Origin of the sequence: Rhizomicrobium sp., assembly GCA_037200045.1 — a bacterium.
GTDB lineage: Bacteria > Pseudomonadota > Alphaproteobacteria > Micropepsales > Micropepsaceae > Rhizomicrobium.
This window is the reverse complement of record JBBCHM010000002.1, coordinates 1,411,509-1,505,778: the sequence shown is the minus strand read 5'-3', so window position 1 is coordinate 1,505,778 and position 94,270 is coordinate 1,411,509. Positions and strand designations below refer to the sequence as shown.

The window sequence follows — 94,270 nt, the reverse complement described above, 5'->3', positions numbered from 1 at the left end:
GTTCATTCCTTTCAGAATGATCGCACCTCGTTGGGGAGGCGTGGCCCGCGTTCTATGTAGAGATTCGCTTGGGGCCCGTCAATTCCGTAACATAGGCCTGCGACACATTGGGGGACATGTCATGCGTTCGACGCTATTTGCAATTCTTTCATTTTCGTTCGCCGTCGCGTTTTCACCCGTGCAGGCCGCGACGCGGATCGACGATCCGGTGAAGTTCGTCACGCAGGTCTATGCGTCGACCGTCGGCAAGAAGCCCGAGCCCGACGACATCTACAGCGACCGGCTCAAGGCGCTCTGGGACCTCGACAAAAAGGATGCGAATGGCGAGGTCGGCCGCGTCGATTTCGACTTCTGGATGAACGGCCAGGACGGCACGGTCAGCGGCGTCAAAATCTCCAAGGTCGATGTCGACAACGCGCCGAACCGCCTGATCGTCGTCTCGAAGTTCAAGAACGAGCAGACGCCGAACGAAATCCACTTCTATTTCGAGAAGACGGCGAAGGGCTGGAAGCTCGACGATGTCCGCTCGCTTCTGGGAGATCCCTGGGTGTTGTCGATCCAGCTCAAATACGGCTGGGACGGCAGGAACTAGCCGGTTCCCGGCTTGATCTGGATCAGGCGCGGAACGGGTTCCGCGTGGCAGCGTTGGCTTGTTGTCCAAGGAGGCCTCACATGCCGACCGCCGTTCCATCGCCCGCAACGCCCGAGCCCGAACTGACGATCCCGATCGATGTCGTCAGCTATGTCGCGACCATGGCCAAGGAGTTCGACGCCAAGGAGGGAGACAGCGATCCCGATTCCGGGTCCAACGCCACCGACGATGGGGATGCGGATGTGCTTGAGGACAAACCCGGCGACACGGTGCAGCAGGAACTGCTGGAATACATCAACGGCCTGAACGAGGACTATCAGATCGAACTGGTTGCGCTTGCCTGGCTCGGGCGCGGCACCTTCGACATCGGCGAGTGGAGCGAGGCGCTGGAGACCGCGCGGCAGGAGCACAACAAGCGCACCGGGCAGTATCTTCTCGGCCTGCCGTTGCTCGGCGATTATCTGGAGGAGGGGTTGGACGCCTTCGGTGAATCCATCGTCGACATGGACGACACGCGCGATACGGCGCCGGACACCGACAAGGCATAAGAAAAGTCGACGACAGGTCTTAGCCACGTGCTCGGCCCATCGTCGGAGGCCGGAACGCAACGCTCGGCCACACGGATGTTCTGCATGGTGCAGTGCGGGATCGCGAACGCTGCGTTTGAAAGCGGTTAACGCGCGGGCGTCGAGGAACTTTCAGAGCGTCCGGTATAGAATAAGCGCGTCGACGAAACCCTGCGTCGGATGCTCGAAAGCGCCGGGCAGGCGACCGACGATTGCGAACCCGCAAGCCTGCCACAGATGCACCGCACGGGCGTTGGTGGCGATCACCAGGTTGAACTGCATGGCGCGATAGCGGCGCCGCCGCGCCTCGTCGAGCGAATGCAGGCAGAGCGCGCGGCCCACGCCGTGTCCCCAGGCCAGCGGCAACGTCATGTATCCGCAATTGGCGACATGCGCCGCCGGGCCCGTTGAATTCGGTTTCAAGTAGTAAGTGCCGACGAGCTGGCCACTCTCGTCTTCGGCGACGAAGATCGCGTGCTCCGGTTTCCACCAATAGGCGAGCGCCTGCTCGCGCGTGATGTCGCGCGGCTGGGGATAGGTTTCGCCGGCGCGCAAGGTCGGCTCCAGGATCGTCCAGATCGCCTCGTCGTCGGCGCGCGTTGCTGGCCTTATTCGGATCAGACTTCGATCTCCGCCGTCATGTAGAGTGCGCAGGGGCCCGACAATATGGTCCGGGCGCCGTCGTTGGTGCAAACCAGATCGCCGCCGCGCGGGCTGACCTGCCGCGCTTTCAGCGTGGACTTGCCAAGACGCTTGGCCCAATAGGGCGTCAACGCGCAATGCGCCGAACCGGTCACCGAATCTTCCGGCACGCCTTTCTCCGGCGCGAAGAAGCGCGAGACGAAATCATAGCCCTGATCGCCCGGCGCCGTGACGATCAGGCCCCAGAGCCCGAGCGCTTGCAGCACGCGCTGGATGTCGCCCGGCCCGGCCATGTTTCGAACGGTCGCGGCGTTGTCGAATACCGCGACGGCATAGCGGCCTTTCAGGATCGACGAAGGCTGCGGCACGTCCAGCGCCTCGGCGATCTGCTTTGCCAGCCCCGGCACGTCGAACGGTTCGACGAAGTCGGAGGGCAGCGACATCACGTGGCGGCCGTCGCGGCCGCGCTCGACCGTCAACGTTCCCGAGCGGGTCTCGAAATCGATCCGCTTCAGCTCGGACGCCAGCCGGTCGAACAGAAGCCAGGCGCTCGCCAAGGTGGCATGGCCGCAAAGCTCGACCTCGGCCTCCGGCGTGAACCAGCGCAGATGGTATTTGCCGTCGCCGGTCCGGACGAAAAACGCGGTCTCCGCGAGGTTGTTCTCGTTTGCGATTTTCTGCATCAGCCCGTCGTCGATCCAGGCGTCGAGCGGCACGACCGCCGCGGGATTGCCCCCGAAGGGCCGCTCGCTGAACGCATCGACCTGCCAAAGCTTGAATGTCATCGCACGCCTCCGAACGAAGACGTCAACACTAAGCGCATAGCGCTTTTGCGCGAAATGCACGGCAGCGCATGACGGAAATGCTTACGGCGTGGCCTCGACCGGCACCGGGCGGCGGTCGTTCAGCGAGCTCTTCATCTGCTTCTGCAGCTTCTCGAAGGCGCGCACTTCGATCTGGCGCACGCGCTCGCGGGAGATGCCGTATTTCTGCGACAGCTCTTCCAGCGTCGCCGGCTCGTCCTGCAGCCGCCGCGCCTGGATGATGTCGCGCTCACGCTCCGTCAGCTCGCCGAGCGCGCCGGTGAGCAGCGTGTGGCGCTCGCCCAGCTCCTCGCGGTCGGCCATGCGGGTTTCCTGATCCAGCGTCTCGTCCGCCAGCCAGTCCTGCCATTCGCTCTCGGAGTCGGAGCGCAGCGGCGCGTTGAGCGAGGAATCCGGACCCGACAGGCGCCGGTTCATGTCCGTCACTTCCTGCGCCGAGACGCCGAGCTGGTCGGACAGCGTCGCGATGTGCTCGCTGGTCAGATCGCCTTCCTCGATGGCGCCGATCTTGTTCTTGGCCTTGCGCAGGTTGAAGAACAGCTTCTTCTGGTTCGCCGTGGTGCCGAGCTTCACCAGGCTCCAGGAGCGCAAGATGTATTCCTGGATCGCGGCGCGGATCCACCACATGGCATAGGTCGCCAGGCGGAAGCCCTTGTCGGGCTCAAAGCGCTTGACCGCCTGCATCAGGCCGACATTGCCCTCCGCGACGATTTCGGAAACGGGAAGGCCGTAGCCGCGATAGCCCATCGCGATCTTGGCGACGAGGCGCAGATGGCTGGTGACGAGCTTGCGCGCCGCGCCGGGGTCTTCGTGTTCCTTCCAGCGCTTGGCGAGCATGTACTCCTCTTCCGGCTCCAGAAGCGGGAACTTCCGGATTTCGGAGAGATATCGGGACAGGCCGCCTTCGCCCTGAAGGACCGGCAGACCGCGGCTGCTCATTTTCGAACCCCTTTCCTCCGCCGGATCGACGCCCAAGCGCATCGTTCGGCGGCTGCGTGGCTCATCCTACAACGCCCGAGCCCGCAGTTGGACAGCGCGCCCCTTTAGAAGAGTCGCGACGCTTGGGATAGATGGGAACAATTAAGACTTTTTCAAGCCTCTCAAAGCCTCCACCAGCGCCGCCATGTCGGCCGGCCAGGCCGACTCGAACCGCAGGGTCCTGTGCAGGCTAGGATGCTGAAAACCCAGGATATAGGCGTGTAGGGCCTGGCGTGGGAAGTTCGTCGCCGCGGCGAATGCCACCTCCTCGGCAGGGGTTTTCGGCCGCGGCGCCTGCCGCGCCCTTCCGTAGGAGGGATCGCCGACCAGCGGGTGTCCCAGATGGGTCAGATGCACGCGAATTTGATGGGTCCGCCCGGTCTCCAGCCGGCATTCGATCAGGCTGGCGAAAGGCCGCGCCGGGTCGCCGAAGACCTCGACCACGCGGTAGCGCGTGCGCGCCTCCTTCCCGCCGCCGCGCAGGACGGCCATGCGCTTGCGGTCGAACGGATTGCGCCCGATCTGGCCTTCCACCATGCCCTCGCCGGCGCGCGGCGCGCCCCAGACGACCGCGTGATAGGCCCGCTCGATCGTGTGGTTGGCGAATTGCCGGGCAAGACTCGTCATGGCGCGCTGGTTCTTCGCCGCGACCAGCAGGCCGCTCGTATCCTTGTCCAGCCGGTGCACGATGCCCGGCCGCGCCTCGCCGCCGACGCCTTGCAGCGAGGCGCCGCAATGGGCGATCAGGGCGTTGACCAGCGTGCCGTCCGGATTGCCCGCCGCCGGATGGACCACCAGGCCCGCCGGCTTGTCGATCACGATCAGGTCGGCGTCCTCGTAGACGACATCGAGCGGGATGTCCTGGCCCCGCGGCCGTGCCGGCTCGGGCGGCGGCACGGAGACCGTGTAGGCCTCGCCCGGTTTGACCCTGTAATTGCCGTCTCTTATCGTTTTACGCGTATGGGTGACGGCGCCGCCGTCGATCAGTTGCTGAAGGCGCGAGCGGCTGATATCGCCGAGCGACGCGGCCAGGAACCGGTCCAGCCGCCAGCCTGCCTGATCGTCGCCGACCACCGCGCGGCGCGGGGCTTCCTCGGAGGATTTGGTGTCAGACATTGAAGCGCCGGCCGATCCCAAGAGCACGATGAGCTATCGCGCGGCGAAGCTCGCCGTGATCGTGCTGTCCGCGCTTATCATCCTGGCGCTCGTGGGGCTAGTCGTGGGCATGGCCCTGAAGTTCTCGGGCCATTCGCCGGGAAGCCCGCCGGCTGCGGGCGCGGCGTTCGTCCTGCCGCCCGGCGCCCGGATATTGAGCGTACAGACTGAGCCCACCCGCCTCGTCCTACAGCTCCGCTCGAACAAGGGCGACGAGATCGACATCGTCAGCCTTGAGGACGGCCATCTGATCGCGCGGATCGGGCCGCGGCCGTGACGCCGCTCGACCTTCCGGCCAGTTTGCGCGCGCGGATCGAAAGCGAAGCCTGGGCCGCCGTCCCGGGCGAATGCTGCGGATTGCTCGAGGGCACGCGCACCGGCGGCGGCATTGCGGTCGCTGCGCTGCATCCGGCGCGCAATCTTGCCGGCGCCGACGACCGGTTCGAGATCGATCCGGCGGACCATTTCGCCGCCCTACGCGCCGCGCGGACGAACGGTCGCGAGATCGTGGGCTGCTATCACTCTCACCCCGACGGCCGTCCCGGGCCCTCGGGGCGCGATCGAGACGGCGCCGCCGTGGCGGACTTCGTCTGGCTCATCGCCGCCGTGGCGGCCGGGGGCGATGCCGCAATCGGAGCCTATCTGTTTGATGGAAATGTGTTTCTGCCGCTCGATCTTTCGGATGGCACATCGCTTGATCCGGCGCTTGTCGCAAGGGTATAAGCGCCGCCTCGACCGCATGCTCCCATCGTCTAGCGGTTAGGACGCGGCCCTCTCAAGGCTGAAACCCGGGTTCGATTCCCGGTGGGAGCGCCATCCCCCGGATGGGGACAGTTCGTGTCCCATTTCGTCCGACATCTGTAACTCCGCCGATTTTCGGATGCTTCGATCCCGCATCCGCCAGCCGCTCCCGATTGGCGGTTTGGTCCCGCATGCGTAAACTCGAAATCGGTCGGATGGGGACGCGGGCGCCATGGTGCGAAATTTGGATCGGCGGCAATTGCTTGGCCATGGAGGCGCTCTTGTTGGGTTTTCTTTTCTCTCGCCAATTGCTCGCGCGGCGAACATGACGACAGCCATTCCGCCGGCGCCCGTGGCGCGCATTGCCGTCGTTCACGACACCTATTTCGGCGAGACGCTGAGCGATCCCTATCGCTGGATGGAAAACGACAAGGACCCCGATTGGCTGCCGTATCTCAAGGCGCAGAACGAGCATACGCGCGCGATTCTCGATCGGTTGCCGCATCGCGATGAACTGCTGACGCGCATCCAGGAACTCTCCGGCGACATCGTTCTGACCGGTCGCGTCCAGAGGGTTGGCGGACGCACCTTCTACCAGCAGCGGCCGCTGGGCGCGGACAATTATAAGCTTTTCGTCCGCGAGAACGGGCGCGATCGGGTTCTGATCGATCCGACAGCCATGAGCGCCGCCGGTGTCGGGCACTATTCGCTCGACTGGTGGCGGGCCTCTCCGGACGGCAGCCACGTCGTCTATGGGGTTTCGAAAGACGGCAGCGAGGATTCGCTCCTGCACATCCTTGTCGCGGCGGACGGCAGCAACCTGTCCGAGACAATCGCCAACACGCAGGCGGCCACTCCGCAATGGCTCGATGACGGCAGCGGGTTTTTCTACAACCAGCTGACCGGCGCCGTCGATACGCCCGACCGTTATCTCGACAGCCAGGCCCGCTTCCATCGCCTGGGTACCGATCCGGCCGGCGATCCGGTTCTGATGAAGCGGGGGCTTGTGGCCGAGATCGCCTTCGAGAAGATCCAGGCGCCGTATATCCTTACCTTCCACGGCGCGGACCATGCGTTGCTGATATTGTCCGATGTGCGTCCGGAATCGCGCATGTTCGTCGCCCCCGTGGCCGACGTCCTCGCAGGCCGGGCGACGTGGACCGCCGTCGCCGACTTCGCCGACGAGGTCACGGCGGCCGATATCGACGGCGGCGACCTCTATCTTCTGGTCAACAAGGACACGCCACGCGGCCGGATCGTGCGGACCTCGCTTGCCGCACCCGGCATCGCCGCCGCCACGGTGGTGGTGCCGCAGGGTGAACAGGTGATCGAGGACATCGACCGCGCCAAGGACGGCCTCTATCTGCAGATCATGGATGGCGGCATCAGCCGGCTTCGCCGACTGGGCCCCGACGGCAAGGTGACGGAGATCGCGCTCCCCTTCGACGGCACGTTCGGCGCGGTATACGCGGATGCCCGCGATCCGGGCGTCCTGTTGCAGCTCTCGGGCTGGCTGACGCCGACCGGCGTGTGGTCTGTCGATCCGGCGGGCCTTGTCGCCGATACCGGACTGACGCCGCGGCCGGCCATCGATGTCAGCGCCTATGAGGCCAAGCGGTTTTTCGCCACCGCACGCGACGGCACGAAGATTCCCTACAGCCTCATCTACCGCAAGGGACTGAAACTCGACGGCAGTGCGCCGGCCTTCATTTCCGCTTACGGTTCCTATGGCGCGGCCGCCTACACGCCCAATTTCCAGCAGCGGCTGTTCGCGCTGATGGATCAGGGCTTCGTCGTCGGCTATGCCAATGTGCGCGGCGGCGGCGAGTACGGCCGCGAATGGCACAAGGCGGGCCAACTCGCCAACAAGCCGAATACCTGGCGCGATCTGATCGACGTTTGCGAAGACCTTTGCGCCAAGCGCGTCACGTCGCCGGCGCATCTTGCGATCGGCGGACGTTCCGCCGGCGGCATCACGGTCGGCCGCGCGCTGACCGAACGGCCGGATCTCTTTGCGGCGGTCATCGACGGGGTCGGCTGGTCCAACCCGCTGCGCTATGTGGTCGAGCAGAACGGCTATGGCGAAGAACCCGAATGGGGCGCGATCTCGGACGAGGCGGGTTACCGCGCGCTCAAGAGCATCGACAGCTATCAGGCGGTGACGGACGGTACGGCCTATCCCGCCGTCCTTCTGACGACCGGCGTGACCGATCCGCGCGTCGCGCCTTTCCATGCGGCCAAGATGACGGCGCGGCTTCAGGCGGCCACGCGTTCGGGCCTGCCGGTCCTGCTTCGCGTGGATTACGACGCCGGTCACGGCATCGGCTCCACGCGCGCCCAGCAGGATCGCGAAGCCGCCGACACCTATGCGTTTCTGATCTGGCAGACGGCGGGAAAAGGGCGCGCGGCGCGCGCGTGAAACGCGGCGGGCGACGCTAGGCGCCGGCCTCGTGCAGTTCCCAAAGCTCGCGCCGGCTGAAATGCAGGTGCGGCCAGAGCGCCATCATGGCGGTGGGTCCGATCTTCCTTTCCAGCATATCGAGCCGCTTCAGGTCCTCCCGATGTTCGGGCGGCACTTGCGGCTTCTCGTTTTTCTCGCGCGCCAGCGCGATCGCCTCGGTACGAAGCACGATAATGGTATGCAGCTTAAGGTACTCGAAGATGTCGTCGATGACGGATTGGTCGAAGCGCCTCGTCAGGCTGAGGATGAACCGCCCCGCCTCGCTATGGGTGAAGCGCCCCGAGTTGATGTCGTCCAGCAATTGCTGATGGGACGCGTAATCGTGCACCAGCCATTGATGGACGGCATATTCGCTCTTGGAAAAGATGATCAGGAAGATCGGCGGCAGGCAGAGCAGCACGACCATGGTCGAGAGCATCGGAACGCCCGTGAACAGGTTGTACGTCACATGGACCGCGCTCGCCGCGACGAAAGCCGGAATGAAATACGCGAAGCCCAGCGCGCCCCTGCGCTCGATCAGGGACTGCGACAGGATCGCGAACAGCGCGGTCGCGCCGCCATGCATGATCGCCGTGCCGAAGCCGCGGATGATCCAGTCGCCGAACGCGGCGTCCTGAAGCGTCTGCAGGAAGTAGATGTTCTCGAACAGCGCGAAGCCGGTCCCGACGGCGAAGCCCATGATCGTCGCGTCGATCATGAAGCCGATGCGGTTGCGCTCGAACAGGATGACGAGCGCGGCGCATTTGAGCAGTTCCTCGACGACCGGGCCGCAGACATGGCTGTACGTGCCGTAGTCGATCTTCAGATGCTGAATCAGATAGCCGTTGATGAAGTAAGCGGCGACGGCAAGCGCGAAACCGGCGGCGATGGTCTGGACCATTTCGCCCAGGCTTATGAGCCGGTAGCTGTCGAAATAAAGCAGAATCCCCAGGAATGCGAGGACGGGCACCAGGGCGATGGGCGCCTCGATGAGGAATTGCGTCGTCATGCTCCCTTCCTAGAGGATTTTCAGCGACGCCAGGATCTCGTCGTGGCGGCTGGTGATGCTGCTGTCGCTGAAGCCCCGCGCATAGCCGATGGAGAACGTCATCGGCAGCCGCACCGCTATGGTGAAATTCCAGTCGAGCTGGAATCCGAGGCTCTCATAAGTATGCGACGCGGTGCGTCCCGGATCGCCCAGCAGCACGCCGGCGAACAAAGCGGGGCGAACCGAGCTCAGATAGAATCCCGCATTGCCGATGTCGCTGAACCGTATGGGCGGCAGATTCCACTCGCCCACGGCCTTCACGAAACTCTGGGCGCTGATCGCGTCGATGTCGAAGCCGGGGAAGCTGTCGTAGTTGCGGTAGCGCTTCACCTGACCGTCGTCGACATAGTTGTTTCCGAAGGATCCGAAGTAGAAGTAATCGAGCCCGTCATGCGGGTTCCCGGTGCCGTAGCCGGCCGAGGTGTAGGCCCAGAGCGAGGAATGCTGCCAGGGCAGGGCGAAGCCGGCATTGGCCTCCAGCCGCGCTTTGGGGAAGAACGTCCCATGGGCGTAGTCGGAACTGGCTTCGCCGCGCAGGTGATAGCCTTCCTCGTAATCGACGGCGCCAAGCGACGTGTCGATATTGTCGTAGTTCAGCGCCAGACGCAGGGTCCCGAGGGTCGGATCGTTCGCCGCCACGTTCTGCGCGCCAGGAAGCGTGTTGAGTCCGGAATAGAGTTCGAGATCGGCGGTGAAGTCGAGCCGGCGCGGCGGATCGTAGATCAGCGCCTCGCTGTAGCCGCCGAGCAGCGCGTCGCCTTTGCGGCTGCGGTCGACCGGGCCGAACAGATCGTAGAAATTGGCGTTGTTGTGCCAATACTGGATATGCCAGTAGAGCGTTCGATACGACACGTCGGCATGGAACTGCTCGCCGCTCGTGATGTTGCTTGCCGGCGAGATCGACACGTTGGCCTGTAGCTGGTTGTAGCCCAACGGATCCTCGAAATCGGCATACAGCCCGACCGCGGCATGGCCACGATAGCCCATGACCGTGGGATAGAACGACATCAGGTGGAGTTCGTCGCGCGGGATGTACTCGCCGCGGCCAGTGATCATCGAATCGAGCGGCACCTGCGAGGGTGGCCCGACGGCCCAGGTCTTCACGATGGGATATTTGTTCGCGACCTCGGTGCCGAGGAAACTCACATTGCCGAGATCGTCGAGCGGCTTGGGGTCGATCCGCACGGGCAGGAAGCCCTGGCCGGTGAACTCGTAGACGATGAGCGAACCGTCGGCCATCGGCAGCGGCCGGAAGAAGCCCGTGACCGCGTTGCTGACCGCCTCGATCTTTCCGGTCGCCAGCTCGAGCCGGTAGACATTCGAGACGCCGGTGTAGAACGCCGTCGCGTACAGATACTTGCCGTCCGGCGAGAACACGCCGCCCTCCGGCACGGCCGGATCGCGCTTCAAGGTGGCGATTTCCTTCACCACGCCGGCTTGCAGGTCCGCGATGCGGAACACGCCGATGCGCTGCGAGCCGTCGACCTCGCCGATGGAGGCGGAGAGGTATTGGCCGTCCGGCGAGATATCCAGGTCGAACACGATGCGGCCATAGGGGAAGGCGTGAACCAGCTTCCAGCTGTCGTGCTCCGGCCCGACCCGGACCAGCGAGTCCAACCCGTTGAGCGGCCGCACCGCCCACAGCGAATGATCGACGGGATTGAGCGCGAGGTCGCCGGCGCGGCCGTCAGGGATCAGCATCTTCGTGGCGCCGCTGCGCAGGTCGATTTCCATGAGATCGCGAAAATCGTTGTTGTCGCTGGTGTAGTAGACCTTGTGCTCCGGCGCGTCATAGGCGAGCGACGTCACGCGATAGAGCGCCGGTCCCTTCAGGTTCGTCAGCTTGCGGATGCTGCCGTCCTTCAGCGAGATCATGCCGATATTCGCGATGATGCCGGGCGCGCGGAAACCGGCGATCAGGCTATCGGTTGCCGCGTCGTAATAGGTCCGCGATACCGAACCCAGGGCGTGGTCGGTGAGCGGCTTGGTCGGCGTGACGGGATATTGCTGCACCGATTTCAAGTTCTTCGCCTGGAAATCATGCTCCCATTTGATCCAGTCGTTCCAGGCGTCATCCAGCGGCTTGCCGAACACGCGCTCGAAGTCGGCTTCGTAGTAGCGGTCGCTGCCTTCGTCGCGCCTGAGCCATTCGATGACTTTCTGCGGTCCGTAGGTCATTGCCAGATAGGAGTCGAAGCGCGTGCCGTAGAGATAGTCGTTCGCGCCAACCTGGAAATCGACCGAATTGCCTTCCGCTTCCAATCCGAGCGGCGTGTAGAACGGTGTGTTGTCGCGAACCTTGGCGCGGAACACCATTTCGTCATAGCCGCCTTGCGCGCGGCCAAGGCCGCCGGCCATCCACGTTTCCATGAAGACCGCGCTGCCTTCGAGGTACCAGCGCGGAACCGTGGTGCGCGGCGCGGCCAGGAAGTTGTAGAGGATCGACTCGGGATGACTGACGATCGGAAGCGGCTTGCCGCTGAGAGCGGTGCGCCACCAATTGTCCGCGCCGTTCGCCACATCCATCGTCGCGATATGGGTCAGCTCGTGGTTCATCAGCGTGAAGAAGCGCTCGCCAGGGCTGAACGTCTCGAACGGGATGTAGATCGGCGCCACGTCGAGCGTCAGCGAATTGCTGGGCGCCGCGCGCACCGTGGCACGTCCGTTATCGGACAGATCGCGCAGCAGGACGACGGGGCGGTCGTAGGGCGTCCAGTTGTAGGTCTTGCGCTGGAAGGCGAAGGAATTCTCGTAGGATTGCGCCACATAGGGCGTCAGATAGGTCTGGAGCGGATCGTAATAGAGCAGTTCGAGATCCTTGGTCTCGAGCTTGCTCAGTCCCACGGACGGCGACAGCGCCTGGCCGCGCGCGAATACCAAAAGCCCCAGGCAAAGCGCCAGGCGGCTTACCCTCCTTGCAAACACGATTCGACCCCCGACAACCGACTTACAGCTTGGCAGCTAGATACAAAAAGAAACAGCCACCGTCCCGGGGGACGGTGGCTGTTTCGGTCGATCTTGCGGCTAGTGTTGCTGCGAGGCTGCCTGCGATGCGGCTTGTGACGCCGCCTGCGAAGCGGCCTGGGACGAGGCTTGCGACGCCGCCTGGGAGGCGGCCTGCGAAGCTGCCTGGGAAGCCGCTTGCGAGGCTGCCTGAGATGCCGCCTGGGACGCGGCGAGAGCCGCAGCCTGGGACGCCGCCTGCGAAGCGGCTTGCGACGCGGCCTGCGAGGCCGCCTGAGACGCCGCCTGCGAAGCGGCGGCTGCCGCTGCTTGTGACGCCGCGGCGCTCGCGGCCTGCGAAGCCGCCTGCGAGGCCGCCTGGGACGCCGCGCTCAGCGACGCCTGCGAAGCGGCGAAGGAGGCCGCCTGCGATCCAGCGCCCTTCCATCCCGGAGGAGCCCCGGTGACCCCGGCGCCGGACGACGGCGCGCTCGCCGCCGCTGCGGACGCAGCCTGGGACGCCGCCTGCGAGGCTGCGGCGGCGGCAGCCTGCGAAGCCGCGGCGATCGCCGCCTGCGCGGCGGCAGCTTGGCTGGCGGCTTGCGAAGCGGCCTGCGAGGCGGCTTGCGAAGCAGCTTGCGACGCCGCGAGAGCGGCGGCCTGGGACGCGGCCGCCGAAGAGGCCTGTGACGCGGCCTGCGAAGCCGCCTGCGACGCGGCGAGAGCGGCGGCCTGAGACGCTGCCGTGGACGCGGCATGCGAATTGGCGGCGACCGCGGCCTGCGATGCCGCAGAGGCGGCGGCCTGTGAGGCTGCCTGTGACGCGGCCTGCGCTGCCGCAGCGGCGGCGGCCTGAGACGCGACATGCGATGCGGCCTGCGAAGCCGCCTGGGACGCGGCGAGCGCGGCAGCCTGCGAAGAGGCCGCGCTTGCCGCCTGCGACGCGGCGGATGCCGCGGCCTGCGAAGCGGCGCGGAACGCGGCCTGCGAAGCGGCGCTCGGCGCGCTTGCGGCCTGGGAAGCAGCGGCGACGGCGGCCTGCGAGGCGGCGTGTGAAGCGGCGCTGAACGCAGCTTGCGACGCGGCGTACGAGGCCGCCTGGCTGGCGGCATGCGAAGCCGCGCTCGCGGCGGCCTGCGAGGCAGCGGAGGCCGCGGCCTGCGAAGCGGCCTGGGACGAGGCGGCCGAGGCGGCCTGCGACGCGGCCTGCGACGCGGCCTGCGTGTCCTTCGACAGAGTCTGGAACTGATCGGTCTGCATCATGTTCGGGATGGACGTGTCGCCCGTGACCACGTCGCCTTCGTGCACCTGGCCGGCCTGATAGCGGCTCATCGGGGCAACGGTGCCGGCCGTATGGCCCGGCTTCGCCGGATAGTACTGGCTGCCGATCACCACGCCACCTGCAACGACGGCGAGAACGGCGGCGCCTGCCAGCAACTTACCCTTGCTGAAACGAGAATTGCTCATCTGAAGAAGTCCCCCTTAAGGATCACATGCCGCAACACTTGGTCGCGTGGAGCCGAACCGTCAAGCAAAGTCGGTCACAGCACTTGCGTCCGGCCGTGGTTCCGAAACAGGTCCAGCGCGGCGCGCGCCTGCCGGCCGGACAGTTCAATAATGAAATCCAATAGGTTAGCTCGGGCCTGGGGCGGTCGGCGGTCACCGGACCATCCGGCCGCGCCTTAACCAAGGCGCTGCTTGGCTGTGATCGACGTGATTTTGCCGTCTTTGCGCTGCGGCGCGCGATTGTTAACCTTCCGCGATGGGTGAAGCGGTTGGGGCGATTCCCAGGACGGATATAAAGCGGGCGGCCAAGATCGCCGACGCGCTGGCGCGTGACAGCGTGTTCGCCGCGCTGTCGCCGGCGCGGCTCCAGATTCTCGCCGACTCCGGCACCTTTCTGCAATTGGAGAAAGGCCAGCGGCTGTTCGCCCATGGCGACCGTTCCGATGCGGCCTATGCCGTTCTGGTGGGCGAGGTCGAGATCGCCATCCCCGGCATCGATGGCCGCCTGGTGTGGCTCGCGCGGATCGGTGCGGGTTCGACGATCGGCGAGATGGGCGCCATCGACGGCGCGCCGCGCGTGACCCATGCGACCGCGACGCGTCGCTGCGAACTTCTGCGCATCGACCGCCAGTTCATCCTCGATGCCATGCTGGCCGAGCCGAAAGCGACGCTGGCCCTGCTCGGCGTCCTGATCCAGCGGCTGCGCGAGACCGACGCGCTGGTCGAGCGCACCTCGTCGATGGAGCTCGGCAAACGATTGGCGCGCTTCCTCTTGCTCGAAGGTCACGCCGGCCGGATCCTGCACAATCAATCCGAACTGGCCCACCACATCGGCGCGTCGCGCGAGGCGGTCAACCGCAAGCTGGAAGGTTGGCGCAAGCAAGGCTGGGTGGAACTTTCCCGCACCGGCCTGCACATCCGCGATCGCGCGGCGCTGCTCGCGCTCTGCAAGAGAAATTCCAAGCTCCATATCTGAGCACGCGCGCCGTTCGTTGCATCGCCGCCTTTTTTGCACGAAGGTCGCGCCGCGATGAAACCGCCGCGTCGGGAGAGTGTTCGATGAAATCGGTTGCGAGAATCCTGGCGTGTGCCGCGGTCGGCATGGCGTTGGCGGGCCTGCCGCTTTGCGCGCCGGCGGCGACGGTCCCCACCGCCGCGCCGCTCCATACCTCGGGCGTCAAGGCGGTGTATCCGAGGCTTTCCGGCCTTGCCGACGCCAAGGCGATAGCGCGCGTCAATGCTCTGCTCGCGGCGCAGGAGAAGACCGATCGCGATGCCTATACCGACTGCCTTGCGCAGATCAAAGAGGCGAAGATGACGCCGGACAAGGACAGCTATGCCGAGGAGATCGCGGTCCGTTACCTGTCGCCCCGCTATCTCAGCGTCGAAGTCGTCACCAGCTATTATTGTGCCGGCGCGTATCCCACCAACGGCGCCGAAACGCCGATGACCTTCGATCTGACCGCCGGCAGCCAGATTGACTGGAGCACGATGTTCAAGCCCGGCTTCCTGCCGTCCGACACCGCGGATGAGCACACTCCGCCCTCGGCGCTCACCAAGCTCTACCGGGCGCGCTACAGCAAGGCCAAGGACGACGCGGACTGCCGCCAGGCGATCACCGACCAGGACCCGTTTTCCAGCCCGCCGATCGTGTGGCTCGATGCCAAGGGCGGCGTCGTGCTGCAGCCGGACTTTCCGCATGTCATCGCGGCTTGCGCCACGCCGCTGACGCTGTCGCCCACGGAGATCGCGCCTTATCTCAAGGACGCAAAGCTGGCCGCCGACCTCAAGGCGACCGTGCACAAATAGGTCCCTGCGTTTCGCGCGTGATCGACCGCCGCGCGCGATGTATCCTGCACCCCGTCTGCGATGGGGCGGAGCATGGCCGAGCAGGGCATCGGACTGGACATTCGGCATTGGCGCCATCGCAACGACTCCGCGGTCTGGGTGGCGCGCGGCGTGACGGCGGTGCTCGCGATCCTGCTGGTCGGCGTCGCCATCCGAAGCCTGATCCCCGATCCGTGGTGGATGCGGGCGGGATTCGAGCGTGATCCGGGCCTCTTCGTCCGCAAGCACGCCGTCGACTACCCGGTCTGCGCGGCGTGGACCGGCAACGCGCCGTTCGCAGCAGCGCCCGGCTGGTACGTGGTGGAGAAGAGCCTGCCGGCCATTCCCGCGTCCGGTCGCACGGTCGATATCGGAATCCTGCTGCCCGCCAATGCCAAGGTGGTGGCGATCTATTGCGGCCGCCAGCCTGTCGGTGCCGCGCCGGTCGAATGTTCGATGACCGCCGGCTGCGCCGCGAATGTGACGGTGGCGCTCGACGACGACGTCTATACCCATGGACGGGCCCTGACCTTGATGGTCACGGGCAAGGGCGGCGCGGCGCGCGACGGTGAAGCGTTCCGCTTCTGGCTGGCATGGAAATAATGGCCATGCCGGGAGTGTCCCTTAGCTTTCGGGAAGGGTGGGCGCCTCGACCGCGGGGGACGGTGTCTTGCTGCTCTTATGCATCGCGGCGTACCAGGCGAAGAAGATCGCCGGCAGCACCAGCAGGCTGGCGGAGTAGAACGGCGCGTCGACCCCGATATTGGAGAAGGTCAGGGCCGCGATCTGCGGTCCGACCAGCCGGGCGAGGCCGGCGACGGCGTTGTTCAATCCGAGATACTGCCCCTGATGGTCGAGATCGACGCTGCGCGACAGAAGCGCGGAAACGTTCGGCCAGGCGATCGACTGGCCGAAGGCGGAGATCGACAGCAGCGTCACGATCGCGAACCCGCCCGACGAGAAGGGTTGCAGCGTGGTGCAGACCGCCGTGAGCAGCATGCCGAAGGCCAGGATACGGGCCTCGCCGAAACGCTTCGAGGCGGGACCGGCGAGGAATATCTGGCAAAACGCGGCCACGATGCCGGTGACCGCGAAGGCGAGGCCGACATCCCAGGGGTTCCAGTCGAAGCGCGCCTGCGTCCATAGGCCGAACACCGATTCGATGCCGTTGAAGGCGCAGCCGGCCAGCAGCGTGACCATCATGAGGCGGCTGATCACCGGATTGGTCGCGGCATGGGCGACGACGGCCCAGCGGCTCGGCTTGTGGCCGATGCGGCGGCGCACACGGCTCTCCTTGAGGAACACGGTCAGCCCGACGACGCAGATCGCCGAGAGCGACGAAGCGATCAGCAGCGGCGTGCGGAAGCCGGCATGGCCGGCCGCCGGATTCGCCAGCAGCCCGCCCAGCGCCGGCCCGACGATGAAGCCGATATTATAGGCCGCGCCCAGCCACGACATCCTGCCGGAGCGCTCTTCCGGCGGCGTCACGTCGGCGATGTAGCCCTGGATCACCGCGCCGTTGCCGCTGGCCATGCCGCCGAGCAGGCGCACGAAGAACGCGACATAGATGTTCGGCGCGAAGGCCAGCGCCAGATAGCACAGGCAATTGCCGGTCACCGTGCTGATAAGGATCGGCTTGCGACCGATCGTGTCCGACAGCCGGCCCCAGAACGGCTCGCCGAAAAAGGCGCCGATGGCATAGGCGGAGAAGATCAGGGCTACCTGCCAGGTCGAGGCCTGGAACGACTTGGCGTAGAACGGCAACAGCGGCACGATGATGCCGAAGCCCAGGAGGTTGATGAACATCACCGAAAGCAGCGTCGGCAAGGCGGCCGGCGAGATTTGCGCGGCGGAACGGTCGGGCTTGTCGATGGTCATGGCGATAGGCTCTTAATAGGCACGCGGCGGCGCCGGGCAAGGTGCGTCCGGTCGCATGGGGAGATTTCATGAAGACCCGCCTGGCTTTGGTTGCGTTGCTTTCCCTAACGGAGGCTTCCGCGGCCGACCTGCCGCCGGAGGCGTGGCGCCCGGTCGATCCGCAGAACCTCGTCCTGATCGACACGCGCTACGGCCAGGTGGCGGTGGAACTGGCGCCGGAGTTCGCGCCCAAGCATGCCGAGCGGGTCCGCGCCCTGGTCCGCGCGCATTTCTATGATGGGCTTTCCTTCTATCGCGTGATCGACGGATTCGTGGCGCAGGGCGGCATCGGCGAGGGCACGGCCTCGACCAAGGACCATCCGGTCGAGGCGAAGAACCTGACACAGTGGCCGCCGCTGAAGGCGGAGTTCGACCGTGTCTCCACACCGGCGCCCCTATTCACGCCGCTCGGCAACGCCGATCCGATGGCGCCCGAGGTCGGCTTCGAGGACGGCTTTCCCGTCGCGCGCGATCCGAAGGACGGGCGCGAATGGCTGATCCATTGTCCGGGCACCTTCGCCTTCGCGCGCGACAACGATCCCGATACGGCGAGCACGGAGTTCTACATCGTGATCGGAGAGGCGCCGCGGCGGCTCGACCGCGACCTGACGGCCTTCGGCCGGGTGCTGAGCGGCATGCAATATGTGCAGAAGCTGGAGCGCGGCGATCCCGATGTCGACAGCGGCGTGATCGGCGACGCCTCGAAGCGCGATCCGATCCTGCGGGTGCGGCTGGCGGCGGACGTTCCGCCGGCGGAGCGGCCGGTGTTCCAGGTCATGCGCCCCGAGTCCCGATCCTTCGCGGATGCAATCGAGGCCAAGCGGAACCCGACCGCGCCGTTCTACTTCCGCAAACCGCCGCCGGTGCTCGACATCTGCGGCGTGTCCGTGCCGGTGAAGCGCGTCGCACCCTAGGAGCCGGAGTGTCCTAACTTCGGGTCGTGCGATGCGGGCTCGTCCAACACGACGCTCAGCAACGAGCTGTGCACCTCGATATGGCCGTTGTATTTGATATATCCCAGCTTCCTGAACTTGTTCATGAAGAAGCTCACGCGGGAGCGCGTCGTCCCGATCATTTCCGCCAGCGTCGCCTGGCTGACCTTGGCGATCACGGGCTCCGGCTTTCCTTCCTTGCCGAAATTCGCGAGCAGCAGCAACGCGCGCGCCAGGCGCTTTTCGCTCGAATTGAACAGCTGATCGATCAGGTCCTCTTCCACGCGGAGTGCGTGGGCCAGGATGTGCGTGACGAACATTTCCGAAAACGCGAGTTCCTCGTGGATCACGCGCACGATCGCCGCTTTTTCCAGCCGCATGATTTCGCATTCGGTCATCGCGGACGCCGTCGCCATGCGCCGCATCTGTCCGGTCAGGCACGCTTCGCCGCAGAACTCGTCCGGACCCAGGATCGAGACGACCGCTTCCTTGCCATGCGCGGACACGACGGCAAGCTTGACCTTGCCCTTTTGTATGTAGAACACGGAGTCCGCCTGGTCGCCCTGCGAGAACAGGATCTCGTCCTTGCGATATTTCGATACCGCCCGGCCGATCCCGGCCTTGGCTAGAAACGCGCGAGGGTCGAACGGCTGTTTGCCTCTGGCTGTCACGCCAGCGCCATTCTTCTTCACAGGCCCTCGACTTTCAAACAATTGTTCCGAAATGGATTTGTGCGTATTCGGAGGAATAGCTCAGAAAACCGGCGCAATGAGCAATATTGAACAGACGTTCAGTCGAATATTGCCTAGCTTGCTATGTCGGCTATCAGACAGACAACGCGGTTGGCCGATAAAAGTGTCTCAATCCGACAATCGCGCGGGGTAATATAATGGCTCCCATATTCTGGATTATCGGGTTTCTCGCAATCGGCCTGCTCATGTGGCGCGCCAGCAGGGGCAATGCCAGCCATGGCAGGCGAAGGCGGGTCGCGGAGTCCGCGTCGGAACTCGCGCGGGAGAACTACCGGCTTCGGCACGTGCTCGCGCAATTGTCCGTCGAAAACCACGCCTTGAAGAATTCGCCGCCCGAATACTGGTAGACGCACCCAATTTGGTTCGACCGTTGGAGGGGTTCAATGGAAAGTTGTTTCGTCCGCATTGGCCGTGATGTGCCGCCCGCGCTTGTGGCCACGGACACGCCCGATCCGTCCGAACGCGACATGATCCAATTGCTGCGGCAGAAGGACATGCTGTTGCGGGAAATGCAGCACCGGATGGGAAACAGTTTGCAGATCCTGGCCAGCATCCTGCTTCGAAAGGCACGCACGGTGGAATCGGAAGAGGCGCGGCTGCATTTGCGCGATGCGCATGGTCGGATCATGTCGATCGCCGCGATCCAGAAGCGGCTTCAGGTGTCGGAGAACGGTGAGCGCGTAGAGCTCGCGCCCTATCTGTCCGACCTTTGCGAGAGCCTCGAAGAAACGCTGATCGACGGCATGCGTTCCATTTCCCTGGAGGTGAACGCCGGACAAGGCACGGTCGGCGCGCAAGAGGCGGTCAGCATCGGCCTTATCGTCACCGAACTGGTCATCAATGCGCTGAAGCACGCCTTCGGGAAGGACGACGCGGACTGCCGCATACATGTCGCCTACGAAACCGGCGAGACCGGCTGGCGCCTCTCGGTCCGCGACAACGGCAAGGGGATGTCCGCGGCCGGCAGCGAAGAGAAGGCGTTCGGCCTGGGAACGACGATCGTCCAGGCGCTCGCCTGTCAGATGAATGCGCGGGTTCAGGTCGTGGCCGATGCGCAGGGCTACCACGTCACCATCACGCAGGCGGAGTTCGCCTAGGCCCGGCGAATCCTGCCGTCAGTCGGTCACCGCTTCTTCCTCGTGCTTCCGCACCGTGCTGACGAAGTGCCCGTCATTGCGGCGCATCAGCGTGATGACTTGCTCCACCGCCTGGCGAAGATTGTTGGCGAGGAAGTCGCACTCCGTGGCCTCGAAGCTGTCGAGATAGTGGGTGTCGTCCTCGATGACGCTCCAGAAGCCGGCGATCAGCGGCAGGCCGGGCATGCGCTTGCGCAGGCGGCGCGCGAGATAGCGGGCGTTCTTCGGGTTTCCCGGCTCCAGATAGGAGACGCAGATCACCCGCACGCCGTCGCAGGCGAGATCCTGGATCGTCAACGGCGAGACCTCCTCGAAGGAGGCGATGCGCGCGCCGATGTCCTGGCGCTCCAGAAGATGGGCGAGCAGATGCGCCGCGGCGTGATCGAGCACGCTGCGCCCGGCGACGCACAGGACCGGCTTGCGGTTCCAGTCGGACGGCACCTCGTTGGAGACGCTCCCGGCGGCCTTGGCGTCCGGGTCCTCGTGGATGGCCAGATTATCGACGAATATCTCCACCGTCCTGGCGACGCGCTTGCGTCCCTCCTCGGTCAGCGCGCCGCGGTTGACGTCGAGCTGCGCCAAAGCGAGGCCGCGCACCGCGACCTCGTCGAAATAGGCCGGCAGCGAATGTTCCGAGAGGAAGGACTCCGCCTGTTCCGCCGCCTCGTCGGAATTGCCGGCGAGCATGCGCAGATAGAAGCTCTCCTCCGGCGCCATGGGCGGGGCGTCGCCCAGCATCACGTCGAGAAAGCGAAGCTGGTCGACGTGGCGGCCGATCACCACCAGGATCATGGTCAAGGGCGTCGACAGCAACAGCCCGACGGGTCCCCAGACGAAGGTCCAAAAGCCCGCCGCGACGACCACGGCCAGCGCCGACAGCCCCATGTTGCGGCCGTAGAGCCAGGGCTCGACCGCCTGGCCGGTGATCGATTCCAGCACGATGAAGACGCCGAGCGTCCAGAACGTCACGGTCCAGCCCGGATCGATGGCGATGGAGAGCGCCAGCGGAAAGACGGCCGCGATGGGAACGCCGATATAGGGCACGAAGCGGAACATCGCCGCGATCAGTCCCCACAAGGCGGGATTGGGCACGCCCGCCGCCCACAGCCCGATCCCGACCAGGACGCCGAAGACGGTGTTCACCGCGGTCTGCAGCAGCAGATAGCGGCTCAGCCGCTCGGCGCCGTCGTCGATGGCGAGCGTGGTGCGCTGCAGGTCGCGCGGGCCGGCCAGCATGATGAAGCGGTCGCGCAGGTCCTCCTTCTGCAGCAGGATGAAGATCACGAAGATGATCACGATGGTCAGATTGGCGAGCGGCTCGAGCAGCGGCCCGGCGACGTTCTTCATCAGCGTCAAGGGATCGGCCGGCGGCTGCTGGACGACGACCGGCACCGCGGCGGCGTCGACCTGGGACGTTGTCTTGGACTGGAGTTCCAGATTGTTGCTCGGCGCGATCGGCACCTGGGAGATCTGGTCGTTCAGATTGTCGAAGAAGGCGACGGCGCTCTTGACCATGCCGTTGTTGGCGGCGGAGCCCTCCACGGACTGGATCTTGTGGACGATGTTCTGCTGGTACTGCGGCATGCTGACGGCGAGCCATGCGAGCTGGGTGCCGATGAAGGTCGCGATGCCGCTGATCAGCAGGACCGCCGCGGTCACGGTCAGGATCACGCCCGCGATGCGGCCGACCCGCAGCCGCCGCAGGAATTCGACGACCGGCGCCAGCGCGAAGGCCATCAGGATCGACAGCGCCAACGGCACCAGCAGCGGCCGGCCGAAATAGACGAGGCACACCACCACGGCGGCCACGACCGAGGCATAGGCGGTCTCGCGCAATCCGGTCTCGCCGGCCGCGACCTTGGGCGCTTCGGGCGGACCGTGCAGGGCGGCGGCCATGGCGCAAATCTCCTTCGTCGGGCGAAAGTGTCGCAAAAACAGGAAATTATGCAAATCGGGCGGTTATCTTGTCCGGCGCGGGCGCAACCTATATGTCTGCCGGGCCTTTTCGGACCCCATCCGCATGACCTGGTTGCGCATCATCCCCGAGACCACGAACGTCGACTTCGTCGGCTGGCGCTATTGGGCGTTCGGCCTCGACGGGCTTCTGCTTGTCGCGTCGGTCGTTTCGATACTGCTCTACGGGTTCAATCTCGGAATCGACTTCACCGGCGGCGTCCAGATGGAGGTCAAATATGCCAAGCAGATCGATATCGGAAAAGTGCGCAGCAGCATCGCGGGGCTGGGCTTCAAGGATACCGAGATCACCTATTTTGGCGGCGGTCAGTGCGATCAGCCGGCCAATTCCTGTCTCCTGATCCGGGTCCAGGCCGAGTCCGACGAGGCCGACAAGGGCGTGGAGCAAAAGGTTCGCCAGAGCCTCGGGCCCGGCTACACCTTCCGCGACACCCAGATCATCGGACCCAAGGTCAGCCAAGAACTGTTCCAAAGCGGAGTCTATGCGACGCTCCTGGCGGTCGTCCTGATTTCGCTCTACGTCGCCTTTCGCTTCGAATGGCAATATGGCGTGGGCGCCTTGATCGCGACGGGGCACGATGTGTTCGTGACGGCCGGCTTCTTCTCCATCCTGCACATGGATTTCACGCTCAACACGGTGGCGGCGCTCCTGCTGCTCGCGGGCTATTCGATCAACGACACGGTCGTGGTGTTCGACCGAATCCGGGAGAACCGGCGCAAGTACAAGCGGATGCTGCTTCCCGAATTGATCAACCTCTCGACCAATCAGATTGCCACCCGAACCACGCTCGTCTCGGCGGCCACGGCGCTTTCGGTCGTGCCGATGCTGTTCGGCGGAGCGGTGCTGCTCAATTTCAGCGCGGCGATCCTGTTCGGCATTTTCGTGGGCACGTTCTCGTCGACCTATGTCGCCGCCGCCCTTCTGCTCTATCTGCCGGCGCCCGCCGGCGCCCCCGGTGCCGGCACCGGCGAGGCGGTGGCCTGACGCCTCAGAGCGGGAACCAGTCCCGCCTGTCGCTGTAGACCATGTAGTGCGCGTTGACGCCGGCGCGCAGGCCGACGCCGGTGCGCATCGGCGCCAGCGTTACCCCGCCCGAGCGCAGATAGTTCACCCCGATGCCGGCGATGAAATAGATGCTGCCCTCGACGCCCGGGAAGCGCTGATAGAGCCGGCGCTCCTCCTTCAGGTCGTAGACCAGGGTGAAGACCTTGGAGCCGTTGCCGCCGACGTCGAAGCCGATCGAAGGGCCTTTCCAGAAGACCTTTTTCGGCTCCATGCCCTTCCTGATCAGCCAGCCCGAGCCGTAGCGCACGCCCAGGATGAAGGCGCCCGAACCTTCCTCGCCCTTGATGTAGCCGTCCGGCAGGCCGAGATCCTCGGTCACGCGCTGCACCGCCTTGGCCATCACCTCGGTGGTGACGCCGAAGAAATCCGTTCCCGCCTGCACGATCTCGTTCGGCGAGAAGGTGTCGTCATCGGCACCGTGGTCGTCGGCGGCGGTGGGGCCGGCCGAGAGCGCCAGCGCGGCAAGGGCGGCGAACACGGCGCCGAGAATCCGGAAACGTCGCATGTCATTCTCCCAAGCGAATCACGTCATCCCCGCGGGCGTCATCCATGCCCCATCGGGGCGGCGACGACAAAGGGGCGTAGGGGACATTTTCGGCCTTTCAAGGTCTTTTGATGGCGGCGCAAGAGGATTACCTTCCGCCGCGCTGGTCCGGCCCCAGGGCCGGCAAGGGGAGAACGTTCATGGATGGCGCAACGATTTTCGTCCTCGCGCTGCTGGTCCTTGCGCTCGTCACCATCTTCTCCGGCGTCAAGAGCGTGCCGCAGGGCCGCGAATGGACGGTCGAGCGCTTCGGCCGCTTCATCAAGGTGCTCAAGCCCGGCCTCAACCTGATCGTTCCCTATGTGGACCGCATCGGACGCAAGCTCTCGATGATGGAAGAGGTGCTGACGATCCCGAGCCAGGTCGTCATCACGCGCGACAACGCGACGGTCACCGCCGACGCGATCGCCTTCTATCAAGTCGTCGATGCGGCCAAGGCGGCCTATGAGGTCGCCAACCTCCAGGCCGGCATCACCAATCTCTGCCTCACCAATGCGCGCACCGTGATCGGCGCAATGGATCTCGACGAGGTCCTGTCGAAGCGCGACGAGATCAACCAGCGCCTGCTCTCCGTTGTCGACCAGGCGACCAGTCCCTGGGGCGTGAAGGTCACGCGCATCGAGATCAAGGACCTGTCGCCGCCGACCGACATCACCGAGGCGATGGCGCGCCAGATGAAGGCCGAGCGTTTCCGCCGCGCCGAAGTCACCCAGGCCGACGGCGAGAAGCAGGGCGCCATCCTGCGCGCCGAGGGCGCCAAGCAGTCCGCCATCCTGCAGGCCGAGGGCCGCAAGGAAGCCGCCTTCCGCGATGCCGAGGCGCGCGAGCGGCTGGCGCAGGCCGAAGCCAAGGCGACGCAGATGGTGTCGGACTCGATCGAGGCCGGCAACGTCAACGCACTCAACTACTTCCTCGGCCAGAAATATGTCGACGCCTTCGCGCAGCTCGCCAATGCGCCGAACCAGAAATTCGTCGTGGTGCCGATGGAATCGGCGGGCCTGCTCGGCTCCATCGCCGGCATCGCCGAGATGACCCGCGAGGCGATCACGACCCAGGCCGCATCCGCCGCCACGACAAGGCCGGCGCGCGGCCAGAACGCCGCCGGCACAGTGCCGAACGTGGCGCCGCCGCCGACGCGGCCCGCCGGTACCTGAGGGAGGCCGTCATGGATGCGATCACCCAGTTCCTGAACGCCCAGCCCGCCTGGCACTGGTGGGCGCTGGGCGCGGTGCTTCTGGCGCTCGAAATCGCGAGCACGACTCAGTATCTGCTGTGGCCGGGCATCGCGGCGCTGCTGGTCGGCGTGCTGAAGTTCCTGGTGCCGCCGCTCAACGGACGGCTGGCGGTGTTCCTGTTCGCGGTCATAGCGGTGGTGGCGACCGCGACCTGGAAGCGTTCGGCCTGGGGCCGCGCCGAGCGGAACACCCACACAAATCTCAACGACCGCAGCGCCCAGTACATCGGCCGCGTCGTCAAGGCGGAGGAGAATTTCGTCAACGGCCGCGGCGCCGTGCGGGTCGACGACACGCGCTGGTCCGCCAACGCGGTCGACGGTTCGTCTCCGATCAAGGGCGACATGCTGCAGGTTTCCGGCGCCGACGGCGCGGAATTGAAGGTGCAACGCGCGGCCGGTTCCCTGATGGCCGGCGCGGCGGCCTAGGCTCGCTCCGGGGTGCGGCGCAAGGGCGCGACCGAAAGATGAACGTGTCGCGTCCTGTCGCGTTATCGTCTGCATGAGTGACGGATTCATGAGCGACAACGACGATCACGCCCATCTCTCGCGGGCCGGGTGGCTGGCGCTTGTCGTTCTTCTGGGCTTTCTCGCGGTTTCGATCTGGTACGCGGTCTATACCTGGGGCGCGCTGGGCGTGGTGCATATGAGCGCCTTCGGCTGGTTCGCGCTGGTCGTGGGTTCGCTGCTGACGATCGCGGTCGGCGGCGGGCTGATGGCCCTGATGTTCTATTCCAGCCGGCACGACTACGACCGGTAGTCAGCGGCCGCCCCGCGCCACGAAGTGCGGATTCGTGAAGCCATCCGATGCCCGGCCATAGAGAAACGGCGAGCCGTCGAGATTCGTGACGGTCCCGCCCGCCGCGCTGAGAACCGCGTGGCCGGCCGCGGTATCCCACTCCATCGTCGTGCCGTGGCGCGGGTAGATGTCGGCCTCGCCGGCCGCGACCAGGCAGAATTTCAGCGACGAGCCCGCGGTGATGAAAGCCTTCACCGGATAGGCGGCGAGATATTCCTCCGTCTTCTTGTCGCGGTGCGAGCGGCTGGCGACGGCGATGAGGCCGTCGGCTGGCGCCTTGCGCACATGGATCGGCCGGGCCAAAGCGAAGTCCGGCGGCGCATCTGCCGTGGTCTCGATCTCGAAGGCGCCGCCGGGCGTTTCGCCGACGAACAGGCGGTGCTTGGCCGGTGCGTAGACCACGCCGCGGACCGCGATGCCGTTCTCGATCTCGGCGATGTTCACGGTGAACTCGCCGTTGCGGTTGATGAATTCCTTGGTGCCGTCGAGCGGATCGACGAGGAAGAAGTGGTTCCCGATCGCCGGCGACCGCCCCGCGGCGACCTCCTCTTCCGCGATCACCGGCACGCCGGGCGCCAGTTCGCGCAGGCCGCGCAGGATGTGCGCTTCGGCCTCTTCGTCCGCGTCGGTCACCGGCGAATGGTCGGCCTTCTCGCGCGCCACGGTGCCCGCTTCGTAGTGACGCATGACGACGGCGCCGGCTTCGTGCGCCAGCGCGGCGAGCGCCGCCAGACGCTGAGAGGGCGATGACATCCCGAACAAACCCCGCGGAAAGCCGCGTATTTGCGGCAAAGTTCCCGTAGCACATTAAACATCGCGAAAGCGACCGGGCGCGATTCATCTCGTTCCGGCGACGGAACCGTGTCATAGCCCTATTGCCGCCACGATGCGGCGTCATTGCGCGGTCCACGCCGCACGGCCGCGAAGGCAGAAGCGGACAACCTCGACAGACGGGAACACCATGCGCCTTGCTGCAATCCGCCGCGTTCTCGCCGTGGCAGTCCTCGCCTTCGCGATCGTCTCGCCCGCCGTCGCGGCGACGCCGGCGGAAGACCTTGTCGGCAACAACATCCACAAGGGCCTCGAGATCCTCAACGATACCCATCTGAGCAAGGACCAGCGCCGCGCGGCGTTCGAGGACTTCCTGCTCGGTGTCACCGATCTCAAGCGCGTCGCGATATTCACCCTGGGCGCATATGGCGACAAGGCGACGCCGGCTGACCGCGACGCCTTCGCCGCCGCCTTCCAGCGCTATGCGGTCGCGGTCTACCAGTCCTATTTCGAGCGCTATTCCGGCCAGACGCTCAAGGTCACCGGCTCGCGCGCCAATGCGCCGGCCGACGATATCGTCGCGACCCAGCTGATCGACCCGCAGGATCAGAGCGGCAAGCCGCTGGAGGTCGATTTCCGCGTGCGGTCCGATACCGGCAAACCGGTGATCGTGGATTTCAGCGTCGCCGGCATCTGGCTGGCGCCGGCGGAGCGCGACGAATTCGTGGCCTATCTCGGCCGCAACGGCGGCAGCGTTCCGGCCCTGGTCGCCTATATGGACCAGCTCCGCGTCCGCATCGCCTCGGGCAATTGAGCGGCGGCGGCGGTTGCGCCGCCCTTAAGCATTCCTTAAGACGCGGTTCGCATGGTTACCGTTCGCAAACCATTCGCCCCCAAGCGGAGACCGCCAGGCCATGGATGACATCGAATTCTCCGCCTTCCTGGTCAGCCGGGTCTGCCACGATCTGGTCGGCCCCCTCGGCGCGGTCGTCAACGGCCTCGAAGTGATGGAGGACGAGCGCGATGCGGCGATGCGCGCCGACGCGCTGAAGATCGTCACCTCCAGCGCGCTGCAGGCGTTGGCCCGGTTGCAATTCATGCGCATCGCCTTCGGTGCCGCCGGTTCCGCCGGCGCGGAACTCGACGTCGGCGAGATCGCACGGCTGGTCGCCGGCCTGTTGGAAGGCGGCAAGGTCCAGCTCAACTGGCAGGGCGGTTCCGTGAACTGGCCCAAGAACTGGGCGAAGCTCCTGATGAACGCGGCGCTTTTGGGCGCCGACTGCCTGCCGCGCGGCGGCCAGCTCGCGGTGACGGTCGGCGCCGATCCGGCGGCGCCGGCCTTCAAGATCGTGGCGACCAGCCCCTATGCCCGCGTGCTGGACGACGTCGCCAACGCGGTGCGCGGCGAGGACACCCATCTCGATGCCCGCGGCATCCAGCCCTTTCTCGCCCACAAGCTGTCGCGCGAGCTGAACGCCGGGCTGACGCTGACGGCGCGCGAGGGCGCGGTCGAACTGGTCGCGGGTTAACCTTCTAAACCCCCCATTTACATGTTGGCTCTAGGCTCCGTCCGGAATCGAACGTGGGCCGTGGCGTCATTGCGGCCGCTTTTTCGGACATATGAGCCCATGAGAAGCTGCCTGGTCGTCGACGACAGTCGCGTGATCCGCAAGGTCGCCTGCCGGATCCTGCAGGATCTGCATTTCGAGACCGGCGAGGCCGAGGACGGGCTCTCCGCGCTCGCCGCCTGCCGCGCCAGGATGCCCGAGCTCATCCTGCTCGACTGGAACATGCCGAACATGAACGGCATCGAATTCCTCAAGACGCTGCGCCGCGAACAGGGCGGCGCGCTTCCGATCGTGGTGTTCTGCACCACCGAGAACGACGTGGCCCATATCACCGAGGCGCTCGGCGCCGGCGCCAACGAATACATCATGAAGCCCTTCGACCGGGGCATCATCGAGGCGAAGCTCGCAGAAGTCGGCTTGATGTAGAGCGCGATGACGGAAGACGACCTGGATTTTCTCGCGCGGATCGTGCGCCGGCGGTCGGGGCTCATCCTGCCGACGAACAAGACGCGCTTCGTCGCGGGCCAGCTTGCGCCGGTGATGCGCCGCTTCGGCTTTCGCACCGTCGACGGCTTGATGGCCGAGCTCAGGCACGGACGCGACACGCTGGCGCGCGCCGTCACCGAGGCGATGACGACCAACGAATCCTCCTTCTTTCGCGACAAGGCGGCGTTCGAGCATTTCCGCGACCTCATCCTGCCGCGCCTGATCGAGGACCGTGCCCAGACCAGGCGCCTGCGCATCTGGTGCGCCGCCTGCGCCGCGGGCCAGGAGCCTTATTCCATCGCCATGCTGCTCGACGACGCCAGGCTGGTGTCCAAGGGCTGGAACATCGACCTGATCGCCACCGACCTTTCCGCCGAGATGATCGCGCGCGCGGAGGAGGGGCCTCTACACCCATTTCGAGGTCCAGCGCGGGCTGGCGATCCGCCGGCTCGTCGCGCATTTCACGCAGGAAGGCGGAAACTGGCGCGCGCACGAGAACCTGCGGCGCATGGTGACGTTCCGCCAGTTCAACCTGCTCGATTCCTATGGCTGGCTCGATGATCTGGACGTCGTGTTCTGCCGCAACGTGCTGATCTATTTCGAGCGCAAGACCAAGATCGACGTGCTGGACAAGATCGCCGACGTGCTGGTGCCGGACGGCGCGCTGATGCTGGGCCATGCTGAGTCGGCCCGGGGGCTGTCGAGTGTCTTCGTGCCGGTCGACCATGCGCCGGGCATCTTCGTCAAAGGCAAGGCCACGGCGCAGCGCTATGCGGCGGCCGGCTGACGGGCCGGCCGCGCAGGCGGGGTCCCGCGGCTAGAGATTTATTCGGATTCCCAGATCCACATTGTGCCCGGCGTGATCGCGTGTAATGCGTTCGCCGCGCACGTCGAGAGCCTCGACTGTACCGGCATCGAACCAGCGATATTGAAGCGTGAGCGCCAAATCCTCGCTCACCGGAACGGCGATGCCGCCCATGAGCTGGTACGCGAACCGGGTGTCGCCGTCCTTGATGAGTTGGCGCGGCGCTTCCATCGGAAAGGGCGCGCGCGGCGCAAAGAAGTCGATATCGATGCTCGCAAAGCCGATCCCGGCACCGACATAGGGCGTCACCGGACCGTAAGACAGATCGTAATAGCCGTTGACCATGCCGCGAAGCGCGTCGTCCTTCACATTTGCCGGGATCGAGCCGGTGGGCGGGACGATGGCGATGTAATGGTCCTGCGTGTTGCGCGAGAAGCCGATTTCTCCCTCCAGCCGGAACGACCCAAAGCTGTGGCCGAGCGCGAATTGTCCGCCAAAGCCCGTCTTGAGGGGATTTTCAAGGCGCACCGTGCTGCCCGGCATGGGCGCATTCGCGATCGTGCCGCCTGTGTCGTTCAGCAGAGAGAGCGTGGCGGATGCCGACGCATACCAGCCGTCGCGGTCGTCCGCCTTGGCCGTGGCCGACAACATCGGCGCGGCGCTCGAAATCAGACATGCGGCCAAGAGGATTTTCTTCGACAATCTCGTCATCGCAATTTCTCCTTCGTTTGCGGCGCGGCCCCCGCCGCTGCCCCGCGCACCCAGCCCGTGCGCAAGCTTGTCCATTAAATGCACAACAGTATACTTACGGCACATTTGTGCATTTAAAGACGGAAGTCAAGCGGCCGGTTTGGCGCCCCCGGGCGAATCTCGCTAAGCAGAACCATTGTCAGTTCGAGAGGTCAGCGTGTGACGAGGAGTTCGCAGAGCCGGCGCAATCAGCGCCAGCGCACGCACGACGTCATCATCGCCGCCGCGATCGATCTCATGAAGTCCGGCGTCACGCCTTCGATGGCCGAGATCGTCGAAGCGGCGCGCGTTTCGCGCCGCACGGTCTATCTGCATTTCCCGACGCTCGATCAGCTCCTGACCGATGCGAGAATCGGCCTCCTGTCGAAGCAGGCGGTCGATGCCGAGTTCGAACTCGTCGATCCGGGGGGAGACACGGAAAAACGCGTGACCGCGATGATCGATGCGATCATCGAGAATGCGCGCGTAACCCTGCCGCTCGGTCGCTCGCTTATCAAGCTGACGATCGAAACGCCGGCGGCGCCCGACACGCCGCGACGCGGTTATCGCCGCGTCGCGTGGATCGAGAAGGCGCTCTCGCCATTGCGCGCCGAACTCTCTTCCAGGGAATTCGAAAGGCTGGTGTCGGCTCTCTCGATTGTCATCGGTTGGGAAGCGTTGATCGTTCTTGCGGATGTGCGCGCTCTCGTTCCGCCGGAGCAGCGCAAGATCATCGTGTGGACGGCACGCGCAATTCTTCGGGCGGCGCTGGAGAATCGAAAACGTCCCAAGGGCCGGCTTGCGAAATGAGCGGCCCATGGCGCCGCGGCATCACCTACCACGTGTCGACGAAATTCCGCCGCTTGCTCGCATCCCAGGGCGGCAAAGAGCGGTAGCCGCGCATGATCCACCGCCGCGTATCGGCCGGGTCGATCACGTCGTCGATCTCCAGATAGGCCGCCATGTTGATCGCCTTGCCGCGCGCATAGCTCTGCGCCACCAGCTTCTTGAACAAGGCCTCGCGCGCCTGCGGTGTCGGTTCGGCCTCAAGCTCCTTGCGGTAGCCGAGACGGGCGGCGCCTTCCAGGCCCATGCCGCCGAATTCGCCGGTCGGCCATGAGACGATGAAGAACGGCGCATGGAAACTGCCGCCCGCCATCGCCTGGGCGCCGAGCCCATAGCCCTTGCGCAAGACCACCGTGAAGATCGGCACGCTGAGCGCGCCGCCGACCACGAACAGGCGCGAGACACGGCGGACCAGCGCGGTCTTCTCCGCTTCCGGACCCACCATGAAGCCCGGCGTATCGCAGAGCGACAGGATCGGCAGGCCGAAGGCATCGCAGAGCTGCAGGAAGCGCGCGGCCTTGTCGGCGCAAGGCGCGTCGATAGCACCGGCGAGGACCATCGGATTGTTCGCGATCAGGCCGAAGGGGGCGCCTTCGATCCGTACCAGCGCGGTGATCAGGCCCGGCGCGAAATCGCGGCGCAGTTCGAGCACGCTGCCGGTGTCGGCCAAGGTCTCGATCACCGTGCGGCTGTCATAGACGCGCAGCCTGTTCTCCGGAATGAGGTGACGCAGCTCCTTTTGATTGGCGCAGTCCCACGCCGTGAGCGGCCCCTGGAAATAGGCGAGATATTTCCTGGCGACCTCGACCGCCTCGATCTCGTCCTCGACCGCGATGTCCACGACGCCGTTCGGCACCTGGACCGACATCGGCCCGACCTCTTCGGGCTTGTAGACGCCGAGGCCGCCGCCCTCGATCATTGCCGGCCCGCCCATGCCGATGTTCGAATTCGCCGCCGCGATGATCACGTCGGAGCAGCCGAGCAGCGCGGCATTGCCGGCGAAGCAGCGGCCCGAATTGATCCCGACGCGCGGCACCAGGCCGGAGAGCTTGGCGTATTGGCGGAAGGTGGGCGTGTCGAGGCCGGCGACGCCGGGAAAGTCAGTGTCGCCCGGCCGTCCGCCGCCGCCTTCGGCGAAGCAGACGACCGGCAGCTTCCATTCCTCGGCGATGGTCAGCAGGCGGTCCTTCTTCCTGTGGTTCATCGCGCCCTGGGTGCCGGCCAGCACGGTGTAGTCGTAGGCCATGACGGCGCAGCGCGCCTTGGCCTCGCCGAATTCCTTCGCGTTGACGGTGCCGAGCCCCGTGATGATGCCGTCGCCCGGCGTGTTGGCGATCAGGTCGTCGAGCTCGCGGCGGCGGCGCTGCGCGGCGAAGGCGAGCGCGCCGTATTCGATGAAACTGCCCGGATCGCACAGCTGCTCGACATTCTCGCGCGCGGTGCGCTGGCCGGTCTTGCGGCGCCGCGCCACCGCGTCGGGGCGGTTGGCGTCATAGCCGAAGGCGTGGCGCGCATTCGACTCCGCAAGGTCGGGCCGGATGAAATCCGGATCGGCCTGCGCCGCTTCGGTTTCTTCGGTGCCGGCGACGTTTTCCGGCGTGAGGAACAGCAGCGGATCGCCTTCGAACACCACCGTGCCCGGCGCCTGGGCGAGCGAATGCACGCGGCCCGATAGGGCGGCGGCGACGAGATGCTCCATCTTCATCGCTTCCAGCACCGCGACGGAGGCGCCTTGCCGCACGACATCGCCCGGCTTTACGTCGATCGAGACGATCTTGCCCTGCATGGGCGCCAAGACCGCGACCGTGCCGGCCGGCGCGGCGGCGATCCGTGGCGCGACGGCGGCGGCTTGCGGCGCCGCGACCGCGCCGGCGTGTTGCGGCCGCCAGTTCGCCGCCGCGGCGACGAGATCGGCGGTGTGCTCCTCGACATAGCGCGTATGGGTGCGGCCTTCGAGCACGTCTTCGCGTTCGATCAGCGCGTGCAGGAAGCCGAGATTGGTCGCGACGCCGGCGATGGCGAACTCGTTCAGCGCGCGCGTGGCGCGGCTCATCGCGGAAACGTAGTCGGGACCGTGCACGATCAGCTTGGCGAGCAGCGGGTCGAACGCCGGATTGGTCGTGTAGCCTTCGTAGCCGTAAGTATCGACGCGCACGCCGGGGCCCGAAGGCGGCGCGAAGGTCCCGAGCGTTCCGCCCGAGGGCTTGATCGTGCCGTCGCTTTCGATCTTCTCCATGTTGATGCGCAATTGCACGGCGAAGCCGCGCGGCTCCGGCACGTCGTCCTGGTGCAGGCCGATGTCGCGCAGGGTGCGGCCGCGCGCCAGCTCGATCTGCACGCCGACGAGGTCGATGCCGGTGATTTCCTCCGTGACGGTGTGCTCGACCTGCAGGCGCGGATTGGCCTCGATGAAGGCGAAGGCGGAGGCGTGGCGGGCCGGATGCGGGTTGACCAGGAATTCGAACGTCGCCAGTCCCTTCAGGTTCACGTCGTCGGCCAGCCACACCGCGGCATCGCAAAGCTGGCGGCGCAGATGCGGGTCGAGGCCCGGCGCGGGCGCGATCTCCACGATCTTCTGGTGGCGCCGCTGCAAGGTGCAGTCGCGCTCCCAGATATGGCTCGCGGAGCGGCCGTCGCCGGCGACCTGGACTTCGATATGGCGCGCCTCGGCCAGCAGCGCCTCGGCATAGACCGCGCCGTTGCCGAACGAGGCGCGGGCCTCGGACCGGCAGCGCAGATAGGCGCTTTCGAGCTCGGCGTCGCGCGTCACGACGCGCATGCCGCGGCCGCCGCCGCCGGCGATGGCCTTGATCATGATCGGGCCGTTGGTCGCGTGAAAGAATTCGCGGACCTGTTCCAGGCTCGCCGGTCCCGGCGTGCCCGCCAGCACCGGCACGCCGAAGCGTTCGGCCAAAGCGCGGGCGCGCGCCTTGTCGCCGAAGATCGACAGCACATGCGGCGAGGGGCCGATGAAGGTCAGGCCCATTTTCTCGCAGTCGGCGGCGAACTCGGCATTCTCGCTCAAAAAGCCGTAGCCCGGATGGATCGCGTCGCATTTGCCGGCCTTCGCCGCGGCGATGACGCGGGCGATGTCGAGATAGGCGGCGGTTCCGCTTGCGCCCAGCGCTTGCGCCGAATCCGCCGCCTGCACATGCGCCGACGCCGCGTCGTCGTCGGAATAGATCGCGACGCTGCGCAGGCCGAGGTCGGCGGCGGCGCGCGCGATGCGCACCGCGATCTCGCCGCGGTTGGCGATCAATATGCTGTCGAAGCTCATGGGCAGGTCCGGGGGATGGCGATCCCCCGGACACTGCCATGGCCGCCGAAGGCTTACAAAGTGAGCCGGATGCCGCCGAAGGCGCCGATGCCGGGAACGCCATAGCCGGACACCTGCTCGGTGCGGTCGTTGAAGACGTTGTCGACGCGGCCGAAAAGCTGCCAGCGCTCGGTCAGGTCGTAGGAACCGAACAGGTTGACCAGCGTGCCCGAGGTCAGGCGGGTGAAGTTGCTCGTGTCGTTGAAGCGCGGGCCCTCATAGGTGAGCGAGGCGCCGAGGCTGGTGCCCGCGAAGGGCAGCCAGGTGACGACGGCGCTGGCGAGGTCCTGCGGCCGGCGCGCCAGGGCGAGCCGCGTGACGGTGTTGATGGCGGACATGTTGGTGTAGTTCAGGCTGACGTCGAGATCGTCGGTCGGCTTGACCTCCAGCGCGGCTTCGACGCCGCGGGCGCGGGTCTTGTCGAGGTTGATGTAATAGCCGAACGCGGCGAGGCGGAACGGGCAGCCCGGCGCGTCGCCGGCCGAGAAGCAGTTCTGGAAATCGATCTGGTTGTGCGTGTCGCGCTCGAAATAGGTCAGCGAGGCCTTGGCGCGGCCGTCCCAGAACGGCTTGTCGAAGCCGACTTCCCAGCCGGTCGCGGTCTCCGGCTTGAGCGTGTCGATCGGGTTGGAGTTGGTCGAGAAGAGCTGGAACAGGCTGGGCGCCTTGAAGCCGTTGCCGACATTGCCGCGCAGCGTCGCGTCCAGGCCCGGGATCTGCCAGGCCGCGTTGAACTTGTAGGAGGTGTGGTCGCCGAAGCTATCGTCATCGTCCAGCCTGACGCCGCCGGTCAGGGTGAGCTGCTGGAACAGGGTGGTCTGGCCTTGCAGGTAATAGCCGGTGATCGTGTCGGCGCCGGTGGTGACCGAAACCGGCGAGAAGGAGGAGAAGCTGTCGCCGCGGAACGAGCTGCGCTGGCTTTCGGCGCCGAAGGTGATCTGGTCGTCGGGATCGATATCGACCACGCCCTGATATTCGATGCGCACCGCGTTGCCGTAATCGTCGGAGTTCAGGTGGATCGTGTCGAAGGCGCTGTCGAAGAACTGCCGCGCGCCGGCGGTGGCGATCACGGCGAGGCGGTTGTGGAACACCCCGCCGAACAGATCGGCATTGATGCCGAAATAGCCGGCTTTCAGCTCGTTGGTGTTGTTGGCGGCGGAATCGGCGACGGCGTAGAGCGGCGGGCCGCCGAAATTGTCGTCGAACGCGGCATGGCCGTGGGTGTAGTAGCCGCGCAGATCGGCGCTGACCGTGTCGCTGATGTGGTAGCGGGTGTTCACGCTGGCGCCGAAATTGGTGTAGCCGTCATTCTCCGGATTGCCGTTGCGCACATCGGCCGCCGGCGTGCCGGTCTCGGTGAAGAAATTAAGCCCCACGCCGTATTCGAGATCGCCGGTCGTGCCGTTTGCCGCGGCGTTGACGTGGAAGGTGCCGAACGAGCCGCCTTCCGCCGTCGCGTTCAGCGCGATGGGCCTGTCGCCGCCGCGATTGGTGATGATGTCGACCACGCCGCCGATGGCGTCGCTGCCGTAGAGCGTCGATTGCGGCCCGCGCAGGATCTCCACCCGCTGGATGTTGTTCGCCAGCACGTCGCCGAAGATCGCCCCTTCCGAGACGTCGGACGGATCGTTGATGCGGATGCCGTCGATCAGCCCCACCGTCTGGCCCTGCTCGGCGCCGCGCAGCGAGACCGTCGTGGTCTGGCCGACGCCGCCGGTGCGGTTCACCACCAGCGACGGCACCTGTTTGAGGATGTCGGTCAGCACCACGGTCTGCTGCGTCTGAAGGTCCTGGGCGTCGATCACGGTGACCGAGGCGCCGGTGACGTCGAGCGGCTGCGCGGTGCGCGTGGCGCTGACGACGATCGTTTCGGTCGAGCTTATGGCGGTGTCGGCCCGGACGGATGCGGGAAGAAACAAAGCGGCGCAGGCCGCGGTGGAAAGCAGAATGGACTTGGTCATGGCGTTCTCCTGAGGGTTCAGGAGCCGCGCGCGGCGTACCGACGTGAAAAGACGATTCCCCATGAGACGGGACCCCGCGTGCGACTCCAACTGTCGCCACGGCGGTTTCCCCCGCAGTCCCCGCCACACCCCGTGCGGAAACAGGACGACGGCGCGAGGCAGGTCTCCTGGCTTCCGGCTCGAACGCTTACCGTCCGCCTTCCCGGGATCGAGATCCCAGTGGCCGTTGGACGGTCCGCTCGCCGGTTACAGTTGCGGGGGCAGCCGCGGTGTTGAACCGCGTTCCCAAAACCAAGCGCGTGCCGGGAACCTAAGTCGGTTCGCCGCGCCGCGTCAATCGGCAGGCGATGCGCCCTCGAAAAGACGAAGGGCGCCCGTAAGATGCACGCCAGAATGGCAATCGATTCGCGCTTTCCGTCTTTCGTCACAGCCCTGCTGGTCGCGGTGTGCGCCGCGGCGGCCGCGCCGCCGGACGCGGTCGAGGTGCAGCCGCACTATGCCAGCATCCGCCGCGACCAGGCCTTTCTGCGGCAGGGCCCGTCCTATGCGCATCGCATCCTGTGGATCTACAAGCGCAAGGACTATCCGGTGAAGATCCTGGCGAGCTTCGATGCGTGGCGCCGCGTCAGGGATGTCGACGGTTCGGTCGGCTGGATGCACCGCTCGCAATTGAGCGACCGGCGCAGCGTGCTGTTCATCGGCTTCACGAAGTCCCCGCTGCACGCCGACAGCGACCCGAAAGCCAAGATCGTCGCCTATGCGGCGCCCGGCGTCGTCGCCTGGCTCAAGGCCTGCGAGATGTCCGCCTGCGACGTCGAAGTCTCCGGCGCGGAAGGCTGGGTCGACAAGAGGAACATCTGGGGCGTGGACGCGGGCGAAGTCTTCCAATGACGCGCCATTCGCGTCGCCGGACGGCGAAGCGGAAAGCGGTCTCTGCGCGGAGGCGCGAAAACCTTTCGACGTGATTGTTGGGATATGTGGAATTTGGTGCGTAGACCGACTCGGTTCAAGGGCGCGTGGAAAATTTTTCTCGCGAGGATTTTGAAGACGGTTGTCCAACAGGAGATTCACGCGGAGCCGCGGAGGACGCGGAGAATTTGAATTTGTCGCGGGGATAAGTTTTTTCGTTGCGATGCGGCGAACGATATTTTGTTTCGCGGAAATTTTTTAAAGCTGCGTATCGCGCCGTCGATTCAGAGAAAAAAGAAAAGGTGTCAGGGCCCGCGAATGCTGGCCATCCAGGTGACAATTGCACCGGCGCGGAAAATTGGCGGCAGCCAACCCGACAAACAGCGTACCGCTCTCAACCGGGTGGCCCGCATTCGCGGGCCATGACATCGGTGGGGTGGCGGGGGGTTATGAGGGCGTGCACTCCGTCGAGGCGAACGTGTCGTTCAGCCATTTGGCCAGGCGCAGGCCGCCGAGGCCGAGCTGTTTGTCGAGGATCGGCGATACCGCTTGAAAATAAGCGTCGTCGAGCACGTTGTTCGCCGGCTTGGCGTTCCACACGATCTGCGCCGCGGCGTGGGTCTGCAGCACCCAGTCGGTCGGCGTGCCCGCGACGGTGGCGGGATCGGCGGCCTCGGGCGTCGCCAGCCAGCCGGCTTCGAGCTTGTCGACATAGGAGCCCCAGGCCCACACGGTGCGCTGGATCAGCGTCGAATCCCATACCGCGTGGAAATTCGTGTCGAGGTCGCAGTTCTTGGTGCAGACCGTGCCCTTGAAGGTGACCTTGACCGGGATGTCGTTGCCGCCGCGCGCATCGGCCACCGTGTGCAGCGGCTGATGGATGTCGCCGACGAGGTGGACGGCGAAGCGCAGCGCGTCCAGCCGCGCCGCCGTGTCGCCGCAGCGAAGCTGCTGCTTGAGGCGCTCGAGCGCGGCGATGGAACAATCGCCCTTGGGATCGGGCTTGCACTCGGTCGCCGGATCGTAGGTCTGGTCGGCGAGAGGGATGTCGACGAAATGCCAGTTGTAGGTGTCGGGATGGGCGGTGCGCTGGTCGTCGGCCCAACTCGATACCGAGGCGAGCGAATGGCCCTTGCCGAGAATGGCCTCGACATCCGCCGCGGCGGCGGGGCTCAGCCGGCGCTGGGCGATCTCGGCGACGATGGAATGGCCTTCCTGGCCCCAGGCGAGGGCCAGTTCGAACGACGCCACCCAGACGAGCAATGCCAGCAACGGAAGACGAAAGCGCATGCGCGGGTCCCTTTCGCGAAGCCGGCAACCTAGTGGCCGACGGCGCAAGGGGCAAATGACGTTTCCGTTTACCTGCCCGGAGGGGCGGTCTCAATGGCGATCGTGATGGTCGTGATCGTGATCGTGATCGTCCGGCGGCGGCGGGGGAGGCGGCGGCGGCGCGTCGTCATAATCGTGCCAATCGGTGTCGCCATGGCCGTACCAGTTGCCGTGATCGTCGTGCATGGTGCGCTCGCGCGTGCCGCGATCGAGCCATTCCTGGCCGACATGGTCGCCGTCGCGCCAGCGGCGCTCGTAATGCTCGGCATCGTAGCAGTGGTCGCTGGCGCAGGGCGGCGCCGGCGGACGGCCGTCATGTTCGTGGTCGCCGTCATGGCGGTCGCAGTCGTGGTCGCAATCGTCGCGGACGTAACGCCGGCAATCGTCGCGGCAGTCGCGGCGGCCGCAATCGCGGTCGCAATCGTCGCGGACATAGCGCCGGCAGCCGTCGCCGCAGCCGGTGTGCCGGTAATAGTGCCGGCGGCAGCCGTCATAGCAGCTTCGGCCGCAGACCTCGCCGCAGCCGCGATAGCCGCCGCCGCAACCGTAATCGCAGCCATAGCCGCCGAAATGGTGGAACTGGATCTCCGGCACCGGATCGAAGGGATCGAGCAGCACCGCGCCCATGGTCGCCACGCCCGCCTGGGCGGGCAAGCCGATCGCCGCGACGACCAGGCCGAGTGCGCCCAGGAGCGCGGCGCGTGCAAGGGTGATGATGTTCATCGGAGCACCTTTCAATTCTGGCCGGGATGCGGCGGCTCGTTCGCCGCGGCATTCAGGAGCGAGCCGAGCTGGTTCATCGTCGGCCGGAAGCCGGCGATGGCCGAACTCGTGATGTAGTCGTTGGATTTGTGCAGGTCCTGGTCGATGCCGGGCGGGCCGACCTTGTAGAGCACGCCCAGGTGATAAAGCGCCGCCGGGAAGCGCTGGTCCGCGGCCTTCAGGAACCAGTATTCGGCGCGCGCATAGTTCGTCACCACGCCCAGGCCCTTGGCGTACATCACGCCCAGCGTGTTCTGCGAAACGGCGTCGCCGTTCACCGCCGCGGTCTGGACCGCGCGCACGAGCTGGCCGCCGGTGAGCCGGCCGGTCGATTCGTCGGGGATCGAGGCCTGGTACTGGATGACGGCCTGCGGGCCCTTCCAGCCGAGGAAGAACAGGGCGTGGCGCACCGCCTCGGCCGGGATGGCGGCGGCCATGGCGAGGGCGCGCTGGCGCTCCAGCGTCGGCACGCATTCGTCGGTCAGCGGCACGCCGCCGGCCGAGGTTCCGGTCGGATAGAACTCGAAGGGCGGGAACCAGTAGTGGAAGGCCTTGGCCTGCTTGTCCACGATGCGCGCGCCAAAATAGGTCCCGCGCAGATAGGCTTCGAGGCTGTTGAGATAGCCGCGGCCCAGAGGATTGCCCATCGCGTCGGCGATGTGGAAATAGACCAGCGCGTCGGAATCGTTGGGCGACATCACCGAGGGCGGCGGGCCGGACGGGCGATAGCCGCCGCCGCCGCGTCCCCGGTCGTCGCCCTGCCGGTCATTGCCGCGCCGGTCACTGCCCCGCCGATCGTCGCCGCGCCGGTCGTCGCCGCGGTCATCGTCGTCCTCGTCGTCATAGCTGGGCCGCGGCGTCTCGCCGATGCGGCCGAGCATGAGGAAGCCGTCGGCGCCGTGGCAGGAGAGGATGTAGGTGATGCGCTCGCGCGCGTCGGTGCGCTGGTCGGTGGACAGTTCGAGCAGAAGCTCCTGCTGCTTGGCGAAGGCGTGGACGCGGCGGGTGTGGATCACGTCGACCGCTTCGTCGTCCCACATGCGGGCGCGGCCCATGCGGTTCTTGCTCGCCAGATAGTACCAGACATAGGCCTCGACCGGATCGTAGTAGCGGCCGTCGGAAGAATTCGAATAGACGTCGCCGAGCTTGACCTGCGCCAGGAAATCGTCGAACTGCCAGGCGGCCTGGCGCCAGACCTTCACCGCGGCTTCGAGGCTGATGTGGTTGAGGGCGTAGTTGCCGTCGGCGTAGTCGGCGGCGCGCGACGCGGGCGCGATGCCCGTGGCCAGCACAGTCGCAAAAGCCGCGCAGCGGATCGCGTGGCGAACCCTTGAAATCGGCACGGCCATATCCCCCGACCGTAAGACCCAACGAATGGCTGATACTTTTGAAACGGGAAGAGTTTAACGTTAACTGCAACGCTCCGACAGGGCGCCGGTTGCAACTTTCGTTCCCGGGCTGTGAATATTTTACGGTTAACGCGAATCGCTCAGTGCCGGAAGTGGCGCATGCCGGTGAAAACCATGGCGAGGCCCGCTTCGTCGGCAGCGTCGATTACTTTTTGATCACCGATCGAGCCGCCCGGCTGAATCACCGCCGTGGCGCCGGCCTCGGCCACCGCGAGCAATCCGTCCGGGAACGGGAAGAACGCCTCGGACGCGGCCGACGAGCCTTTCGTCATCGGCTCGGGCCAGCCGGCCTGTTTCGCCGCATCGCGCGCCTTGATCGCGGCGATGCGCGCGGAGTCGACGCGGCTCATCTGGCCGGCGCCGATCGCGGCGGTGACGCCGTCCTTCACATAGACGACGGCGTTGGACTTCACATGCTTGCCGATGGTGAAGGCGAGCAGCATGTCGGCGATCTCGCGCTCGGTCGGCTGTCGCCGGGTGACGACCTTCAGATCGGCGCGCCCGACGCGGCCATTGTCGCGCGTCTGCACCAGGAAGCCGCCCGACACGGAACGGAAGGTGAGGCCGGCGCTGTCGGGATCGGGCAGGCCGCCGGCGATCAGCAGGCGCAGGTTTTTCCGCGTGCCGAGAATCTTGCGCGCGTCGGCGTCGGCGTCGGGCGCGATGATCACCTCGGTGAACAGCTTGGCGATCTCCTCCGCGGTCTCGCCGTCGAGCGGGCGGTTGAAGGCGAGCACGCCGCCGAAGGCGCTGACCGGATCGCAGGCGAGCGCGCGCTTATAGGCCTCGGCGAGCGTCGGCGCGAGCGCGACGCCGCAGGGATTGGCGTGCTTGATGATGGCGCAGGCGGCCGAGGCCTTTGGCGCGAACTCGGCGACGAGCTCATAGGCCGCGTCGGTGTCGTTGATGTTGTTGTAGGAGAGCTCCTTGCCCTGGAGCTGCGTCGCGGACGCCACGCCGGGGCGCGGATCGCCGGTGACGTAGAACGCGGCCTCCTGGTGCGGATTCTCGCCATAGCGCAAGGGCTGGCGCAGCGTGCCGGCGAAGCTGCGGCGGCGCGGCGGCGCCTTGTCGCCGTCCTTGGCGAGTTCGTTCGCGAACCAGTTGGAGACCGCGGCGTCATAGGCGGCGGTGCGCGCGAACGCGATCTGGGCGAGGTGGCGGCGCAGGCCGCCCGACACCGCGCCGTTGTTGGCGTCCATCTCGCCGAGCACGGCGGCATAGTCTTCGGGATCGACGACGACGGTCACCCAGTCGTGGTTCTTCGCCGCCGAGCGCGTCATCGCCGGGCCGCCGATGTCGATCTGCTCGATGGTGTCCTCGAAGGACGCGCCCTTCGCGACGGTCGCCTCGAACGGATAGAGATTGGAGACCAGCAGGTCGATGCCCGCGATCCCGTGCTCGGCCATCGCGGCGGCGTGGTCCGGCTTGTCGCGCAGCGACAGCAGGCCGCCATGGACCTTGGGGTGCAGCGTCTTCACCCTTCCGTCCATCATCTCGGGAAAGCCGGTGACCTCGGAAATGTCGGCGACGGCGAGGCCGGCCTCGCGCAGCGCCTTGGCCGAGCCGCCGGTGGAGATGAGCGCCACGCCATGACGGTCCAGCCCGCCGGCGAATTCGACCAGGCCGGCCTTGTCGAATACCGAAAGGATCGCGCGGCGGATGGGGCGGAGCGTCATGGGCGACTCGGGGCCGGGCAGGGGTTACGGGTGGGCTTACCGCCGAAAAAACCAAAAGAGAAGGGCCAGAACGACGCTGGTCCCCAGGGAATAGAGCAGGGGGATGTGGATATGCAGGTTTCCCCGGTCGTAGAGGATGTCGCCGGGCAGGGGATCGAGGTCCATCATGGCGATGGCCTGGCTGAAGAGCAGCGTGCCGACGAGGAGGATGCCGAGATAGATCAGCCAGCGCATGGGGAACTCCAGGCCCGCAGGATCGTCGAGATTCGGGGCGGCGTCCATACTGTCGGTTGGCGGACTGTCGTATGCAATAATAAGAAAACCTGTCATCCGCCGCGAATGCGGCGGACCCAGGTGACGTCTGCTCGGCAGGTTGCAACTGGGTCCGCCGCATTCGCGGCGGATGACAACGGTGTGTGTAACCTCTGGCGCCCGAACGTCACCGCGTCTTCAGCGATTCCAGCTGCGCCAGCAGGTGCTTCACGTCGTTGGTGAGGCCTTCGAGCATCTCGGCCTGTTTCTGCTTGCGGACCTCCTCGGCGGTGTCCTCCTCGGTGTCCTCGCTGATCTCGGCCACGTCTTCCTGGATCTCCTCGACGTCCTCCTTCAGGCCCTCGACATGCTCGCCGAGCTCCTCGACATCGACCTGGATGCTCTCGACATCCTCCTCGACGCCCTTCAGGCTGGCGGCCTGACGGTTGACGCTGAACTGGATGAAGATCGCCAGATAGATCGCCTCCAGCGAGACCACCGTGGTCAGGACCAGCAGCATCAGATTCCAGTCCACCAGCCGCGCGATCGACAGCGTGAAGGCGGCGATGAAGGCGACCGTGTGCAGCGCCAGCGACGCGGGCGAGCCGACCCAGACGATGAGCTTCTCGATGGCCGCGGCGACGGCCAGGCTGCGGGCCGTGGCGGACGCGCTCGCCCCGTGCTGCTCAGCCGTGTTGGACGGGTGCATCGCGCTGGACCTGGCAATCGGGTTGTCGGAGCGTTCCGGCTGCAAATCGCGGCGGAACGATCTTTCCTTGGGCCCGAAAACGGCCGAAATCAAGCGCCAAATCGCGGCCCGTCACGCCATCGCGACGATGCCGAGCCTGGCGAACAGCTTGTGGTCGTGGCTCTCTTCCGGATTGGGCGTGGTGAGCAGCTTTTCGCCGTAGAAGATCGAATTGGCGCCGGCCAGGAAGCACAGCGCCTGCGCCTCGTCGCTCATCTCGCCGCGGCCGGCCGACAGGCGGACCATCGAGCGCGGCATGGTCAGGCGCGCCACCGCGATGGTGCGCACGAAGTCGAGCGGATCGAGCGCGGCGCTGTCGCCCAGCTTGGTGCCGGCGATCTTGACCAGCCCGTTGATCGGCACGCTCTCGGGATGGACCGGCAGGGTGGCGAGGGCGTGGATCATGCCGACGCGGTCGTCGGCGTCCTCGCCCATGCCGACGATGCCGCCGCAGCAGACATGGATGCCGGCCTCGCGCACATGGGCGAGCGTGTCGAGCCGGTCCTGGAAGGTCCGGGTGGTGATGATCTCGCCGTAATATTCCGGCGAGGTGTCGATGTTGTGGTTGTAGTAGTCGAGCCCGGCGCTCTTCAGCCGGCTCGCCTGCGGCGGCGTCAGCATGCCGAGCGTGACGCAGGTCTCCATGCCGAGCGCCTTGACGCCCTCGACCATGGCGCACACCGCGTCGAGGTCCTTGTCCTTGGGCGAGCGCCAGGCGGCGCCCATGCAGAAACGCGTCGCGCCGGCCGCCTTGGCGGCGCGCGCATCGGCCAGCACGGCGTCGACCGCCATCAGCTTGGAGGCTTTGAGGCCGGTCTCGTGGCTGGCGCTTTGCGAGCAATAGCCGCAATCCTCCGGGCAGCCGCCGGTCTTGATCGACAGCAGGGTGGAGACCTGCACTTCGTTGGCGTCGAAGTTCTGGCGATGCACGGTCTGGGCGCGGAAGAGGAGGTCGGCGAAGGGCAGGGCGAAGAGGCGTGCGATCTCCGCGCGGGTCCAGTCGTGGCGCGGGGCGCCGTCGCGGAGTTCGGGGGCGGGAGCGTTCATCGGACACCTTCGAAAGACTGCGGCGTGGCTCACGCCTTAGCGTCGTTGCCGCCGCCGCACAAGCTCATGCCGGAACGCCGTTCCGGGGCGGGCGGCGCGAGCGTTGACGCGCAGGCAGGGTCGACTATATTCCCGCGCCTTCCGGAAGTTTTGAGTGCCCCTGTGGCGGAACGGTAGACGCGGCAGACTCAAAATCTGTTGCCTTCACGGGCGTGCTGGTTCAAGTCCGGCCAGGGGCACCATTCGATTTGGCGGACGAAAACTTTGCCGCCCCGCAACCCAGAATTTCGCCCGCCCGCCCGCGCTTCGTTCGAGGCGCGACGGGCTACGCCGGTTCCCGCCCGGTAACCGTTCGCTAACCAGTCCGCCAATTAGTCCTTTCGCCCTTTAGGCGAATTGCCCGGCCGTGCGTAGTCCTATGGCAACCAAGGACGGGGCGGGATCGTGGCGTTTCTCGGCTATCATCAAGACAGCGCGCCCGCGCCCATGGCCTTCGCGCCCGATATGCGCGGAACCTTGGCGCAGACCGGGGCGCTGCCGCACCACGGCTTCCTGCTGCGCTTCTTTCCGGTGTTCGATCTGCAGCGCCATGGCGTGGCGGCGCTGTTCTGCTCCCCGACCTATGACGCCGCCGATGCGATCCACGGCCATCGCGCGTTCCCGGATTTCTCGGCCGCGCAGTGGACGCAGATCGATTGCGCGATCCTGGACCATGCGCTGGACTTCGCGGCCACGCTGGCGCGGCACGGCATCGTGGCCGCGGTCGGCGCCTCGGTCGGCTTCGCGACGCTGTCCGACCCGCGCGGCCGCATCGCCTATCGCGAGGCGCTGCGCGCCGCCCATGCGCGCGAGCAGCCCTATCTCGTCATCAAGATCGAGGACATACCCGAACACGCGACGGCCAAGCGGATCGGCGAACTGGTCGCCTCGCTCCGCCTGGTGGCGCCGCGGGTCTGGGCGCATCTGCCGGGCAGCCGCATCCTTCTGGGCGGGCACGAGCCGCTGCATGCCTCGGGCCTGGTGATGTCGATGCCGGCGAAGCTGCCGTTCCACGGCATGCAGAGCGAGGCGCGTTGGCTGGCGCGGCAGGCGACGCTCCAGACGGCGCTCTCCTGCATGGACCAGGTCGACAGCGCCGCCGAATTGGAGACGGTGCATGCTGCGGGCGTGCGCTTCGTGGCCGGTCAGGCGATCGGCCGTCCGGCGCTGGCGGCGAGCGCAATGCCGGACGACATCCGCGACGTGCTCTATACGGAGCGGCCGCTCAGATAGACGGGCTGGGCCGGCGCGCGACCGACGCGACGGAATGATCCGCGCGCTTGGTCACGATCACGTCGGCGGCGTCGCGGTCCTTGACGATGTGGTCGCGCAGGTTCGGAAGGTTGATGCCTTTCCAGACGCGGCCGGCGAAGTCGGTGCGCTGGGCCTCGTCCCAGTCGCGGAAGCGGTAATAGAAGGAGTTGGGATCCGCGCGTCCGGCGCGCATCAGCGGCAGCAGGCGTGCCGTGAACCAGCCCGCGATCACGTCCTCCTCCGCGTCGAGATAGATCAGATGGTCGATCAGGCGCGGCGCGCCCGGCTGTTCGACCTGCGCCAGATGCAGGCCGTCGAGGATGAGAAGCGAGGGCCGTTCGACCACGAGCGGGTCCGCCGGATCGACGTCATAGGTGACATGGGAATAGCGGGGCAGGGGCACCCGCGCGCCGGCCTTGATGGCGGCGATGGCGGCGCGCATCGCCGCCACGTCGTAGGATTCGGGAAAGCCCTTGCGCAGCGCGAGGCCGCGCTCGGCCAGCACCGCATTGGGGAAAAGAAAGCCGTCGGTGGCGATGGCCGCGACAAGCGGCTGCTGCGGCCAGGCGAGGGCGGCGCGCGCGAGGCCGGCGGCGAAGGTGCTCTTGCCGACCGCGACGCTGCCGGCCACGCCGACGACATAGGGCGCCCCGTTCGCGCCCGCCGCCAGGCGGCGCAGCTCCTCGCTCACGGAAAACGCGTCCGTCATCGCGCGATTATGCCATGGGCGGGCGAGGCGCGCGCGGGCTTTGCACCGCCGCGCGGCTTCGGGCGAAACTGCCGCCCGACTCGGGGGACCGCGCATGGATCAATCCGCCGCCGCCATTGCCGCGCGTCTCGAAAGGCTGCCGCCGGGCCGCGCGATGTGGACGCGCGTCGTGCTGTTGTCGCTGGGCGGGTTCTTCGAATTCTACGACATGTTCCTGTCGGCCTATGTCGGGCCGGGGCTGGTGAAGGCCGGCATCCTGACGCCGACCACGCCGGGCCTGTTCGGCACGACGGGGCTTGCCGCCTTCGTGGCGGCGTTCTTCATGGGTCTGTTCATCGGCACCGCGCTGTTCGGTTTCGTCGCCGACCGCTTCGGGCGGCGCACGATCTTCACCTTCTCGCTGCTGTGGTACACCGTGGCGGCGACCGCGATGGCGTTCCAGACCGACGCCTTCGGGCTTCTGCTGTGGCGCTTCATCGCCGGCATCGGCATCGGCGTCGAGCTCGTCACCATCGACGCCTATATCGCCGAGCTGGTGCCCAAGGCGGTGCGCGGCCGCGCCTTCGCCTTCAACCAGGTGGTGCAGTTCAGCGCGATCCCGGTCGTGGCCTTGCTGGCCTGGCTCTTGGTGCCGCGCACGCCATTCGGGCTCGACGGCTGGCGCTGGGTGGTGCTGTTGGGATCGGCCGGCGCGCTGGCCGTGTGGTTCATCCGCCTGTCGGTGCCGGAGAGCCCGCGCTGGCTGGCCGGGCGCGGACGCCTCGCCGACGCCGATGCCGTCGTGGCGCGCTTCGAGGCGCAGGCGATCGCCGAAAGCGGCCCGTTGGCCGAGCCCGCGCCGGCCGAGATGGAGGTGCCGCGCGGCCGTTTCGGCGAGATCTTCGCCAAGCCCTATCTTTCGCGCACGCTGATGCTGATCGTGTTCAACCTGTTCCAGACGGTGGGGTTCTACGGCTTCAACAATTGGGTGCCGAGCTTTCTGATCGGCCAGGGCATCGAGGTGACCAAGAGTCTGGGCTACACCTTCTTCATCGCCATAGCGGCGCCGTTCGGGCCGCTGCTGGCGGCGCTGTTCACCGACAAGATCGAGCGCAAATGGGCCATCGTCGGCGCGGCGGTCTGCGTCGCGGTGTTCGGACTTCTGTTCGCCGGCGTGCGCGAGGCGGCGCTGCTGGTGCTGTTCGGAGCGCTGGTGACGCTGGCCAACAACATCATGTCGTTCTCGTTCCACGCCTATCAGGCGGAGCTCTACCCGACGCGCATCCGCGCGTTGGCGGTGGGCTTCGTCTATTCGTGGAGCCGGCTGTCGACCGTGTTCAGCGCCTTCGTGATCGCGTTCGTGCTGAAGGATTTCGGTGTCGGCGGCGTCTTCGCGCTGATCGCCGCGAGCATGGCGGTGGTGGTGCTGGCGATCGGCATCTTCGGCCCGAAGGTGAAGGATTTGTCGCTGGAGGAAATTTCGAAATAGCTCCAGACACGCGAAGACCACCGCCGGCGAGGCCGAACGCCTCTTGCAGGCGCTTGCGCGCGCCCACGACCGCCGCCACGGGACCCGCGCGTTGTGATCGACGAGCATGACGGCCCGACCAAGGTCGATGTCCGCGTGCCGATGCAGCTTCCGCGAATAGGTTACAGCGGCCGCAGCGAATCCGCGCGGCGGTTCATGTCGTAGTCCTTCAGCCGCGGCGCGTCGTGGTTCAGGATGATGCAATCGCCCTGGAAGTTCTTCGCGGCGCAAACCTGCCAGCGGCCACGCACTCGGGCGCTCTGGGCGCGGTCGCCGAAGTCCCAGTCGTGGTTGTCGAGATCGCGCACCGCGTGGTCGAGCGTGATCGCATGGCCCTGATAATTGGGCGCGCTGTAGAGCGTGATCGTGGAGCGGGCGGCAGCCGGCGCCGCGGCCAGTCCCGCAACGGCGGCGATGGCGATGGTCAAAGTCGATATGCGCATTTATGTCCCCCATTTGAAAATCGCGGCGATGATATAGGAAGAGTGCGTCAACGCCAGCCGGCCGCCGGATGAACTATCGCCACGCCTTCCATGCCGGAAATTTCGCCGATGTCGTCAAGCATCTCGCGCTGGTCGGGATCCTGCTGCACCTGCGCCGCAAGGATGCGCCCTTCGCGGTGATCGACACCCATGCCGGGCGCGGCGCCTACGACCTTGCGGGCGAGGAGGCGGTGCGCACCGGCGAGGCGGCGAACGGCATCGGCCGGCTCGCCGGCCTGGAGGGCGAGGGCGCGCTCGCGGCGTATCTCGGTCTGGCGCGCGGGCGCGATCTCTATCCGGGTTCGCCGCTGATCGCCTGCGCGCTGCTGCGGCCGCAGGACCGGCTCGTCGCGATCGAGAAGCATCCCGAGGAAGCGGTGCGGCTGAAGGCGGCGCTCGCCGGCATCGGTCAGGCGCGGGTGGAGGAGGCCGACGGCTACCGGCGGCTGGCGGCGCTGCTGCCGCCGCGCGAGCGGCGCGGGCTGGTGCTGATCGATCCGCCGTTCGAGGACGCGGCCGAGTTCGCCGCCGAGGCCGGGGCGCTGCGTGCCGGCCTGAAGCGCTTCGCGACCGGCATCTATCTGTTGTGGTTTCCGATCAAGTCGCCGGCCGAGGCGAATGCCTTCGCCGGCGAGGTGCTCCAGGCGGGGGCCAAGAAGGCGCTGCGGATCGATATCGATCTGGGCGCGAAGGCGCCGGGCGAGAAGGAGCGCCTCGCGGCGGCCGGGCTGATCGTCGTCAATCCGCCCTTCGGTTTGGCGCAGGAGATGCGCGCCCAGCTTGCGGCGGTCGCACCGCTGCTGTCGGACGGGGCGCGGGCGGAGGTCCGCTGGCTGGCGGGGGAGGAATGACCCTCACCCGCCCTCGGGGGGAGGGCAGATCGCTTGCCTTCCTGGCCGGTCTTAAGTATTTGGTCGCGTTCCGCGGACAGGTGGTCGAGTGGTTGATGGCACCGCACTCGAAATGCGGAGACCGTGCAAGCGGTTCGTGGGTTCGAATCCCACCCTGTCCGCCACTTCCAATTTTGCACCTTTTGCGATCAATGCCTTAGCTCCAAAATTGTCAAACCCGTTCCTAAGGTTTGACACTCGTTGTTCTATTTCCGAGCTTCGCCATAGCGACTGCGGCCTGCCCGCGTCTGTCGAACGCATCGGTGTAGCGGGTGACCTCGCGTAGCGTCTTGTGACCCGTGATCGCCATGATCTGGTGAGCGGTGCAGCCTGCCTCGGCCAAGCGCCGCGACGCCGCCTTTCGCAAGCCGTGGGCGGCACATTGCTTCGGAAGTGCTGCCGCATCGCACATAGAGCGAAACCAGTTTCCAAATCCGGCGGCGCTGAAGGGCTTTCCAGCGGCCGTTACAAGGAAGGTGAGGTGATTGTTGGGCGATGCGTCCAGGATCCTGCGTAGCTCCGGCAATACCGGAATTTCGACCACAGCTCCGGTCTTCTGCTGGCGAATCGTGACGACCTCGTTCCTGACGTGTTGACGGCCCAGCAGGATGACGTCGCTGCGGCGCTGGGCAGTGTAGAGCAAAAGCCCAAGCGCGAGCCTGGCGCGCGTTCCAATCGCATGCGTTCCCTCGAATTTGGCGATGTCGTCCTCCGACCAGGTATAGAAGCCGCCAGCGCGCATTTTGAGCGCCTTAGTCCCACTCGTCGGATCGTCGCGGCGCCATCCATGAAGCACCGCAAACCGCATTATCAAGCGCAACATCCGGAGCAGGTTGTTTGCGGCGGCCGGCGTCGCCGCTTTGGCCCCCATCATCCGCGCGATGTGGTCGCCCTGCAGCATCGAAACGCGCTTGTCGCCGTGCTCATTGCGAAAGGTCTCGAGGATGCCCCGGTATGTCGTTCTCGTTGATGCCGACAGGCTGCAAAATGCGGGCGAGTTAAAATAGGCCACGATGAGCGCATTCATCGTTCCGGGAATGGTCCGTGTAGACCCGACTTCGCCGATAGGCGTCTTGCCGCCCATGGCGTCGGCGTGCGCGGCCATAAACTCGGGCGAGTAGGGCTGTCCGGGCAGCGGCACGCGCGCGAAGCCCGGCCGACGAAAATAGTATCGCCGCTTGCCGTGGCGATCGGCGAAAGCCTGGACGTGAGGCGGCAGCCGCAGCCTCATTTTAGGGCATCCCATTCATTCTGAGATTGCTCCGTCGACGGTGCGCCATCCGCGAAAACTTCAATCGCGCCGTCGCGCGTGATCTTGACCCTCGACACCTTCACGCCGGCCGCCGCTGTCGCCATGACCGCACGGGTGACGTCTTGTTTTCGGAAGGTCAAAGGCGCGCGTGCCATTGCTCAGTTCCTGCGATGCAGAGATTCGGCTTCAGGCAACGTCATTTCGAGAAGCTGCTCGGCACATTGGCCGAGATAGAGTGCCACCCCGGCAAGATCTTCATTCTGGATGTGGACCGCGAACGACTCCGACGCCTTCGTGTTGAAAACGACCACGGAAGCGCCGGGCTCCTCATCAAGCCGATGGACAGTCACAGCCTTGAAGATCGGAACGACGATGTTCCGACCGTCGAGCTTGGATTCAATCGGCATCCTCTTCCTCCGATTCTTCCGAGAGTTCGAGCGCCATCAGCGCGTCCACCCGCCGCCGGATTTCACCCAGGTTTATAGCCACCAGAACTTCCGCCATTGCCGGCAATGGAGCGTCGATTTCTTCTACGCCGATCGTATTGATAGGCGGCGCAAGCGCTTTCGCGACCGCGTTGAATGTCAGGTCGCCATCACCAACAATAGAGGCGCGCTCCGAAAGCGGGTGAGCCTCATATCCACCGGGGATAAACCACCATGCCGCCATCGTCCCCGCCTCGTCCTGAGAAAGCCAGCGCTTCACGAGCATAGTTGCAGGACCAACAGGCATTCCGCGATTCACAGCCGCGTTCAGGAACGCCAGCTCCAGGACATTTTTTCTGGAAAGCATTCGAGCGCGTCCGCCAACCGGCTCGCGGAACTTAGTGCTGAGGCAGCTAAGTTTCGAAAAATAGTGGTTGAACCAATTCCGGTCGCGACCCAGGAACGTCAGAGCTCGCGTAAGCGGTACCGCGGATTTTTCTTTAAGGTGTTGGTGCGTCATCACCTCGATGTATTCGAAAGGTGTTGGCGTGTCAACAGCGAACCGAGCGCTTTTTTCCATCGCCTTGGGTTTTTCCTGCAGCGGCCGACTTAGACTTTTGAATTGAACCGCGTACCTTCGTCGAGAAAGCCCATTGCTTTCTTGACGTTTTGGATCAGCTCCGTCGCGAGAACTGGATCGCTGAAATACGATTCCCCGTCTGCCTGAATCTCTTGAAGCGACACGATCGCGACCTGCAGCATTGCGCCGACCGTCATCACGGTGCTGGGCACTTGGTGCCTGAATTCGGCTGCCAGGTCCCAGGCCTGCCTCACGTGGCAAAGGGCGTTGTTGGAAGCTCCGTCGTCAGATTTATGGCCGTGGAGAGTTTTACGATCGAACTTGAGAATTTCGAGCGTCCAAAGGGAGTGCTCGATCAACCAATCCTGTACCAACTCAAATAGCCACTCGTCGGCAATTGCTTCTTCAACCTGGGCATCAGAGGTGGATCGCGGCGAGGTTCGCACGGAATCAATGTTCATGTCGGGTTCTCTCGAGTTGGCTTCTTAAGGCCTGTTGCCGGTGTCAGACCGGCAGCCGGGGGTTAAGAACCAGCCGAGAGACTGGCCGAACGCTTTTAAGGGTTTCCCCTCTGGACAGCACGTCCGCCCCCGGCCAAATTGGTCGGGTTCGGTCCGCGCCGCCAAGCGCGTCCGTCGAAACTCAGCCAATTGGCGGAGTTTCACTTCGCCGCAGCACTCGACGCTAATCGGGTGCCGCTCCCCGCCAAGGGAGCGCGGCTATCTCGGTCCGGGTTCTTAAGCCCACGGATACGGTATGTGATTTGCCCCCGAGCAACAAGCTTCCCCACCTGGGGAGGGCTTCATAGTTCACGTGAAACAGTTGAAAATTCGTCTTTTCCCGCAATGTGTTTCACGGGAAACGCGATTTGCTACGTGAAACAACTGGGCCCCGTCAGGCGCTGCCATCATGCGCGGCTAGCGCGCGGACCGTCACCTGGCGCATCATCTCGCGGCCAGCAGCGACAATCACCTCCGGTGTGACGTGCTTGCGCAACTCCTTAGTCATTTCGAAGTCGTTGTCAGCTGCAAAAATCAAATGCTGAAGGATCCTGGTCGGATCGTCATCGCCCGGCTCGAGAGGAGCGCCGCTCGCGTGAGCTACAAGGCGGTTGCCCCACGCTGTGATGTCGGCCAACGCGCCAGGCGAGAGATCGCCAAGCGCAAAAACCTTGTCTCCGATGACGACGCTTCGCAGCGGCGGCTCTTTCGAAAGCGCGAACAGTTCTTCGATCGTCGTCATTTTGCGCCCGGATGGAGAGATGGATTGTCGCGCCAAACTTCCTTCAGCATTGCCGCCATGTCACGCTTCACCGACGTGATGTTGTCCATGAAGGACCGAAGGTCGGTCGGATGGAAGTGCAGGTGGACTTGCGGGCTACCCGATTGGCTGGCGCCGGCCGGCGCGGACGCCGTGGCGCCGGATTGCGACGCCTTGCCGAAGTCGAACCCGCTCGCGATCAGCGAACGCAGGCCCGTCATCTCCGGGCCCGGGATTACGCCTTCGCGCGCATGCAGTGCGTAGAGTGCGCCATCGCTTTTGACCTGCCACTCGCCCTTCTCCGCACTGGTCAGCACGTCAAAAGCAGCGACGGCACCGAAGGCTGTCATCGCCGCCGACGGTGCCAGCACGGGTCCGACGAGCGGAATGCCTGCCAGCGCGGCATAGGCACCGGATGCGGCCCGATAGGCGTTGTTCAGGATCTCGGCGCTGCCGGCCGCCACACTGGCCGCCATACCTTCGGCGTGTCCGGCATTTTCCGCTGCCACGCGTGCACCGACGCCATTGATGGTCGCGCCGGTCTTTTGGCCTTCCGTCAGCAGATGCACCAGAAGGCCGCCCTGCTCACGCATCGCCGCCGCCGACCCTACTTCAGCCTCCAAGAGCTCACGCTCGGTTGCATACTTTAGATCGTTGGTAATTTCTTCCTCGAGCATTCGAGCGCCGATAGACAATATCTCCTGACCAAGATTGGCGCGACCCGAGAGGACGTCTCGAACGAGCGTGCCCTCGCCGTCGAGAATTGCACGATTTGCGGTTTCCCAGCCTTTCGCGATATCGCCCGATGTCTTGCTGCCATCGAGCGCGATTTGCTTGTCGATGGCAGCCAGGTCGAGGCCCATCCGGGCGTAGACCTTACGGATCTCGTCGGTGAGCCGATTGTATTCCTCGATATTGTCGCCAACGAGTTTCCGCTGATCTTCGAGGCGCTGAATGTCGAGCATTTCGATCTGCTCGGTAAGCTGGCGCTCCATCTGCAGCTTTGTCGCGTTCGACATGCTCCCAGCTGCGACCTCGCCATCGAGCGCGTCCCGCTTCGCCTCAAGCTGCATCTTCGCAATGTCTAGATCGGTGTTAAGATCATCACGTTGCATCGCTTTGATCTGCGTCTGCGCGGCGCGCAGGTCTTCGACTTCCTGATGCGCGGTCCTCCGGCCGGCATCCGCCTCCTGCGTATGCAGTTCGGACAACTTCGAGTTCAGGTCCCGCTCTATGGAGAGTTTCTCGTCGGCCGTGATGCGAGCGTCGGCGAGAAGACTTCGATCAGCGGCAATTTCGGCTTGGATTCTTCGAATGCCGGTTAAGCCTCCTGCATCCGCCTCCGCGCGTGCGGTTGAGACTATGTCAGCGCTCGTCGCTCGCGCAATCTCACTACGCTTTGCGCCGAGCATCCGGTCTATCTCGACGCGTTGCGTCGCTGTAATACCTTCCGCCTGCTCGGTTTGTTTCAGGTAGTCGATCTGTTTTTGGAGGACCTGTGCATGTGTCAGGTTCACGTCCTGCTCGTATTGCGAGAGCTGGTTTTGGACCGCACTCATGTCGAGTGGAAGCAACCCGCTTCCGCCCCCAAGAGTCGCTTCGTGCTGCAATTCCTTCAAATGGGTAGTCAGGTTGATGATCTTTTGATCGAGGTCCGCGGCAGTCATGGCGAAGGAAGCCGCCTGCAAGTCGTTGCTCGCTGTCGTCGTACGAAGCCCAACCAGCTCGAGCTGCATATGCGCGATGTCGGCCTTGGTGCGATCGATCTGTTCCCCTAAGGTCGACAGATGCTCCTTTCCCGCCATCGCGAGATCGGACAGGATGCGCTGCCAGGCTTCGGTGCGCTGGCCCGCCTCGATCATCTTCTCGATGATCGCAGCTTCGGTAGGCGGCAGATTGAGCTGGGTCCGGTTCAACTCCTCAAATTTCGCAAGCGCTTGCGGAATCGATCCATTCGCAACTTGGGACAAGCCTTCCTTCAGCTTGTTGAGCGCCTCGGGGGCCTTGTCACCGAATGCAGTGATGAAAACCGGCAGAAGTTGGTTCGCCGTCGTAGTCAACCTTTGATCGAGATCGGCATGCGAGGCGTCGAAATCGACGAGAGCCTCTGCAGCATCTTTGGAAGCGCCTGGCAAACGGGCAAGTTCTTCGATCTCGCCCGCGACCGCGTCCTTCGTGTCGTAGGCCCCTCGCCCGGTCAGCGCAAATCTTGCGCCGAGCTCGCCCATCTGCTTGTCGCTCTCATAGGCCTCATGGGCGAGGTATCCGATGGCGCCGCTTAACGCCGCAACGCCGCCGATCGCGCCCAGTGCCGCGCCGGAGAGGTCAAGTACGCGAGTTGCGATGATGGCGAGCGTGCCAGGTGTCATGCGCGTGCGTCCGCTCGACAACTCGTCAAACAGGGCGCGGAATTCTCGCGTGGCCGTCGCGATCGAACCGTGGCTGAGCGTTTCGCTGAACGCGCCCAATTCCTTACGAAGGGCGCCCGTCTTTAGCTGGGCCTCGAGTGCGCTTTCGGCGACCTGGTTCAGATTACTCTTTGCGACGGCGCCCCAATCGCCCTCTCCGAGAAACGGGATTGTCGCGCGGCCGACGTTTTGGGCTTCCTGGCTGGTGCGCGCCAGCTTGTTCAGGTCTGCCGTGAGCGCGTTCGATTCCGCCCGCGCAACGGCGAACTTCGCCTGCAAGTCGACGACGTCGGCCGTGATCTTGACAGCGACATTGCTGGTCATGGAGCCTCATCTCCGGTTAGATTGAGGCGCGGGAGCCCATGACCCCCGCGCCTCCACGCTGGCGTCGTGCGGGACTACGACGTTGCGATCTTCATCACCTTGATCGCTTCGCTATTTGCCACCATGCCGCCTTGGCGCTTGTAGCCGTACAGCACGATGTTCGGCTTCGCGGTGTAAGGATCGCGGAGATAACGCGTGACGCTCTTTTTGACGGCAAGATAGCCGAGCTTCCAGTTGCCGAACGCGATCGGCAACGCATTGCCCGCGACCGCGGGCATGTTCTCATCGAAGTGAACCGGGAAGCCGAGCAGCATGGGCGGTGCACCGGCCGTCATTTGGTCGCGCCAGATGTAGTCGCCTTGGCCGTTTTTGAGCTTGTCGACCGCATTTGCCGTGTTCGACGACATCACGAAGCTCGCATTTGTTCGGTATGGCGCACGCAGGCCCCAAAGCAGGTTCTTGACGCCATCGGCGGTCACGTTCGCCGCATCGCCACCGGGAACATATTGGATCGAGCCCCAATTTCTGGTCGCGTCGTCCGTTGCCACGATCGGCACGTTCAGGAAGCCCCAGGCCTGATTTCCGGTGCCTGTTCCGCTGATGACCTCGCCATCGAGCTGGCGATCAAAGGCCGCGTCCATATCAGTGAAAGCCATCGACGCCAGATCGCGGCTCGAATCGTCGATCAATTTTTGCGAAAACTGAATCAGAGCTTCGGACTCGCCGGCGCCCACCGTCAACAGCCCCACGGGATTGCTTGCACTCGTGTCTTGCGCCGCCTGGGTCTCGCTGCTGCGGCGCCGGGCGCTCAGAAGCGCGCGCTTCAGCGGCTCCATCCATTCCGAGCCGGGACCGTCCCATTGTTCGGTTCGAACCAGCGAGAGCATCGTCGGAGTGTCATAGAGTTTTTCCGTCATCGTCGGGCGCAGAATGTCGGGCACGAAGTAGCCCGCCTGCGGATCGACATCGACGGTCATGATCTTGAACTCGCCGCGGATGAACGCGTTGAGGTTCTTGCGCTCGGCCTCGATTTTCTCCGGGTCGCCGATGTCCAGGTCGCCGGCGCCGGGGCCGCCGCCTCGCGGGCGGTTTGCCTTCTTGAAGAACTTGTCGAGCTCGGCCTCCCAGGTCTTCATCCGATCGTCCATGCTCTTCACGGCGTCGCCCGTTGTCTTGGTCAGCGCAGCCAGCGCGTCCTTGATTTCGTCGTCTTCGCCGTCGCCGGCGGCTTTCCGCTCGAAAGCGGCTTTGGTCTCCAACTTCATTGCTTCACCTTTCGTGTGAGTTTGTCGATTTCGATGGTTTGGGCCTTGATAAACTCCGCCAGGCTGCCGCGGCGGTCATGTTCGAGCTGAGCGGCCGCGGTTTTGAAGCCCGCGGCGGTCACTGCCTTCGCGAACGCCCGTGAGAACCCTGCTTCGCGAAGGAAGTTCTCGAACGCGCGAGGATCCGTGATCTCGTCGGCGCCGAGGCCTGACTTCACGGCCGTAATCCGCGCGCGTGAGTTGGCGGGCATCGCGACCGCAGAGGTTTCGAAGAGGTTCACATTCTTGAGCATGCGCCGGCCAGCATCGCCATCGAGCTTCGACGCATCGCGCGTTCGGAATCCGATCGACAGGCCCAGGGCGCCATCCTTCATCAGCGCTCGCGCTTCACGTGCGCGTTCAACGCCGAGCGTGAGGCGCCCGACTGCTTTGAGCCCGACACCGTCCTCCGACATATCGAGCCACTTGCCGATCGGCTGATTCTGATCGTGCGCCCAAAGCATCGCCGGCATTGTGCCCGCCCCGCGATGCTCACTCAGGGTCTGCTTGAACGCGCCAGGCGCAACGACGTCGCCGAACGTGTCGGGGGGACCGCCGAATGTGCTGGCGTAACCCTCGAACAGGCCGGAATCATCGACTGGCGCGAATTTGCATGCCAGCGGCAGTCCGAAACGATTTTCGAGATCACGGCTCACTGCCGAGGCCTCCCATGGTGCTGCGGTGCGCCCGATGGCGCGGATCACGTTGCCTTTGTGACCATTCCGCCCGGCGTCGCGCCGGCACTTCCTGGGGGCCTCTCGCCATCACGGCGACGAAGCAACGATGGTCTATCTGATTTTGGGAATCGCGGTCAACTGCCATGGGCATCTGCGCGCCGGTCAATTCGTTGCTCGATCTGACGTGAGGAATTTGGCCAACGGCGACAGCGGATTGTTCAGCATCAGGCAGATGATCGCAGCTTGCGCGTTGCCGGCGGCGGCGCGGCGGTACAGCTGCACATGGGCATTTGCCACTCCGTCTGTCTGCTGTTCGCCCTGAAATTTTGCGTACTCCGCCCAGATGGCATCGCGCTCATCGTCGTCGAAATCATCGATGGTCAATTGGGCGCTCCATCTTTTGCGTCACCCGAGAGTTCCTCCCATGATGTGCCGACCGCGGCATCTGCAGCGCGGTGATTCGCCCACTCTTTTTTTCCAACGCCCGCAGGCGGCCGCGGCGGCGCGAATATTCCGCCGCGCGCGACGGCATCGCGCGCGCCGGCAGCGGCTGCTGCCTTTTTGCCCATTGTTGGAGCCGCTCCACCAAGGCCCGACCGCATCGCTGCGGTCAGTTCTTCGAGCTTTTTGTCGGCGTTGACCTTGCCGGCGTCGCCGGCGGCGAGGAACCGTGCGACCAGTTCGGCGCGCGCGATGGCATAGCCATGCTCGAGCTCGCGAGCGAAGACGGCCTTGAGCTTGTCGCACGTCAGTCCCATCGCGGCCGCGATCTCGTCCCCTGACATTCCGGTCGCGACCATCCAGGCAACGTGCCGCCGCATCGCGGCCATCTTGGATTTTGGCGAGTGAGGTGCGGCCGCCAGCAGCTCGCCGTCCTGGGCGACCAATTGCAACTTAGGCTTGTTCGGAACGCCGGATTTTCTTCCGGCCCCCTCTCGCCTACCGCCCCTCACGATGTCCTCCGTTCTTTGAAAAAGTTCGATTGATCGGAATATTCCCCGTGAAAAAAAATCTCTCCGTGATCCCCAATGCGGTTACTCGGGGCAGGCGTGGCGGAAACCGCCCCCCCACCGGGGTAGCGATCATCGGTCGCTCTCCAACCACCACGGCGTCTCGCTCGTTGCCTTCTTCTTCGGTGCCGGTCGCAGGCGACGGCGTTGGGCAAGTCGCTCAAGGGCTGACCGCAAGCTTTCATCCACAGCCCGTGGTCTCACGGTACCGGTTTGGGTCTCAGTCCCAGTCTGGTTTCGGTATGGTTTCGGTCTCGGTGTATGGAGACCGTCTGCATAGGGTATAGGTACTGTATCGATGGTGCTCATTTGACGTTCCGTAGCAGGACGCTGCTCATCGAGCGTTGCGACGATGACGGCGCGGCTTGGAGCGCCCTGGCGGCTCGGCCCGCTTCGCATTCAGCCCAAGCCCGGGCTGCGTCCGCCTCCGCAATGTCCCGCAAGCGTGCAGACAGTAGCTGTGCGATGCGGCGCTTCACGCCCTCGTAGTGCTTTGCGTTCTGTGGCTTGCATAGATCAAACCAACCGACGATCAGCACCTCGCTGGTCGCTGGGTCGAATTCGATCAAGCCCGCCTGATTGAGCTCGCCTAGCGCTGCCGTGACGGCCACTGGCGTGCTTCGAAGATCGGCAGCGGCGTAGCCCACCGGCAAATGGTAGGCGCCTGCGCCGTTCTGGTGCTGCCCGGTCAGCACATAGAGGTAGACGAAGCGTTCCTCGTTTGAGGGCAACGCCCAAAATTTCGGCGACATCCAGATGCGCGGCGATACCATCGTGAAGTCACGCATGGCAGCCGCTCCCGCAGTTTGACGATGCAGGAAATTCTCTTTTGAGTTCAGTTGGTCCGGATAGGACCGGTTGACAGGCTAAGCCATTGAAGTAGACCGAACAGGTGACAACCACCCTGTCCGCCAAATTGCTATATCTGTTGCCGCCGCAGCCCTATGCGGTGGCGAGGGCTTTTCGCAAGCCTTCCGGGTCGGCCTTGATGGCACGCAACAAGGTTCGCGCAGGCCCACTCGGTTTTTTCGCGCCGCGCTCCCATTCCTGCACAGTGCGGATGCTGAATTCGTAAGCAGCGGCGAACTCTGCTTGCGTCATGCCGGCGGCGCGCCGGATCGCGCGCACATCGATCTCTGGAGCCATGTCAGGCGCCGCGTCGGGATTGGAAGCAATCTGCCGCGCGATGTCTTCGTCGGTCATGGCGTCGATCTTGGCCCATTTCGTTGCCGCCAGCGCATCGCGCGCCGCCTTACTCAAGGTCTTTGCCATAGCGCTTCACCTCTGATTTCGTCGCCTTGCGGAGCGAGATCACGCGCCGCTCCTGGCCACGGTCGGCATAAACACACGCGAAAAGGCGATCGTTGATGAGTCCGAAAGCGACTTCGCGAACCTCGCCATACTCAAACCGATCGTCCGCCATCGATATGTGCGGCCCTGCGAACAGAACCTCGGCCAAGACCAAGGAAATCCCATGCTTCGCCCGGTTGGTTTTGTCCTTCGCCGGATCGAACACATATTTCACGAGCCAAAATGTACGTCTCTGGCGTACATCCCGCAAGGGCATGACAGACGGTCAGAGGGCGATGGCGTAAACATAGTGCCCATCATCATCGGGCGCGGCCCGCCATAATTTCATCCAGAGCCGTTTCGATTTGACGTCACCCAAATAAAGGCGTCATTGCCCGGCTTGTCCGGGCAACCCATTTTTTCTTGCGGTTAAATTGGATCGCCCCGCATGAAGCGGGCGATGACGATTGGTTTTCAACGATCCAATCCAAACTAAAACGGCTCTATTCCGAAACGACTCTACGTCCCGGCGTCGGCCTTCTGCTTGGCCGTCTTGCCGCGCTTGGCGGGTTCGCCGGCGGGCCATGCCGCCAGGGCCAACTCCGCGACCATCAGCAAATCTTCCGCCTTCGCGCCGGCCGAGGCCTGGACGCACATGCCGTTCGCCACGGTCACGAGATAGCGCGCCAGGGCGGCGGGGTCGGCGCCGGCCGGCAGGTCACCCAGCCGTTGCGCGCAGGCGAAGCGCTCGCGCAGCGCCAATTCCTTCTCGGCGCGGTACCGCGCCAATTCGTTCGGGATGCGCTGGTCCTCGCCCGCCAGCCCGCTCTGCAACAGAAGGCAGCCCGGCGGATGGTTGTCGGGATCGGTCGCGCGGGCGGCAACGCCCTTGAGGAAAAGTTCCGCCGAGGCGCGCGAGGTCGGCGCGTCCATCACCTCCTGCAGGAAACCCTTGCCGGCGTCCTCGTAGCGATCCAGCACGGCGCGGAACAGGCCTTCCTTGTTGTCGAAACAGGCGTAGAGACTGGGCGCGTTGATACCCATCGCCTCGGTCAGATCGCTGAGCGACGCGGCCTGGTAGCCTTTGCGCCAGAACACATCCATCGCGCGGTCCAGCGCATCCTCCACGCAAAAGCTGCGCGGGCGGCCGATCTTCATTTTTTTGCCTCCCATGAGCATTTTTTTGTACCGCTTGCTACATAAGTACCTTGAACGGCGACTTCCAGTCTATATCTGTATCGGGCGCTACAGAATTGGAGGGACCCATGTCTCATATTGCCGATCTCGTCCGAACCGACAAGTTCGTCGGAACGCCCCTCGTGTCCAAGCCCTTGTCTTTCCTGAGGAAACGCCCGGTTCTCGCGGGTCTGGCGGTGGCCCTTCTGCTGGGTGCCGCGGCCATGGCGAGCGAAGGCGGCTCGGCGCCGGCCGCCGCGCCGCCCCCGGCCGTCGTGACGGTTGCGTCGGTCCAGCCGCAGAGCGTGCGGGTGTGGTCCGACTTTTCCGGCCGCCTGGCGGCGGTCAATTCCGCCGATATCCGCCCGGAGGTCAGCGGCCGCATCACCGAAATCCGCTTCAAGGACGGCCAGGTGGTCCACAAGGGCGATATCCTTCTGGTCATCGATCCGCGTCCCTATGAAGCGGCGGTGGCGAAGGCCGAGGCCGATCTCGCCAGCGCCAACAGCAACGACCATCTGGCCAAGGTCCAGCTCGAGCGCGCCCAGCGCCTGATGGCCGCGAACGCGGTGGCGCGCGACCTTTACGATCAGCGCGACAACGCCGCCGGCGTCGGCGCCGCGAATATCAAGTCGGCGCAGGCGGCCCTGGCGCAGGCCCGGCTCGATGTCGAGCATGCTTATGTCAAGGCGCCGATCGACGGCCGGGTCAGCCGCGCCGAGATCACCGTCGGCAATCTGGTGCAGGCGGGCGCGAACGCCCCGCTCTTGACCAGCATCGTCGCCAGCGACAGCATCTATGCCGACTTCGAGGTCGACGAGCAGACCTATCTGCGCTCGATCCACCAGAATGCCTCGACGGCGGGGCAGGAGCAGCGCCTTCCGGTCCAGCTCACCATCCAGGGCGACGACCGCGTCTATAGCGGCAATATCGAAAGCTTCGACAACAAGATCGACGTTTCCAGCGGCACGATCCGCGCTCGCGCCCGCTTCGCCAACACCGACGGCGCGCTGGTTCCGGGCATGTTCGTCACCGTCCGGCTGGGCGATGCGACCAACCGCAAGGTCCTGCTGGTGCCGGAAGACGCCGTCCAGAACGACCAGTCCAAGCGCTATGTCTATGTCGTCGGCACCGACCACAAGGCGGATTTCCGCGAGATCGAACTGGGACGGACGGTGGGCGGCCGCCGCATCGTGACCGCCGGATTGCACGCCGGCGACCGCATCATCGTCGACGGGCTGCAGCGCGTGCTGCCGGGCGCCGTGGTCGATCCCCGTCAGCAGGTGGCGGCGCGCTGAGCGCCCCACCGCTGTCCGGGCTATAAGCAATAATAAGAACAGGGGGAAACGCCCGTGAACTTGTCCAAATTCTTCATCGACCGGCCGATCTTCGCCGGCGTGATCTCGGTCGTCATCTTCCTGGCGGGCCTGATCGCGCTGACGCAATTGCCGATCTCGGAATATCCCGAGGTCGTGCCGCCTTCGGTGGTGGTGAAGGCGATGTTCCCCGGCGCCAATCCCAACACCATCGCCGACACGGTGGCGACTCCGCTGGAGGAGCAGATCAACGGCGTCGAAGGCATGCTCTATATGTCGTCGCAAGCGGCGTCGGATGGCACGCTGACGCTCACCGTCACCTTCAAGCTGGGCACCGATCCGAACCTGGCGCAGCAGATGGTGCAGAACCGCGTCAACCAGGCGCTGCCGCGCCTGCCCGACGTGACGCGCAATCTCGGCGTCACCACGACCAAGTCGTCGCCCGACCTCACAATGCTGGTGCATCTGATATCGCCGGACGGCCGCTACGACATGCTCTATCTGCACAATTACGCGGTGCTGAACGTCGTCGACCGGCTGGCGAAGATCGAGGGCGTCGGCGCCGTGCAGCTTTTCGGCTCGGGCGATTACGCCATGCGGGTGTGGCTCAATCCCGAAAAGATCGCCGAGCGCAACCTGACCGCCGATGATGTCGTCAATGCCATCCGCCAGCAGAACGTCCAGGTCTCCGCCGGCGTGATCAACGGGCCGCCCTATGGCTCGGGGGGCCTGCTGCAGCTTCCGATCAACGTGCAGGGCCGCCTGTCCGACCCCGAAGAGTTCAAGGCCATCGTCATCAAGCGCGATGCCGCCGGCACGATCACGCGGCTGGGCGACGTGGCGCGGGTCGAGATCGACGCCTCGCAATACGGCCTGCGCTCGCTGCTCGACAACAAGCAGGCGGTGGCGGTGCCGATCTTCCAGGCGCCGGGCTCCAACGCCATCGCGATCTCCACCCAGGTCCGCGCCACGATGGAGGAGCTCAAGAAGAGTTTCCCGCAAGGGCTCGACTACGCGATCGTCTACGACCCGACCGTGTTCGTGCGCGATTCCATCACGGCGGTGATCCACACCCTGCTCGAGGCGGTGGCGCTGGTCGTGCTGGTGGTGATCCTGTTCCTGCAGACCTGGCGCGCCTCCATCATCCCGCTGCTCGCCGTGCCGATCTCCATCATCGGCACCTTCGCCTTCCTGTTCGCCTTCGGCTTTTCCATCAACGCGCTGTCGCTGTTTGGCCTTGTGCTCGCCATCGGCATCGTGGTCGACGACGCCATCGTCGTGGTCGAGAACGTCGAGCGCAACATCGAGGCCGGCCTGTCGCCGCGCGACGCCACGCTGAAGGCGATGTCGGAGGTCACCGGCCCGATCGTCGCCATCGCGCTGGTGCTGTGCGCGGTGTTCGTGCCCATCGCCTTCATCAGCGGATTGACCGGCGAGTTCTATCGCCAGTTCGCCCTCACCATCGCGTTCTCGACCGTGATCTCCGCGTTCAACTCGCTCACCCTGTCGCCGGCGCTGGCCGCGACGCTGCTGAAAGCACACGATGCGCCAAAGGACGGCCTGTCGCGCGGCATGGACCGCGTGTTCGGCGGCTTCTTCCGCCGCTTTAATGGGTTGTTCCGCTCGGGCTCGGAGCGCTACGGCGCGGGCGTCACCGGCCTGCTCGGCCGCAAGGCGGCCGCTCTTATAGTGTATGCCGTGCTGATCGGCCTGACCTATGTCGGCTTCCAGATCGTGCCGCCGGGCTTCGTGCCGGTGCAGGACAAGCAATATCTCGTCGGCTTCGCGCAATTGCCGGAAGGCGCCACGCTCGACCGCACCGAGGCGGTGATCCGCAAGATGTCGGCCATCGCGCTGGCCGAGCCCGGCGTCGCCAACGCGGTGTCTTTTCCCGGCCTGTCGATCAACGGCTTCATCAACAGCCCATCCTCCGGCATCGTGTTCGTGACGCTGAAGTCGTTCGGCGAACGCACGTCGTCGGACCTCTCCGGCATGGCGATCGCGCAGAAGCTGCAGCAGAAATATGCCGGCCTCCAGAACGCCATGACCGCGATCTTCCCGCCGCCGCCGGTCCAGGGCCTCGGCTCGATCGGCGGTTTCAAGCTGCAGGTCGAGGACCGCACCGACCGCGGCGACGCGGTGCTGTCCAAGGTGATGCAGGACGTGCAGACCAAGGCGCGCACCGATCCGGCGCTGGTTGGGGTGTTCTCCAACTTCAACATCGGCGTGCCGCAGCTTTACGCCGATCTCGACCGCACCAAGGCGCAGCAGCTCGGCGTCAACGTGCAGGACGTGTTCGACGCGATGCAGACCTATCTGGGCTCGATCTATGTCGACGACTTCAATCGCTTCGGCCGCACCTATCAGGTGATCGCCCAGGCCGACGCGCCGTTCCGCTCGCAGAAGGAGGACATCCTGCGCCTGAAGGTGCGCAACACCGACGGCCAGATGGTGCCGCTCGGCGCCATGATCAATATCAGCGAGACCACCGGCCCCGACAGCGCGCTCAAATACAACGGCTTCCGCTCCGCCGATCTCAACGGCGGCGCGGCGCCCGGCTTTTCCTCCGGCCAGGCGCAGGCCGCGATCACCAAGATCCTGAACCAGACCCTGCCCAACGGCATGACGTTCGAATGGACCGACCTGACCTATCAGCAGATCCTTTCGGGAAACACGGCGCTGCTGGTCTTCCCGCTCTGCGTGCTGCTCGTGTTCCTGGTGCTGTCGGCGCAGTATGAGAGCCTGTTCCTGCCGCTCGCCATCATCCTGATCGTGCCGCTCTGCCTGTTCTCGGCCATCGCGGGGGTGTGGATCACCGGCGGCGACAACAACATCTTTACCCAGATCGGATTGTTCGTCCTGATCGGGCTCGCCTGCAAGAACGCCATCCTGATCGTGGAGTTCGCGCGCGACCTGGAGATCCGCGGCCAGTCGACCGTCGCCGCCGCCATCGAGGCGGCCCGCCTCAGGCTGCGCCCGATCCTGATGACGAGCTTCGCCTTCATCATGGGCGTGGTGCCGCTGGTGCTGTCGTCCGGCGCCGGCGCCGAGATGCGCCACGCCATGGGCGTCGCGGTGTTCTTCGGCATGCTGGGCGTGACCTTCTTCGGCCTGTTCCTGACGCCGGTGTTCTACGTCCTGCTGCGGACGATGGAGAAACGCGTCACCGGCACCGAGGCGGTGCACCACCACATCTGATCGCGGGAGAACGCGCGGAGGGGTGTTGCTTTCCGGGAGCGATGACGCACAATTCCCCGACACCTTGTGCGTCCATTCCTGAAAGGTTGCGTCCATGCCGCGGCGGCCGAATTTTCTCGTGATCGTCGCGGACGATCTTGGGTTTTCCGATCTGGGCGCGTTCGGCGGCGAGATCGCGACGCCGCATCTCGACGCGCTGGCGCTGGCCGGGCTGCGCTTCACCGATTTCCACACCGCGCCGGCCTGCTCGCCGACCCGCGCCATGCTGCTGACCGGCACCGATCATCACATCGCGGGCCTGGGCACGCTGGACGAGGTCGCCAGCCGCACGCAGCGCGGCAAGCCGGGCTATGAGGGCTATCTCAACGACCGCGTGGTGACGGTGACGGAGCTGCTGCGCGACAGCGGCTATCGCACCTTCATGTCGGGCAAATGGCATCTGGGCATGACGCTGGAAACCTCGCCGCATGCGCGCGGCTTCGAGCGCTCCTTCGCGCTGCTGCCCGGCGCGGCCAATCACTATGCGTCGTCGCCGAAGGCCGGCACGGGTTTCCCGCGCCAGGACACGATCTACACCGAGGACGACAAATTCGTCGGCCTGCCCGAGGATTTCTACACATCGGACGGTTTCACCGACAAGCTGATCTCCTATCTCGATGAGCGGCCGAAGGACGGCGCGCCGTTCTTCGCCTATCTCGCCTTCTCCGCGCCGCACTGGCCGCTGCAGGCGCCGGACGAGCTGATCGCCAAATATCGCGGCCGCTACGATGCCGGGCCGGACGCGCTGCGCGCCGCGCGGCTGAAGCGGCTGATCGAGCTCGGCCTGTGCGCGCCGGATATCGTGCCGCATCCGGTCGTCGCCCGCTCCAAGCCGTGGGACGAGATGAACACCGAAGAGCGCGCGGTCTCCGCCCGCACGATGGAAGTCTATGCCGCGATGGTGGAGCGCATCGACTGGAATGTCGGGCGCCTCATCGAACATCTGAAGGCGCGCGGCGATTTCGACGACACGGTGATCCTGTTCCTGTCGGACAACGGCGCCGAGGGCGCGCTGATCGAGGCGGTGCCGGTGTTCGGGCCCTATCTCATGGAATTCATCGCCCAGCATTACGACAACCGGCTGGAGAATATCGGCCGGCCGAACTCCTATGTCTGGTACGGCCCGCGCTGGGCGCAGGCGGCGACGGCGCCGTCGCGGCTCTACAAGACGCATACTTCCGAAGGCGGCATCCGCGTCGTGGCCTTCCTGACGGGAGCGCCCTTCACGCGGCAGGCGGCGATCAGCGAGACCTTCGCCACCGCGATGGACGTCGCGCCGACCCTGCTGGAACTGGCGGGCGTCGAGCATCCCGGCACGCACTGGCAGGGGCGCGATGTGGTGGAGATGCGCGGGCGCTCGCTGGCGCCTTACCTGCGCGGCGAGGCGGACATCGTGCACACCGACGCGGTGGCGACGGGATGGGAGCTGTTCGGGCGCTGCGCGATCCGCCGCGGCGACTGGAAGGCGCTGCTGTTGCCGCCGCCGGACGGGCCCGGACATTGGCAGCTCTACAATCTGGCGCACGATCCCGGCGAGACCGCCGATTTGGCCGAGGCCGAGCCGGAGCGGCTGGCGGGACTGGTCGCCGACTGGGATCGCTATGTGGCGGAAACCGGCGTCTTGATCGTCAACGTCGCGACCTGATCTGCGTCAGCACCCGCCTCGGGAGACTCGCCGAGGCGGGCGCCTTCAAGGCGCTCCGTTGCGGGAGAGCGCCCCGATCTGTGTTCCGTTGGCGCGAAGATCGCTGCGCACGCGCGCGATGTTCGCGAACAGCGCGTCGCGCGAATTCTCGATGCTGGCGGCGGCGCCGATCACCGCGCCGAGCGCGCCGCAATTCGTGGCGCAGGCTTTCGCGGACGTATCGGAGAACGACGTCTCGATCGCCGCGGGACGGCCGAGGCCGAGATCGGGCTGGTGCGGCATCATCAGCCACACGAAACCGAAAGTGATCAGGGCACGCGAGATGATCGAGAACATGACGGGGTCCAAGAGGAACGATGCAGGCGGATTTTGCGTGCAACGCCCGGAACGCGCCATTCGTTGCGAATGCGTACGGGTCTCTGCGTAGGATTTCCTAACGAGGTCTTACCGCGTCGCGCCGCGTTTACGCTTCGGAAAGTTTTGATCCGCGCAAACTCAGCCGCGTTCGATTTCCTCGCGCAGCATCTCCAGTTCGAGCCAGCGCTCCTCGCCGGCGGCGAGATCGTGCTGGGCCTGCGCGAGTTCGGCGGAGAGCGTGGCGAACGCCTTGGGATCGCGCGCGTAGAAATCGGGCGTGGCGAGTTTCGCCTGCACTTCGCCGATGCGCTTTTCCAGCGCGGAGAGGCGGCCCGGCAGTTTTTCGAGATCGTGCTTGTCGGTGAAATTCATCTTGCGCTTGGCCGGCGCCGCCACGCGCGGCCGGTCCTTCGCCTCGGCGGCTTTCGCCGATTTGGCCTCCGCCTTCGCTTCGACGCCGCGGCCGCGCTGGGCGAGCATGTCGCTGTAGCCGCCGGCATATTGGATGAAACGCCCGTCGCCCTCCGCCATCAGGATCGAGGTCGCGACGCGGTCGAGGAAGTCGCGGTCGTGGCTGACCAGGATCGCGGTGCCGGGATATTCGTCGATCATCTCCTCCAGAAGATCGAGCGTCTCCAGATCGAGGTCGTTGGTCGGTTCGTCCAGCACCAGCAGGTTCGAGGGCTGCGCCAGCACCTTGGCGAGCAGCAGGCGCGCGCGTTCGCCGCCCGACAGCACCTTGACCGGCGAGCGGGCCTGCGAGGCGGAGAACAGGAAGTCCTTCATGTAGGCGGTGACGTGGCGCATCTGGCCGGCGACCTCGATGTGATCGCCGCGTCCGCCGGTCAGCACGTTCGCCAGCGTGTCGTTGGGCGCGAGCACGGTGCGGGTCTGGTCGAGGCGGGCCATCTTCACCGCGATGCCGATCTTGACGTTGCCGCTGTCGGGTTCGAGCCTGCCGGTCAGCAGGTTGACCAGCGTCGTCTTGCCGGCGCCGTTGGGTCCGACGATGCCGACGCGCTCGCCGCGATGAATGCGCACCGACACGTCGCGCACCACGGTCTTGTCGCCGAAGCTCTTGGAGATGCGCTTGGCGTCGATGACGCGCGTGCCGCCTTCCTCGCCCTCCGCCACCGTCATCTTGACGCTGCCGGTGACCTGGACCTGCTCGCGCCGTCCGGTGCGCAGGGCGCGCAGCTTGCCGAGCCGGCCCTGGTTGCGCTTGCGCCTTGCGGTGACGCCATAGCGCATCCAGTCTTCTTCCATGGCGATCTTGCGGTCGAGCTTGTGGCGCTCGATCTCTTCCTGCGCCAGGACCTCGTCGCGCCAGGGCTCGAAGAAGGCGAAGCTCTTCTCCAGCCGGCGCGTCACGCCGCGGTCGAGCCAGACGGTGGCGCGCGACAAATTCTCCAGAAAGCGCCGATCGTGGCTGATGAGCACCAGGGCGGATTTGAGCGCCGTCAGCTCGCCCTCCAGCCATTCGATCGCCGGCAGATCGAGATGGTTGGTCGGCTCGTCGAGCAGAAGGATGTCCGGTTTTGGGGCAAGGGTACGGGCCAGCGCGGCGCGGCGGGCCTCGCCGCCCGAAAGTTCCTCCGGCTTCTCAGCGCCGGAAAGACCCAGCCTGCCGAGGAGGTAATAGGCGCGGGCCGGGTCGTCGCCGGGCATAAGTCCGGCCTCGACATAGGCGTGGGTGTCGGAAAAGCCAGCCAGGCTCGGCTCTTGGGGCAGATAGCGGACGGTCGATCCGGGCTGCACAAAACGCGTGCCGTCATCGGCCTCCATCAGCCCGGCGGCGATCTTGAGCAGCGTCGACTTGCCCGAGCCGTTGCGGCCTACCAGGCAGAGTCGCTCGCCGGGAGACACCGAAAGCTCGGCCCCGTCCAGGATGGCGGAGTTGCCGAATGTCACGTGAATGTCTTGCAGGGTGAGAATGGGCGCGGCCATCGGCGCCTTATGTCAACATTTTAGCGGTTCTGCACGGCATTTCAGGGCTTGAAAAACGCCGTCATTGCGATCAGTTTCCCGACCCTCCCCATTGAAAGGATCATAAGGTTGAGCGGCATGCGTGGTTTCAAGGAAAAGAGCTTCAACGACCGGCTTCAGGAACAGGCGAAGGCGAGGGCGGCTCTCTTGGAACGGGCGCGCGCCAAGGCGCCGCAGAACGATCCGGAGTTCGAGAAGCGTCAGGCCGAGCGCCTGCGCATCGCCCAGGAGCGCGAGGCGCGCATCGCCGCCCGCGCCGCCGAGAAGGCCGAGGAGCTGCGCCGCGAGGCCGAGCGCAAGGCGGCCGAGGAAGCGGCCAAGCTCGAAGCGGTGCGGCTGGAAGCCGAGGCGCGCGAGCGCGCCAAGCGCGAGGAAGCCGACAAGCTGGTGCGCCTGCTCGAGGAGCAGAAGGCGGCGCGCGACGCGCGCTACGCCGCGCGCAAGACGCGGCAAAAGGGCAAGCGCTGAACGCGCGGTTCGTTTGGAATAATTCGCCCAAAATCCGTCATTGCCCGGCTTGTCCGGGCAATCCATTTGGCCGCGCGAAGGAAAAGAAAATTAGATCGCCCGCATGAAGCGGGCGATGACGATATTTTCCGTTCAATCCAACTCGCTCAAGCCTCAATCCTCCGCCAGCACGATGATCCGGTCCGCCGCCTCGTAACGGAGCGCCTCCGACCGCACGGGGTTCACCACCACGCCGCCCATGTTGCGGCCGTCGTCGCTCGCGCCATTGCGGCGGCGATAGCCGATGGCGACCTCGCCGCGCCGGCGCGCCGCCTCGGCGATGGTGTGGAAGTTCACCGGCTCGCCGAGCGCCACATAGTCGGCGGCGGCGCGCATGTAGATCTCCGAGCCTTCCTCGTCCAGCAGGTCGTCGAAGATCGCGGCCAGGTATTCGTTCTCCGAGGCCTGCGCCAGCATCAGGCTGACCAGCTTGTTGCTGACCACGAAATCGTCGGCGCGGGTGACTTCCGCGAGCTCGCGGTTGCGCACATCGGCCATTTCGCTGACCACGGTGGAGTGCTTGTTGGCCTTCTCCGCGATCTTGCGCAGATGCAGCAGCGTGACCAGCGTGCGCGTGTCGGCGGATTGCGACGGCATGTCGTCGGTATAGCCCAGCACCATCACATGGTCGTAGGCCGGGATGTCGAGGGCATCGAGCACGGCGCGGTTGTCGGTGTCGGCGACGCGGTGCTCGACCGTCAGGTTCGCGCCGGAAAGCTTCAGCGCCGCCATCTCGTGTTCGAAATCCGGCGTGTCGGCGACCACGGTCAGCACCGAGCCCGGCGCGACATAGCGCGACAGTTCGAACGCGATGGCCGGCCCGCGCCGGTTCCAGCCCAGGATCAGCGAGCGTTCCGCCGTCTTCCGCGCCGGCGCGTATATCGCGAACGCCGCTTCGTCGATCGCGGGCGGCGCCGTGGCGAGCGCGATCGCCGAATCATCCTCCGCGATGATGATCGCGCGCATGCCGGCTTCGAATTGCGTGTCCATCGGCGGATTGAGCCGGACCTCGCCATCAACGCGGCAGATGCCGATCAGCGTGCAGGCGTCATAGGCCATCACGGCCTCGCCGAAGGTCCTGCCGGTCAGGGCAGGCTGTTCGGCGGTGTAGATCTCGCAGCCGTCGAAATCGAGCAGCTCGGAATAGACCGCCGACAGGCCGGACTGGCGGCTGGAATGCACCACGATCTTGGAGATCAGATCGTCGGCCAGCACGAGCTGCACCTCGTCGCCGCCGACCACGCGGGCCAGCTCGATGGTCTTCTCGTCGCGCACTTCGGCGGCGATGCGGTAGCGCTCGTCGCGCCGGCGCGGATCGTTGACCAGCGCCAGCACGGTCTTGACCACCTGGCTGTCGGCGTCCTCGCCCTCGGGCGACAGCACGATGATCGAGCGCGAGCCTTCCGGGCTGACGATGCTGAGGTCATAAAGATCGGTCGGATCGCCGCTGCGGCAGATCACGCGGGTGTTCTTGAGGTTCGGCACCTTGTCGGCGATGGCGTCCTCCATCTCGACCTTGTCCTTGTCGGCCATGATGACGATGCGGCCGCGCCGCCGGCTCTGGTTGGCGACCACCAGCTCGGAGACGATGTCGAAGATCGACGGCGACCAGTTGAGGATGACGGTGTGGTCGTCCTCCAGGACCTTGGAGCGGCCCTTGCGCAGCTCGTCGAGCTTGCCGTCGACGCCCGAACTGATCACGCCGATCAGGGTCGAGACCACGAAGATGCCGGTCAGGGTGACGAACAGCATGACGATGCGGAAGCCCCAGCCCGTATCGCCGCCCATCGTGCCGGAATCGAGCGTGCGCATCAGCGATTCCCAGAACGCCTCGATGAAATCGAGCGGCTGACCGCCCTCCTGGGCGAAGCGGGAGATCGTGAGCACCAGGCCCGCGAAGGCGATCATCACGAAGGACACGACCGCCAGCCAGCCGATCACCGCGATCGGTCCGGCGGCCATCGACTTATCGAACTCGTAGCGCAGCCTTTCGGCCACCGTCGCGCGTATGCTCATATGTTCCCCAGGCCCGGGCTTTGTTGTTAACAGATTGTTGCGGGCTGATTGCAGCGTGTTCATATAGGGCAGGGAAGCGGTTGGAAAGCGATGTCTGAGTACAAAGGGACGAATGCCAGGTTCACCGGGGAACATCTGGAAGCCTGGCGCCGCGACGGCGCGGTGGTGATCGGCGATTTCTTCACGCCGGAGGAAGTGGCGGCGGTGCAGGCCGATTTCGAGGCGGTGTTCGGCCGCCCGGAACATGCGGGCGAGGAGCTGAACAAGAAAAGCGAGGGCCAGATCGGCCGCTTCCACCCGGCGCAGTTCAAGGACATCCAGCCGGTGCCGATCGACTGTTCGCCGGCGCTGAACCTGATCGGCGTGCACCCGGCGCTGATCGCCTTCGCCAAACAGGCGCTGCAGACCGACGAGGTGCGCTGCTATCAGTGCCAGTCCTGGGCCAAGTTCACCGGCGACGCCGACTACGACCAGCCCTTCCACACCGATTTCTCCAACCACACGCTGACGGTGCCGTCGGAAGACGCGGCGAAGAATTCCATCACGATCCTGTGCTATTTCAGCGACGTGCCGGACGATCACGGCCCGATGCACTATGTGGCGCGGCCCGACGCGGAGAAGGTTGCGGGGCCGGAAGCCTCGCTCGACTACAATCCGGAACATCAGGCGGCATTGCAGGAGGGTCTGACGCGCCATGCGCGGTCGAGCGCATCGACCGCCGGCACGGCCATTCCCTACACGATCGATGTCTATCACCGCGGCACGAACCTGACGGCGCCGCTGGGCCACCGCTATGCGCTGATGACCTGTTTCAAGAAGGCGGGCGACGATTCGATCGATTTCACCGCCTGGCCGTTCCACCACATCAAGCCGTGGCACAAGATTTTCGACAACGCGTCGGTCGATCAGCTCGCCTGTTTCGGCGTCAAGCGTCCGGGCGATCCGTTCTGGACGGAGACGACGCTGGCGCGGGCGCAGAAGCGCTATCCGAACTGGGATCTGACGCCGTGGCGCGAGGCGATGCGTCTACCCTCCCCTCAAGGGGAGGGTGGCGGTTCCGCTTCCACCGGTAGCCCCGCGCATTTGTCCGCCGCGCGCACCGGATTGCAAGCCGCGATCACGCCGTCCGGCATGCGGGCCTGGTAGGGGCTAAAGCGCGTGTCGGGGCGCATATAGTCGGTCGAGACATATTGCGCGCCCGACGCCAGCGCCTTGTCGCGACGGCTGGTGTCGTTGGCGCGGGCCTCTTCGGTGTCGGCGTCGGCGCGGGTGCGCACCAGGAAACCCTTCCGCACATCGGCCGCGATGCGCGGAATGTCCGCCGTCTCGTTCAGCGTCAGATAGGCGGCGGCCGGCGCGTCCTCCGTCGTGTTGACGAACATCACCCGGCCTTCGAGCGATTTGCGCCCGCCGATATAGGCGGCGATCTTCTCGCCCTCCTCGTCGAGCGCGAAGAGGAATTTGCCGCGCGCCTCGCCCAGCGTCGGCCAGCCCTTGGTCAGCACCGCGTCGCGCAGGGTCGGCGCCGTTCCCTGCACCTGATCGGGCGTCACCAGCTCGTCGCGCGAGAACACCGAGAGGATCTCGGCGTCCAGCGCGTCGAAGGCGGCGGTGTCGAATTTGAGCGGCGTGACCGAGCCCGGCATCGCGATCTCGTCGTCCTTGGCATTCAGCGTCACGAGGATCGGCGCGTGATCGGGATGCGCCGCCGACCAGGTCTTCAGGTCGGTCAGGCAGGCGATGAAGGGCTGGCAGACCGTGTGGAAATCGATGTCCTGGACATGCATCACCTTGAAGCCGGGTTTCGCCATCGTGGCCTTGAAGTCGGGCGGAAGGTCCTCGCCCGTCATCGCCGCGCCGGCTGGATTGTCGTAGAGCCCGCCCTGCGGATCGTAGACCACGTCGATCTCGATGGCGCGGGCGCCGTCGTCGAGCTGCTGGCCGAGCGGCAGGTGCGCATAGTCGAGCTCGCGCGCCGCCTTCTTCGAGCCGAAGCGGACCAGGCCCATGATCCGCTCGGGGATCGCCGCCTTGTAGCTGTTGTGCGTGCCGACGGTCAGGATGTCGTTCAGATGAAGGTTCTGGTCCATCCAGGCGCGGGCGCAGTCCGGCCCGGCGGCCTTGGCATCCGGCGCCGCGAGATCGCAGGCCGCGAGCGCCGGCGCCGCCGAGAGCAAAAGCGCCGCCGCCGCACCGATCAATATCCGCATCAATGGCTCCCGGAGGATGCGGCGCGAGTCGCGCCGGCCCCGATCTTATACGCGGCGGCGGTATCCGCCAGTCGCGCGTCCATCCAGGAAAATACGCGGCCCAGGACGCGGTCGTTGTGCTTCCAGTGCAGCAGGAGGTGCGGCCCGCCCTTGAAATAGGCCCAGTCCTTCGCGCCCGCCAGGTTGCGGTGCAGGTGCGCGATGCAGGCCTCGCGCACCACGTCCTCGCGGCCGCCGATCATGGTCAGCGCCGGGATGCGGACATGCTCGGCCTCGTCGACCGCGCTGCGCGCGAGCTTGAACAGGCCGAACAGCATCGCGGGGCGGATGCGACGCAGCACCATGGGATCGCCGATGAGGCGGATGGCCGCGCCGGGCGTGAACTCCCAGCCGCTGATGCGCTCGATCACGATGCCGCTATTGGGCGCGAAGAAACGGAAGACCCGCGTCAGCAGCGAGCCGAACAGCCGCCGCCACATCCCCGAGATCGCGCCGGGCGCCGCCAGCACGATGCCGGCCAGGTCCAGGTCGGGCGCCCGCGCGGCGGCATGGACGGCAAGCGCCGCGCCCATGCTTTCGCCGACGATGAAGACCGGCAGCGCCGCGCCATAGCGCAGGCGCAGATAGAGGATGGCCTCGATCGCGTCGCGGATCATCCGGTTCTTGCCGCGCCAGGCGCCGCGCGTCGCGGTCGCGCCGAAGCCGCGCTGGTCGATGGCGAAGGCGGTCATGCCATGCGCCGCGAAGCGCGGGCCGATCTCGTCGAAGGCGCCGGAATAGTCGCTGGCGCCGTGCAACAAAAGGACGAGGGCGCGGGCGGCGGGGGTGGACTGCCACAGGCGATAGGGCACTGCGGCGCCGTCCGACGCGGTGAACGCGCCGGTGCGCAGCCGGTTAGCCGGATCGGCGGCCCAGAACGACCAGCGCGCATCGGCCACGCTGGGGCTTTCCGCCGGCGCCGACAGTTCGAAGCCGAGGCGGAAGACCTCCCCCATCGGCGGCTAGCCGCCCGTCGCGCGGCGCGCCACCGTCAGCCCCGCGATCAGCAGGACCAGGAAAATCAGCATGAAGACGAAGAACAGCGTCTTGGCGATCGCGAAGGACGCGCCGGCGATGCCGCCGAAGCCCAGGATGCCGGCGACCAGGCCGATGACGAGAAAGAGAACCGCCCACCGCAACATCGCAACTACTCCGTGAGGATCGCGGTGATGAAACGACGAGGGGAACCCGAAGGTTCCACGCGCCATTTCCCCGTCAATTGTCGTTGGACGTCCGCGCAACCTCCCGGACCAGGGAGCGAAACCAGACGAGGAAGGGGTCCGCCGCCCGGACGTGAGAACACACCAGCGTCATCTGCAGGCGGATGTCGGAGAACGGTGGCTTGCGCAGCACCAGCCCCAAAGCGAGCGCGAAGCGGCGCGCCAGGGCGGCGGAAAGGGTGGTGACCAGATCGGTCGCGGCGACCGCCGCCAGGGCGGCCATGAAATGCGGCGTCACCAGGGCGATGCGCCGCGTGACGCCCTCGGCCGCCAGCAGCGCGTCGATCTCCGACCTTCCGTCTCCGATCACCGCCACGCCGACGCTGTCATAGGCGCCGTAATCGGCGAGCGACCATTTGCGCCGGGCGGCCGGATGGCCCTGCCGCATCACCAGCGCCACTTGGTCCTCGAAGACGATTTCGCTGTACGCGCCGGCCGCCAGGGGCGTCGATGCCAAAGCGAAAATGAAATCCAGCGCGCCGCTCTCCAGCCGGTTCACCGTATCGGGTCCGATGGGCTCCACGCGCAGGTCCACGCCCGGCGCCTCGGTCGCCAGCCGTTGCATCAAGCCCGGCAGGAAGAGGATCGTCTGTGTGTCGGTCGCGGCGAGACGCACGGTGCGCGCCTCCGTCTTCAGATCGAGCGCCTGCCGGCGAAACACGTTGCGCAGATGGCTCGTCGCCAAGGCCAGTTGCGGCTGGATCGCCAACGCCCGCGGCGTCAGGACGTAGCCGGCGCGCGTCCGCACCAGGAGCGGATCGCGGTGGAGGTCGCGCAGCCGCGCCAGCGCGCGGCTCATCGCCGGCTGGCTCAGCCCGACATCGGCCGCTGCCCGCGACACGCTGCGATGGCGCAGCAGGGCTTCCAGCGCGGGCACGAGATTGAGGTCCAGGCCGGCGATATTCACTTCGCGCATAGTGATGATCATAACTATGCATTTTTTATATGTATAGGGCGGCACTAGGTTGGGAGGGACAAGGAGATTGCTCATGACTGGATTGACCGTTGTTCTCGGATTTGGCGCGGCGGGCCGCGCCACGACACAGGCCCTGTTGGCGCGCGGCAGCGAGGTCTGCGTGGCGCAACGCCGCCGGCCGTTGGATTTGCCGCCGCAAGCGAAATTCCGGCCCTGCGATATCCTCGATGCGGGCGCGGTGCGCCGGGCGGTCGAGGGCGCGAGCCAGGTCGTGCTGGCGGTCGGCTTTCCCTATGACACCCGTGTGTGGCGCGCGGTCTGGCCGAAGACGATCACGAACGTCATCGACGGCTGCGCGGCGTCCGGCGCCCGCATCGTCTTCGTCGACAATCTCTACATGCTGGGGCCGCAGAGCGAGCCCCGGCGCGAGGACATGGCGTTGACGGATGTCGGCGCCAAGCCGGCCATCCTGTCGGAAGTGACGCGCATCTGGAGCGCCGCGGCGACCGCCGGACGGGTCCGCATCGCGTCCTTGCGGTGCACCGATTTCTACGGGCCGGGCGTCGGCGTCTCGCATCTGGGCGCCAGCGGCTTCGGCCGGCTGGCGCAGGGCAAGCCGGCCTTCTTTCTCGCGCCGCCGGACACGCCGCACGATTTCGCCTATGTCCCCGATATCGCCCGCGCGGTGCTGGCGCTGCTCGACGCGCCCGACGATGCCTTCGGGCAGGTCTGGAACATGCCCTGCGCGCCGACGCGCACGCCCCGGCAGATTTTGAAAATGGGCGCCGACGTCCTCGGCGTCAAACCGAGGCTGTATGCGGTGCCGCTCCGGCTCCTGCCGCTGCTCGGCATCGTGGCGCCGTTCCTGCGCGAAGTCGCGGATGTCGGCTTCACCTGGGACCGGCCCTATGTGGTGGATTCCCGCAAATTCATGACGCGGTTTGGGTTCGATCCGACGCCGCTTGAAGTCGGGGCGGCCGAGACGGCGCGGTCGTTTCGCGCGGTGTTGCGGCCGGCGAAGACGGGGGGCCGCGGCCTGGTCGCGGGATAACGCTGCGCCGGGCCGGCCCTTCGCGGAAGCGGGGCAGGTCTACTTCGACGGCCCCGGCGCGGTGAGGGCCCAGCCGACGATCTGGCCCATCGTCTGGCCCAGGGCCTGGTTCATCGCCGCGACCACGGCCGGAACCGTGTTGGCGTCGGTCTGCACCTCGGCCCGCGCGTTCAGCGCCTGGACGATGGAGCGGCTGCGCGCCCCGACGAGTCGCGCCTGGATGACGACCACCACGCTCGGCGCCGTGTCGGCCGTTTCGTAGATCGCCTCGAAATCGCGGATGTCGGTCTGCAGCAGGTAGTCCGATTTCAGCCCGTCGGTGTCGTGGCCGACGGCGGCGATGCGGTTGCTCGCCTGGAAGGCATCGAGCAGCGCGCTCTGCACCAGCAGGGAGAGGCGGTCCGCCCAATTGGCGTTGGCGTAATAGTCCATCGTGCCATTGGGCTGTTGCAACGCGATGCGGGTGGTGTCCAGGCTGTCGGGCGCGTCCGGCGTCACGACCGACATCTGCCAGGCGACGCGCGGCCCGCCGCCGGCCGGCGGCAAAGGCGGGCGCAGCAGATAGATCGGCGGCGCCTCGGGCGGGCCGATGATGCTGCTGCAGGCCGACAGCGCGACCGAGGCGGCACCGGCCACGAGCAGGGCGCGGCGGTCGAGAAGGAGCTTGGTCATTTCGGTGTGTATCCCTTGCGCCTGTCGCCGAAGATCACGCGCGTCGGCTCGCGGTTGAGTTCGTCGCTGAGCTTGGTGAGGCTGCCCACCAGCCGCCGCGAATCGGCGATCAGCGAGGATAGCTGCGCCACGCCGTCGCCGGTGACGACCGAGTCGGCATCGGCCGACAGCTTGTCGAGCTTCTGCAGCGTGACATTCGCCTGCAGCAGGGTGGGGTGCAGGTCGCGGCTGGCGATGGCGAAATTGTGCGTCGCCTCGCTGGTGTTGCGCAGGGTCGCCTCGATGTCGCCCTTGTGCTCGGCCAGCGTCGCGCTCAGCGTGTCGAGATTGGTCAGGATGTCGGCGATCGCCTTCTGGTTCTTGTCGTTCAGGATGTTGTTCAGCTTGTCGGCGATCCGGTTGACCTTGTCGACGACCTGCGGCGCGCTTTCCTGCAGCGTCGCCCAGATCGAGGGCTGGGACTCGATCGTGGGATAGGGCTTGCTCGTGGTCTGGGGCAGCTTGTCGGCCTCGGCGCGCTTCTTGCCGCCGATGATCTCGACATAGGAGCCGCCGGTCAGCCCCTGGCTCGCGATCGAGGCCTTGGCATCGTTGTAGATCGACAGGTCGGGGCGGATCTGGAGGGTGGCGATGACGCTGGACGGATCGTTGGGCGCGAAGTCGAGGCTGTCGACGCGGCCGACCTCGATGCCGTTGTAGCGCACCGCCGTGCCCTTGCCGAGGCCGGTGACCGAGCCGGTGAACTTCGTCGTGTAGTAGACGTATTCCTGGCTGTACTGCACGCCGGCGAGCCACAGCACGGTGACCACCAGCGCCAGCATGCAGGCCAGCACGAAGGCGCCGACGGCGACGTAATTGGCCTTGGTTTCCATCTTCGCGTCCCCCTTAGGCCGCCGCCCGGCCGCGCGGGCCGGAGAAATATTCCTGGATCCACGGATGCGGGTTCTTGCGCAATTCGTCCATGGTGCCGACCACGATCTTCTTGTCCACCAGGACCGCGATGCGGTCGGTCGTGGCGCGCAGCGAGTCCAGATCGTGGGTCACCATGAACACGGTCAGGTTCAGGCTCTTCTGCAGATCCTTGACCAGTTCGTCGAACATGTTGGCCGAGATCGGATCGAGGCCGGAGGTCGGCTCGTCGAGGAACACGATCTCCGGATCGAGCGCCAGGGCGCGGGCGAGGCCGGCGCGCTTCTTCATGCCGCCGGAGAGTTCGGACGGATGCTTGGGCGCGGCGTCTTCCGTCAAGCCGACCATGGAGAGCTTCATCGAGGCGATCTCGTTCATCAGCTCCTGGTTCATGTCGGTGTATTCGCGCAACGGGACCTGGATGTTCTCGGCGATGGTCTGGGAGGAGAAGAGGGCGCCTTCCTGGAAGAGCACGCCCCAGCGCATCTCGATCTCGCGCCACTCCGCCTCGCTCAGATGGTCGGTGTTGCGGCCGAACACCTCGATGGTGCCGGAGCGGATCTGGTTGAGGCCGATGATCGAGCGCAGCAGGACCGACTTGCCGGTGCCCGAGCCGCCGACCACGCCCAGGACCTCGCCGCGATAGACGTCGAGATCGATGTGGTCGTGCAGGAGCTGGCGACCGAAGCCGTTGACGAGGCCGCGGACCTTGATGACGACGTCCTTTTCGCTCCCCCCCGGCATCGTCATATCCCCAATATGGAGAACATGATCGAGAAGCCGGCGTCGATCACGATCACCAGGAAGATGGATTCGACCACCGAGCGGGTGGTGAGCTGGCCGACGCTGGCGGCGTTGCGCTCGACCTGCAGGCCCTCGAAGCAGCCGACCAGGGCGATGATGAAGGCGAAGACCGGCGCCTTGATCATGCCGACCATGAAGGTGTTGATGCTGATGGCGTCGTGAAGCTGGCGCGTGAACACCGGAATGGTGATGCCGAGGTCGAAATAGCACATCATCGCGCCGCCGAGCAGGCCCATGATGTCGGCGTAGAGCGTGAGGAACGGCAGCGCGATGACGAGGCCGATGACGCGCGGCAGGACGAGGGCGTCCACCGTGTTGATGCCGATGGTCTGCATCGCGTCGATCTCTTCGTTGACGCGCATGGTGCCGATCTGGGCGGTGAAGGCCGAGCCGGAACGGCCGGCGACGATGATCGCGGTGACGAGGCCGCCGAGCTCGCGCAGAAGGCCGACGCCCAGCAGGTTGATGGTGAAGACCTCCGCCCCGAAGCGCTTGAGCTGGTCGGCGCCCTGATAGGCGAGCACCACGCCGATCAGGAAGGACAGCAGCCCCACGATGGGCAGCGCGTTCAGGCCGGTCTCCTCGACCTGGTGCACCAGCGCCGCGACGCGCAGATTGCCGCGCGGATGATAGATCGCCTCGCTGACCTCGACCGTGACGCGGCCGATATAGCCCAGGATGCCGACGCCCTGCTTGAGGCCGCCCACCGTCGCCATGCCGACCCGGGTGACGAAGGCGAGGAAGGTGTGGCGGTTGTGGATGATGACGGGCGGGGCGGTGTGTTCGTGCTCGACCGCGTGCAGCAGCGTGTCGTACATCGCCGGGATCTTGATCGGCGCGACGCGCTTGCCGCGATCCTCCCATTGCCGCTTGGTGCGCACCAGGAGCCAGGCACCGGCGCTGTCGATCCGTTCCAGCGCCGAGCCGTCGATCTCCGCGTCGGGCGCGTCGCCCAGATCGACGGCGCGAAGCTGGGCGTCCAGCCGGGCGGCGTCGGGGGTCGTCCACACGCCCTCGGCGATGAGGCGGAGCAGCCGCGGTTTCCGCTCCATGCGGAATCGGGCACGCGCGTCGGTGGCGTCGAGGGCGGTGCTCATCGGGACGGGACTCTAACCGGGGACGGACTATCAGGCCATGCTACACGGGCGGCGGGAAAAGCAAAGACGGCGGCGCGGGAACTCTCACCGATTACACCAGCGCGCGGCCCGTCATCCGCTCCAGCACCTTCAGCGGCGAGCGCTCGGGGTGGGAGAGGGCCGCGATGGGAAGGTGGAAGGTCTGCTCCAGCGCGAACTGGCCGGACAGCGCCGCGTGCATCGCCTGGTCGGTGAAGCACATCCAGCTCGTGCCGGCGGGGAAGGCGAACTCCAGCTGGGGCGCGTTCTTCTGGTAGTCGAGGTCCAGCTTGGCGCCGTCATGCAGGCCGAGCATCAGATAGTCATAGGCGCTGCGCCGGCCGCGCGTGACGCCGAGAAGCTCAAACAGCCAGGGCTCCAGGGGCAGCGGCTTGCGCACCTTGGCGGCGTATTTCTTCGCGACGTCCTCGAACGGCTCGCCGACATGCCAGACCCGCGCCCCGCCCATCGGATGGATGTTGGAGAACACGCGCAGGATGCGCCGCCCGCGCTGCGGCCGCGTCGGGAAGGCGTCGAGATGCAGCCGCTTGTCGTCGTTGCGCGGCGAATAGGAGCGGCCGGCGATCTCGACCGGGCGATAGCTGGTGCGCGCCTGCTCGATGCTCGGCTCGAAGCCCGGAAACAGCGACAGGACCAGCGCGCGGACCTGGGCGGCGAAGCGGCCCATCATCGCCGACAAGGCGACGCGGTCTTCCGCCGAGCCGGCGTCGCCCTGCACGGCGCCGTCGGGATCGCGGCTGATGTTCTTGGCGCGGCCGTTGGACAGCGCGTCGGTCAGGAGCGTGTTCTCGCTGTTGCCGACGGTGAAGGGCAGCTTGGGGAAATAGAGCACCTGGCCGCTTTCCAGCGCGTCCTGCGCGGCGGCGCGGGTGGCATCGTCGAACGGCCCGCCCCAGCGGGCGATGTCGAAGGTCGAGATCGGTTCCATGGCGTCTTGTAGCAAAGGCGGCGGAGCTACTCCAGCGAGCCGGTGATCGCGGCGCGCTGGCTGAGCTCGATCCAATTGCCGTCGGGATCGCGCACCATGGAGATGCGGGCGGTGGTGCCGAGCGTGGTCGGCTTCAGTGCCTCGCGCCCGCCATGGGCCAGGACATGCGCGTGCTCGGCGTCGCATTTGTGGACCTGGAAGGTGATGTAGCGGAAGCCGGGGCCTTGGAACGCCGCGTCGTCCGGCGCGTCGTCGGATTCCTCCAGCAGGAAGACCGTTTCGCCCGCCTGAAACGACGCGCCGTGAGCGTGGGGGACTTCCAAGAGGCCGAGGGCCTCGCGATAGAAGCGCTTGTGCGCTTCAAGGTCGCGCACCTTGAGCTTGATGCCGATCTGCTCGATGCCGAGCGTGCCGGGCGGCACGAGGCAGGCCAGCGTGCCCTCCGGATCGCGGAAGACCGCGATGTCGGAGGCGCCGGGCCGCGCGATGAGGATCTCGGCGTAGCCGGCGGGCGCGGCGCGCGGCAGGGGATCGGCGAAGTGATTGATCTTGAGGACCGAGCCTTTCAGGTCGTGGCGATGCTGCGCCTGGCCCTTGCGGATCGGCAGCACATGGTCGAACGGCACGAGCATCAGGCCCTGCCAAAAGGCGAGCATCTCCGCCAGGCGGTTGGTGTTGAGCCCGATGTCGACACGGGGTTTGGCGAGGTTCATGGGATACTTACCGTCCTGACATCGTCATGGCCGGCCGCACGCTGTCGCTACGGCTGTGGCGGCCATCCATACTCCCGGCGGCATCAGACGTGAGTATGGGTGGCCGGGACAAGCCCGGCCATGACGATGTTTTGGCTTGGTGGAAAATTCCCTAATCCGCCTGGGCGTCGAAGAAGGCATCGGGGTCCTCGACCTCCACCAGACGCCCCTTGCGGATTTCCAGAAAGCGGGTCGCCGCGGTGCGGGTGAAATAGCGGTCATGGCTGACGAAGACGCAGGTCGTGTCGGAGTCTTCGAGCTGGTCCTCCAGATCCTCCTGGCCCTCGATGTCGAGATGGTTGGTCGGCTCGTCCAGGATGTAGAAATTCGGCTTAAGCAGCTTCATGCGCAGGAACACCAGCCGCGACTGCTCGCCATAGGAAAGCTTCCTGATCTTGTCGTCGAGCCGCTCGAACGGAAATCCCGCCTTGGCGAGGATCGCCGCCGCCTGGGCGTTGTTCACCGTCTTCACGTCGCAGATGTAGTCGCGCAGCGAGATGTCGAGCGGCAAATCCGCCATGCGCTGGTCGAAATAGACGAGGCTGGTCGCCGGATTGAACCGCACCGCCGCACGGCCGTCATAGTGCTCCTGGTCGGGATCGTAGGCGCGCGCCAGCACGTTCAGCAGCGTGGACTTGCCGCTGCCGTTGGGGCCGAGCAGCGCCACGCGCTCGCCGGCGGCGATCACGAGACGGTCGATGGCGATGAGCGTGCGCGCCCCGTCCGGCGTCTTGACCACGAGGTTCGACAGGCGCAGCGCCACCTTGGCGTCGATCGCCTCGTCGTTCAGTTCCAGCTTGCGGTTCTTGGGCCGGTAGACCTCGGTCGCATCCTCCTCGATGCGCGCGATGCGCTTCTGCGTCGCCTGCTGCTTCTTGTGGAATTTCGAATTGAGCACGCCCCACGCCTTGTAGCGGGCGGCGACCGCCTCCAGCCGCTTGACCTCGCGCTCCTCCAGATGGCGGTGCTTGGCCGCGGTGGCGTCGCGCTGGAGCAATTCCTCGCGCGCCACGGCGAAGGGCACCTTGAAGGCGTGGGCGCCGTCCTTGCGCAGGAAGATCGTGCGCGTCGTGGTGCGGCCGAGGAATTCGCGGTCGTGGCTGACGATCAGCATCGGCAGCCGGTCCTCCGCCAGCCAGGCCTCGAGCTTGTTGATGTTCGCGATGTCGAGATGGTTGGTCGGCTCGTCCAGCACCACGATGTCCGGTTCGCCGAGCTTGGCGGCGGCGATCAGCATCAAGCGCTGCCAGCCGCCGGAGAGCTCACCGAAATTCTTCTCCGCGATGTCGGGCGGGATGCGCAGCTCGTCGAGCAGGACATCGACGCGCCACGTGTCGTCGCGCGCGTCGGGCGGCAGGGCACGTTCCAGCATCGCGCGCACCGGTACATCCGCGAGGTCCTCCGGGATTTCCTGCGGCACGGTCCCGACGCGCAGCCCGCGCGACTTGACGATCTGTCCGCCGGACAGTTCCAGCTCGCCCGCCAGGCATTTCAGCAGGGTGGATTTCCCCGCGCCGTTCTCGCCGACCAGCGCGGTCCGCGCGTCGTCCAGGAGGAACGACACGTTCTCGAAGATTTTCGTGACGCCGAAGTGAAAGCCGCCCCGGTCGATGCCGAGGACGGCCTGTCGCGCTGCCATGATGCGGTTCACTGAAATCCCGGCGGCAGTTTCGCATGGCGACCCCATCCCGCCAAATCGCCGTCTTGACGGGCGCGGCATAGCCGCCATGCTCGCGCCAGACAAAACAGGGAGAACGTCATGGATCGGTTGAAGGGCAAGGTCGCCATCGTCTCGGGCGCCGCCAGCGGTATCGGGCGGGCCAGCGCCAAGCTGTTCGCGGCGGAAGGCGCGTCGGTCGTCGCGGTCGATCGCGTCGACGGCGTGCACGACACGGTGAAGGCGATCAAGGAGGCCGGCGGCACGGCGCTCGGCCTCGTCGCCGACGTGTCAAAGGAGGAAGACGCCGCGCGCTATGTCGATACGGCGGTGAAGGAATTCGGCAAGCTTGACGCGATCTATGCCAATGCCGGCGTCTCGGGTGGCGGCCAGCCGCCGTTCTTCGAGCTGACCGCCGAGCACTGGCGCCAGGTGCTGGACGTGAACCTGATCGGCGTGTTCCTCGCCATCAAGCACGCGGCGCGGGTGATGGTGCCGAACAAGAAGGGCTCGATCGTGTGCACCGCGTCGGTCGCCGGCATCCGCTCGGGCGCGGGCGGCGGGCCTTACTCCGCCTCGAAGGCGGGCGTGATCAACCTCGTGACGACGGCGGCGAACTATCTGACCGGCACGAATATCCGCGTGAACGCGATATGCCCCGGCATCATCGAGACCGGCATGACCAAGCCGATCTTCGACTACGCCAAGCAGCGCGGCACGGAAGACCGCATCGGCCAGCTCAATCCGCTGAAGCGCTACGGCCATCCCGAGGAGATCGCCTATACCGCCCTGTTCCTGGCGAGCGACGAGGCGAGCTACGTCAACGGCCAGCACCTCGCGGTGGATGGCGGGTTGACGAGCTCGATGCCGGTCACCGGCCGGATCGGCCGGTGAGGCGCCTCTAGGACTTGATGAAGGCCAGCAGGTCCGGGTTGATCGTCGCCGCTTCCGTCGTGCACATGCCATGCGGGAAGCCGGGATAGATCTTCAGCGTGGCATTCTTCACGATCTTGGCGGTCAGGACCGAGGCATCCTTGTAGGGCACGATCTGGTCGTCGTCGCCGGCCGTCACCAGCGTCGGCACGGTGAACTTCTTCAGGTCGTCGGTGAAGTCGGTCTGCGAGAACGCGACGATGCCGTCATAGTGGGCCTTGGCGCCGCCCATCATGCCCTGGCGCCACCAGTTCCAGATCACCGATTGCAGCACCTTCGCGCCCGGCCGGTTGAAGCCGTAGAATGGGCCAGACGCCAGCTGGAGGTAGAACTCCGTGCGATTGGCGGCGAGCTGCGCCTGCAGATCGTCGAACACCGATTTGGGCAGGCCGCCGGGATTGGCCGCGGTCTTCACCATCAGCGGCGGCACCGCGCTGATCAGGATCGCCTTGGCGACGCGGCTTTCGCCGTGACGGCCGATATAGCGGGCGACTTCGCCGCCGCCGGTCGAATGGCCGATATGGACCGCCTTCTTGAGGTCGAGATGGGCGGTCACCGCCGCGAGATCGTCGGCGTAGTGGTCCATGTCGTGGCCGAAGCTGACCTGCGACGAGCGTCCGTGGCCGCGCCGGTCATGCGCGATCACGCGATAGCCGTGGTTGAGGAAGAACAGAAGCTGCGCGTCCCAGTCGTCGGCCGAGAGCGGCCAGCCATGGCTGAACACGATGGGCTGGGCGTCGCGCGGGCCCCAATCCTTGTAAAAGATGTCCACGCCGTCCGAAGTCTTGACCCAATCCATGGTGTTTTCTCCTGGAGTTGCAGAGGGGGACGAAGAGGCCGCCATCGGAAAACCCGCGGCGAGAAGGCCGGTCGTGGCGGCGGCGCCGATCAGAAGACTGCGCCGCGTGGCGGAAAGTTCCGGCGCATCTTTCGACATGCGAGTTCCGTGTTGACCGCCGCAAGGCGCAATGTGAGCGCTCAATATGAAGAAGTCCCGACAAATCGTCTTGTACATATTTGCGCGCGCTTGTACCCGCGTGGCGCGACCGCGCTAACGCTACAGCCGCTCGGCCAGCACCAGCCAGTCCCAGGGCAGGCGCGCGCCCGCGTTGCGCGGCTTGCGAAGACCCTCCTTTTGCCAGGGATAAGTGACGCGCAGCAGTTTTGTGACGCGCAGGCCGTGGCGCGCCAGCAGGTCGCGCAGCTCCGCGCGGGCGAAGTGCTTCTGCCGCGCGCCGCCGCGCTCGACCAGCCCGTCCGGCGCCGCCGCGAGCGCCTCGGCGCGCGAGGTGCCGTAGGCGACGCGCTCCACCATGCGGTCGGATTCGATCGAGGGCACGACGATCAGCGCATGGCCGCCCTTGCGCGTGACCGCGGCGATGCTCGCCCACATCTTCTCGCGCGTCCTGGCGCCCGGCATGGTGATCACGTTCATACAGACGGTGAGATCGGCGCGCCGGCCGATCTTGCGCGCCGCCGGCGGCAGGCTCGCCGTGATCCACCTCAGGCCGTCGCGGCGGCCGAGATTCTTCTTCGCGCGCGCGATGATGCGGGGCGCATGCTCCACGCCGCAGACTTCACGGAACAGATGGCCGTGGCGCGCGATGAAGGTGCCGAGGCCGCAGCCGAGATCGACCAGTACGGATTTGTCCGGCGACGGCTTCAAGCCCTTTACAAGGCGCGCGATCGTGCCGGTTTTCGTTTCGCGCGTGATGTCGCAGACCTCGCGCTCGAAGTCCTTCGCCAGCCCGTCCCATTCCTTGCGGCTCACCATGTGCTAAGGGAAAGGCGATTCCGGGCTGTTACGCAAATGTGCGGAAAGTTCACGCAAGGCTTGAACGACGCGGAGGACGAACGCGCCGCCTCGCAGACCGTCACGCCGATGCGGTTCGCGGACGTGCTCAGGCGCGGCGCGAACGGGGCGCGCGAGACGGTGCGCATGCGCTGGGGCTTCGTTCCCGCCGGCGCGCCGGACCAGGCGGAATACGGCACGAAATTCATCCACGCCCGCGCCGAGACCATCGAGGTCAAGCCGACCTTCCGCGACGCGTTCCATCGCCGCCGCGGACTGGTGATCGTGGACTCCTTCAACGAAGGCAAGGAGATCACGCCGAAGAAGACCGAACAGTATGTCGTCACGCCGCGCGGCCGGCGCACGCTCGCCATCGCCGTCATCTGGGAACGCTGGGGTGGGTCGGGACCGGTGGCGCTGGAGACTTTCGCCATGGTGACGACGCCGCCCAGCGCGCTGATCGCGACCATCACGGACCGCATGCCGGCCGTGATCGACGATGGCGACTGGGGTAAATGGCTGGGCGAGGCGACGGTGGACGAATTGAAGGCGATCCTGAAGCCGTCGGACCTGCCGATGGACATGGCGAAAGCCGACAAGCCGCCGCCACCGCCCAGGCCGAACGATCAGCCGGAGCTGTTTTGATGTCCGCCGCGCTTCTCCACTTCTCCGAAGACCCCAACATCGCCGTCTTTCGCCCGCATGTGCCAGCCTCGTCGCCGGACAACCCGCCCCTGGTCTGGGCGGTGGACGAAGACCATGCGCCGGGCTTCTGGTTCCCGCGGGCCTGTGCGCGCGCCTGCTGCTGGTCCGCCGGCAAGCCGCTGACGGAGATCGGCCGCACGCTGCTCGGCATGGGGGCGAATACGCGGATGCATGCGATCGAGAGCGGCTGGCTGGAACGGATGCGCGCCTGCCGCGTCTATGTCTACCGCTTCGATCCGGCGCCGTTCGCGATCCACAAGGTGCCGGAGGCCGGATACTACGCGGCGGAAGAGGCGGTGACGCCGCTGTCGGTCGAGCCGGTCGGCGATCTGCTCGCGCTGCACGCCGCGGCCGGGATCGAGCTGCGCATCGTGCCGAATCTGTGGCCGGTGATCGACGCCATCGCCGCCTCGGGCCTCGAATACTCGATCATCCGGAAGGCGAACGCGTTGCCGCGCGCCAGCTCATGAGCAGCGTGGCGATGCCGAGGCCGAGCGAGGAGGCGTTGATCCACGCCTCGGCGATCATCGCGCCGGATTTCGGCAACAGGGCGTAAAGGCCGTGCTCGACATTGAAGGTGATGTCCATCGCCGCGAGATAGATCAGCGCGCTCCCTGCCATCAGGCCGAATAGCGCGCCGTTCCTCGTGCCGCGCCACAGCCCGATGCCGGCGCGCAGCATGCAGATCGCCATCCAGCCATCGGCGACGGGGAAGGCATCCTCGAAGGCGCCGTACCAATAGTCGGGCAGCACGCGGACATCGCCGGCGATGAAGTAGTTCGCCCAATAGGCGAGGGTGACGATGGCGCCGAGGATCAACAGTGTTGCTAGGATTTTCATCTGCCGCCCCCCACCAAGTTGTCATGGCCCGCGAATGCGGGCCACCCAGGTGAAAACGGTATCACGCCCGCTAGTGGGGTGCAGACGTCAACTGGGTCCCCCGCATTCGCGGAGGATGACACCGGTGCGGGGAATGGCGTTTACGCCAGCGTGAAGAACGGCACCGGGGCGCCGCCATCGCTCGGCTTCCATACCAGCCTCACGGCCGCGTCGATTGCGATCTTCGCGAAGTCGCAATCGACGATGTTGGTCAGGATGCGCGGACCCTCCGCCAGCTCGACGAAGGCGATGGTGTAAGGCCCGGTCGGCGAGCGGTACATGACCGAATAGGAATAGACCGTCGCCGCGCCGCTGGCCTCGCGCCACTCGACCCGATCCGAAAAGCAGAACGGGCAGAAGCTGCGCGGATAGTAATGCGGCTCGCCGCAGGCGAGGCACCAGCCATAGAGCAGCTTGCCGTCCTCGGCGGCCTTCCAGAATTTCTCCGTCTCGGTGTTGACGGCGGGTGCGGCGATCTTGCGCGTAGCGGGGGCGGGCTTGGTCTCCGACATCGTCCTACTCCCGTTCCAGGATCAGCGTCGCCGAACCGTGGCGTGTGCCGAGCGAACCGCCCGTGCCGTGCGCGATGGCGAGATCGCAATTCTTCACCTGCACCTTGGGATGGGCTTCGCCGCGCAATTGGCGCACCGCCTCGATCACCTTGGTGATGCCGCCGCGATTGGTCGGATGGTTGTTGCAGAGTCCTCCACCGTCCGTATTGAAGGGCAGCTTGCCGACGCCGGAAATGAGATTGCCGTCGGCGACGAAGGCGCCGCCCTTGCCCTTGGCGCAGAAGCCGAGATCCTCGAGCTGCATCAGGACGGTGATCGTGAAGCTGTCGTAGATCGAGGCGTATTTGATGTCGGCGGGCGTCACGCCGGCCTCGGCGAAGGCCTTGGGCCCGCTCCACGCCGCGCCGGAGAAGGTGAGATCGACCTTGCCGCCATAGGTGCCCTTGGGCGCCTCGCCCGCGCCGATCACTTTCACCCGCGGCCGGTTCAGCCGCCTGGCGACCTCCGGGCTGGTCACGATCAGCGCGCCGCCGCCATCGGTGACGACGCAGCAATCGAGCCGATGCAGCGGCGTGGCGATCATCGGCGAGTTCACCACGTCTTCCACCGTCACGACGTCTTTCAGGAAGGCATGCGGGTTCCACTGCGCGTGATGGCTCGCGGCGACCTTGATCCAGGCGAGCTGCTCGCTGGTCGTGCCGAATTCGTGCATGTGGCGCACCGCGCACATGCCGTAGGTGTTGTGCGTCGTGCCGCCATAGGGATTCTCGAAACCGGCTTCCGGCGCCGCCGCGAAGCCGCTGCTGCCGCGCGGTCCGCCGCCGGGCGGCGAGGTGCGCGGCTTGCCGGCCAGCGTGATCAGCGCCACCGAGCATTTGCCCGCCGCGATCGCTTCGGCCGCATGGCCGACATGCAGGATGTAGGACGACCCGCCGGTCTCGGTGGAATCGACATGGCGGAGCTTGCGCAGGCCCAGATAGTCCGCCATCGACAGGGCGCCGAAGCCCGGCGCGTCGCCGGCGCAGAAATAGCCGTCGATGTCGTCCTTGGTCAGGCCGGCATCGGCGAGGGCGCCGCGCATGCATTCGGCGTGAAGCTGCGGCGTCGATTTGTCGGGGGCTTCGCGCGTCGGATGCTCGAACGCGCCCATGACATAGGCCTTGCCCTTGATGCTCATCTGTCGATTCCGGAAAATAGCGGTGCCCATGGCTCTACAAGCGGCGCCGCCTTGAATCAATCCGAGGCGCCTTGCGCCGCGATTGTCGCAGGCGCCCGCGGGTGGGTTCCCCTCCCGTTGCGGCAATCGGCTCTAAGGCGCGGAGCCGGATTTCCGGTTTCCGTCGGCGCGAGATCGTCCTAGTCTTGCCGGGGGCGGCAAGGAAGGAATTCGCATGGAAACGACCCGTCTCGGCAAATCCGGTCTCAAGGTTTCTCGCATCTGCCTCGGCACGATGACCTATGGATCGCCCAACTGGCGCGACTGGGTCCTGGGCGAGGAAGAGGCGCGGCCCTTCATCAAGCGCGCGCTGGAGGCCGGCATCAATTTCTTCGATACCGCCGACGTCTATTCGATCGGCCGCAGCGAGGAGGTGGTCGGCAAGGCGCTCAAGGATTTCGCCAAGCGCGACGACATCGTGCTCGCGACCAAGGTCTGCGGCCCAATGAGCGACGACATCAACGACCGCGGCCTGTCGCGCAAGCACATCCTGACGGGCATCGACAACTCGCTGCGCCGGCTCGGCACCGACTATGTCGACCTCTACCAGATCCACCGGTTCGATCCGACGACGCCGATCGAGGAAACGGTCGAGGCGCTGAACGACGTCGTCCGCTCCGGCAAGGCGCGCTATATCGGCGCGTCCTCGATGTTCGCCTGGCAGTTCTCCAAATATCTGCACATCCAGGAGAAGACCGGCGCCGCGAAGTTCGTGTCGATGCAGAATTTCTACAACCTCGTCTACCGCGAGGAGGAGCGCGAGGTTTTGCCGCTCTGCCGCGACGCCGGCATCGGCGTGATCCCGTGGAGCCCGCTGGCGCGCGGCTTCCTGGCCGGCAACCGCGGCCGCGACGGCGCGGCGCAGACGACGCGCGCCAAGTCGGACGCGAACATCCTGACGCCGAGCGCGTTCCTGGAAAGCGACTACGACATCCGCGACCGCGTCGATGCGCTGGCGAAGGAGAAGGGCGTGAGCGCGGCGCAGATCGCGCTCGCCTGGCTGCTGCATCAGCCGGTCGTCACCGCGCCGATCGTCGGCGCCTCGAAGATGAAGCATCTCGACGACGCGATCGCCGCGGTCGAGGTGAAGCTGACGGCCGACGAGGTGAAGGCGCTGTCGAAGGGCTACCAGACGCGGCCGATCATCGGGCACCAGTGAGAACTTACCTCTCCCGCAAGCGGGAGAGGTTATTATTACAACGGGCTCCAGCCGGCGTCCGGCGCCGCGTTCGGGTCGGTCGCGACCGTCCAGCCGCCGCCGAGCGAACGGTAGAGCGACACGCCCGCCTGCAGCCGCGCCAGCTTGACCTGCACGAGCTGATCCTGCGCGGTGAACAGCGTCTGCTGCGTCTGCAGCACGGTCAGAAGATCGGTCACGCCCTCGCGATATTGCAGCTCGGAGATGCGATAGGCTTCCTGCGCGTTGGTCACTTCGTCGGTGAGGAAGCCTTCCTGGTCGGTCAGCGCCTTGACTTGGCCGATCGAGCTCTCGACGTCGCTGAGCGCGCTGAACACCGCCTTGCGGTAATCGACCAGCAGCTCGGTCTGCTGCGCCTTGGCCAGATCGCTTTCCGAGCTCAGCCTGCCGCCGTCGAAGATAGTCTGCAGCAGCGAGGCGCCGATGCTCCACGCCAGGCTCGACGGGTTGAACAATTGCGTGATGCCGCCGGACAGCCCGATCTGCGGCAGGAACGCGGCGCGCGCGGCGTCGACATTGGCATGGGCGGCATAGAGCTGCGCCTCGGCCTGGGCGACGTCCGGCCGGCGCTCGAGCAGGGCGGAGGGCAGGCCCGGCTTCACCGGCGGCGCCAGGATGCCGTCCAGGTTCACCGCCTTGACGTCGAAGCCTTCGGGCGCGCGGCCCAAAAGGATCGCGAGCGCGTAGCGCGCCTCGCGTTCCTGTTCTTCAAGCTGCGGGATGGCGGCCTCTTCGCCGGCCAACTGGGCCTTCTGCTGCGCCAGCTCCAGGTTGGACGACACGCCGTTCGTCACCTTCGCCTCGGTGATCGTCAGGATGCGCTTGGCGGCGTCGATGTTCTGCTGGGCGATCGCGACGCGCTCGCGCAGCGCGAGCACGTCCATATAGGTGTTGGCGACGTCGGCGGTGATGGTCAGCGCCACGGTCTGCTGTGCATAGCGGGCCGCGAGCTCGGACTGCTCGGCCGCGCGCAATTCGTCGCGGTTGAGGCCCCACAGATCGACTTCATAGCTCGCCTGGGCGCCGATGCCGAAGGTGTTGCTGGAATTGCCGCCCGGCACGCCCTTGACGTTGGTTCCGTTCCGCGTGGCCTGGCCGGTCCCGCTCAGCGTCGGGAACAGGGCCGAGCCGGCGATGCCGGTATTGGCCTGTGCCTGCACGACGCGCGCGGCCGCGGCCAGAAGGTCGAGATTCTCCGCCTGCGCGGTGGTCTCCAGGGCGGGAAGTTCCGGGGCGTTGAAGCCGGTCCACCAGGCGGTGGTCGGCCAAACCGGGGCGTTCGCGGTGTCGGGCGTGGTCGGCGCGGTGAAGCCGGGGGGAAGGTCGCCCTGCTTCAGGGGAACCGGCGGCGGCGTGGAACAGCCAGCGGCGACGAGCGCCAGGACGGCCAGCGACGAAGAACGCATCAGAAATTTCATGGAGTCTCTCTAAATCGGTCCCCGGGACCCTCTACATAGTTGCCCGAAACCGGGACGCAAGCAGTACACCCGCACCAAGGCCCGCGACAATCACGATCTCTGCCGGGAAAACGCGGGCGGCCGGACCGAATGCCTCGACTTGGGGGCGTCTCAGCCGGTCCAGCCGCCCTTCGACCGTGTCCGGACTGGAGCGCCTTTAGGACACGGGCAAAATCACACACGGTGACGACACTATTGTGCAATCGCAAGAGAAACGGGGAAAGCCGCGATTTGTAACGCAGTGTCGCCCGGGCGGTGCACGGCGGGCGCTCGCGAAACAATAATCGGCAATCCGGCGCGCGTTCAGGTTCCGCTTGGCTTTTCGACGATCTTGAAGCGCTTCAATTGGTCGCTCGCCAGGGTGAAATCCGGCGCGACCGCCAGGGCCTGGCGGTAATCGTCATAGGCGGCCTGCAAGTTGCCGAGCGCCTCGTCGGCGATCGCGCGGTCGAAATAGGCGTTCTGCGGCTGTTTCGTGCCCAGCGCCAAGCCCTTGTTGATATTGGCGATCGCCTCGGCGAAGCGCTTATGCGCGATCTGCGTCGCGCCCAGATCGATATAGCCCTCGCCCATCTTGTCGTTGATCGCCAGGCCGGCCGTGAAATCGTCGGCCGCCGAATCGTATTTGGCCATCGCCATCTTCAGCACGCCGCGATTGACATAGGTCGCGGCGCGGTCCGCGTCGTTCAGCCCGCTGCCCAGCGCTATGTTGCAGTAGAGGAGGAAATCTTCCGGCCTGGAGCCGCTCTCGGCGCCCTGGTAGCAGAACTGCGCCGGCCCGCCGCCGACCACGGAAACCGCGGCCTCGGCCGACGGCGCGGCGAACAGCGCGGCAAGGGCCGCGGCGAGCGCGATGTGGGCGTTCATGGCTGCCTCCACGCAGTGAACCCTGCCATCATGCCACTTGTGCGTGCCGTCCGTCCACGGCGGGAATGGCGCGCGAGCATGCGTTTTGGCGTTTCTCCGCGAGGGCGATCCATGACCTGGTCGACGATCTATCCGATCCTGCTTTTGTGCGTCTCCAATGTTTTCATGACCTTCGCCTGGTACGGGCAGCTGCGCTTCCCCACGACGCCGGTGTGGCTTCTGGTGCTCGCCGGCTGGGGCATCGCGTTCTTCGAATATTGCTTCGCGGTCCCGGCCAATCATTTCGGCCAGCGCGTCTATTCGCCGGTCCAGCTCAAGACCATCCAGGAGATCGTCACCCTGATCGTGTTCGCGATCTTCTCGATCACCTATCTGGGCGAGGCGATTCGCTGGAACCATGCGGCGGCCTTCGCCTGCCTGGCGCTGGCGGCCTATTTTTCGTTCCTGAAGTGACGGCGACGTAATATCGATAATCGATAAATATTTATTGACAATCGTCGCGAACGCGGCGAGGTTTCCCACGCCGTCCTAGAGGG

General features: G+C 65.8%; 95 protein-coding genes, 3 tRNA genes, 1 pseudogene and 1 riboswitch. Of the genes and pseudogenes, 39 read left to right on the top strand and 60 right to left on the bottom strand.

Annotated elements, in window-relative coordinates:
* The first annotated feature begins 121 nt into the window (after window positions 1–121).
* Window positions 122–592 (top strand): DUF3828 domain-containing protein, encoded by a 471-nt coding sequence (locus tag WDM86_22575; GenBank protein ID MEI9992804.1) that lies wholly within the window; start codon window positions 122–124, stop codon window positions 590–592.
* Window positions 593–672: 80 nt separating this feature from the next.
* The gene (locus WDM86_22570; GenBank protein MEI9992803.1) at window positions 673–1,140 is read left to right on the top strand and encodes a DUF3775 domain-containing protein; all 468 of its coding nucleotides are present in this window, start codon (window positions 673–675) and stop codon (window positions 1,138–1,140) included.
* A 150-nt stretch (window positions 1,141–1,290) separates the two neighbouring features.
* Here the strand turns inward: WDM86_22570 and WDM86_22565 are convergent, their stop codons facing one another.
* From WDM86_22565 to WDM86_22550, 4 genes are all read right to left on the bottom strand, one after another.
* Complete coding sequence (locus WDM86_22565; protein ID MEI9992802.1) at window positions 1,291–1,713, bottom strand: GNAT family N-acetyltransferase; 423 nt, start codon at window positions 1,711–1,713, stop codon at window positions 1,291–1,293.
* 62 nt (window positions 1,714–1,775) lie between these two features.
* Entirely contained in the window at window positions 1,776–2,585 is an 810-nt protein-coding gene (locus WDM86_22560; GenBank protein MEI9992801.1) for a PhzF family phenazine biosynthesis protein, read from the bottom strand.
* 81 nt (window positions 2,586–2,666) lie between these two features.
* A complete protein-coding gene (gene rpoH / locus WDM86_22555) occupies window positions 2,667–3,563 on the bottom strand; it encodes an RNA polymerase sigma factor RpoH (protein MEI9992800.1) in 897 nt (298 codons plus the stop codon).
* Window positions 3,564–3,704: 141 nt separating this feature from the next.
* A complete protein-coding gene (locus WDM86_22550; protein MEI9992799.1) occupies window positions 3,705–4,718 on the bottom strand; it encodes an RluA family pseudouridine synthase in 1,014 nt (337 codons plus the stop codon).
* Between WDM86_22550 and WDM86_22545 the strand changes: the two genes are divergently transcribed.
* The 4 genes from WDM86_22545 to WDM86_22530 all read left to right on the top strand — a co-directional run bounded on the left by WDM86_22545 (window position 4,708) and on the right by WDM86_22530 (window position 7,917).
* Window positions 4,708–5,034 carry a hypothetical protein gene (locus tag WDM86_22545; GenBank protein ID MEI9992798.1) on the top strand — a complete coding sequence of 109 codons (327 nt, stop codon included), beginning with the start codon at window positions 4,708–4,710 and terminating at the stop codon, window positions 5,032–5,034. The two genes, WDM86_22550 and WDM86_22545, sit on opposite strands and share 11 nt — an antisense overlap.
* Entirely contained in the window at window positions 5,031–5,480 is a 450-nt protein-coding gene (locus WDM86_22540) for a M67 family metallopeptidase (protein MEI9992797.1), read from the top strand. The genes WDM86_22545 and WDM86_22540 overlap by 4 nt, the downstream gene beginning before the upstream one ends.
* 18 nt (window positions 5,481–5,498) lie before the next feature.
* A tRNA-Glu gene (locus WDM86_22535) sits at window positions 5,499–5,573 on the top strand.
* A 250-nt stretch (window positions 5,574–5,823) separates the two neighbouring features.
* On the top strand, window positions 5,824–7,917 hold the full coding sequence (locus WDM86_22530; GenBank protein ID MEI9992796.1) for a prolyl oligopeptidase family serine peptidase: 2,094 nt from the start codon (window positions 5,824–5,826) through the stop codon (window positions 7,915–7,917).
* A gap of 16 nt (window positions 7,918–7,933) precedes the next feature.
* On the opposite strand, the gene WDM86_22525 is transcribed toward WDM86_22530, so the two are convergent.
* The 3 genes from WDM86_22525 to WDM86_22515 form a co-directional block, all read right to left on the bottom strand.
* A complete protein-coding gene (locus tag WDM86_22525; protein ID MEI9992795.1) occupies window positions 7,934–8,947 on the bottom strand; it encodes a PrsW family glutamic-type intramembrane protease in 1,014 nt (337 codons plus the stop codon).
* A gap of 9 nt (window positions 8,948–8,956) precedes the next feature.
* Window positions 8,957–11,911 (bottom strand): hypothetical protein, encoded by a 2,955-nt coding sequence (locus WDM86_22520; protein ID MEI9992794.1) that lies wholly within the window; start codon window positions 11,909–11,911, stop codon window positions 8,957–8,959.
* 99 nt (window positions 11,912–12,010) lie between these two features.
* Window positions 12,011–13,396: a hypothetical protein gene (locus tag WDM86_22515; GenBank protein ID MEI9992793.1), complete on the bottom strand. Its 1,386-nt coding sequence runs from the start codon at window positions 13,394–13,396 to the stop codon at window positions 12,011–12,013.
* A 295-nt stretch (window positions 13,397–13,691) separates the two neighbouring features.
* On the opposite strand from WDM86_22515, the gene WDM86_22510 reads away from it, so the two are divergent.
* From WDM86_22510 to WDM86_22500, 3 genes are all read left to right on the top strand, one after another.
* Window positions 13,692–14,411, top strand: coding sequence for a Crp/Fnr family transcriptional regulator (locus WDM86_22510; GenBank protein ID MEI9992792.1), 720 nt, complete (start codon window positions 13,692–13,694; stop codon window positions 14,409–14,411).
* An 83-nt stretch (window positions 14,412–14,494) separates the two neighbouring features.
* Window positions 14,495–15,244, top strand: coding sequence for a hypothetical protein (locus tag WDM86_22505; protein ID MEI9992791.1), 750 nt, complete (start codon window positions 14,495–14,497; stop codon window positions 15,242–15,244).
* 72 nt (window positions 15,245–15,316) lie between these two features.
* The gene (locus tag WDM86_22500) at window positions 15,317–15,865 is read left to right on the top strand and encodes a hypothetical protein (GenBank protein MEI9992790.1); all 549 of its coding nucleotides are present in this window, start codon (window positions 15,317–15,319) and stop codon (window positions 15,863–15,865) included.
* A gap of 21 nt (window positions 15,866–15,886) precedes the next feature.
* Here the strand turns inward: WDM86_22500 and WDM86_22495 are convergent, their stop codons facing one another.
* On the bottom strand, window positions 15,887–17,140 hold the full coding sequence (locus WDM86_22495) for an MFS transporter (GenBank protein MEI9992789.1): 1,254 nt from the start codon (window positions 17,138–17,140) through the stop codon (window positions 15,887–15,889).
* Between the two features lie 68 nt (window positions 17,141–17,208).
* Between WDM86_22495 and WDM86_22490 the strand changes: the two genes are divergently transcribed.
* A complete protein-coding gene (locus WDM86_22490) occupies window positions 17,209–18,093 on the top strand; it encodes a peptidylprolyl isomerase (protein MEI9992788.1) in 885 nt (294 codons plus the stop codon).
* Here the strand turns inward: WDM86_22490 and WDM86_22485 are convergent.
* Window positions 18,090–18,803: a Crp/Fnr family transcriptional regulator gene (locus WDM86_22485; GenBank protein MEI9992787.1), complete on the bottom strand. Its 714-nt coding sequence runs from the start codon at window positions 18,801–18,803 to the stop codon at window positions 18,090–18,092. The two genes, WDM86_22490 and WDM86_22485, sit on opposite strands and share 4 nt — an antisense overlap.
* 197 nt (window positions 18,804–19,000) lie before the next feature.
* On the opposite strand from WDM86_22485, the gene WDM86_22480 reads away from it, so the two are divergent.
* Window positions 19,001–19,210 carry a hypothetical protein gene (locus WDM86_22480; GenBank protein MEI9992786.1) on the top strand — a complete coding sequence of 70 codons (210 nt, stop codon included), beginning with the start codon at window positions 19,001–19,003 and terminating at the stop codon, window positions 19,208–19,210.
* Window positions 19,211–19,330: 120 nt separating this feature from the next.
* Window positions 19,331–19,960 carry a sensor histidine kinase gene (locus WDM86_22475; protein ID MEI9992785.1) on the top strand — a complete coding sequence of 210 codons (630 nt, stop codon included), beginning with the start codon at window positions 19,331–19,333 and terminating at the stop codon, window positions 19,958–19,960.
* A gap of 18 nt (window positions 19,961–19,978) precedes the next feature.
* Here the strand turns inward: WDM86_22475 and WDM86_22470 are convergent, their stop codons facing one another.
* Window positions 19,979–21,895, bottom strand: a complete 1,917-nt coding sequence (locus WDM86_22470; protein ID MEI9992784.1) for an AI-2E family transporter — start codon at window positions 21,893–21,895, stop codon at window positions 19,979–19,981.
* A gap of 124 nt (window positions 21,896–22,019) precedes the next feature.
* Here WDM86_22470 and secF point away from each other — a divergent pair, with 124 nt between their 5' ends.
* On the top strand, window positions 22,020–22,958 hold the full coding sequence (gene secF, locus WDM86_22465) for a protein translocase subunit SecF (protein ID MEI9992783.1): 939 nt from the start codon (window positions 22,020–22,022) through the stop codon (window positions 22,956–22,958).
* A gap of 4 nt (window positions 22,959–22,962) precedes the next feature.
* Here the strand turns inward: secF and WDM86_22460 are convergent, their stop codons facing one another.
* Window positions 22,963–23,544, bottom strand: coding sequence for an EipA family protein (locus WDM86_22460; GenBank protein MEI9992782.1), 582 nt, complete (start codon window positions 23,542–23,544; stop codon window positions 22,963–22,965).
* A 179-nt stretch (window positions 23,545–23,723) separates the two neighbouring features.
* Here WDM86_22460 and WDM86_22455 point away from each other — a divergent pair, with 179 nt between their 5' ends.
* The 3 genes from WDM86_22455 to WDM86_22445 all read left to right on the top strand — a co-directional run bounded on the left by WDM86_22455 (window position 23,724) and on the right by WDM86_22445 (window position 25,574).
* Window positions 23,724–24,737, top strand: coding sequence for an SPFH domain-containing protein (locus tag WDM86_22455; protein ID MEI9992781.1), 1,014 nt, complete (start codon window positions 23,724–23,726; stop codon window positions 24,735–24,737).
* Window positions 24,738–24,748: 11 nt separating this feature from the next.
* Window positions 24,749–25,243: an NfeD family protein gene (locus tag WDM86_22450; GenBank protein ID MEI9992780.1), complete on the top strand. Its 495-nt coding sequence runs from the start codon at window positions 24,749–24,751 to the stop codon at window positions 25,241–25,243.
* An 88-nt stretch (window positions 25,244–25,331) separates the two neighbouring features.
* A complete protein-coding gene (locus WDM86_22445) occupies window positions 25,332–25,574 on the top strand; it encodes a hypothetical protein (GenBank protein MEI9992779.1) in 243 nt (80 codons plus the stop codon).
* Here WDM86_22445 and cysQ read toward each other — a convergent pair whose 3' ends face one another.
* Window positions 25,575–26,366 carry a 3'(2'),5'-bisphosphate nucleotidase CysQ gene (cysQ, locus tag WDM86_22440; GenBank protein MEI9992778.1) on the bottom strand — a complete coding sequence of 264 codons (792 nt, stop codon included), beginning with the start codon at window positions 26,364–26,366 and terminating at the stop codon, window positions 25,575–25,577.
* Window positions 26,367–26,574: 208 nt separating this feature from the next.
* Here cysQ and WDM86_22435 point away from each other — a divergent pair, with 208 nt between their 5' ends.
* From WDM86_22435 to WDM86_22415, 5 genes and pseudogenes are all read left to right on the top strand, one after another.
* Window positions 26,575–27,198 (top strand): ABC transporter substrate-binding protein, encoded by a 624-nt coding sequence (locus tag WDM86_22435; GenBank protein MEI9992777.1) that lies wholly within the window; start codon window positions 26,575–26,577, stop codon window positions 27,196–27,198.
* A 100-nt stretch (window positions 27,199–27,298) separates the two neighbouring features.
* Window positions 27,299–27,913 (top strand): histidine phosphotransferase family protein, encoded by a 615-nt coding sequence (locus WDM86_22430; protein MEI9992776.1) that lies wholly within the window; start codon window positions 27,299–27,301, stop codon window positions 27,911–27,913.
* A 99-nt stretch (window positions 27,914–28,012) separates the two neighbouring features.
* The gene (locus tag WDM86_22425) at window positions 28,013–28,378 is read left to right on the top strand and encodes a response regulator (protein MEI9992775.1); all 366 of its coding nucleotides are present in this window, start codon (window positions 28,013–28,015) and stop codon (window positions 28,376–28,378) included.
* 6 nt (window positions 28,379–28,384) lie between these two features.
* Window positions 28,385–28,828, top strand: a pseudogene (locus tag WDM86_22420) (CheR family methyltransferase).
* Window positions 28,829–28,871: 43 nt separating this feature from the next.
* Window positions 28,872–29,225, top strand: a complete 354-nt coding sequence (locus tag WDM86_22415; GenBank protein ID MEI9992774.1) for a CheR family methyltransferase — start codon at window positions 28,872–28,874, stop codon at window positions 29,223–29,225.
* A gap of 30 nt (window positions 29,226–29,255) precedes the next feature.
* Here WDM86_22415 and WDM86_22410 read toward each other — a convergent pair whose 3' ends face one another.
* Window positions 29,256–29,954, bottom strand: coding sequence for an outer membrane beta-barrel protein (locus tag WDM86_22410; GenBank protein ID MEI9992773.1), 699 nt, complete (start codon window positions 29,952–29,954; stop codon window positions 29,256–29,258).
* Between the two features lie 198 nt (window positions 29,955–30,152).
* On the opposite strand from WDM86_22410, the gene WDM86_22405 reads away from it, so the two are divergent.
* Complete coding sequence (locus tag WDM86_22405; protein ID MEI9992772.1) at window positions 30,153–30,782, top strand: TetR/AcrR family transcriptional regulator; 630 nt, start codon at window positions 30,153–30,155, stop codon at window positions 30,780–30,782.
* Window positions 30,783–30,807: 25 nt separating this feature from the next.
* On the opposite strand, the gene WDM86_22400 is transcribed toward WDM86_22405, so the two are convergent.
* Together WDM86_22400 and WDM86_22395 are read right to left on the bottom strand one after the other, a co-directional pair.
* A complete protein-coding gene (locus tag WDM86_22400; GenBank protein ID MEI9992771.1) occupies window positions 30,808–34,095 on the bottom strand; it encodes a carboxyl transferase domain-containing protein in 3,288 nt (1,095 codons plus the stop codon).
* A gap of 53 nt (window positions 34,096–34,148) precedes the next feature.
* Window positions 34,149–36,095, bottom strand: a complete 1,947-nt coding sequence (locus WDM86_22395; GenBank protein ID MEI9992770.1) for a TonB-dependent receptor — start codon at window positions 36,093–36,095, stop codon at window positions 34,149–34,151.
* A 139-nt stretch (window positions 36,096–36,234) separates the two neighbouring features.
* A riboswitch (cobalamin riboswitch) is annotated at window positions 36,235–36,424 on the bottom strand.
* Between the two features lie 64 nt (window positions 36,425–36,488).
* Here WDM86_22395 and WDM86_22390 point away from each other — a divergent pair.
* Entirely contained in the window at window positions 36,489–36,986 is a 498-nt protein-coding gene (locus WDM86_22390; GenBank protein ID MEI9992769.1) for an SH3 domain-containing protein, read from the top strand.
* A 465-nt stretch (window positions 36,987–37,451) separates the two neighbouring features.
* Here WDM86_22390 and WDM86_22385 read toward each other — a convergent pair whose 3' ends face one another.
* The 7 genes from WDM86_22385 to bioB form a co-directional block, all read right to left on the bottom strand.
* Window positions 37,452–38,294: a S1/P1 nuclease gene (locus WDM86_22385; GenBank protein ID MEI9992768.1), complete on the bottom strand. Its 843-nt coding sequence runs from the start codon at window positions 38,292–38,294 to the stop codon at window positions 37,452–37,454.
* Between the two features lie 90 nt (window positions 38,295–38,384).
* A complete protein-coding gene (locus WDM86_22380; GenBank protein ID MEI9992767.1) occupies window positions 38,385–39,056 on the bottom strand; it encodes a hypothetical protein in 672 nt (223 codons plus the stop codon).
* Between the two features lie 11 nt (window positions 39,057–39,067).
* Complete coding sequence (locus WDM86_22375; GenBank protein ID MEI9992766.1) at window positions 39,068–40,438, bottom strand: tetratricopeptide repeat protein; 1,371 nt, start codon at window positions 40,436–40,438, stop codon at window positions 39,068–39,070.
* Between the two features lie 146 nt (window positions 40,439–40,584).
* Window positions 40,585–42,183, bottom strand: coding sequence for a bifunctional phosphoribosylaminoimidazolecarboxamide formyltransferase/IMP cyclohydrolase (gene purH, locus WDM86_22370; GenBank protein MEI9992765.1), 1,599 nt, complete (start codon window positions 42,181–42,183; stop codon window positions 40,585–40,587).
* Window positions 42,184–42,219: 36 nt separating this feature from the next.
* A complete protein-coding gene (locus WDM86_22365) occupies window positions 42,220–42,417 on the bottom strand; it encodes a DUF2905 family protein (GenBank protein MEI9992764.1) in 198 nt (65 codons plus the stop codon).
* Between the two features lie 205 nt (window positions 42,418–42,622).
* The gene (locus WDM86_22360; protein ID MEI9992763.1) at window positions 42,623–43,237 is read right to left on the bottom strand and encodes a hypothetical protein; all 615 of its coding nucleotides are present in this window, start codon (window positions 43,235–43,237) and stop codon (window positions 42,623–42,625) included.
* A gap of 18 nt (window positions 43,238–43,255) precedes the next feature.
* Window positions 43,256–44,230 carry a biotin synthase BioB gene (bioB, locus tag WDM86_22355; protein ID MEI9992762.1) on the bottom strand — a complete coding sequence of 325 codons (975 nt, stop codon included), beginning with the start codon at window positions 44,228–44,230 and terminating at the stop codon, window positions 43,256–43,258.
* 156 nt (window positions 44,231–44,386) lie between these two features.
* Between bioB and WDM86_22350 the strand changes: the two genes are divergently transcribed.
* Together WDM86_22350 and WDM86_22345 are read left to right on the top strand one after the other, a co-directional pair.
* Window positions 44,387–44,472 (top strand) — tRNA-Leu (locus WDM86_22350).
* A 202-nt stretch (window positions 44,473–44,674) separates the two neighbouring features.
* Window positions 44,675–45,502: a hypothetical protein gene (locus WDM86_22345; protein ID MEI9992761.1), complete on the top strand. Its 828-nt coding sequence runs from the start codon at window positions 44,675–44,677 to the stop codon at window positions 45,500–45,502.
* Here WDM86_22345 and WDM86_22340 read toward each other — a convergent pair.
* A complete protein-coding gene (locus WDM86_22340) occupies window positions 45,495–46,232 on the bottom strand; it encodes a hypothetical protein (protein ID MEI9992760.1) in 738 nt (245 codons plus the stop codon). The two genes, WDM86_22345 and WDM86_22340, sit on opposite strands and share 8 nt — an antisense overlap.
* A 94-nt stretch (window positions 46,233–46,326) precedes the next feature.
* Between WDM86_22340 and WDM86_22335 the strand changes: the two genes are divergently transcribed.
* A complete protein-coding gene (locus WDM86_22335) occupies window positions 46,327–47,700 on the top strand; it encodes an MFS transporter (GenBank protein ID MEI9992759.1) in 1,374 nt (457 codons plus the stop codon).
* A 161-nt stretch (window positions 47,701–47,861) separates the two neighbouring features.
* Here WDM86_22335 and WDM86_22330 read toward each other — a convergent pair whose 3' ends face one another.
* Complete coding sequence (locus WDM86_22330; GenBank protein MEI9992758.1) at window positions 47,862–48,182, bottom strand: beta/gamma crystallin-related protein; 321 nt, start codon at window positions 48,180–48,182, stop codon at window positions 47,862–47,864.
* A 68-nt stretch (window positions 48,183–48,250) separates the two neighbouring features.
* On the opposite strand from WDM86_22330, the gene rlmJ reads away from it, so the two are divergent.
* Both rlmJ and WDM86_22320 read left to right on the top strand, forming a co-directional pair.
* Window positions 48,251–49,072: a 23S rRNA (adenine(2030)-N(6))-methyltransferase RlmJ gene (gene rlmJ, locus WDM86_22325; GenBank protein MEI9992757.1), complete on the top strand. Its 822-nt coding sequence runs from the start codon at window positions 48,251–48,253 to the stop codon at window positions 49,070–49,072.
* Window positions 49,073–49,146: 74 nt separating this feature from the next.
* Window positions 49,147–49,236, top strand: a tRNA-Ser gene (locus WDM86_22320).
* A 59-nt stretch (window positions 49,237–49,295) separates the two neighbouring features.
* Here the strand turns inward: WDM86_22320 and WDM86_22315 are convergent.
* From WDM86_22315 to WDM86_22245, 15 genes are all read right to left on the bottom strand, one after another.
* Window positions 49,296–50,342, bottom strand: a complete 1,047-nt coding sequence (locus WDM86_22315) for a tyrosine-type recombinase/integrase (protein ID MEI9992756.1) — start codon at window positions 50,340–50,342, stop codon at window positions 49,296–49,298.
* Window positions 50,339–50,518 carry a hypothetical protein gene (locus WDM86_22310; GenBank protein MEI9992755.1) on the bottom strand — a complete coding sequence of 60 codons (180 nt, stop codon included), beginning with the start codon at window positions 50,516–50,518 and terminating at the stop codon, window positions 50,339–50,341. Before WDM86_22310 ends, WDM86_22315 begins: the two co-directional genes overlap by 4 nt.
* A 3-nt stretch (window positions 50,519–50,521) precedes the next feature.
* Window positions 50,522–50,770: a hypothetical protein gene (locus WDM86_22305; protein ID MEI9992754.1), complete on the bottom strand. Its 249-nt coding sequence runs from the start codon at window positions 50,768–50,770 to the stop codon at window positions 50,522–50,524.
* The gene (locus WDM86_22300) at window positions 50,760–51,368 is read right to left on the bottom strand and encodes a hypothetical protein (protein ID MEI9992753.1); all 609 of its coding nucleotides are present in this window, start codon (window positions 51,366–51,368) and stop codon (window positions 50,760–50,762) included. The genes WDM86_22305 and WDM86_22300 overlap by 11 nt, the downstream gene beginning before the upstream one ends.
* Window positions 51,369–51,397: 29 nt before the next feature.
* A complete protein-coding gene (locus WDM86_22295) occupies window positions 51,398–51,829 on the bottom strand; it encodes a hypothetical protein (GenBank protein ID MEI9992752.1) in 432 nt (143 codons plus the stop codon).
* 433 nt (window positions 51,830–52,262) lie between these two features.
* Window positions 52,263–52,610 (bottom strand): hypothetical protein, encoded by a 348-nt coding sequence (locus WDM86_22290; protein ID MEI9992751.1) that lies wholly within the window; start codon window positions 52,608–52,610, stop codon window positions 52,263–52,265.
* Window positions 52,607–55,360 (bottom strand): hypothetical protein, encoded by a 2,754-nt coding sequence (locus tag WDM86_22285; protein ID MEI9992750.1) that lies wholly within the window; start codon window positions 55,358–55,360, stop codon window positions 52,607–52,609. Before WDM86_22285 ends, WDM86_22290 begins: the two co-directional genes overlap by 4 nt.
* A gap of 74 nt (window positions 55,361–55,434) precedes the next feature.
* Window positions 55,435–56,625 (bottom strand): phage major capsid protein, encoded by a 1,191-nt coding sequence (locus WDM86_22280; protein ID MEI9992749.1) that lies wholly within the window; start codon window positions 56,623–56,625, stop codon window positions 55,435–55,437.
* Window positions 56,622–57,368, bottom strand: coding sequence for an HK97 family phage prohead protease (locus tag WDM86_22275; protein MEI9992748.1), 747 nt, complete (start codon window positions 57,366–57,368; stop codon window positions 56,622–56,624). The genes WDM86_22280 and WDM86_22275 overlap by 4 nt, the downstream gene beginning before the upstream one ends.
* 135 nt (window positions 57,369–57,503) lie before the next feature.
* Complete coding sequence (locus WDM86_22270) at window positions 57,504–57,725, bottom strand: hypothetical protein (GenBank protein MEI9992747.1); 222 nt, start codon at window positions 57,723–57,725, stop codon at window positions 57,504–57,506.
* Complete coding sequence (locus WDM86_22265) at window positions 57,722–58,234, bottom strand: hypothetical protein (GenBank protein MEI9992746.1); 513 nt, start codon at window positions 58,232–58,234, stop codon at window positions 57,722–57,724. The genes WDM86_22270 and WDM86_22265 overlap by 4 nt, the downstream gene beginning before the upstream one ends.
* A gap of 422 nt (window positions 58,235–58,656) precedes the next feature.
* Window positions 58,657–59,139 carry a hypothetical protein gene (locus tag WDM86_22260; GenBank protein MEI9992745.1) on the bottom strand — a complete coding sequence of 161 codons (483 nt, stop codon included), beginning with the start codon at window positions 59,137–59,139 and terminating at the stop codon, window positions 58,657–58,659.
* Between the two features lie 154 nt (window positions 59,140–59,293).
* Window positions 59,294–59,623, bottom strand: coding sequence for a helix-turn-helix domain-containing protein (locus tag WDM86_22255; protein MEI9992744.1), 330 nt, complete (start codon window positions 59,621–59,623; stop codon window positions 59,294–59,296).
* Window positions 59,604–59,867 (bottom strand): BrnT family toxin, encoded by a 264-nt coding sequence (locus WDM86_22250; GenBank protein MEI9992743.1) that lies wholly within the window; start codon window positions 59,865–59,867, stop codon window positions 59,604–59,606. Before WDM86_22250 ends, WDM86_22255 begins: the two co-directional genes overlap by 20 nt.
* 293 nt (window positions 59,868–60,160) lie before the next feature.
* Window positions 60,161–60,799, bottom strand: coding sequence for a TetR/AcrR family transcriptional regulator (locus WDM86_22245; GenBank protein MEI9992742.1), 639 nt, complete (start codon window positions 60,797–60,799; stop codon window positions 60,161–60,163).
* 107 nt (window positions 60,800–60,906) lie between these two features.
* Here WDM86_22245 and WDM86_22240 point away from each other — a divergent pair, with 107 nt between their 5' ends.
* From WDM86_22240 to WDM86_22230, 3 genes are all read left to right on the top strand, one after another.
* A complete protein-coding gene (locus WDM86_22240) occupies window positions 60,907–62,115 on the top strand; it encodes an efflux RND transporter periplasmic adaptor subunit (protein MEI9992741.1) in 1,209 nt (402 codons plus the stop codon).
* 54 nt (window positions 62,116–62,169) lie between these two features.
* Window positions 62,170–65,331 carry a multidrug efflux RND transporter permease subunit gene (locus WDM86_22235; GenBank protein ID MEI9992740.1) on the top strand — a complete coding sequence of 1,054 codons (3,162 nt, stop codon included), beginning with the start codon at window positions 62,170–62,172 and terminating at the stop codon, window positions 65,329–65,331.
* Between the two features lie 94 nt (window positions 65,332–65,425).
* Entirely contained in the window at window positions 65,426–67,015 is a 1,590-nt protein-coding gene (locus WDM86_22230; protein ID MEI9992739.1) for an arylsulfatase, read from the top strand.
* Between the two features lie 45 nt (window positions 67,016–67,060).
* On the opposite strand, the gene WDM86_22225 is transcribed toward WDM86_22230, so the two are convergent.
* Window positions 67,061–67,351, bottom strand: a complete 291-nt coding sequence (locus WDM86_22225) for a hypothetical protein (protein MEI9992738.1) — start codon at window positions 67,349–67,351, stop codon at window positions 67,061–67,063.
* 159 nt (window positions 67,352–67,510) lie between these two features.
* Window positions 67,511–69,319: an ATP-binding cassette domain-containing protein gene (locus WDM86_22220; GenBank protein ID MEI9992737.1), complete on the bottom strand. Its 1,809-nt coding sequence runs from the start codon at window positions 69,317–69,319 to the stop codon at window positions 67,511–67,513.
* Between the two features lie 117 nt (window positions 69,320–69,436).
* On the opposite strand from WDM86_22220, the gene WDM86_22215 reads away from it, so the two are divergent.
* Window positions 69,437–69,826: a DUF6481 family protein gene (locus WDM86_22215; GenBank protein MEI9992736.1), complete on the top strand. Its 390-nt coding sequence runs from the start codon at window positions 69,437–69,439 to the stop codon at window positions 69,824–69,826.
* 153 nt (window positions 69,827–69,979) lie between these two features.
* Here the strand turns inward: WDM86_22215 and WDM86_22210 are convergent, their stop codons facing one another.
* Entirely contained in the window at window positions 69,980–71,881 is a 1,902-nt protein-coding gene (locus tag WDM86_22210) for a hypothetical protein (GenBank protein MEI9992735.1), read from the bottom strand.
* 90 nt (window positions 71,882–71,971) lie between these two features.
* Here WDM86_22210 and WDM86_22205 point away from each other — a divergent pair, with 90 nt between their 5' ends.
* Complete coding sequence (locus tag WDM86_22205) at window positions 71,972–73,027, top strand: phytanoyl-CoA dioxygenase family protein (protein ID MEI9992734.1); 1,056 nt, start codon at window positions 71,972–71,974, stop codon at window positions 73,025–73,027.
* Here the strand turns inward: WDM86_22205 and WDM86_22200 are convergent.
* From WDM86_22200 to WDM86_22185, 4 genes are all read right to left on the bottom strand, one after another.
* Entirely contained in the window at window positions 72,919–74,091 is a 1,173-nt protein-coding gene (locus WDM86_22200) for a phosphatidylinositol-specific phospholipase C1-like protein (GenBank protein MEI9992733.1), read from the bottom strand. The two genes, WDM86_22205 and WDM86_22200, sit on opposite strands and share 109 nt — an antisense overlap.
* Window positions 74,091–75,086 carry an alpha/beta fold hydrolase gene (locus WDM86_22195; protein ID MEI9992732.1) on the bottom strand — a complete coding sequence of 332 codons (996 nt, stop codon included), beginning with the start codon at window positions 75,084–75,086 and terminating at the stop codon, window positions 74,091–74,093. Before WDM86_22195 ends, WDM86_22200 begins: the two co-directional genes overlap by 1 nt.
* Window positions 75,087–75,092: 6 nt before the next feature.
* A complete protein-coding gene (locus tag WDM86_22190) occupies window positions 75,093–75,272 on the bottom strand; it encodes a DUF1328 domain-containing protein (GenBank protein ID MEI9992731.1) in 180 nt (59 codons plus the stop codon).
* Between the two features lie 73 nt (window positions 75,273–75,345).
* A complete protein-coding gene (locus tag WDM86_22185; GenBank protein MEI9992730.1) occupies window positions 75,346–76,266 on the bottom strand; it encodes a LysR substrate-binding domain-containing protein in 921 nt (306 codons plus the stop codon).
* 73 nt (window positions 76,267–76,339) lie between these two features.
* On the opposite strand from WDM86_22185, the gene WDM86_22180 reads away from it, so the two are divergent.
* Complete coding sequence (locus tag WDM86_22180) at window positions 76,340–77,317, top strand: NAD-dependent epimerase/dehydratase family protein (GenBank protein ID MEI9992729.1); 978 nt, start codon at window positions 76,340–76,342, stop codon at window positions 77,315–77,317.
* A gap of 39 nt (window positions 77,318–77,356) precedes the next feature.
* Here the strand turns inward: WDM86_22180 and WDM86_22175 are convergent, their stop codons facing one another.
* The 7 genes from WDM86_22175 to WDM86_22145 form a co-directional block, all read right to left on the bottom strand.
* On the bottom strand, window positions 77,357–77,989 hold the full coding sequence (locus WDM86_22175) for an ABC-type transport auxiliary lipoprotein family protein (protein MEI9992728.1): 633 nt from the start codon (window positions 77,987–77,989) through the stop codon (window positions 77,357–77,359).
* Window positions 77,986–78,861, bottom strand: a complete 876-nt coding sequence (locus WDM86_22170) for an MlaD family protein (GenBank protein MEI9992727.1) — start codon at window positions 78,859–78,861, stop codon at window positions 77,986–77,988. Before WDM86_22170 ends, WDM86_22175 begins: the two co-directional genes overlap by 4 nt.
* Before the next feature lie 13 nt (window positions 78,862–78,874).
* On the bottom strand, window positions 78,875–79,642 hold the full coding sequence (locus WDM86_22165) for an ABC transporter ATP-binding protein (GenBank protein MEI9992726.1): 768 nt from the start codon (window positions 79,640–79,642) through the stop codon (window positions 78,875–78,877).
* A gap of 2 nt (window positions 79,643–79,644) precedes the next feature.
* Window positions 79,645–80,799: an MlaE family lipid ABC transporter permease subunit gene (locus tag WDM86_22160; protein ID MEI9992725.1), complete on the bottom strand. Its 1,155-nt coding sequence runs from the start codon at window positions 80,797–80,799 to the stop codon at window positions 79,645–79,647.
* A gap of 91 nt (window positions 80,800–80,890) precedes the next feature.
* Window positions 80,891–81,766: a Kdo hydroxylase family protein gene (locus WDM86_22155; GenBank protein MEI9992724.1), complete on the bottom strand. Its 876-nt coding sequence runs from the start codon at window positions 81,764–81,766 to the stop codon at window positions 80,891–80,893.
* A 26-nt stretch (window positions 81,767–81,792) separates the two neighbouring features.
* Window positions 81,793–82,479, bottom strand: a complete 687-nt coding sequence (locus WDM86_22150; protein ID MEI9992723.1) for a VOC family protein — start codon at window positions 82,477–82,479, stop codon at window positions 81,793–81,795.
* A gap of 151 nt (window positions 82,480–82,630) precedes the next feature.
* Window positions 82,631–84,157, bottom strand: a complete 1,527-nt coding sequence (locus tag WDM86_22145) for an ABC-F family ATP-binding cassette domain-containing protein (GenBank protein ID MEI9992722.1) — start codon at window positions 84,155–84,157, stop codon at window positions 82,631–82,633.
* A gap of 120 nt (window positions 84,158–84,277) precedes the next feature.
* Here WDM86_22145 and WDM86_22140 point away from each other — a divergent pair, with 120 nt between their 5' ends.
* Window positions 84,278–85,069, top strand: a complete 792-nt coding sequence (locus WDM86_22140) for an SDR family NAD(P)-dependent oxidoreductase (protein MEI9992721.1) — start codon at window positions 84,278–84,280, stop codon at window positions 85,067–85,069.
* 7 nt (window positions 85,070–85,076) lie between these two features.
* On the opposite strand, the gene WDM86_22135 is transcribed toward WDM86_22140, so the two are convergent.
* The gene (locus tag WDM86_22135) at window positions 85,077–86,045 is read right to left on the bottom strand and encodes an alpha/beta hydrolase (GenBank protein MEI9992720.1); all 969 of its coding nucleotides are present in this window, start codon (window positions 86,043–86,045) and stop codon (window positions 85,077–85,079) included.
* Window positions 86,046–86,165: 120 nt separating this feature from the next.
* Complete coding sequence (locus WDM86_22130; protein ID MEI9992719.1) at window positions 86,166–86,879, bottom strand: class I SAM-dependent methyltransferase; 714 nt, start codon at window positions 86,877–86,879, stop codon at window positions 86,166–86,168.
* A gap of 39 nt (window positions 86,880–86,918) precedes the next feature.
* Between WDM86_22130 and WDM86_22125 the strand changes: the two genes are divergently transcribed.
* Complete coding sequence (locus WDM86_22125; protein ID MEI9992718.1) at window positions 86,919–87,545, top strand: SOS response-associated peptidase; 627 nt, start codon at window positions 86,919–86,921, stop codon at window positions 87,543–87,545.
* The gene (locus WDM86_22120; GenBank protein MEI9992717.1) at window positions 87,545–88,075 is read left to right on the top strand and encodes a DUF6886 family protein; all 531 of its coding nucleotides are present in this window, start codon (window positions 87,545–87,547) and stop codon (window positions 88,073–88,075) included. Before WDM86_22125 ends, WDM86_22120 begins: the two co-directional genes overlap by 1 nt.
* On the opposite strand, the gene WDM86_22115 is transcribed toward WDM86_22120, so the two are convergent.
* From WDM86_22115 to WDM86_22105, 3 genes are all read right to left on the bottom strand, one after another.
* Window positions 88,035–88,445 carry a hypothetical protein gene (locus tag WDM86_22115; GenBank protein MEI9992716.1) on the bottom strand — a complete coding sequence of 137 codons (411 nt, stop codon included), beginning with the start codon at window positions 88,443–88,445 and terminating at the stop codon, window positions 88,035–88,037. The two genes, WDM86_22120 and WDM86_22115, sit on opposite strands and share 41 nt — an antisense overlap.
* Window positions 88,446–88,585: 140 nt before the next feature.
* The gene (locus WDM86_22110; GenBank protein MEI9992715.1) at window positions 88,586–88,996 is read right to left on the bottom strand and encodes a Zn-ribbon domain-containing OB-fold protein; all 411 of its coding nucleotides are present in this window, start codon (window positions 88,994–88,996) and stop codon (window positions 88,586–88,588) included.
* Window positions 88,997–89,000: 4 nt separating this feature from the next.
* Window positions 89,001–90,173 carry a thiolase domain-containing protein gene (locus WDM86_22105; GenBank protein MEI9992714.1) on the bottom strand — a complete coding sequence of 391 codons (1,173 nt, stop codon included), beginning with the start codon at window positions 90,171–90,173 and terminating at the stop codon, window positions 89,001–89,003.
* Window positions 90,174–90,387: 214 nt separating this feature from the next.
* Between WDM86_22105 and WDM86_22100 the strand changes: the two genes are divergently transcribed.
* Window positions 90,388–91,371, top strand: coding sequence for an aldo/keto reductase (locus tag WDM86_22100; GenBank protein ID MEI9992713.1), 984 nt, complete (start codon window positions 90,388–90,390; stop codon window positions 91,369–91,371).
* Between the two features lie 35 nt (window positions 91,372–91,406).
* Here the strand turns inward: WDM86_22100 and WDM86_22095 are convergent, their stop codons facing one another.
* Complete coding sequence (locus WDM86_22095; protein ID MEI9992712.1) at window positions 91,407–92,828, bottom strand: efflux transporter outer membrane subunit; 1,422 nt, start codon at window positions 92,826–92,828, stop codon at window positions 91,407–91,409.
* Between the two features lie 342 nt (window positions 92,829–93,170).
* Window positions 93,171–93,734 (bottom strand): hypothetical protein, encoded by a 564-nt coding sequence (locus tag WDM86_22090; GenBank protein ID MEI9992711.1) that lies wholly within the window; start codon window positions 93,732–93,734, stop codon window positions 93,171–93,173.
* A 111-nt stretch (window positions 93,735–93,845) separates the two neighbouring features.
* On the opposite strand from WDM86_22090, the gene WDM86_22085 reads away from it, so the two are divergent.
* On the top strand, window positions 93,846–94,187 hold the full coding sequence (locus WDM86_22085; GenBank protein MEI9992710.1) for a DMT family protein: 342 nt from the start codon (window positions 93,846–93,848) through the stop codon (window positions 94,185–94,187).
* Window positions 94,188–94,270 lie beyond the last annotated feature (83 nt).

What these genes read in the sequence shown, in the direction of transcription:
- WDM86_22575 (MEI9992804.1), top strand. Translation starts at nt 122, where the DNA reads ATGCGTTCGACGCTATTTGCAATTCTTTCATTTTCGTTCGCCGTCGCG.
- WDM86_22570 (MEI9992803.1), top strand. Translation starts at nt 673, where the DNA reads ATGCCGACCGCCGTTCCATCGCCCGCAACGCCCGAGCCCGAACTGACG.
- WDM86_22560 (MEI9992801.1), bottom strand. Translation starts at nt 2,585, where the DNA reads ATGACATTCAAGCTTTGGCAGGTCGATGCGTTCAGCGAGCGGCCCTTC.
- rpoH (MEI9992800.1), bottom strand. Translation starts at nt 3,563, where the DNA reads ATGAGCAGCCGCGGTCTGCCGGTCCTTCAGGGCGAAGGCGGCCTGTCC.
- WDM86_22550 (MEI9992799.1), bottom strand. Translation starts at nt 4,718, where the DNA reads ATGTCTGACACCAAATCCTCCGAGGAAGCCCCGCGCCGCGCGGTGGTC.
- WDM86_22530 (MEI9992796.1), top strand. Translation starts at nt 5,824, where the DNA reads ATGACGACAGCCATTCCGCCGGCGCCCGTGGCGCGCATTGCCGTCGTT.
- WDM86_22525 (MEI9992795.1), bottom strand. Translation starts at nt 8,947, where the DNA reads ATGACGACGCAATTCCTCATCGAGGCGCCCATCGCCCTGGTGCCCGTC.
- WDM86_22515 (MEI9992793.1), bottom strand. Translation starts at nt 13,396, where the DNA reads ATGAGCAATTCTCGTTTCAGCAAGGGTAAGTTGCTGGCAGGCGCCGCC.
- WDM86_22510 (MEI9992792.1), top strand. Translation starts at nt 13,692, where the DNA reads ATGGGTGAAGCGGTTGGGGCGATTCCCAGGACGGATATAAAGCGGGCG.
- WDM86_22505 (MEI9992791.1), top strand. Translation starts at nt 14,495, where the DNA reads ATGAAATCGGTTGCGAGAATCCTGGCGTGTGCCGCGGTCGGCATGGCG.
- WDM86_22500 (MEI9992790.1), top strand. Translation starts at nt 15,317, where the DNA reads ATGGCCGAGCAGGGCATCGGACTGGACATTCGGCATTGGCGCCATCGC.
- WDM86_22495 (MEI9992789.1), bottom strand. Translation starts at nt 17,140, where the DNA reads ATGACCATCGACAAGCCCGACCGTTCCGCCGCGCAAATCTCGCCGGCC.
- WDM86_22490 (MEI9992788.1), top strand. Translation starts at nt 17,209, where the DNA reads ATGAAGACCCGCCTGGCTTTGGTTGCGTTGCTTTCCCTAACGGAGGCT.
- WDM86_22480 (MEI9992786.1), top strand. Translation starts at nt 19,001, where the DNA reads ATGGCTCCCATATTCTGGATTATCGGGTTTCTCGCAATCGGCCTGCTC.
- WDM86_22475 (MEI9992785.1), top strand. Translation starts at nt 19,331, where the DNA reads ATGATCCAATTGCTGCGGCAGAAGGACATGCTGTTGCGGGAAATGCAG.
- WDM86_22470 (MEI9992784.1), bottom strand. Translation starts at nt 21,895, where the DNA reads ATGGCCGCCGCCCTGCACGGTCCGCCCGAAGCGCCCAAGGTCGCGGCC.
- secF (MEI9992783.1), top strand. Translation starts at nt 22,020, where the DNA reads ATGACCTGGTTGCGCATCATCCCCGAGACCACGAACGTCGACTTCGTC.
- WDM86_22460 (MEI9992782.1), bottom strand. Translation starts at nt 23,544, where the DNA reads ATGCGACGTTTCCGGATTCTCGGCGCCGTGTTCGCCGCCCTTGCCGCG.
- WDM86_22455 (MEI9992781.1), top strand. Translation starts at nt 23,724, where the DNA reads ATGGATGGCGCAACGATTTTCGTCCTCGCGCTGCTGGTCCTTGCGCTC.
- WDM86_22450 (MEI9992780.1), top strand. Translation starts at nt 24,749, where the DNA reads ATGGATGCGATCACCCAGTTCCTGAACGCCCAGCCCGCCTGGCACTGG.
- WDM86_22445 (MEI9992779.1), top strand. Translation starts at nt 25,332, where the DNA reads ATGAGCGACAACGACGATCACGCCCATCTCTCGCGGGCCGGGTGGCTG.
- cysQ (MEI9992778.1), bottom strand. Translation starts at nt 26,366, where the DNA reads ATGTCATCGCCCTCTCAGCGTCTGGCGGCGCTCGCCGCGCTGGCGCAC.
- WDM86_22435 (MEI9992777.1), top strand. Translation starts at nt 26,575, where the DNA reads ATGCGCCTTGCTGCAATCCGCCGCGTTCTCGCCGTGGCAGTCCTCGCC.
- WDM86_22430 (MEI9992776.1), top strand. Translation starts at nt 27,299, where the DNA reads ATGGATGACATCGAATTCTCCGCCTTCCTGGTCAGCCGGGTCTGCCAC.
- WDM86_22425 (MEI9992775.1), top strand. Translation starts at nt 28,013, where the DNA reads ATGAGAAGCTGCCTGGTCGTCGACGACAGTCGCGTGATCCGCAAGGTC.
- WDM86_22410 (MEI9992773.1), bottom strand. Translation starts at nt 29,954, where the DNA reads ATGACGAGATTGTCGAAGAAAATCCTCTTGGCCGCATGTCTGATTTCG.
- WDM86_22400 (MEI9992771.1), bottom strand. Translation starts at nt 34,095, where the DNA reads ATGAGCTTCGACAGCATATTGATCGCCAACCGCGGCGAGATCGCGGTG.
- WDM86_22395 (MEI9992770.1), bottom strand. Translation starts at nt 36,095, where the DNA reads ATGACCAAGTCCATTCTGCTTTCCACCGCGGCCTGCGCCGCTTTGTTT.
- WDM86_22390 (MEI9992769.1), top strand. Translation starts at nt 36,489, where the DNA reads ATGGCAATCGATTCGCGCTTTCCGTCTTTCGTCACAGCCCTGCTGGTC.
- WDM86_22385 (MEI9992768.1), bottom strand. Translation starts at nt 38,294, where the DNA reads ATGCGCTTTCGTCTTCCGTTGCTGGCATTGCTCGTCTGGGTGGCGTCG.
- WDM86_22380 (MEI9992767.1), bottom strand. Translation starts at nt 39,056, where the DNA reads ATGAACATCATCACCCTTGCACGCGCCGCGCTCCTGGGCGCACTCGGC.
- purH (MEI9992765.1), bottom strand. Translation starts at nt 42,183, where the DNA reads ATGACGCTCCGCCCCATCCGCCGCGCGATCCTTTCGGTATTCGACAAG.
- WDM86_22365 (MEI9992764.1), bottom strand. Translation starts at nt 42,417, where the DNA reads ATGCGCTGGCTGATCTATCTCGGCATCCTCCTCGTCGGCACGCTGCTC.
- bioB (MEI9992762.1), bottom strand. Translation starts at nt 44,230, where the DNA reads ATGAACGCTCCCGCCCCCGAACTCCGCGACGGCGCCCCGCGCCACGAC.
- WDM86_22340 (MEI9992760.1), bottom strand. Translation starts at nt 46,232, where the DNA reads ATGACGGACGCGTTTTCCGTGAGCGAGGAGCTGCGCCGCCTGGCGGCG.
- WDM86_22335 (MEI9992759.1), top strand. Translation starts at nt 46,327, where the DNA reads ATGGATCAATCCGCCGCCGCCATTGCCGCGCGTCTCGAAAGGCTGCCG.
- WDM86_22330 (MEI9992758.1), bottom strand. Translation starts at nt 48,182, where the DNA reads ATGCGCATATCGACTTTGACCATCGCCATCGCCGCCGTTGCGGGACTG.
- rlmJ (MEI9992757.1), top strand. Translation starts at nt 48,251, where the DNA reads ATGAACTATCGCCACGCCTTCCATGCCGGAAATTTCGCCGATGTCGTC.
- WDM86_22315 (MEI9992756.1), bottom strand. Translation starts at nt 50,342, where the DNA reads ATGAGGCTGCGGCTGCCGCCTCACGTCCAGGCTTTCGCCGATCGCCAC.
- WDM86_22310 (MEI9992755.1), bottom strand. Translation starts at nt 50,518, where the DNA reads ATGGCACGCGCGCCTTTGACCTTCCGAAAACAAGACGTCACCCGTGCG.
- WDM86_22305 (MEI9992754.1), bottom strand. Translation starts at nt 50,770, where the DNA reads ATGCCGATTGAATCCAAGCTCGACGGTCGGAACATCGTCGTTCCGATC.
- WDM86_22300 (MEI9992753.1), bottom strand. Translation starts at nt 51,368, where the DNA reads ATGGAAAAAAGCGCTCGGTTCGCTGTTGACACGCCAACACCTTTCGAA.
- WDM86_22295 (MEI9992752.1), bottom strand. Translation starts at nt 51,829, where the DNA reads ATGAACATTGATTCCGTGCGAACCTCGCCGCGATCCACCTCTGATGCC.
- WDM86_22290 (MEI9992751.1), bottom strand. Translation starts at nt 52,610, where the DNA reads ATGACGACGATCGAAGAACTGTTCGCGCTTTCGAAAGAGCCGCCGCTG.
- WDM86_22285 (MEI9992750.1), bottom strand. Translation starts at nt 55,360, where the DNA reads ATGACCAGCAATGTCGCTGTCAAGATCACGGCCGACGTCGTCGACTTG.
- WDM86_22280 (MEI9992749.1), bottom strand. Translation starts at nt 56,625, where the DNA reads ATGAAGTTGGAGACCAAAGCCGCTTTCGAGCGGAAAGCCGCCGGCGAC.
- WDM86_22260 (MEI9992745.1), bottom strand. Translation starts at nt 59,139, where the DNA reads ATGCGTGACTTCACGATGGTATCGCCGCGCATCTGGATGTCGCCGAAA.
- WDM86_22255 (MEI9992744.1), bottom strand. Translation starts at nt 59,623, where the DNA reads ATGGCAAAGACCTTGAGTAAGGCGGCGCGCGATGCGCTGGCGGCAACG.
- WDM86_22245 (MEI9992742.1), bottom strand. Translation starts at nt 60,799, where the DNA reads ATGAAGATCGGCCGCCCGCGCAGCTTTTGCGTGGAGGATGCGCTGGAC.
- WDM86_22240 (MEI9992741.1), top strand. Translation starts at nt 60,907, where the DNA reads ATGTCTCATATTGCCGATCTCGTCCGAACCGACAAGTTCGTCGGAACG.
- WDM86_22230 (MEI9992739.1), top strand. Translation starts at nt 65,426, where the DNA reads ATGCCGCGGCGGCCGAATTTTCTCGTGATCGTCGCGGACGATCTTGGG.
- WDM86_22225 (MEI9992738.1), bottom strand. Translation starts at nt 67,351, where the DNA reads ATGTTCTCGATCATCTCGCGTGCCCTGATCACTTTCGGTTTCGTGTGG.
- WDM86_22220 (MEI9992737.1), bottom strand. Translation starts at nt 69,319, where the DNA reads ATGGCCGCGCCCATTCTCACCCTGCAAGACATTCACGTGACATTCGGC.
- WDM86_22215 (MEI9992736.1), top strand. Translation starts at nt 69,437, where the DNA reads ATGCGTGGTTTCAAGGAAAAGAGCTTCAACGACCGGCTTCAGGAACAG.
- WDM86_22210 (MEI9992735.1), bottom strand. Translation starts at nt 71,881, where the DNA reads ATGAGCATACGCGCGACGGTGGCCGAAAGGCTGCGCTACGAGTTCGAT.
- WDM86_22205 (MEI9992734.1), top strand. Translation starts at nt 71,972, where the DNA reads ATGTCTGAGTACAAAGGGACGAATGCCAGGTTCACCGGGGAACATCTG.
- WDM86_22200 (MEI9992733.1), bottom strand. Translation starts at nt 74,091, where the DNA reads ATGCGGATATTGATCGGTGCGGCGGCGGCGCTTTTGCTCTCGGCGGCG.
- WDM86_22195 (MEI9992732.1), bottom strand. Translation starts at nt 75,086, where the DNA reads ATGGGGGAGGTCTTCCGCCTCGGCTTCGAACTGTCGGCGCCGGCGGAA.
- WDM86_22190 (MEI9992731.1), bottom strand. Translation starts at nt 75,272, where the DNA reads ATGTTGCGGTGGGCGGTTCTCTTTCTCGTCATCGGCCTGGTCGCCGGC.
- WDM86_22185 (MEI9992730.1), bottom strand. Translation starts at nt 76,266, where the DNA reads ATGCGCGAAGTGAATATCGCCGGCCTGGACCTCAATCTCGTGCCCGCG.
- WDM86_22180 (MEI9992729.1), top strand. Translation starts at nt 76,340, where the DNA reads ATGACTGGATTGACCGTTGTTCTCGGATTTGGCGCGGCGGGCCGCGCC.
- WDM86_22175 (MEI9992728.1), bottom strand. Translation starts at nt 77,989, where the DNA reads ATGACCAAGCTCCTTCTCGACCGCCGCGCCCTGCTCGTGGCCGGTGCC.
- WDM86_22170 (MEI9992727.1), bottom strand. Translation starts at nt 78,861, where the DNA reads ATGGAAACCAAGGCCAATTACGTCGCCGTCGGCGCCTTCGTGCTGGCC.
- WDM86_22165 (MEI9992726.1), bottom strand. Translation starts at nt 79,642, where the DNA reads ATGCCGGGGGGGAGCGAAAAGGACGTCGTCATCAAGGTCCGCGGCCTC.
- WDM86_22160 (MEI9992725.1), bottom strand. Translation starts at nt 80,799, where the DNA reads ATGAGCACCGCCCTCGACGCCACCGACGCGCGTGCCCGATTCCGCATG.
- WDM86_22155 (MEI9992724.1), bottom strand. Translation starts at nt 81,766, where the DNA reads ATGGAACCGATCTCGACCTTCGACATCGCCCGCTGGGGCGGGCCGTTC.
- WDM86_22150 (MEI9992723.1), bottom strand. Translation starts at nt 82,479, where the DNA reads ATGAACCTCGCCAAACCCCGTGTCGACATCGGGCTCAACACCAACCGC.
- WDM86_22145 (MEI9992722.1), bottom strand. Translation starts at nt 84,157, where the DNA reads ATGGCAGCGCGACAGGCCGTCCTCGGCATCGACCGGGGCGGCTTTCAC.
- WDM86_22140 (MEI9992721.1), top strand. Translation starts at nt 84,278, where the DNA reads ATGGATCGGTTGAAGGGCAAGGTCGCCATCGTCTCGGGCGCCGCCAGC.
- WDM86_22135 (MEI9992720.1), bottom strand. Translation starts at nt 86,045, where the DNA reads ATGTCGAAAGATGCGCCGGAACTTTCCGCCACGCGGCGCAGTCTTCTG.
- WDM86_22125 (MEI9992718.1), top strand. Translation starts at nt 86,919, where the DNA reads ATGTGCGGAAAGTTCACGCAAGGCTTGAACGACGCGGAGGACGAACGC.
- WDM86_22120 (MEI9992717.1), top strand. Translation starts at nt 87,545, where the DNA reads ATGTCCGCCGCGCTTCTCCACTTCTCCGAAGACCCCAACATCGCCGTC.
- WDM86_22115 (MEI9992716.1), bottom strand. Translation starts at nt 88,445, where the DNA reads ATGAAAATCCTAGCAACACTGTTGATCCTCGGCGCCATCGTCACCCTC.
- WDM86_22110 (MEI9992715.1), bottom strand. Translation starts at nt 88,996, where the DNA reads ATGTCGGAGACCAAGCCCGCCCCCGCTACGCGCAAGATCGCCGCACCC.
- WDM86_22105 (MEI9992714.1), bottom strand. Translation starts at nt 90,173, where the DNA reads ATGAGCATCAAGGGCAAGGCCTATGTCATGGGCGCGTTCGAGCATCCG.
- WDM86_22100 (MEI9992713.1), top strand. Translation starts at nt 90,388, where the DNA reads ATGGAAACGACCCGTCTCGGCAAATCCGGTCTCAAGGTTTCTCGCATC.
- WDM86_22095 (MEI9992712.1), bottom strand. Translation starts at nt 92,828, where the DNA reads ATGAAATTTCTGATGCGTTCTTCGTCGCTGGCCGTCCTGGCGCTCGTC.
- WDM86_22090 (MEI9992711.1), bottom strand. Translation starts at nt 93,734, where the DNA reads ATGAACGCCCACATCGCGCTCGCCGCGGCCCTTGCCGCGCTGTTCGCC.
- WDM86_22085 (MEI9992710.1), top strand. Translation starts at nt 93,846, where the DNA reads ATGACCTGGTCGACGATCTATCCGATCCTGCTTTTGTGCGTCTCCAAT.